Source organism: Brucella sp. HL-2 (assembly GCF_025846885.2).
GTDB classification, from domain to species: domain Bacteria; phylum Pseudomonadota; class Alphaproteobacteria; order Rhizobiales; family Rhizobiaceae; genus Brucella; species Brucella quorumnocens.
In genome coordinates, this window is record NZ_JAOYTK010000010.1 from 1 (window position 1) to 115343 (window position 115343).

Below are 115343 nucleotides of genomic sequence, written 5' to 3' on the forward strand. Positions count from 1 at the left end.
GCAAAAAATACCCAACCGGTTCAAAATAAACACCCTGGCGCGGGGTGGAGCAGCCCGGTAGCTCGTCAGGCTCATAACCTGAAGGCCGCAGGTTCAAATCCTGCCCCCGCAACCAAATCCCCCAAAACCTAAATCAGTTCTTATCGCTGCCACGAAGACTGCATCTTCGCTGGCGATCGTCGCTCGTCGTCCGCAGACCATAACCTGAAGGGTGAGCAGGATAGTAATCGATTGATTATCGATTACCCGACGAACGGGACAAATCCTGCCCCGCAACCAAATCATAAATAGCCCCGTCTCCGACGGGGCTTTTTGCGTTTAAAGCAAACCAAATCTAAAGCCCACTAATCAATAAAAAAACGCTAGCACGCAACGGATCTTAAACCGAATACTGAAAATCATGTGGTTCTCTGTATTTGAAGTGTTGAAAACAGCGCTTTGGCCGGTCCTAACTTCACATTTCCCGAAATAGCCTAATCTCATTCACCAATTAACTTACCTTGCAGCGCTTACTTTTGTGCCAGCAGTGCACAGTAACTGAGGGAATGGGATGTATCGTATTGCCAGTGAGTACCATATGGTGAGGTCGCGGGTATCCCGCCTGGATCGATCAGCGCGCCTGCGTTGATTATTATCTCTACAAGGGCAACAGCGTAAGCAACCGTGGAAGACAACCGAATGGTGTAATTGAGTCCCGCTCGCGTCTATCGGGACGTACTTCCTGCAGAACACAGGTTAGAAGATGTGGCTTTGCAATACCGGCACTCAGACCGATTACAATCAACTACAGATCGAGAAAAGAACAAACCCGCTCCGGTGCTGCTCATTAAGACAAGAACGTATAAAGTTCACATCCTCATTGGTTGAAGAATGGAGCTGATGATGGGCGCGCGTCAGATATAGCAATCAGACGCTTCTGAGCTTGCAATCAATCCAATATTCCACCCCGCAGCCAATGGCGTTTGGTTGTGCAACAATTCTGGAAAGAGTGGAGTGTAAATTCCACCACTGGTGACGGTCATTGTCAACAGTACCATTGTGGTTCATAAAATCGCAGATCTAACGAATATGCATTGAGCGTCACCAACTCATTTTTGTGATTACAACACGCTTAGGCCTATTAGAGTATCAGTTCGTTTAGAGCTGGCCATAGTTGTCAACGCTCAGAATCTGTAGTTTTGCCGCGTTGCACTAGGATGGATTTAGGTGTTCAGTTTAACGCAGACTTTCAAAGGTGTTTTCAAATGCGCTTATATCTCGGCATTGCACTCGTTTTGTTGCCTAATATTGCTTTCGCTGAAAGCGACAAAGACAACATCTCCTATGTTTGCGACCATGATAACGTGATTGAGATCATCACGTCACAGGACGATCCGGACCGTATTATTCTAAATGCCTTTGGCCGCGAACGCACGCTCAAGAGGAATACATCCGCTTCACAGAATAGCTTTGTGGGGGAGGGTTATGAGATTTCATTCGCAACAAGCCTCGAGAAGATCGCCGTTACGTCCGACGGCGCAACATTGAACTGCAATGTGGATGCAGTTGACTAAAGTTTGCCGCGCAAGCGCGTGGGATCAAACCCCAGTGGAATTGAATAGAAAGTGCTCCTCCAGCTCGGCGGAGCACTGAAGGGCAATGATTGTATTGCAGGTTTATGGCCAAGTGTATTCAATGTGAAACTGATATTATCAATATATTTCAAAGAGATGGATAATCACATCCCGCGCTCGGAAATAATGGTCTCAGTCTGAATTCACTTTGAGATGATTTTCCAATCCATAGCCGCCATTTTCCTTGTGTCACTCGCAGCATTGATCCGCATCGACGGAACTAGAACAGCGAGAAATGCGGCGCTCCCAGGCGCCACCAGCACAGAAGGTTTGGCGTCAATGTCGATTGTTGAATATAGGAACTCCCATAGCGATTTTGACGTTTCGGCAGACCTTGAGTTTGCAAATACCGAAAAATTTGCTCCCCCAATTCTTATTCCAATCTGGCTGATGATGGTTCTTGGCTGCCTGATACTTTGGATTGCCGCCATCCGGTTTGGCATATCCGCACTTTAACATGAGAACTGATATTCCGCTGCTGTAAGAGCGGGATAGTCGAAATGGTTGCTACAACAACCAATGAGCGAGGTCTCAGATCCCTCAAACGGCTGAGGTCTGGTACTCCCGACCGGCATAGGCAAGCCCCGCAGCCCGTCGGCCGGGAGGCATTTTTACCGTCGATTTGTTCGACCCTGATCATGCGCTGACAACGCAAACGGAAGGAAGTCAAAATGAAAAAGTTGATCGTATCTGCAATCGCAGCTTTGGTTCTTGGTACTGCCACTGTGTCGGCTGCCGAACTGGAAGAGAAAAACATTTCGCTGGCAACCGCCAACGAAATAGCAAGCGAGGCCGTTAAGGCTTGCGCTGCTAAGGGCTATAACGTCTCTGTTTCGGTCGTTGATCGTGCTGGGCTGCTCCGCTCTCTGATGCGCGCAGACAAAGCCGGGCCACACACGGTTGAAGCATCGAAGGCAAAGGCATTTACCGCTGCTTCATCGCGTGTTCCAACCAGCATGATGGCTGAGAATGTTCAGAAGAACCCTGGTGCAGCTCAGCTTGTGTCAATTCCTGGCTTCCTCGTTCTGGCTGGCGGTGTGCCTATCAAGATCGGTGATGAAACCATTGGTGCGGTTGGAATCGGCGGCGCACCTGCAGGCAACATCGACGAAGCCTGTGCAGTTGAAGCCCTTGATATGATTAAGGACAAGCTGAAGTAAAACTTGACGACATAGAAGGTAGCATATGACGTGCTGCCTTCTGGGTTCAAGGCGGACTAAATCTGTTAAGCACGTATTCCTATCAGTCCCGAAGCAATGTCTCGTCGCGATGGCGATATCGACCTGGCGGGAGAAAGTCTGATGACTAATATTGTTACGCTTCTTGTTCTCTCCTCGTTTTTCTGGGGCGCGTCCACTGATGATAGTGTCGAGTATACCAGCACAATAGAGCTGCAGAAGCTTGAAGAAACACTACTTCGCAGCTTGCCAGCATCTCGTCACAACCAGTTCCACGAAGCAAAATCTGCATGGCAGACCTATAGCGATATTGAATGTCTCTATAGAGAGTTAAATTTTCCGATGTTGACTACGGTTGAAGAATGCAACCGTTCAATGGTGCATAAGCGGGCAATAGAAGTGCGCCATCACTTGCGATGGTTGCATGGCTTGCCCGGCAATGTGCAGTGAGAATCCGATGTTGTTGCGTTTCATTTGTTAGTAATTTTACTGTTTACTGCCTATCTCAGAAATGCCTGATCTCGGGAGACAGATGGAACGTCTGACCAAAATCGATCACCGGACGATGCGAACCTATTGGTTTGCTGCGGCATTTGTCATTCTGATTGCATCGCTTGGCGCAACGACGATCATTTATCGTGACTACACAAATCGTATAGATAGTGCAGGCCAGCAGGTCATGTCGTTGGCGCAGGCCCTCGCCGAGTATACAACGCAGGTCTTCGCGAAACTTGATGCGCTCAGCCGAGCAGTTATGGAAGATCGGGCTGACAGAATTGTCCACGAGGGGCTGTTGTCCGAAGTCATGCGCCGCCGCGCTGCCGCCGAGCCAGCTGCGATGGGAATTGCAATCGTAGACAGGACCGGTCGTGTATATGCGAGCGGCATGGACGAATATCCGATCGGCCGAGATCTAAGCCGTACAGTGGATTTTGAAGTGCTGAGCAGGCCGGGTGCTGCTGATTTTTACATCAGCAAGCCTTACAAATCCGATTTGAGTGTGCCTGGCGATTTTAGCGGATGGGCGATGAGCTATGCTCGCCGTATTAGTGACAGCAACGGCAATTTCCATGGTTATGTTCTCATTATCGTGGATGAAGCCTATCTTAACGGTTTCTATAGCCAACTTGATCACCAACCAGGCATGGTCTTCGGATTGATGGGAACGGACGGCACAATTCGCGCGTCGAGTTCACCTGCTGTGGTCGGGCAAAACGTTGCATCCTTTATTCCAGAGCAGTTGGCCGCCGGTAAGGGCATCAGAATTAACCCTTCAGTCAAAACAGGCATGGAGCGCATCTTTGCCTATTACCGTTCATCGGCCGCACCTTTGGTAGCTTACGTCGGCCTGCCAACTGAACCGATCTATAAAGCCTGGTTGACTGCATCCTCTGTTATCGTTGCGGCACTTGTGGCTCTCTTTGCTGCCCTCGGTGTTCTCGGCGTCATTCTCGGCAAATACATGCGCAACAAGAGCTCGCTTATGAATGTGATGATCGAAGCAGCGCACCAACGGCGAGAAAAGGAATTTCTGGAAACTATCGTCAACACTGGCGGTGTTTTGATGGCTGTAACGGATGTCGCAGGGCGTTTTATAGTCGCCAACCAAGCTATGCATGAACTCTTCCCTGAAACCGAAATGTCGAAACTGGAAGAGGGGGCGATTTCACAACCGCTTGGTGAAAAGCTGTCCGTCGTCACTGACAACCTTCCTTGGCAAGCTGTGAAAAACATTGTTCTGGCAGATGGGCGAAAGCGAGCTATTTCCTGGTCTGTCTCACCAATTACAACCAGTGACGGTACGATCAAGAATCTTGTGGCGGTTGGTCTGGATATTACCGAGCGGCGAGATGCGGAGTTGTCGATTTATCAGGCGGGAAAGCTCGTTACGCTGGGTGAGGTCGCAACCGGCATCGCCCATGAAATCAACCAGCCTCTCGCGACGCTTGCAATGGCAGTCGACAATCTTCACGCACGTGTTTCCGGCGGCAATCTTGATCAGACGATGATTGTTGATGGTCTTGATATTGCGAGTAAACAGATCGACCGCGCGGCCAATATCGTCCGTCATATGCGTATTTACGGGCACCGCAGCGATGGATCGCTGCGTGCGGTTGACCCTGCGGAAGCTATCGAAGGGGTGCTTGCCATTGCCGGTACGCAAATTGAAAATCAGGGCATACTAATCCGGAAAGATTATCGCGCCGGTGATTACCGGATGATGGCTGATCTTGTTCTCATAGAGCAGATTGTTTTGAACCTGCTTCTTAATGCGAGAGACGCTATTCTGGAAAATCGCCTACACAATGATACTCTGAAGGATAAAAGTGGCGACGACTTTATTGCCATCAGCGTTGAGCAATCCGTAGATAATATGATTGCAATTGTTGTGGAGGATTCTGGTCCAGGTATTCCTGCGGCTAATCTGGATCGCTTGTTCGAACCATTTTTCACGACCAAGCCTGTTGGCAAGGGAACAGGGCTAGGCCTTTCACTCAGTTATGGCATGGCGCGTGATATGGGCGGTCGGCTGGAAGCAAGCAACGGTGCCGAAGGTGCAGAGTTTCGACTTATCCTTCGTGTCGCTAAGCACGATGAGGGTGAAGGAAGTAGAGAATGAACAATACACCTGCCAACATCACCGTGCTTTTAATCGATGACGAAGAAGCCTTGCTCGACGTTTTAGGCACAGCATTGACAGACGCGGGATACAATTGCCTGCGTGCGTCTGCGGCCATGGCTGCCCTCAAACTACTCGATAGAACACCAGAGATTGACGTTATTGTAAGCGACATTCGCATGCCGGGGATGGACGGTATTGAGTTACTCCGGAACATTCGCGAGCGATATGCGGATCGAAACTGGCTGCAGGTTATTTTCGTGACCGGCCATGCGACGCTCGATAACTCGGTCGAAGCCTTGCGGCTGAATGCGGTCGATTTCTTGCATAAGCCAGTAAGGCGCGTGCCGTTTCTGGAATCCGTGGGGAGGGCGGCTGCAAAAGCTTTTGAGCAGCGGGAAAAAGCTTCTCAATGGTCGCAAGGTCATGAGCGGCTGTCGCGGCTGATGCAGGAGGCACAACAGCTGGGTGCCATGTTGGAAACCTTCCAGCCACAGCCGGCAAATAATACGTTGTTGGGGGATCGATCAACGCTGGTGCTGTCCGATAAAGCGCCGGAAGAACTTGCAAATGTCCCGTCGAAAGAGAGAATGCTGGAGCTTCTTCGCATTAGAGATATCAAAACCCGCTATTTTTCAGACAAGCTATTTGTCGATCCTGCCTGGCACATGCTGCTCGATTTGATGGAAAACCATCTTCAGGATAAGCAGGTTTCAGTTTCCTCGCTCTATATAGTGTCGGGTGTTTCCGCCGCGACGGCATCGCGCCGTCTCGAAGAAATGGATGCCGTTGGCTTGGTTCGCCGTTGGCTTGATCCTGACGATGGAAGACGCCAGTTCGTAGCTTTGTCTGAACGTTCTGTGGAACTTATGACATCGTATCTGTCTGCTCTCGATCAGCAGATGCAGGGAAAGCCGCAGTAAGGCAGCATTCTTATTCAAGTTGAACTGAAAAACATCATTGAATATCAATTGCATGATGAAAGTTCACTCGGAATTTCCCTTGTTCCCTTTCATTCTGAAACCATCTTGGCATGAAGTTTAGGCTTTTCGCAGCCATTTACGCTGTGACCGGTAAGTTCATGTGAAATTACTTTTCCCAAAATGTGCACTTTCGGTCGATGGTGGACGATGTGCTGGACAGGGCTCGAATTACTTCACACCTGGCTCCGATGCTTGTCTCTCGTAGAACCAGATCGATGGTGGTCTGAAATGTTTCCGCGGGAATGCGGACATGCGAAGGATTTTGAAATGCTGAAGCAGTTCAACACACTGATTGCAGGCGCTACTCTGGCAGCTGCCAGTGCTGGCGCGGTATTTGCAGCTGATGACAAGATGGCGGCGTCGCTCGGCAAGGGTAAGGTGATTACCGTAAAGACCGTGTCGGATGATGGCAAGGGCGCAGACTTCTCCATCTCGTTCAACGGTTTCCAAAACACGATGAACCGCGTCAATGAACTGATGAATTAATCAATTCAGCTTCCGTCCTCTTGAGGACGGACAGCGGCTGGAAGGGCCGAATTCCCGCCGGTTTGCGGTGCTTCCAGTTCGCAGAATTCAAAAACCTCACAGGCAGAGACTGTCAACCGCTCTCCGAACGGCTCGGAACGGGACGGCTTGCGCCTGATTGTGCCGGAAAGACCGGCATCTCCCGAAAGGAATTACAAAATGCCAATCTCCCATGGCTCATTAGAACCCCTTCGTCTTGGTCGCGTAACTGGCAGGTTCATTTCGGCAAGCGTTGCGCTTTTTGCTGCTTCTACCGTTTTGTCGGGTCCGTCGCATGCCGGTAACGTCGCACCAGGCGACACTGTCACGGTTGGTGCAGGCGATACAGCTGAAACCTGGGACATACAGAACGATGCAACCCTAAACGTCACTGTCGGTGGTATGATTCAGCAAACGGGTGTTTTCGGTACGCTCAACATGAGCGGTGCAACCGCTACACCAACCGCGGCACCAAGCGGCTACACGATTAATGTATTCGGCGGTAAAGCCAACATTGTAAACTCGACTATCACCGGTCCTGGCGGTCTTGGTGTATCCGGGTTCTTCGGGGTGCCGGGTTCAGCTGCTGTCACTGACAGCGCGATTGAGGGTACATCTCAGGCAGTTCTGGTTCAGCATGGCAGCACGCTCGATATGACCGGTGGCACAGTCAAGGGCGGTACGCACGGTTTCGAACTGATTAACGGCAGTGATGTCACCATCGACGGCACGACCATTACGTCGGGCGGCGTGGGCATTCAGGCTTATGCAGGAATATCACCGGGCGCGGTTGGCTCGACTGTAACCGTTAAAAATTCAAACATTGAGACTACAGGCATTGCTGTGGATATTTCCGAGGGGTCGACCGCGAACCTGCGTGATACAAAGATCTCGACGACCGCAACAGATGCGCACGGTCTTTATGCACGATCAAGTGGTGTCATCAATGCCGAGCGCGTGGATGTGACGACTTCAGGCGAAAGAGCTTACGGCGCCTATGCCGTGGGTACTGATACGCGGATTGACTTACATGGCGGCAGCTATACGACATCCGGGTTTGCAGCTCACGGCGTGGTTGCTACCAACATGGCAACACTTACGATTGGTCGCGATCCCGCTTCCGGCGCAGGCACGTTGATCCAAACAACGGGCGATAGTGCAGTTGGTGTTTATGCCGGCGCGGGCAGCGCTGTAACAGTAGATGGCGCCACCATTAGAACCGAAGGCGGCGGAACTGTGTCCTGGGCAATGGGTGTATTTGCTATAGGCGGCAGTGCGATTGATATGACGGATACGAAGATTGAAACCACTGGTTTCAGGGGGTCGGGTATGAATGTGCGGGATGACGGATCGCACGTTAATATGGTCCGCGGTAGCATCAATGTAACCGGAGCTCTTTCAGGCGACGGTGCGACTGCCTTCGCCGGTGGAAAAATAACGCTGACGGACGTTACCGTATCGGCTGACGACGGGCGTGGCGTTGTGGCAGGCGACGGAACGTCATCGCTGACTATGACTGGTGGTAGCGTAACCACGAAGGGTGATGGTGTCGGTAATTCGGCTGCTTTCGCCGTCCGCGGTGCGCGAGTTGACCTGAATGGTGTCGACGCGCGTACCGAAGGGAACGATGCCATCGGTCTTCATGCCTTTAATTCGGGATCGACCGTCAATGCGGTTGGTTCTGCTATCACTACGCATGGTGCAGGTTCGCACGGCGGTTTTGCAAGTGGCGGTGGTTCTGTCGCAGTGACGAATAGTAATGTGATCACTGAAGGCACAGGCTCTCATGGTCTGGTTGCGCAGAATGACAGCTCCGTTGCGGCGACCGGCTCTGTAATTAAGACGACGGGTGCTGACAGTGCGGGGGTCTATCTGCTGAACGATAGTTCGGCGGATCTGGACAAGACCTCTGTTGTTTCTGAGAAGGGCCCTGCACTGCAAACAGCTGGCGGCAGCGTCGTTTTTGACTTGAAGAACGGCACACAGGCAATTGGCGGCAATGGCACGGTTTTGACGGCGGCATCTGGCACGACGACGACCTTGACGGCGGATGGAAAGTCCTATCTTGGCGGCGACATGGTTGCGGAAGCCGATGATGCGGTGATCGATGCCTCGTTGTCGAACGGCAGCCTGTGGCAGGGTGCAGCCAAGGGCCTGACGAGCGCTTCGGTTGACGGCACCTCGCATTGGCTGATGACAGGTTCGTCTGATGTAGGCTCACTTACCAATGACGGCACGGTGGAGTTCGACGCTGCCAATCCCTACAAGACGCTGACTGCAGCTACGCTTAATGTGAATGGCGGTTCGTTTATTCTCAACACTAAGCTGAATGAGGGCGGTGCTGCGAGTGAAACGGATAAGATCGCTGTGACCGGTGATGCGAATGGTATTGGCATGATCAATATTCGCAACAATGGTGGAACAGGCGCTTTTACTGGCACTGGTACGGCCGATGGTATTCAGGTTGTTCAGATTGGGGGTGCGAGTGACGCGGAATTCCAGCTTGGTTCAGCAGCGGTCGTTGGTATCTATGACTATCAGCTGAAGAAGGCCGACGGCCAGAACTGGTATCTGCAGACTGAAGGCAACGATGTCGTTGACCCAGGTGATGGCAGCGGTGGAAATCCGGGCACGGGTCACGTGGTCGATATCGTTCCCGGTTACAACATTGCTCTGTCTGCTGCACAGAACCATGTGTTGACCACGCTCGATACTTTCCATGAGCGTTTGGGCGAACTGCGCTCGGAAGACTTACAAGATGGTTTTCATGCCTGGATGCGCGGTATCGGCAAGACTGGTTCTTATTCGCCAAAAAGCATCACTGGTTATAATGGCCATGGCTTTGACATGACCACTGCCGGTGTGCAGATCGGTGCCGATTATTCAAAGGGTGATGTCTTTGTGGCTGGCGATAAGCTCACAGTCGGCATCTTTGGTGAATATGCGAATTCCAGCTTCGACGTCCGTGGCCGCACAGCCGATGGTTCAATTTCCTCCAAAGGTCTGGGCGGCTATGTAACATGGCAGGAGAAAGCCCCGACGGATCGCAAGCTTGGAGCGGGCGCCTATGTAGATGCCGTCGTCAAGCATGACTGGCTCGACTTCGGCGTGAATGCCAAGTCTGTATCGGGTTTTGATTTGCGAAATGGTTATAAGGGCAAGGCAACCTCCGCGTCTATTGAAACAGGCTATGGCTTTGATCTTGGCAACAATGTTGTGCTGCAGCCACAGGCACAGCTCACCTATTCAAAGATCAGGGCAGACGGCTTTACCGACAATTACGGCATTGCCGTGCATGGTCAGGAAGCGGAATCGCTGATCGGTCGTGTTGGTGTGCGCCTTGAAAAGACCTTCTACTTCGGTGACGAGGAAGAGATGTTTGAAGTTGCCCCTGCCAAACCGATAAAGCCTGCAAATAGCGCGAAGGGTAAAAAGGGTGCAAAGGCAAAGACGGTTATTGTTCCTCTGCCGGAAACTCCGAAAAAGAAAAAGTTTGTGAAGTCGGTCACAACCTTTGCCGACGCCAATGCCAAGCATGAATTCAAGGGCAAGAATGGCCTTGTGGCTTCAGGCACGGGGATCGGCAATGATATGGGCGGCACACGTTATGACGTCGGTGTTGGCGTGGTTGCCCGTGTTTCGGAAAATGTCAGCCTGTTCGGTCGCGGCGCAGTCGAGTTCGGTGGTTCCACCAATGTCGCCGGCAAGGTTTCGGGTGGTCTCAAGATTACCTGGAAATAAGCCGAGGCTTTGTTTTCAAGATATAAAAAGGGCGCTCTACCCAATGGGGAGCGCCCTTTTCTTACCCGGACGACTTCGAACACTGCATGACTAGTGCAGCAGGAAGCGTCATAACGGGAGGTGTCCATTAATTGGTATTGGACTTGTTGAGTTTCAAGACCTCAAAGATCGAACGGCTTACATAACGGCCAAGGCATCAAGAAGGACCGTTTCAGTTCCGGTCTTACCGGACTTGAAAAAGAACCGGGTCTGTTGATTATCATCACTCTCGCAAAAACCTGTTCCGATGCCATTATCAGGGAAAGCGCGAAGCCGCTTCAAGCCAAGGCGCTTTATGACGCCGCCGGATGTTTCGCCGCCCACCACAATAAGCTTGTCTATGCCAAGTTCGGAGACGGCTGCAGCCAGTTCCGATATCAGCCGCTCGCCTTTTTCACTGGCGCCGCGAACACCCAACTCCGCCTGAATTTCTTTCACGCGCGTGTCGTGCACTGTAGTGGATATAAGATAAGGCTGTTTTCCATGGTGAGCTCTCGCCCATTGTATCGATTTTGAAACCATCTCTTCAACGCTGCCATCCTTTATGAGGTCAAGCGTTAACACTGGATACTTGGCGGCAAAGACGGCAATCTGCCCATCTGCAATAGGACCAACGGTTCCAACCAGTACGGCTGCCGTGCCGTTACTCGGTGATGGCGGAGCAACAGATATGGCTGGTTTAGGCGCAAAACGGTCGATACCAAGCTGGATGAGAACGGCATCGGAACTGACCATTGTCGGTTGCATCCGCGCCAGTTCTGCAGCGATTTTTACATCGCCATCATCGCTTGCATCGACGACGCAGTAGCAGGTGCCTTCTGTTGCCATCGCATCGAGATGTGCTTGTGCTGTCTCTTTGCCTTTGAGTAGAACGGAGTGGGGCAGAAGGCCGACCGGTTCGGCTGTCTGCTTGCCGATGAAGCGAACCATGTCGGGATCGTTCATCGGGGTGGCAGGGTCATAGCGTTTGACAGATTCGGAGATGAGACGGCTTCGGTAGAAGAGATAGCCTTGATGTACCGTAGCATTGAATTTTGGGAAGCCGGGGCAGAACAAAAGACTGCTTGGATTGTAGCGCGCACGCAATGTGTCAGCAGCAGGCCCCACATTTCCCTGTTCCGTTGAATCGAAACTGGCGCAGACTTTGTAAATGACCTGATCACATCCAATCGCATCGAAAGCGTCGGCGGCACGGGTAATCTGCAAACATGCCTCTTTAGGATCGGCGAGGCGTGTTCTTCCAGCCCATATGACGACAGTTTCACCGTCACATTCCCGGATTGCGTCGATTTCGGTTACTACCGCAGTTTTGATGCCTGCTGTCTCGTAATAGGCTGCGACCATCAACGCGCCAGTCATGTCGTCGGCAATGATACCTAGAGTGGCTGTGTTCCCCATTTTTATCCTCATATCAGGCCATACCCAACGCTACTTCTATAATAATGAAATTTAATTCCAAATAAGTATCATTTTGATAGACCACGTCAATTGCCGGGATTATGAAGTTGGAGCACATCCCGAAAAGTGTGAGGCGGTTTTCGGATAAGAGTGCGTAAAGCCGAACAATGAGAGCGCCGATCTGATTTAATCAGATCGAAACGCGCTCTACGCATCATCAAAAATTCTTGGCTGCAAACAGATGGGGAATACACGATGCCAACCGACTACGACCAGAACCTTACTGCGCGCCGCGCAATTGTGGATGCGATGCGCCATATGGAAAACAAGGGTTTTAATCATGGTAGCAGCGGCAATATCAGCATTCGTGAGGGCGAGCATGTTTGGGTGACGCCAACAGGCGCCACATCGCTTATGAAGCCCGAAGATATGAGCCTTGTGTCGGTCGAAGGCGAGCATCTGGCAGGCAAGGTTCCATCCAGCGAATGGCGCATTCACACAGAGATCATGCGCAATCACCCCGAAGCGGGTGCCGTGATCCACTCGCATGCAGATAATTGCGTTGCGCTCTCTTGCTTGCGTAAACCGTTGCCAGCTTTCCATTACATGATCGTTTCTTTTGGCGGCAGTGAGGTACCCTGCGCTGACTATCGTGTGTTCGGATCTGATGCTCTGGCCTATGAAATCGTTCGTGCTATGGGCAATCATCGCGCCTGTCTGATGGCAAGTCATGGGATGGTCGTTTGGGGCCGGGATATGGCTCACGCGACGCTTCTGGCTGAAAAGCTTGAAACTCTGGCGCGTCAGTATATTTTGGCCTGTCAGGTCGGAGATCCGGCTATTCTGAGCGAAGACGAGCTTGATGAAGTGCGTGCACGCTATGGATATTATGGCAGCAAACCGATGCCTCGTTGATAAGCAATCGCGACAGGCCCGAATGCAACATTCGGGCCTGAATTGTTTTATCAATTACGCAGCAGCTGGTCCCGTTTCCTGAAACCGGTCGAGCACATTGCGGGTAATGGTGGTTGTGTAGGCGCAGTTGCGCTTTAGGCCCATCACCCACTCACAAAGCCCTGCGGTTACCACTTCCCCATCGCCCTGCTTCATTGATACGAGCATTCCGGCGCCATGGGCCAATCGCTTTCGCGCGGATTCATAGCCATCAGGAGCCATTTCGCAGATGCCTTGCAGATCGCTATCCCGAACGTAGTAACGATGTCCCTGGCCGTCGAGTTCGTACTCGTAGATCGAAGCCGGTGTCATGGCCAGAATCTCGATCTTCTCGGTCGGCACACCATGTTCTTCCACGGCATATGGGAAGCCGTTCTTGAATGAATAATTGAGGCCATCGACTTCATATCCGAAGATCTGTGCCTCGTGGCCGAAGATGTCGGCATAGCGCAGATGTGTGCCTTCGAAGATCCAATGCTCGGGTTGATAGACAGTAAGTCCGCGTGAGCCCCGTGGAGAGAAGCCACCCCAGCTGCCGTACATTCCGTTTTCGCCGTTAACGCCAACTGTTGATGCGCCGGGCCAGTTTACGGCACCGCTTGCCCAGTTTGCCGTGCACAAGTGTTTCTGATCGGTCTGCATGATGGGGTCTTGCGTGGGTGCTTTGGTCTTCCAGCACACTTGCGTCTGCCCATCGTTCTCAAGCCGGATTTGCCAGAGAAAGTTGCCACCAAAGCGTGCGAAATTCCCGCCGCGTGCGACAAATTCTTCGACGGTCTTGCGCATGTCCCACGACCAATATTCGTCATGGCCAACGGTCACAAGACAATTGTAATCATCGAGGATTGAAGGATTGTAGTGGAGGTCGGTTTGAGTGATGTAGTCTATCTGGTAGCCCGCTGCTTCAGCCCATGTCACGAAATACCGCTCGTATTGCGCATAGCCAGCAGAAGAATAAAACTGTGAGAAGCCCATCGTATAACCCCATTCCTTGGATGGGTAACGAGTTGCATCGCCCATGTCCTGCCAGACTGGATTACAAACGCGCGCGGCTCCCTCCGGTAGCCAGAACATCCCTTTGGACCATGGACGGCGCAGGCTCAAGATAGGTGAACGTTCGTTCTTTTGGGGACCCCATGTGCCAAAATAGTGGTTGGCACCGCCCCAATCATTATAGGCTGTCCAGGTGCCGGTTGCGAACATGAGAAGAATGCGACCCGAGCGGGTTTTCTTCGTGGGGCGCACAACGACAAAATGATGCTGGACGAAGCGTTCGCCATCCGGGCGCATACATGTCGAGACAACGCGATAAAAACCGGAGCGAGCATCTTCGGGAATCTTCCAGCGATAGAGAACCGGCCAGTCGCAACCATCCATATAGGCGGTTTCCGATGTTTTGGTGAAGCTTCCGGGAAGGTCGAAAGCTTCGTCCATCATCTGGGGCTCATGGCTATCCCGATATATCTGGATAGACCATGTCTTGGCAGTGGTGGAGCCATGAAATTCGACTGTTTCGCCGGGATCGTAAGACATTTTTTCGGTATAGACGAAGACTTCGGGAAGGTTCGGGTCTTCACGCGGAAACTGATAGCGATAATCGGAGAGGAAGTGCTCGTCCGCATAGCCTTTGCGAACTGCCCAAGGCTTGATCGCGTGTGGTCCCATCTCAGGAAATTTAAACTTGTCGCGCGGCATTTCGGACTTCCTCCTTCAATCACAAATTCTGATGGCTGTTCAATATCGAACGATCACCCGCTAAATCGGCTTCGCCGAGATTTTCTCGTTCGTATTGCTGAAGGCGCTTCAAAAGTGCGGCGCCTCCTTCGATGAGGTCAAGCTGGACGGCGAGACGCAAGGCGTAACTATCGCGATTATTCAAAGCCGTGATGATATTTTCGTGCTGATGACGCCCCGGATAAGTTGGCTTGGCTGTGGGGTAAAGTTCCGACACAAGCGGACCAACCCTGATCCAGAGGCTTTCAAGCACATCGATAAGATGCGCCATGCCGCTTTGCTTATAGAGCGCAAAATGGAAATCCGAGTTGATCTGCAAGGCCGCTGGCCAATCCCCGTTGCGCTCGGCTTCGGTCAGCTCACGATGGATGGCCTCCAGCTTTGCGATGGTTTCGTCTGAGATATTCGTCAGCGCGTGTTCCGCAGCGAGAGGCTCAAGGACGAGCCGCATTGCACGGATTTCTTTGTATTCTGCAAGGCTCAGGCGTCGTACGCGAATATAAAAACGCGGTTTGATTTCAATCGCGCCTTCGCGTGACAATTGCATCAGCGCTTCGCGGACAGGCGTTTCCGATGTGCCCAGCGACAAAGCCAGTTGACGAACCTTGAATCGCTGATGCGGTTTGAACTGCGCGCGCAGCAGCCCCGATTTGAGCTGCTGATACACAATGTCAGAAAGGTTGTCTCGATCGTCGCCCGCCTGTTCGCTCACGCTTTGTCCTTATCTGACGGAGATTGCCTTGAAGGCATCCTCCGTTCGCGAGAGAGCATCATCGATCACCGCATCCGTGTGCGCGCAAGATATGAACATGTTGTGCTTGTGGTGCAGATAGACACCACGGTTTAAAGCTTCGCGGCAGAAGCGAGCACCTAGTTGCGCATCTGTGTCGCCGACGAACTGCACGAGAGGCATTGCGGCAGGTCCGGTTTGCAGAAGTTCAAATCCGTGAACACGGGCTTGTGCATCCAGTCCATTGCGGAGGCGTTCGCCCGCATGTTTCATGAGCGCTGGGCCATCAATGCGCTTTAGTTCTTTAATGGTAGCAACCGCGGCAGCCATAGATGCTCCCGCATACCAGAACGAGCCGGTCATATAGGCCTGTCCCGCAGCTTCGCGAAAGCGGTTGGTGCCAGTGATGGCTGCAAGCGAATAACCATTGGCAATTGCCTTGGAATAGGCCGCCAGATCCGGCTCAACGCCTGTGCCACGCCAGCTTCCGCCAAGATCGATGCGGAAGCCGCCACGAACGTCATCGAGAATGAGTGCTGCACTCACTGCATCGCACAGTGCGCGTGCCGTCTTTGCAAATTCAGATGTCGGGAGTTCCTGCGGAATGGCAAGGTCGTGCTTGAAAGCAGAAACAATGATTGCGGCCAGATCATCGCCGGCTTGTTTGGCTGCCGCTGTCAGGCTTTCAACATCGTTATAAACATAGTGGATGAGATGCGCGCGGTCTTCCGCTGTTACGCCAACAATCGATGGTGTGCACCATGGCACAGCGCCGTGATAAGCGCCTTTCGCAACCAGTACCTTGCGGCGCTTGGTGGCACCACGTGCAATGGTAACGCAGTTGGTCGTGGCATCTGTTCCGTTCTTTTGAAGCAATGCCCAATCTGCATGCGGCACTGTCTCAACGAGAAGTTCTGCAAGTTCGACAGCGTGGGCCGTCGGACCGTTGAGGCAGTCGCCTGCTTGTATCTGGCTGAGCGCTGCTGCATCCACGAGCGTGTTGCGATGACCCAGTATGATTGGGCCCCAAGCACACATGAAGTCGATATAGCTGCTGCCATTGACGTCGGTGACATGGGCACCTTCACCAGACGCAAAATATTGAGGGTAGCCCTCTGGGAGAGATGATGCGCGCTGATGTCCCCACATGCCGTTGGGGATGACGCGTTCGGCGCGCTCGCGCAGCTCAGTATCGAGATTGTGTGCGTTCAAGGTTTGGGCCGAAGTGGAATGCGCATGCATTGGTTGTCTCCCATTTGACGACGTTTTTACGCTCGTCACGTCGAATTATGATATATCAAAAATGATCCCGACAACGGAGGTATGTCAAGATGGAATCCGTAAAGAGGCGTAAATATTATTGTAGTAGCGCATTTCGCGGAATATCTTGCGAAAATATCGGAGTATCGCGACGAAAAGAGGTGATTTCCGAGAGAAAGCAGCAGGAAGATTGCGGTCTGGCCGATAAGTTTGATAAATTTGATATATCATTCTAGACAATGAAGTGGAATGCGGGTTAAGCTCACCCAACAACAAAAACATCAGGGGAAAGCATGGCTAGCCATAAAAGCACGCCCGATTCCGGGCTGGGCATCAGCATTCAGGGTGTGAGGAAGAGCTACGGAAGTTTTACGGCTGTTGACGATCTCGATATGGAGATTGCACCCGGTGAATTTCTTGCCTTGCTTGGGCCGTCTGGTTCCGGAAAATCGACAATCCTCATGATGCTGGCCGGGTTTGAGCGTCCCGATAAGGGACGTATCTTATTCGGTAGCAACGACTATACGCGCGTTCCACCGCATAAGCGCAATATTGGTATGGTGTTTCAGCATTACACGCTGTTTCCCAACATGAGTGTGCTCGACAACGTGGCTTTCCCACTTAAAACGCGTGGTGTGCCAAAAGAGGAGCGGCATCGTATCGCCCGCGAGGCGCTCGCTCGCGTGCGGCTTGCAGATTTCGCCAGTCGCAGTCCGAAACAGCTCTCCGGTGGGCAGCAGCAGCGTGTCGCATTGGCCCGCGCTATTGTCTATTCGCCGCGTGTTCTTCTGATGGACGAACCTTTGTCGGCGCTTGATAAAAACCTGCGCGAAGAAATGCAGATCGAGATCAAGCGCCTTCATGCCGAACTAGGTATGACAATCGTGTTTGTGACCCATGATCAGGGCGAAGCGCTTACAATGGCTGACCGGGTTGCGATCCTGCAAGGCGGTCATATCCAACAAATCGCTGGTGCACGCGAACTCTACAATCGCCCGTCAAATCTTTTTTCTGCGAGCTTCATCGGTGAGATGAACTTGATACCCATCACATGGGATGGCGTGAAGGCGCGGGCTGCCGATGGCACTGTCGTTTCCATACCATCAGAAAATGTTATGGGCGCTCAATTCGGTGACGCGCTGATGGCGGTTCGTCCGGAGCGGTTGATACCTGCGGAGCAGGGGCTGGAGATCACCGTGCGTGACGTCATTTATGCCGGCCCAGATACTGCCATTCTGGGCACTATGGCCGATGGCACCGAACTGCGCGCACGTTTGGCGAGCGCTGCAATTTCCGACATTGGTGCCGGGCAAAAGCTGCGTTTAGGTTTCGCGCCTGAAGCCAGCCTCGTTTATTCCCGAGCGAGCTAAGCCGATGTTGAAAATGTTTTTCGAGCCGGACGGACGCAAGCTCTCGAAAGGCGGGATGCTTCTCCTGCTATTGCCTTTCTTCTCGCTATTGTTGCTGTTCTTTATTTATCCGCTGGTCAGCCTGCTGGCTCTGTCTGTTACGGAGCCATCGCTTTCCTTTGATAATTATCAGCGGGTCTTCTCCAATCCGGTCTATCTGAATGTGCTCGGGCGAACTGTATTGATTGCCGCACTGGTCAGCGTGATCGCGTTGCTTATGGCTTATCCGATTGCCTGGCTTATGGCGCATTCGAGCGGTCCGAAGCTGATTTTTATAACCGCTTGTATCCTACTGCCGTTTTGGTCCTCGGTACTGGTGCGAACGGCTGCATGGGCTGTGCTTTTACAGCGCAATGGATTGGTCAATCAGGGGCTGCTTCAGCTTGGCCTTATCGATCAACCGCTCAAGCTGCTGTACACGCAAACGGCCGTCCTGATCGCGATGACGCATGTTCTGTTGCCATTCGTGGTTTTGCCAATTTATGGCTCCATTCGCAATGTGCCCCGCGACTATGCACGCGCAGCCGCCATTCTTGGCGCTGGTCCTGTGCGAACTTTCTTTGAGGTTATTTTCCCGTTGACCCTGCCGGGTGTGATGGGTGGCATGATCCTCACCTTTCTGACGGCACTTGGCTACTTTATCACTCCTTCGTTGCTGGGATCACCGAAGGAAATGATGATCGCAACGTTGATTTCCCAGCAGCTTCGCGAAACGCTGGATTGGCCTTTTGCAGCAGCTTTGGTCGGCATACTCACGCTTCTTGTTATGGCGGTTTCGCTGATCTTCGGTCGCGTCTTCAAGTTTAACCGAATGATGGGAGGCAGTGCATGAACACCCGCAATTTGCTCCTCAATGCCTATGTTTATTTGGTACTGTGCTTTCTCGTGGTGCCGATCCTCATCATTCTGCCAATGGCTTTCAGTGAAACGGATTACATCACGTTTCCGCCAAGAGGATTTACGTGGCAGTGGTTTGGAGCCTTCTTCCAGTCTGCGCAGTGGATGAGTGCCACCGCATTCAGCGCTCGGATTGCTTTCTTCACGGCAATCTCAAGTGCTGTAATTGGCCTTTGTGCAAGTTATGCAATTGTGCGCGGGAAGGGTGCGCTGGCAACGGTGTTCCAGACCTTGCTCATTGGTCCAATCGTCGTTCCGCATATCGCCTTGGCAATCGCGCTTTACCTGCTGTTCCAAAGCGTTGGGCTGACTGAAACCACGGCTGGTTACGTCATCGCTCATACGATTATCGCATTACCGTTCAGCGTATTCACGATTGTTGCGGCTCTTTCTCAGGTTGATCCTGCTTTGGAAGATGCTGCAATGTGCTGTGGTGCCAATAGGTTTATGGCTTTTCGTACCGTTACGTTGCCGCTGATCTGGCCGAATGTTTTGTCGGGTGGGCTGTTTGCATTTGTCATTTCGTTCGATGAACCGGTGATTTCTTTCTTTCTGGCAGGCGTGCGCGACAAGACCCTGCCGCGCATGATGTTCGACGATATCGAACAAAATCTGACGCCGATTATCCCTGCGATTGCCGTGATGCTCACGCTGCTTTCAATCATCGTTCTGGTGGGTGCCGCCGGACTTCGGGCGCTTGCCATGCGCTCGCAACAGACTGTGTCTGAAGAATAAATAGAAAACTATATGTGAGGGAAACATGTTCAAGAAAACAACCAGACTATTGATGTGCGCCGGATTGCTGCTTGCCTGCGGAGCGTTGACCGCAAAAGCCGATAGCGTCGTTTATGCAACGACCGGTGGCCAGATGCGCCTGACGCTTGAGAAAGAGTTTTACGGACCTTTCAAGGAAGAAAGCGGTACTGATGTCTTACCGTTCGATATCGAAGTGCCGGACCAGTGGGCACGAGTCGAAGCCATGAAACGCACGAACAAATATGAGTTTGATATCGTGACTGCGACTGGTCCTGATCTGGTCGACAAGGCCGATCTTCTATTGACGATAGATTGTTCCAAGCTACCCAATGTTGAAACTAAAGGCGTTGAAGGTTCTTGCAAGGAAAAGGGCGTTGCCAGAACGACAGGAGGCATGCTGCTTGCTTATGACACGTCAGTTTACAAGGATAAGGTTCCTCAGACCTGGGCTGACTTCTGGGACGTCAAATCCTTTCCCGGCCCTCGTGGATTGCCTGATACCGGCGACCGTGACTGGTGGTTGCCTGCAATCGCCTTGATAGCTGATGGCGTGCCGCGCGATAAAATTTTCCCGATGGATCTGGATCGCGCTTACAAAAAACTCGATGAAATAAAGCCGCATATCAGCGTGTGGTGGAAGACAGGCAACCAGGTGGCGCAGATCATGCGCGATCAGGAAGTTGCCATGACCATGTCTTATTCCGGCAGAGCATTGAGCGCGGTGAATGATGGCGCGCCGTTCAATGTAAGCTGGAACGATGCTGTGATGGATACGGGCTATTTCGCGATCCTCAAGGATGCGCCAAATCCAGAAGGCGCATTGAAGTTCATCAACTATTTCTATGGTCATGCCGAAGGCCATCCAGCCTTCATCAAGACGGCCAATTATGCGACGCATTCAAAGGAAGGCGTGGCTTTGTTGCCTGAGGCTGAACAGAAGAATTACGCTACGTCACCGGATAACTACAAATTGTTGCTGGTGCCGGATTTCAAGTGGATCGGCGAAAATCGCAATATGCTGCGTGAGCGCTGGCAGAACTGGCTTGCTGAATAAGCAATGCTTCAAGCAATCTGAGGCCGACGCTATTGTGGCGTCGGCTTTTGTTTGGATTAATCAGAATAGGCCGAGGACTTCAGGTGCCGGATGAGTGCCGCTCCACCCTCAAGTAGGTCCATGCGGATCGCCATGCGTAAGGCATAGGAATCGCGCTCGCGCAACGCCGAGAGGACAACTTCGTGCTGGTGCGGACCGGCATAGGTTGGCATGGCGTGCGGATAAAGTTCTGAAAGTATGGGGCCGATACGCATCCAGAGCGCTTCGAGCACGTCTATCAGATGTTTCATGCCTGAGCGGCGATAGATGATGAAATGGAAATCGAAGTTGGTCTGCAGCGCCTCGGGCCAATCACCACTTTGTTCGGCGGCAATCAAGCGGTGATGCAGGTCTTCAAGTTGAAGGATATCTTCGTCAGTAATATGCGGTAAAGCGCGCTCTGCCGCCATAGGTTCGAGTTCAAGACGCATCGCGCGAATTTCTTCATACTCGTCGGCCGAAAGTTTGCGCACACGGATATAATAGCGCGGCTTGATCTCAATTGCGCCTTCGCGGGAGAGCTGGATAAGTGCCTCCCGAACGGGCGTTTCAGATGTTCCCAGCGAGCGTGCAAGATCACGAACTTTAAGCCGTTGGAGCGGCAGGAGCTGCGCCTGCATCAGCTGCGATTTGAGCGTATTGTAAACGGTGTTTGATAACACCTCGCCAGATTCTGCCTGAGCTTCTTCCGCGATTGCGTCGTCGGCTTCAGTTAAGCTGCTGTCCGGTTCATTTACAAAGTTCATCAATAGACTCCAATTGCCGGACACATCCTTGTCGAGCGGCCGAATATATCAATTCAATGTCACTACTCAAATGCCCATATGTGTGCAGGCCAGAACCATCTGTGCATCAAGCATGGGCACACCATTGATGATCGTGCAGCCTTTTGCCTGAGCCAGTTGTAACAAGCGCGTCATCGGCGGATTGACGATTATATCCGATACAATCGTGTCTGGCGAAACATCCGAGAGAGCAATCGGAAGTTCGTCCTCTTCGGCCATACCAAGCGAAGTTGTGTTGACGATCAGATCGAATTGCGTACCGTGATGTGGTCCGCTTTTGAGCTTACATTCAGGATAGGCGGATTGTATATCCGTGACGAGTGCCGCGGCTTTATTCTGGTCACGATTGGTGATCCATAGAGTTCGTACGCCTGCCTTGGCGAGAGCAAATCCCACAGCGCGTCCAGCTCCGCCTACACCAAGCATCAACACAGTCATGTCTTTCGGTTCGATATTATTGTTGCGCAAGCCTTCGATAAAGCCAGGGCCGTCAATATTGTCCCCAACGAGACACCCACTTTCTTCCCGGCGAACAAAATTGACTGCTCCGATTTCTTGCGCGGCATCAGTCACTTCGTCAAGAAGAGGCATGATTGCGATCTTGTGCGGAATAGTCACTCCGAACCCGCTCACATTCCCTAGTTTGCGAATTGCATCAATGACCTGTGCAAGATCTTCTGGATGGACATGCAGGGGAACTGCCGCAGCATTTTTGCCTGTTTTGCTGAAATAGGTGTTGAAGACGTGGCTTGCCCGAACATGGCCGACCGGATGCGCGAGAACGAAAAGGATTTTGCTCTTGCCGGTGACTTCCATGGGTTAAGCCCTCGTCATTTCGCGTGCGATGATGATCCGCTGAATTTGCGAAGTGCCCTCATACAGACGAAAGAGGCGCACATCACGATAGAAGTGTTCGACAGCATAGTCCTGCATATAACCTGACCCGCCATGTATCTGAACAGCGTGGTCAGCAATGCGGCCCACCATTTCCGAACAGTAAAGCTTGCAGCTTGCAGCTTTGCGGATGATGGCCGGGTCTTTGTCATCGAAAGCGCGTGCAGCATCAAGTACCATGCAGCGTGCGGCATAGGCCTCCGTGCTCATATCAGCCAGCATGGCCTGTATCATCTGATGTTGCGCAATCGGCTTGCCGAACTGAACACGGCTTTTTGCGAAGTCGACGGCTTCGTCGATCAATCGCTCTGCCATGCCGGTGCAGACGGAAGATATGTGCAACCTCCCGCGATTGAGCACTTTCATCGCTGTTTTGAAGCCACGGCCTTCTATCCCGCCGATAATGTTTTCGGCAGGAACGCGCACATTCTCCAGATAGACATCACAGGTTTGCGTACCGCGTTGCCCCATCTTGTGATCGGCTTTTCCAACGCTCAAACCGGGCGAGTTGCGGTCAACAAGAAAGGCCGTGACGCCGGAAGGTCCAGCTTCGCCTGTTCGTGCCATAAGAGTGAAAACTCCAGCGATCGGCGCATTGGTTATGAAGCGCTTCACGCCATTGAGGATGTAATCATCGCCGTCCCTTACAGCCGTGGTTTTAACAGCGCCTGCATCGGAACCAACATCGGGTTCCGTCAAAGCAAAGGAGCCGATAATCTCGCCGCTCGCAAGCTTGGGTAGCCAATAGGTTTTCTGGGCTTCAGTTCCGTCAACAATGATTCCTTGCGACCCGATGCCGTTGTTGGTTCCGATGACGGAGCGGAATGCTGGTGAGGTATAGCCGAGCTCAAAACCGACGAGAACTTCTTCCTCCATCGTCAAGCCAAGCCCATCATATTCTTCGGGGATTGAAAGCCCGAACAAGCCCATCGCCCTCATGTCATCAATGACATCTTCCGGGATACTGTTTGTCTCTTCCACCTGTTTTTCGACAGGCATCAGCCGCTCCCGAACGAAGCGTCTGATCGTATTTATGAGTGATTGGAAGGTCTCCGGATCGCGGATCATAAGTTGCCCCTTCACGCGTGATTTCAACAAAGATGAAGCACGTCGCGTTTTGCAGAAATATCCTATTGCTAATGGAATGTTTCATAGATTAAAGTTCGAAACAATATAAAATGAAATTAAATTCCATTTGTAGTTTTGGCTGTGATTGGAGTTGGTTCAAGGGAAGTTAGGGAGAGGATGACCGAGCTTACCGATGTGGTGATTGAGAGCCGTCCGGCGACTGGTGTTGCTTTACTGGAGATCAATCGTCCAGAAGCACTCAATGCTTTGAATATGGATATTCGGCAGAAGCTGTCTGAAGCTGTGGATCGCCTTGCTGCTGATCGCGAAACGCGAGTTATCGTCATTGCCGGCAGAAGCGGAAATTTTGCCGCTGGGTCAGACGTGAAAGTGTTCGCGCAAACTGGTGCAGGAGAAATCCTTGCGCAGCGGCTTCACCGTTACTGGGAAAGTCTCGCGCGCTGCCCGAAGCCTGTGATTGCTGCCGTTGAAGGCTATGCACTGGGTGGTGGCTGTGAGCTTGCGATGCATGCCGATATTATCGTTGCATCGCGGACTGCGAATTTCGGTCAGCCAGAAATCAAGCTTGGGCTTATGCCGGGCGCGGGCGGCACGCAGAGGCTTTTGCGGGCGATAGGTAAATACAAGACCATGTTATTGACGTTGACCGGCGAAATGCTTTCAGCCGTCGATGCCGAAAGCTATGGCCTTGTCAGTCGGTTGACGGATGAGGGAAAAGCGCTCGAGGAAGCCCTGAAGCTTGCCGGGAAAATAGCGTTGATGCCGCCGCTTGCGGCAGAGCAGATCAAAGAAGCGGTAATGTATGGTGAGGATGCGCCTCTGGAAACCGCTTTGAGACTGGAGCGTAAGGCATTCCAACTTCTTTTCGACACAGAAGATAAGAGGGAAGGGATCGATGCCTTCTTGTCCAAGCGCAAGCCAGAGTTCAAGGGGCGCTGAGATGGATGTGATGTCAGTCCCCATCAGAGAAGTTGGTATCATTGGCGCTGGGATTATGGGCATCGGCATTGCTGAAACAATGGCTGCTGCCGATTTGAAAGTTTACCTGTTCGATCAGCTTCCGGGCAAAGCAGAGACAGCGAAGTGCGACCTTTCAAAACGTCTGGACACTCGAGTTGCACGCGGGAAACTGGAAGCTGCTAAAGCAGCGAATACTCTGGACCAGATTATACCTATCAGCGCCTTGAAGGAGTTGGCTTCGGCAGATTTGGTTATCGAAGCCATTGTGGAAGATCTGGGTGTGAAGCGCGAGCTGATTGCATCCCTGGAAGCGCATCTATCGCCTCAAACGATTATCGCGACGAACACATCGTCTTTATCCGTCACTGCAATCGCGGGAAAAGCGGAAAACCCGCAACACGTGGCGGGTTTTCATTTCTTTAATCCTGTTCCGCTGATGCGGGTTGTGGAAGTGATCAAAGGTGCACTGACAAGTGATGCGGTCTTAGAGCGTCTGCAAGAACTTGCAGAGCGGATCGGCCATAGACCAGTCATGGCGGCTGATACTCCGGGGTTTATCGTCAACCATGCCGGCCGCGCCTATGGCACGGAAGCACTTGCAATGATCCGCGAAAGCGTTGCAGATTTCGCGACTATCGACGCTATTCTGCGTGATGCGGCGGGTTTCCGTATGGGGCCTTTCGAGCTTCTCGATCTGACAGGCCTTGATGTCTCCCATCCGGTCATGGAAGCGATTTACGGCCAATATTATCAAGAGCCGCGTTATCGACCTTCAGTGATTACGCGCCAGCGCCTTGATGCTGGTCTGCTCGGACGCAAGAGTGGGCGCGGCTTTTATGACTACTCTGACGATTCAATTATGATCACGACCACTGATGAACAAGGCAGTCTACCAAAATCGGTGACGATCATCGGCGATACGCCCGAAAAAGCGCTGCAAAAAGTTGCGGAACTGGCAGGCGTTCAAATCAGTGATGATGCGCGTTCGAGCGCGCTGGTTCTTATTGGCTTGATTGGCGATGATCTGACCTCGACAATCGTCCGCGAAGGCCTCGATGCGGCCAATACGATTGGTTTTGATCCGCTATTCGGCATCGACAAGCATCGGACGCTGATTGCTTCGCCGGGAGCAACTGACAATGCGCGAGAACAAGCTTTAGCTCTTGCGCAATCCGACGGTGTCAAAGCGTCGGTGGTCGAAGACACATGCGGAACTGTTTGCCAACGCGTGTTGGCAATGATCGTGAATATCGCAGCCGACATTGTTCATCAGAAGATTGCGTCAGTTGATGATCTTGATGCCGCTGTGCGTTTGGGACTCGGTTATCCGCATGGGCCGCTCGTATGGGGCGACAGGATCGGTGCGGATGTGATTGTCCGCATTCTCGATGCCATTCATGAAAGAACCGGTGATCCGCGATATCGGGCCAGCCTTTGGCTGCGTCGCAGGGCCGAACTGAAACTGTCGCTCGCAGAATACAATTAGGGAACCTTTATCATGGCCGAAAAAATTGATCTGAAACCTTCTGCGCCCTGGTATCGGCTTAATGTGACGGGGGAGGACTGGCGCGCTGCGAAAGCCAGTGATCTGTTGAAATGGTATAGCCAGATGAAGCTCATCCGGCGCTTTGAAGAAAAAATACTCGACTTTGAAAAAGCCGGACTGGTCCATGGACCTGCTCATGCCAGCATCGGACAGGAAGCGGCAGCCGTGGGCGCCATGTCGATGCTTGGTTCCGACGATCAGATAAATGGTACGCACCGTGCGCATCATCAGGTGCTCACAAAGCTGATCAACGCACAGACACCATCCGATTTCGATATTCTTCAGTCTGATTTTACCGACGACATGAACGATGCCGTCTATCGTCTGATGGCGGAAATCATGGGGCTTAATCCTGGATATTGCGGTGGTCGTGGCGGCTCTATGCATATGCGTGATGCTGCATCAGGCATTGCGGGAACGAGCGCGATTGTCGGCGGAAATATTCCGCATGCCGCCGGTTATGCACTTGCGGACAAGCTTCTTGGCAGGAAAGGTGTATCGGTCGCTTTCTTTGGCGATGGTGCTTCCCTGCAGGGCGCTACCTATGAAGCGATGAATATCGCCGCATTGTATCGTTTGCCGGTGATATTTTACGTTGAAAACAATCTCTACGCCGTATCCACGCATATTCAGGATGCCACGCGCGAAACACGCATTGCGTCGCGTGGTCCGATGCTCGGCTTTGCCGGCATTGAATGTGATGGGATGGATGTTGTTGCCGTTCATCAGGCGATGCGTGACGCCTGCCGTATCATCGAAGAAGAGGGCGGCCCGGTCGTTATCGAAGCGCAATGCTATCGTTATCTGCATCAAAGCGGAAGCAAAGCTGGTAGCGATTTTGGCTATCGTACCGGCGAAGAAGAAGAAGAGTGGAAGCGCCGAGACCCCATCGCACAGGCGGAGCGGTGGTTGAAGGAACTCGGCATTGCAGACGATGCCGAATTGGCCCAGATCGATGAAAAGGTGAGCGTTGCGGTGCAGACTGCTGGCGGACGTCTGACGAAGACTGCACCCGGCAGCAATGTTCTGCGTATTCCAGACGCCTTGTGGCCTTCGCCGCAGAGTGTCGATGAAGGCATCCTGGGTGACGGCAAAGAATTTGACGATGCTCGCTTTCGCGAAATTGAGGACTATTCTCCCGACGAGCTTGAGAAGGTACGTTTTGCTGCGGCAGCGTCTGACGTCATTGGTCGGGCGATGGAAAAAGATCCCACAATCATCGTCATGGGCGAGGATGTTCATCGCTTTGCCGGTGGTGTGAGTGGTTTTACCAAAAACGCGCTCGAACAGTTTCCCGGCAGAGTTCTGGCCATGCCGATTGCCGAAAATGGCTTTACCGGTGTTGCTTTGGGGGCGGCATTACGCGGGTTGCGGCCAGTCGTCGAAATCATGTTTGGTGACTTCTGCTTTGTTGCCGCTGACCAGATTGCAAACGGTATTTCGAAAGTCCGTCACATGTTCGGCGATGGGTTTCCCGTTCCGATTGTTTTGCGCGTTCGTGTGTCTCCGCATACGGGCTATGGTTCGCAGCATTCAGGCGATCCGTCGGCTTTGTTTGCGATGTTTCCGGGATGGCGCGTCGTTTCACCAACCAATGCCTTTGACTATGTCGGTCTGATGAACAGCGCGCTCCGGTCTAACGATCCTGTGGCAATTATCGAGCATGTCGAATTCTACCAGCGTGAGAGCTTGGTACCCAAGGATGACCGTGATTACTGCATTCCGCTTGGGAAGGCGCGGGTGGTCAGGTCTGGTTCGGCATGCACCATGCTTGCGACATCGGTGATGGTGCAGGCTTCGGTTAAAGCTGCCGACGAATCCGGTATTGATGCCGAGATTATCGATATGCGAAGCCTCGACATGACCGGCATCGACTGGGAGCTTATTGGTCAATCTATCGCGAAGACCAATCGTGTGGTGATTGCCGAGCAGGTCGCAAGCGGGTTGTCGCTTGGACGACATTGGGCCGCTGAAATCCAGCGGCGTTTCTTCAACGATCTTGACCACGAAATTCTTCATGTGACGGGCAGTTTGTCGTCGCCTGTAGTTTCGCTGGTCTTGAATAAGGCGGCTCTCGGGTCGGCGGAAAAAGTTCGGGCGGCGCTTGAACAAATCACACGTACTGCCTGATGAATTGATCATAAAAAGAGAAAAACGAGGAACACAATGAAAAATGGGAAAACAGGGCTCAACCGCCTTTTGACGATGAATTTCAAAAGCGTGATGATGGCTGCAACGCTGTTGACTGCCGTTCCGGCAGCCTATGCGCAAAATGCGGATTCACTTGTTATCGCGCGTAACATGGACATCAATTCGCTCGATCCACACCGGACCTTCTGCGACACGTGCCAGATTTATGACTCTGCAGTCTATGAAGGTCTTCTGTCGCTGGACAAGGACAATAAGGTCATCCCAGTTCTCGCTGAAAGCTATACAGCAAATGGCGACCAGACTGAGTTTACCTTCCAGATCAATCCGAAAGCAATATTCTCGGATGGTGCCAAAGTCGAAGCCAAGGACGTCAAGTGGTCTTGGGAACGCCTGAAGAATGTTAAGGGTAGCCCGTCATTTCTCGCGGATACAATCGACTCGATAGAAACGCCTGATGAAGCAACGGTGGTTGTAAAGACCAAGGCGCCGAACTCGGAATTCTTCAACGTGGTGGCTTCGCCATATTTCGGTATCGTCAACAGCAAGGTAGCGACCGAAGAGGCGAAGGCCGTTAACGGTGCGGATGCCGCTGAAAAGGATAATGCAGAGGCATGGTTTCTGGCCAATTCGGCTGGCAGTGGTCCATTCGTTTTGGCCGCTTACGAACCCAATTCCGAACTGCGTCTGAAGCGTAATGACAAGTATTGGCGCGAGGCTCCGAAGGTTGCGGAGGTCGTTATCCGTCAGGTGAAGGATGCTGTGGCGCAGGCGCAGATGCTTGAAAATGGCTCTGCTGATATCGCAATGCAGATTGACCCGGAAACGGCTAAAACCATTCGCAACCCGGATGTGAAAGTCGACTCCATTCACTCCTATAACTTTATCTACATCGCGCTTTCGCCGGGCGCAAAATCAAACGAAGTACCGCTGACGCCTGAAGTGCGTGAAGCAATTTCCACGGCCATTGATCGTGAAACTTTGCTCGATTTCATGCTGGGCGACAAAGGCCAGTTGATTGGCGCTGCTATTCCGATCGGCTTTCCCGGCGGCTCGGATCATAAAATCCCTGAATATAATCCGGATAAGGCAAAGGAACTGCTGGCGAAAGCAGGGCATCCAGATGGCTTCAAGCTTGAGGCAACCTATCCAAATCTGAATGTTTATGGCGTTGATTTCACTCAGATGATGCAGAAGATCCAGCAAGATCTGTCGAAGGTGAACATCAAGGTTGAGTTGCAGCCTGTTTCCTTTGCAACATGGCGTGAAAAGGTGAACGGAGACGGCACACCGTTGACGGTGGTCTATTATGCACCTGATTTCTACGGCACATCACAATATGTCGATGCGTTTGGCCTGGCCAAGGGCAGCCTATGGGCCAAGCGAGCCGGTGAAGCGCGTGACCCGTCATTCGTAATTGGCGATATTCAGCAGGTCATGGCTGATGCTCTCAAAGCGCCTGCCGATCAGGCAGATAAGGTGTGGTTTCAGGCTGGCGAGAAAATGGCCGCTGCCAATGTGATCATTCCGATGCTGAGCCCGGATGTCATTCTAGCCTACAACAACAAGGTGAACGGCGTTCGCTATTCTGCCTGTTGCAACCTGCCATTGGCCGAGATTTCACTCGCCAAGTAAGCTGAACAGTTGAAATAGAAAAGGCAGGAGAGCGATCTCCGGCCTTTTTTTGTTCTATGCGGATACCGTCAGCGGGCTGAATTTGCAAGCTCGCTGAGGATGCGCAAGGAAAGGCTGCGTTTTTCAAGGTGAGGCATGTGCCCGCACGCTTCAAACGCATGAAGGGCCACATTGTCGGGAAGATTGCGACTATGTTTGAATGGCAGGATGCGATCCTGTTTTCCAAAGATCACGCGAACCGGTATCTCCAGCGACGCAAGATCCTCGATAATCGAAATGGTCTGTGTGCCATCGGCAAAGAAGTGTTCGGCAAAAGCCGCCATCGCGTCGCTTAAGCGCCGATCCTGTCGTTGTTGTACGACCGCAGAAATGAAGGTTTCCGAGATGATATCCTTCACATGAACCAGCTCATGCAGCCATGGGGTGATGCTCTCTTTTGATTTGGCGCGCACGAAATTTTCGACAAATCCGACATTGATTTCGGCACCCAGACCTCCCGGTGCAAACAGCCCCAGAGCACGGATGTCGATATTGCCTCGAGCCGCCAGCCGCGCGCTGACGGCCGCACCGAAGGAATGCCCCACCATAATCGTTGCTGCGAGATTAAGTTGTTTGATAGTGGCTTCCACGAGGGCTGCAACCGCATCAAGGTCTGCAACGGCTTCAAGCGGCGAGGCGCCATGCGAAGGCAGGTCGATAGCGAGCAAAGGCTGCTGCCATTGGCTTCCCGCGAAAAGTCCGCGCCAGTTGTTATGGTCGGACGCGAAGCCGTGCAGGAGCACCAGTGGTATGCCTTCACCCTTGCGCAACCAGACGGCGTTCAAGACGGTGTCACTATGAGAAGCGCTTGATTTGCCGCTGATTTGCCGTGGCAGAACATTGCCAGTCTCTATTGCAGCGATAATATCTTTCTTCTGTATGCGCCCGCTCGGTCCACTGCCATCGATCTGTGAGAGATCAATCCCGGCATCACCAGCGAGGCGTTTTGCAAGTGGTGTTGCAACCATTCTGCCGGTCAGTGTGGTGTTTGAACGGATATCCGATGCCGGGATCTCAGAAACCTCTTTTGTTTCAGGAGCTTGTTCGGCAGTGGTTTCCGAGGCGGGTTTTGATGGGGCGATAGAAATTACTTCGCCCTGTAAGAACAGGCTCGCGACACTTTGGCCGACGTCGATCTCATCGGAGGTCGATGGTTTGAGAATTTTCAGCGTGCCACCGTGAGGGGCATCCACTTCAACAACTGTTTTATCGTTATCGATTTCAAACAGCAGCTGCCCCTGTCGTACCTCGTCACCGTCCTTTACGTGCCAACGTGAGATTGTGCCGGAATTGGTTTCCAGACTGACTTTTGGATATAGAATATCGGTGGCCATGAGATTTCCTGCATCAATCTACTACGTCGCCGCTGGCGAGGTTAGGGTAAGGATGTATGTGAAAACGTGTCTGTATTGCCGATCAATCGTTCCTGCAGTTCAACGGTAAGTTGTCTGAGTGCTGGTCCGATTTCGGCGTAACAAGCGCCGCGCGGTGCAATGTCGGTGATACCGCCGCAAGTGATTGCGACGAGCTGGGTTCCGTCGGTTGGCCGGAAAGGGATTCCAACAGCATTGATATAGCTGTACCAGTCGCCGCAGGAAGCCACGAAGCCATCTCTTGCGAAGTCCTCAAGTGCGTGGCTGGTCAGTCGACGGATTTTCTCGGCATGTTCCGGTTCGGCAGCGAGCATTTGCTCGAGAAGAATCTCGCGCTGGGCTTCTTCCATACCGACATAATAAGAAAGTCCCATAGCTGTGCGCCAGATCGGTAATCTTGAGCCGACATTGAGACGTAGCGAGACGGGGTTTTCGGAGCGCGCATTGGCGATATAGACCATTTCGCGCTGCTCACGCAGGCCCATGGCCACGGCCACGCCCGTTTTTTCAGCAAGCTTTCGCATCAAAGGCATGGCCATATAGACGACAGCGTTCGAGCTCAGTCCCGAATAACCCAGCGAGATGGTTGCTGGGCCAATGCTGTAGCGACCGAGATTGTCGTCATAATTGAGATAGCCGAGATTGACCAAGGTCAGCGTCAAACGCGAAATCGTGGCTTTCGGCAATCCTGTACGGTCAATAAGTTCCTGATTCCCAAGAGAAATATCATTGGGGGTGAAGCTGCGCAAAATTTCCAGTCCTCGAACGAGGGCACTGGAAACCTGAGCGCTGTCTTTATCGAGGTCCACTGAACTGGGCTTCGCTCTTTTCTTCACGTTGTCTCCTGGACGATGTTGTCGATTTCAGTTTAAAGGAATGCGACTCCTGAAAATGAAATTTAATTTCATTTATATTGACGGCGCCAAATTTGCTTGTCAATACTATGCGCAAGGACGCACAAAAACTGCGCCAGATTTCCAGAATGGGAACCGTGCATGTCAAACTATCTCTTTAAGCGCCTCATTGCGATGCCATTTCTAATTCTGGGCATCGTCACTATGGCCTTTGCGCTCACCACGCTTACCAAAGGTGATCCGCTCACATCGATTGTGGCGGAGCAACAAATGAATAATCCCGAGGTTGTGGCCGCCGCGAAGGCAAAATGGGGCCTCGATCGAAGCCTTCCCGAGCGCTACGTCATCTATCTGAAAAATCTTGTAACTGGCGATATGGGAACCTCGTTCGTCACAAAGCGACCTGTCAGCACGGATCTCATGGCGCGTTTACCCGCTACCATGGAACTGGTGTTGTCGGCGATGGTTCTTGGTTCCGTCGTCGGTATATTATTGGGAATTCTGGCAGCATATTATCGCGATAGTGCCATAGATCATGTGGCGCGCCTCTTTGCGCTGCTGGGTTCCTCTCTGCCAGTTTTCTGGTTGGGCCTCGCTGTACTGTTTATCTTTTCGGTGAAGTTTGAGTTGCTTCCGGGGCCAGGTCGGCTTGATCCTCGTATGGCGCCACCCGTTGCTCTTACGGGCTTTATGACCATAGACAGTTTGCTTGCGGGAAATTTTGCAGCATTCAAAAATGCACTCGCTCACCTCATTCTTCCGGCAACGGTGTTGGGCTGGACAGTTGCTGGCACGATCTCGCGTTTGGTGCGCGCCAATATGCTGGATGTGATCGGTCGGGAATTCATTCTCACCGCAAGGGCCAAAGGTGCAGGTGAATTCCGCGTCGTGTTCCGCCACGCTCTTCGCAACATTCTTGTGCCGGTCCTGACGGTCATCAGCTACTCGTTTGCTTATCTTATTACGGGCGCTGTGTTGACCGAAACCATTTTTGCTTGGCCGGGCATGGGGTCCTATGCGGTTGAAGCTGCGCGTTCGCTGGACTTTCCTGCAATCATCGGCGTTACCATTGTTGGTGGTGTCATGTTCCTGGTGACGAACCTTTTGACTGACGTTGCCTATGTTCTCGCAAATCCGCGCGTTCGGTTGGGATAGGGGGAACAAATGGTTGCAACTGTAAATACTGTACCGCGCCAAATCAAAATACCACGCTGGCTTACTCTGCCAGTTGCCATCGGCATCGTGGTTGTTGGCTTCTGGATCATCGCGACATTTTTCGCCCCCTATATGACACCTTACGATCCGCTTGATATGGTCGGGCGTCGTCTGCAGGCACCGAGTTGGTCTCACTGGCTTGGTACGGATGCCCTTGGACGCGATGTGCTGACGCGAACGCTCTATGGAGCGAAGCACTCTTTGCCTATTGCTCTTATTGTGGTGGCGAGCGCCGTGATTATCGGCGCTTTGGCGGGCGCAATCTCCGGCTATAAGGGCGGTTTCATCGGCTCTGCAATCATGCGTCTGGTCGATATAACATTGTCTTTTCCGCCAATGCTGCTCGCCATGGCCGTTGCCGCTTCGCTCGGACCGGGTCTGGAGAATGCTGCCATCGCAATGGTTATTGTTTGGTGGCCTGTTTATGCGCGGTTGATGCGCGCTCAGGTGCTGGAAGTGCGTGAACGCGAGCATGTGGAAGCAGCCATTGCATCGGGTGCAAGCAGCACGCGTGTTCTCATGAAGCATATTCTGCCGCTCTGCTGGACGCCGATATTGATCAGCGCGACGATGGATTTGGGACAGGTCATTCTGCTTGCCGCTTCGCTCAGCTTTATCGGACTTGGTGCAACGCCACCGACGCCGGAATGGGGCTCGATGATCGCGGAAGGTGCCGTCTATTTCTACAATTGGTGGATCGCCATGGGTCCGGGTATTGCCATTCTGACGATCGTTCTGGGGTTCAATTTCATCGGCGATGGTCTTCGCGACTATTTCGACCCGCGTTCGAAGTGATTGGAGAACAAGATGACAAATCCAAATGAGAACGCCAGTCTGTTTCGAATTGAGAACTTGCGCGTCGGTTTTGGTCGCGATGGCACAGTGCTCGATGCTGTCAGAGGCATCAATCTGGAACTGAAGCGCCGCGAGGTTTTGGGCATTGTTGGCGAATCCGGTTCGGGCAAATCCATCGGGATGCTGGCTTCCATCGGGCTAAATCCACCAAACTCAAAAGTCACAGGTTCGGTCACTTTTCTGGGTGAGGAGCTTGTCGGTAAATCACGCCGCGAAATGCGCAGTTTGCGCGGTTCAAAAATCGCCATGATTTTTCAGGACCCGCTTTCGTCGCTTAATCCGGTGATGAAGATCGGCGATCAGCTGATTGAAGCTTTGCAACTTCACCAAAGAAAACTGAGCCGCAAGGCCGCAATGGCACGGGCTATCGAGTTGCTGGAACTTGTTTCCATCCCGCAACCGGATCAGCGGGTAAAGCAGTATCCGCATGAGTTTTCGGGTGGGATGCGGCAGCGTGTCATGATTGCTATGGCAGTTGCAAACGACCCGGAACTACTGATCGCTGACGAGCCGACCACCGCGCTCGACGTGACTGTTCAGGCGCAGATCATGGCAGTCTTGCGAGAGCTGCAAAACAAGCTGGGTCTGGGATTAATTCTCATCACTCACGATCTGGGTGTGCTCGCTGGTCACGCTGACCGCGTGGCGGTAGTCTATGCAGGCGAAGTGGTTGAAGAGGCGGATGTTTTCGAGCTTTTCGATAATCCTCGCCATCCTTATACGCGCGGTTTGATTGCTTCGATCCCTACGCTGAGCGACAGCGGCGGCAAGCTTTATTCCATTGAAGGTGCACCACCGGTTCTGGGTGCGTTTCCAACCGGCTGCGCATTTCATCCGCGTTGCGCCCACGCACAGGAAATTTGCAAAACAACACCACCCGCATACCAGCATTTCGGACGCCATATATCGGCCTGCCACTTTGCTGAAAGCCTGCCTGCATACCAACGCAAGGCCGATATGCCGGTCACGAAAGAGGCCGTACTATGAATTCCGATTTTTCATCCCAGACGGCAACTCCATCCTTATCCGACGCAGCCCTTTCGGTTCGTAATTTGCGAAAGTCATTTCCAATCAAAGGTGGGACGATCTTTCAGCGTGACATTGCCGAGGTGAAGGCTGTCGACGACATTTCATTTGATCTGGCAAAGGGCGAAACCCTTGGTTTGGTCGGAGAATCTGGTTGCGGAAAATCGACACTTGGGCGCTGTCTGCTGCGCTTGATTGAGCCGACCAGCGGCGAGGTTCTCTTTCAGGGACAAAACGTGGCGCAGTTTTCGCCAAGAGAAATGCGTGCGGCGCGCAAGCATTTGCAATTTGTCTTTCAGGACCCGTTTGCTTCGCTGCATCCGCGTATGCGGATTGCGGAAAGCATCGCCGAACCTCTCCGTATCAGCGATCTTTCGCAGCCGCAGCGCAAAGAGCGAGTGGAAGAGATGTTGCGGCTCGTCAGGCTCAATCCAGAGCACGGCAAGCGGTATCCACACGAGCTTTCCGGCGGCCAGCGTCAACGTGTTGTGATTGCACGCGCCTTGGCGCTCAATCCGCAGGTCTTGGTGCTGGATGAACCGGTTTCAGCGCTTGATGTGTCTGTGCAGGCTGGTGTTTTGAACCTTCTTCAGGAAATTCAGGCTGAGTTTGGCACGTCCTATATTTTCATTGCCCATGATTTGTCGGTCGTGCGGCACATCTCGCACACGGTTGCGGTGATGTATCTTGGCCGCATCGTTGAAAAAGCTCCGGCCAACGAGCTCTATAGCCACCCGCTTCATCCCTATACGCAGGCTTTGATGTCGGCTGTGCCGCTCGCCGATCCGGTGATTGAGCGAAAGCGGCAGCAAATTCTCCTGAAAGGTGATGTGCCAAGCCCCATCAATCCGCCGTCTGGTTGTCCGTTCCGTACGCGCTGTTTCAGGGCGGAGGCGGTCTGTGCCGAGATCAGGCCTGAGTTGCAGATGCAGGGAAATGGCCATGCCGTGGCGTGTCATTTTCCGCAGGAATGGCGCTCGTAACAGTAATTTCGCCAATGAAGTTTGGCTATCGGCTCCCGCCGTTTGCGGGGTTGTTTGAGAAGGACGTGACCTTGACAATAATGAACGAGCTGAAGGTTCCCGCTGCGGGCGATAGTAACGCTGCTTTGCCACTGGCTGGAATAAAAGTTCTCGATCTCTCGCGCGTTCTTGCCGGTCCCTGGGCCACGATGAGTCTCGCCGATCTGGGAGCTGAGGTCTGGAAGATCGAAAATATTCAGGGCGGCGACGACACGCGTGCGTGGTCCGTTCCCAATTATAAGGGAGCGAGCACTTATTTTCTTTGCGCGAACCGCGGCAAGAAAAGTCTGGCGCTTGATTTGAAATCGCCTGAAGGGCTCAACATCATTTACGAACTGGCAAAGCAGGCTGATGTTGTCGTCGAAAACTTCCGAGCCGGAACCGTCGAGCGATTAAAGATTGATTACGATACTTTGAAGGCGCTTAACCCGGCGCTCATCTATTGCTCTATTTCCGGCTATGGCCAGACCGGACCTGAGGCTCAACGTCCGGGGTATGATTTTGTGGTTCAGGCTGAAAGCGGCTTGATGTCGATAACCGGACAAACCGACGGTGAACCGATGCGTATTGGTGTCGCTATGACGGATATTGTTGCCGGAATGGTCGGAACCCAATCCATTCTTGCGGCGCTCTATCAGCGCAAAACCACTGGTGTCGGGCAGTTTGTCGATATTTCATTGTTTGAATGCGCGCTTAATACGCTTATCAATATCGGCAGCGCACATCTGAATGGCGGCCATGTGCCCAAGCGCTTTGGCAATGCGCATCCGACTGTTGTTCCCTATCAGATTTTCGAATGCTCAGATGGTGCTTTTGCGCTTGCCGTTGGCAATGATCGTCAATTTGCTATCCTTTGCGAAAAGATTATCGATCTGCCTGAACTCGCAGCTGACGAGCGTTTTAAGACAGCAAGCGGTCGCGCCTTAAACCGGGCTGATCTGATACCGCCGATGGCAAAATGCTTCTCCAGCAATACGCGTGAATTCTGGATGGCTGAATGCTTGCGAATGGGTGTTCCTGCCGGTCAGGTGAAAACGGTCCCAGAAGCTTTTGAAAGCCCGAATGTATTGGCGCGTGAAGTCGTACAAACTCTGGAAAGCCCTTATCTGGGGCCGGTATCTCTGGTGCGGCCAGCGCAAGGGTTGGAAGCGCAAAAGCAGGCGTCTTACAAAGCGCCTCCGATGCTGGGCGAGGACAGTGTTTCTATTCTCGAAGACGTTCTCAATATGGACCAAAACAAGCTGGCCGAGTTGATCGACGCTGGCGTCATTCACCAATATCAACCGACAGTTTGACAATAGGAGAGGACGATGGGACCTCAAGTGGAATATTCCGACGTACAGCTCTTCATTGATGGGAAATGGCGTGATGGGTCGCGTGGCGAGACGATAGAGGTTCTAAACCCTGCCACAAATGAGGCTATTGGCCAAATAGCCAAAGCCACGACCAATGATCTCGATGATGCACTGGCTGCTGCCGATCGCGGGTTTGAGATTTGGCGCAAGGTGCCGGCATTTGATCGCTATAAAGTTTTGCGAAAAGCCGCTGATATCTTTCGCAGTCGTGGCGAAATTGTAGCCCATTTGCTGACGATGGAGCAGGGCAAGCCTCTTGCTGAAGCGCGCACCGAAGCTGCTGCTGCCTGCGATTTGATCGATTGGTTTGCGGAAGAAGCGCGCCGGAGCTATGGCCGTATCGTCCCACCACGTTTTGCTCATGTGATGCAGACTGAGGTTAAGGAACCGGTCGGTCCTGTAGCGGCGTTCACACCCTGGAATTTTCCGATCAATCAATCGGTCCGCAAAATATCGGCTGCACTTGCTGCTGGCTGTTCCATTATTTTGAAAGCTGCGGAAGACACACCTGCTGCTCCGGCTGAGTTGGTGCGTGCTTTTGCTGATGCTGGTTTGCCAGACGGTGTCATCAATCTCGTTTATGGCGATCCGGCGGAAATATCGTCTTATCTCATTCCTCATCCCGTGATTAAGAAAGTGTCGTTTACTGGCTCTACACAGGTAGGGAAACAACTTGCGGCATTAAGCGGGTTGCATATGAAGCGGGCGACGATGGAGCTGGGCGGGCATGCACCGGTCATCATCATGGCAGATGCTGACGTCGATCAGGCGATCAAGGTTGCAGCCGCTGCCAAGTTTCGTAATGCGGGACAGATTTGCATCGCGCCAACTCGATTTCTGGTCGAAAAACCGGCTTACGAACGGGTCATTGAGGGACTTTCCAACTATGCAAGCGCGTTGAATGTCGGAAATGGTCTCGATGCAGAAACGACCATGGGGCCGCTGGTCAATGCACGCCGCGTCAATGCCATGGAACGCTTGATCGGCGAAGCAAAAGAACACAAGGCTACCGTGGTAACAGGTGGTGAGCGCATTGGTAATCGCGGTAATTTTTTCCAGCCAACCGTGCTGGCAGATGTGCCACGTGAGGCCGCGATTATGAACGAAGAACCGTTTGGCCCAGTAGCGCTGCTTAACAGTTTTCAGACGCTGGATGAGGCGTTGGGTGAGGCCAATCGGCTTAATTATGGTCTTGCGGCCTATGCATTCACCGGATCATCAGCCAATGCCGCGAAAATCTCGTCGTCCGTACGCAGCGGAATGATCACCATCAATCATTATGGTCTGGCTCTGCCGGAAGTGCCATTCGGCGGCATCAACGATTCTGGTTACGGAACAGAAGGTGGTGCCGACGCGCTGGATGCCTATCAGAATACGAAATTCGTTTCGCATTTGCAGGCCTGAATACGCCCCAATCTTGTTGCTATGCCAGAACCATGAGACTTCAGAATGAGTGACGCCTATATTTGTGACTATGTTCGTACGCCCATCGGTCGCTTTGGCGGTTCGCTTTCGTCCGTGAGAGCGGATGATCTCGGAGCCATTCCGCTCCGCGCATTGATGGAACGCAATGCATTGGTCGACTGGGAAGCGGTTGACGATGTTATTTTTGGCTCTGCCAATCAGGCGGGCGAAGACAACCGTAATGTCGCACGCATGTCACTGCTTCTTGCGGGATTGCCAGTCGGCGTATCTGGAACCACGATTAATCGTCTGTGTGGTTCAGGCATGGATGCGGTTATCAGTGCTGCGCGCGCAATCAAGGCTGGCGAGGCTGAGTTGATCATCGCAGGTGGCGTCGAAAGCATGAGCCGCGCCCCATTCGTGATGCCGAAGGCCGATGCCGCGTTTTCGCGCAAAGCGGAAATATTTGATACGACTATCGGTTGGCGTTTTGTGAACCCGCTGATGAAGAAACAATATGGCGTCGAATCCATGCCTGAGACCGGCGAGAATGTCGCTGAAGATTACAATATCTCACGTCAGGATCAGGATGCTTTTGCGCTGCGCAGTCAGGAGAAAGCTGCCGCAGCACAGGCCAACGGACGCCTTGCTCAAGAAATCGTCGCTGTAAGCATCCCGCAACGCAAAGGCGCACCAGTCGTTGTGGATATGGATGAACATCCGCGTGTCACAACGATGGAAGCACTCGCAAAGCTTGGGACACCGTTCAGAGACGGTGGAACTGTAACGGCAGGCAATGCATCCGGCGTCAATGATGGTGCGGCCGCGTTAATCATTGCTTCTGAGGCGGCCATTAAGAAATACAATCTGAAACCTATCGCTCGTATTATCGGCGGGGGCACCGCTGGCGTTCCACCAAGGACCATGGGCATCGGCCCAATGCCTGCCACACGCAAACTTCTGGCACGGCTTGGGATCGCCATTGATGCGATCGATGTGATCGAGCTCAACGAGGCTTTTGCTTCGCAAGGGCTCGCTGTGTTGCGGGAACTCGGAGTTGCTGACGACGATAGCCGCGTCAATCCAAATGGTGGAGCAATCGCATTAGGACATCCGCTCGGCATGTCAGGCGCACGCATTACAGGTTCGGCGGCGCTTGAAATTTCGCTCACCGGTGGCCAATACGCATTGGCGACAATGTGTATTGGCGTTGGGCAAGGGATTGCGATAGCGCTGGAACGCGTTTGACCCTGAGGCGCGGCTTTACACTCCGCGCTTAACAACTGCCTTGCCGGTTAAACGTCTTCGGCGCCCGAGCGGCTGATATGGCGTTTCAGCAAGGCGGCGGCGAATTCGAAATCCTTGTTCTCAATAGCTTCCAAAATGCCCAAATGGTCCATACAGGCCTTGCGTATGCGCTCTTCGCCCAAGCGGTCGAAGTCGGAATATTCGGTCATACGCCGCAGATGGTTCTGCCAGCGGACGGATTGCGTGAAAAAGCGATTGTTCGCCCACGAAACAATGGTTTCATGGAAATTTGCATTGGCATTGAACCACAGGTCACGTGTGAGGCTTTGCAGCGGTAGAACTAGTATCTCTTTTTGCTCGCGTTGAAGGGCGGCAAGCTGGGTTGGGTCCGGTGCATACTCGGCTTGGGCAAGTGCCCCGCATTCAATCACCAGACGGAAAGCATAGCTTTCATTGACGGCACGCTCATTGTCGAGCGACTCGGCAAATCGCCAGCCATGGCCGGGAAGGCGTTCTGCCAGACCTTCCGTTGCAAAACGCATCAATACCCGGCGCACGGCACCACGTGTGGCGCCCAACTGGTCTGCAAGTTCAGCTTCGGACACTTCATCGCCGACCGTACCAGAGGCGCGTGAACTCATCAGGCGTCGGTAAAGCTCCTCAGCTTCGGATGGTGGAAGAAGCCTGTCGTTCAGCTCATCAGGTTCGGGAAGACGATGCAACTGATAGCCGCGATTTGGGGTCTGGCTGACAATGCCTTGCTGTACCAACAGGTTCAGTACCTGACGCACAGGCGAACGCGATACGCGAAGCTCCTTGGCAATTGCTGCATCAGACAGCCGGTCTCCAATATTCCAGCGAGCCGCAGATATGAGCGAGACCATTTTATGCGCGACTTCCGCCTGAAGACTGCTCAGGCCGGATTCGCCTTCTGTCGATCTCTTAATGTTCATATTCACGCCCGGCACCCCCTGAATGTGCGTTCCCCCATGAATTTAAGTTCAAAGAATACGGAATATTTCGCAATAGGCCATTTCTTTCTCGTAGTGCCTATCCCATTGGAAAGACAGGCTGACTCTGTATAGGAAGGGTATAAATCAAATTGTTCCATATTCTAATAAAAAACTATTGACTCCGCAATGATTGAATGTGAATTGTATTAAGAAGATGCAAAATACAAAATATGGATCGAGAATGTCTATTACCCCATTTCCATTCATCACAGTTTCTGGCGTACCGGAAGAGCGCGGTCGCCAATATGGGGTTTTGGCCAAAGAGCGTATCCGGCTAAGCGCGGGCCTTTACTCAGGCACGCTCGATGCGTTCGGTCTTTCGCCAGAGCGTAAGCAGAGCCTGATCGAGGATTTCGCAGGCAGGATCGAAGAATTCGACGCTTCTTATGTCGAGGAAATGCGCGGTATTGCCAAGGGGGCGGGTGTCCCTTTTGAGCAGATCGTCATGATCAATGCACGTACGGAAGTGGTTGCGATGGCGCGTGCGGAAACGGGCGCACCTGATCCGGAAGAGCAGGATGACGGTTGCACCGGCGCGCTCATCATGCCCGCCAAAAGTGCTTCAGGTAATCTTGTGCACGGCCAGAACTGGGACTGGCGTTCTGAGTGTGTAGAGACTGGTATCGTGCTGCGTGTACGCAACAATAACGGCCCCGATTTCGTTACTTTTGTCGAAGCAGGTGGTCTGGCGCGCAGCGGCTTTAATGAAGCCGGTATCTCGATTACTGCCAATTATCTTGAATGTGAGCGCGACTATAAGAAGCTTGGCGTTCCGCTTGGTCTCGTGCGTCGTAAGGTGCTGGAGCAGGAGCATTTTGCCAAAGCAATCAAAGCCGTGGCTTCGACGCCGAAGTCCTGCTCGAACAATATCATGATCGCCACCAGCGCGGGCTTTGGTATTGATTTTGAATGTGCACCGGATGAGTCCTTCCCGATCCTGCCGGAGAACGATCTTATCGTTCATGCCAATCATTGGGTAAGTCCGATTGCGCTGACCAAGCTGCGTGACACGGGCATTCCATATGTGCCGGAGAGCTTTTATCGCGACTGGCGTGTGCGCCAGTGTCTTGAAGCCCATGGTGGCAAAATTGGCCGTAAGGAACTCAAAGAAGCGCTGTTTGATGACTTCCTGACGCCTTATGCCGTGTGCCGTCCACCACGTCCGGGCAACCACGACAATATCACCGCAACGGTCGCCATGGTGGTGATGGAGGCGGCTCTCGGCATGATGGAAATCGCGCCCTTACCAGCCTTGAATCGTGAATTTGCGACCTATTGTCTGCAGGACTATACGCCGCTTCCTGCCGATGCAGCGCCGCGTGCGAAATCCCTCTTTATCGAAGGCTAAAGAAATGCTGCGCTTTGCGCTCTCCAGAATAGGCATGGCCATTCCAACATTGCTGATTGTGGCGGTGGCTGTGTTTGTGATTGTCCGGTTGATACCGGGCGATCCTGCGGCTCTGATGCTGGGCGATTCTGCGGATGCGGCGACATTGGCTGCCTTGCGCGAACAGCTGGGGCTCAACCATAGCATCATGACCCAGTTTCTGATCTGGGGCGGCAATGTTCTGCATGGCGATCTCGGTGTTTCCATAGCCAACCAGCAGCCTGTGCTTTCACTGGTTCTGGAAAGGTTTTTGGTAAGCGCGCGTATTGTGTTGTCTGCTGTCGTGCTTTCCACGCTGGTCGCGGTTCCACTCGGTATGATCGCTGCATGGAAACAAAACAGCCTGACGGATCTCACGCTTGTGACAAGCGCCACTTTACTGTTGTCGATCCCGGCATTCTGGATGGGCTTGCTGCTGTTGCTGGCATTTGGTCTGAAGCTGGGATGGCTGCCGATTGTTGGTTATGTCAGCTTCGGCGAAAATCAATGGAAGGCGTTTCTCTATCTGGTATTGCCGGTCACGACGCTGTTTCTGCATGAAATTGGCGTGATCCTGCGTATGGCCCGAGCATCGACGCTCGAAGTGCTGAACCTTGATTACATCACCCATGCACGCGCCAAGGGGCTGTCGGAAGCAACCGTTATGTGGCGCCATGCATTCCGCAATGCATTTGGTCCCACCTGGACATTGCTTGGTTTGATCCTTGGTAATCTGCTCGGCGGTATTGCTGTCGTGGAAACGGTTTTCACCATTCCGGGTCTCGGCAGGCTGCTGGTCGATGCGATTTTTGCCCGCGACTATCCGGTCATTCAGGGCTGCTTGCTGTTTACGGCTTGCGTCTATGTGCTGGTCAATCTGATCGTGGACCTCCTTTATCCGTTCTTCGACCCGAAGGTGACGGCGAAATGAAAAACATCTCTCTTAATGCCCTAATCGGCGGGGCTTTGACTGCAACGCTTCTGACAGTGGCACTCGTTGGTTCCGTCTGGACTCCGTACAATCCGCTCGCGCTTGATTTTACCGCACGTCTTGCGCCACCAAGTGCTGCGCACTGGCTTGGTACGGATGAGTTTGGGCGCGACCAATTGAGCCGCCTGATGAAAGGCGCGTCCGCCAGCGTTTCGATTAGCGTTTTCACAGTCTTCATCGCCACCTTGGGTGGTGTTCTGGTTGGCGCAACTAGTGGCTTCTTACGTGGCTGGTTCGACCGGTTTCTAATGATGATCAATGATGCGCTGCTGGCATTCCCTGGCATATTGATGGCGCTAGGTTTGCTGGCCGTCTTTGGCGCAAACAAGAACGGCATCATCCTCGCACTGGCTCTCGCCTATATGTCTTCGGTTATTCGCGTTGTGCGCGGCACGGTACTGAGCTTGCGTGAACGAGAGTTTGTCGAGGCTTCCCGCGTCATGGGAAACTCGGAAATCTATACGATGGTGCGTCATATCCTGCCCAATTGTCTGGCACCTGTGCTGGTCATGGCAACCTCCATGTGCGGCTGGGCAATCCTCGCAGAAAGCTCGCTCAGCTTTCTGGGGCTGGGCGTGCCGCCGCCAGCGCCGACATGGGGCAATATGCTAGCCGGAAGCCGCAATTTCATTGAGCAGGCCGTTTGGCTTGGTATCTTCCCCGGCCTTGCAATTTCGCTGTCGCTGCTTGGTATTAATCTTCTTGGTGACGCGTTGCGCGACCGCCTCGACCCACGCATGAGGAAGCGCTCATGACTTCCGCACCCCTGCTCGAAATCGACAATGTAAGCCTGCGTGTTGGCGATAGCACGCTGGAGATCGTCAAGCGTGCTTCCTTCTCCCTCAAGCGTGGCGAAATTCTTGGTATTGTTGGCGAATCCGGTTCTGGCAAGACGATGCTCGCGCGGGCGATCATGGGGCTGGTTCCGGCGTCCATTAAAACAAGTCATGGTGCGATCCGCTTCAAGGGGCAGAACGTATCAACGATGTCGCCAGCCGCATTGCGCGGCCTTCGTGGCGATGGCATCGCTATGATCTTTCAGGAGCCTATGACATCGCTCACCCCATCGCTGACCATCGGACGCCAGCTTGAAGAAGGGCTTGAACTGCACTTTCCAGCTGAGAAAGCGCAACATGCCGACTGGATTAGAGCCATGTTGTTGCGTGTCGGTATTGCCGATCCTGATCGGGCGATTGAGGCGTTCCCACATGAGTTCTCTGGCGGAATGCGCCAGCGTATCATGATCGCGTGCGCCATGCTGATGCAGCCTGATCTGCTGATTGCCGACGAGCCGACAACGGCGCTCGATGCGGTCATCCAGCGCGAGGTTATGGAGTTGCTGGTTGATCTCACGCGGGAACGCCGAACGACCGTTTTGCTCATCAGCCACGACCTTCCAATGATCGCGCGATACTCCAATCGGGTTGTCGTGATGCGTCATGGCGAGGTGGTTGAAACGGGTAATACCGCTGATGTTCTCGCCAAACCGCAACATGATTATACCCGCAAGCTGCTTTCAACATTGCCAGTTCGGGGAGCGGCCCGTGTGGTGCCACAGGCAGAGCCGCTGATCAGCGTTCGCGATCTGGTTGTCGACTTTGAAGGGCGCGGCGGCTGGTTCAAGAAGGCTGGCGGCAAACGCGCACTGCATGGCGTAACAATTGATGTTTTGCCGAATGAGGTCGTCGCGGTGGTTGGCGGTTCAGGCTCGGGAAAAACCACTGCCGCACGCGTTATGGCCGGATTGATCAAACCGAGTGGTGGCAAGCTGCTGTTTAAGGGACAGCCTGTTGAAAGACGTTCGGTTCATTACCCCGACTATCGCTATCACACGCAGATGGTGTTTCAGGACCCTTACTCGTCGCTCGACCCACGCATGAAAGTGGGTGAACTGGTTGGCGAGGCACTGCGCTTCTCAAAAGAACTTTCGTCCAGCCAGAAAGTGGATCGTGTTCGCGAAACACTGGAGGACGTTGGCCTCGGTGGAGACTATGCCAATCGTTATGCGCATGAAATGTCGGGTGGTCAGCGTCAGCGTGTGGCGATTGCCCGTGCGCTTGTGCGCCGTCCAGCTTTTGTGATTGCCGATGAAGCCGTCTCGGCGCTTGACGTCACGGTGCGGGCGCAGGTTCTCGACCTCTTTGCCAAACTTCAGCAGAGCTATGGCTTTGGCTGTCTGTTCATCACCCATGATTTGGGTGTGGTGGAGCAAATCGCTGACCGTGTAGTTGTCATGAATGAGGGACGCATCATCGAGCAGGGGACGCGCGATGAAATCTTTGACGCGCCGCAAAACGACTATACCCGCCGTCTGCTGTCGGCCATTCCGATGCTCGAATTGACGGGCGAGGGTGGCGTCAAACTGAAATGGCGTGGCGACGGTGCAAATATGAAATCCGGGGAGGAGGGTGGTCATGTCCATCATTGAAGAACAGCCTGCAACCAAACGACAGGGTCATGGCAAAAAGCTCAGCTTCTATGATTTTGGTGCAACCACCTTTTTCGCAAGCCAGTTCGATCAGCGCTTCAGCTATTGCCTTTACGTGCCGGAAGATTACGACGAAGACGGCACGGAAACGCACGAGCTGATCATTATCGTCCATGGCACTGGACGCACCGCTGCGCAATATCGCGATCACTTCGCAAGTTTTGGGCAAAAGAACCGTTGCATCATACTGGCACCGTTGTTTCCTGCTGGCATTGCTGTGCAGGGCGATCTCGCCAATTACAAACGCATCGAGTTTCACGGCATTCGTTTTGATCATATTCTTCTGTCGATGATCGACGAAGTGGCGGCCAAATATCGCCTCAAGAGCAATCGCGTGATCATGTATGGTTTTTCGGGCGGTGGGCAGTTCTGCCAGCGCTTTTTCATGCTGCATCCGCAACGGCTCAAAGCCATTTCTATTGGTGCCCCCGGTGTCGTGACCTTGCTTAATCCCGACTACGACTGGTGGGTCGGCGTGCGCGATGTTGAGGCTCGCTTTGGCTGTCGCATCAATCTTGAAGCGATGAAAGCGGTGACGGTGCAAACGGTTATTGGCGAAGAAGATACCGCCACCTGGGAAATTGCCATTCCGCGCGAGAGTGCCTTCTGGATGGATGGAGCCGATCTGCAGGGCGATTGCCGGATTGACCGCATTGAAGCACTGGCCCGGTCTTTCGAGACGCATGGCATCGGAGTTCGCAGAGACCGGGTGCCCGGCGTGGCACATGAACCTTTCAATGTTCTGGAGCCGGTGGAGGCGTTTTTCGCTGATGTTCTGAAGTCAGAAAGCTGACGTTGCAACAAAATCAAAAACAATAAGGGGAAATCAAATGTTTAATCCAACTTCAATACGCGCCGCATTTAGCATGGCGCTTCTTGGCCTTTGCGCCACATCCTTCCAAGCATATGCCGCAGATGACGAGACCTTACGCGTAGCTTTTCATTCCGATGTCGCGAGCATTAACCCCGGCGTCAACCGTGACGCCAATGCCGATGTGGTCGTCGCGCACATTGCTGAAGGTCTGGTTGCCTATGGCGATGATCTGGCGATCAAGCCAATGCTGGCTGAAAGCTGGACTGCAAACGCTGACCATACCGTCTATGATTTTAAACTCCGCCAAGGCGTGAAATTCCAGAATGGCAAAGAGCTGACAGCCAAAGACGTAGTGTGGAATTTCGAACGTTACCTGAAGCCTGAAACCGGCTTCCAATGTGTGAACCGCTATAACGGCAAAGTGGATTCCGAATTGCAGTCGGTCGAGGCTGTTGACGACAGCACGGTGCGTTTCAATTTCGCAGCGCCTGCGCCAAATTTCGTCATCACAATGGCGACCATCCAATGCACGCCATGGATATTAAGCCCTGAATCTGTTGATGCTGATGGCAAGTTTGTGAAGCCGATTGGTACCGGTCCTTATGCCTTTTCCAAATGGGAACGGGGCCGTTTTCTTGACCTCACCCGTTTTGACGATTACGCGGCGCTATCTGGTGCAGCGGATGGTTTGGCCGGTAACAAAAAGGGTCATATGAAAACGATCCAGTTTATGACGGTTCCCGATTCAAGCACGCGCACCAATGGTCTGTTGTCAGGCGAGATCGATTTCATCGATGAAGTTGAGCCGACAGGCGTCAAGGATCTGGAAGCAAAGGGCATGAAGGTGAATGTCCAGCAGACGCCTGCATGGATGGTGCTGCAAATCCAGTCAGATTCTGACAAGCTGAAAGATCCGCAGCTCCGTCAGGCGATCGCGCATTCTATCGACCTTAACCAACTGGCAGCGGCGATTGGCGAGGGCATGTACACACCGAATTCATCGGTCATCGCACCAAATACGATCTATTCGGATAGTCAGGCAGCTGCCTGGCCTGCTTATGATCCCGCTAAGGCACAGGAACTGCTTACCAAGGCAGGGTACAAGGGCGAGCCAATCAGTCTTCTGGTTGCCAACCGCCAGAACCGTGTACAGGTCGCCACAATTATTCAAGCGTTCCTTGCTGGATCGGGCATCAATGCGCAGCTTGAAGTGCGCGATTGGGCAACCCAGCTCGACCAGTATCGCCGTGGTGCATATGAACTTGCAGTCTTTGCCTACTCCGCGCGCCTCGATCCATTGTTGTCTTTCCAATCGATGATTGGTGACAAGAAAGCCGATGCTGCGCGTCAATGGGATGATGCAAAGGCGGAAGAGCTTCTCAAGCAGGTTTCAGCGACAAGTGATGTCGAGGAGCGCAAAAAGCTCTTCAACGAACTCAACAAGCTGATGGCCGAGCAGGTGCCGATCCTTGGTCTGGTAAATTTGCCATCCATTACGGCGACGGGCCCAAAAGTGAATGATTACAAGGGTTGGGCTGGTGACACTGACCGTTTCTGGACGGTTAGCAAGACGCAGTAACGGGCCCATTGCTTAAGCTTATCACATCGGAATAATCCCATGACGTCCACATCGTTTGATTATATCCGGACTGACGCGGTCGGTCTGGGAGAGGCCATTCGCGCCAAAGTTCTGTCGCCGCGCGAGGCCGTTCAGGAAGCATTTGCAGCGATTGATCGGTGCAATCCTCAGCTTAACGCTGTCATTCATGAGATGCGCGATGAGGCCGAAGAGCAGCTTAAAACACTGCCAGAAGGGCCGCTCAGCGGTGTCCCGGTTTTGTTGAAGGATGATTGCCCATCCTATGCAGGCGCTGCCATGTCCTTTGGTTGCCGTGCGGCTGAAGGCAATATTTCGCAACGCGATCACGAGCTGGTTAAGCGCTATAAAGCCGCCGGCCTGGTCGTTGTGGGCAAGACCAATCTGCCTGAGTTTTCCTGCAATATTGCAACGGAATCCTCTTTGCATGGTCCGGCCCTCAATCCTTGGGACGTGAAGCGCAGCATTGGTGGTTCTTCCGGTGGTGCGGCAGCAGCGGTTGCTGCGCGTATGGTGCCTGTGGCCTATGGCAATGATGGAGCGGGTTCCATCCGCATTCCTGCGTCCTGCGGCGGTCTTTTCGGACTGCGTCCATCACGTGGCCGCGTCCCATGTGGTCCCGTCTCGACAGAAAATTGGGGCGGGATGGTCAGCCACCACGTATTGACGCGTTCGGTTCGCGATTCCGCAATGATGCTCGACCTGACAGATGCGCTAGAACCGGGCTCCCTCTATGCCGCACCGGCGAAGACGGATCTCTTTGTTAATAGTGCCAAAACCACTCCCCGTAAGTTGCGCATTGGTGTCTGGCAGCAGTCTGATCTTCGTCATGATCTGGACGAGCAGGCAGTCGCAGCACTTGAGGCGACGATTGCGCTGTGCGAACAGCTCGGCCACACAGTCTTTCTCGTGCAGCCAGATTTTGACGGTTCTCAGTTGTCGGCTGCCGTACAAAAACTGATCGCCGTTTACACCGCAATTGAAGTGGCGGATGTTGCCGCAACAATGGCAAAGCCTGCCAATGATCTCTATTTCGAGTCGTCCAATCTGGGATTGGCTGCCTATGGTGAGGGTTTGTCCGCACCGGAAGTCATTCAGGCGCGCCTGATTGCAAACAGCACGGCGCGCAGTTTCGGTCGCCTGTTTGAAGAATGCGATGTGGTTTTAAGCCCCGTTATGCCGGTCGCATCATTTCCGCTTGGAATACTCGACGTGCGTTCACCCGACTGGGAAGGCTTTGTTCGACAGTTTCTGGAACTCACGAGCTTTACCCATCCGGTTAATGCGGCTGGTTTGCCTGCAATGAGCGTTCCGCTGCACGAGACCTCCGATGGCCTCCCTGTCGGCAGCCAGTTCATTGCCCCCTATGGGTCCGAAAATCTGTTATTTGAACTCGCAGGCCAATTGGAAACCATGTGCCCATGGTCTGACCGCCTGCCAGCAATTCACGCCTGAAATCAAGAGACAAGCGATGCTCTATACAAAGCCCTATTTCCAGCCGTCCGATGTAAACGAGGTTTTCGATCTTGTTGACAGAACGGTGCTTGGCACTTTGATCACCTGCCACGAGGGAGGCGTTGCTATATCGCACCCTGTCTTCATGATGGATCGGACACGCGGTGAAAACGGAACGCTGGTCTCGCATGTCGCGGCATCCAACGATCATGTTGAGTTTCTGAAGCGCGGACTCCCCTCAATCGCGATCCTGATGGATGCTGGTCACTATGTTTCGTCCTCGTGGTATCCGGGTTATCCGGAAAGAGACAGTGCGCCGACATGGAGTTTTATGGTCGCTCACATTCATGGGGCGCCCAAAATATTGTCGGAAGCAGCGACCGCCAAGCATCTCCATGAGCTTGTCAAACACATGGAAAAGGGGCGGGACAAGCCATGGCAGATGAAGGAACTTGGCCATGGTGGTCTGGAGCGACGCTTGCCAAATATCGTCGGCTACGAAATGCCGATTGAGAAAATGGAGATCAAGTTCAAGCTGGGGCAAGACGAGCGTTCAGCGGATATGAGCGCAGCTATCAAAAAATTGCGCGAAGAGGGGCGGGATGACGTTGCCGAAATGATGGCGCGTCACTGCAAACTTTAGAAATCCAGATGGGGGATTTGGGTTGATGACGGTGCTGCACATTCCGTCCTGATCAAGCCAATTATCCAGCAATCACAGCCATAGCAGGCAGCCGGTTTTAGCGAGTTCCGGCAGCTTGTTCTCAGCACGACGGAAAGCCTCTTTCCGCCGAAAACTCCTATTGCCTAAAATCAAAGGGGACACTACTCAAATGAAAAAAATTCTATCTGCATCCGTTGCTGTTTTGGCATTGTCATCAGCGGCGTCGGCTGCCGACGCGATCATCGCACCAGAGCCAGAATCCGTTGAATATGTTCGCGTTTGCGATGCATATGGCAAAGGCTACTTCTATATTCCTGGAACTGAAACCTGCCTGCGTCTTGCTGGTTATGTTCGTTACGATGTGAGTGGTGGAGACAACGCATATGCGCGCGTTCCAAGCACCAAAGATATGGACACTTTTGCGCAGCTGACCCGTTTCACCTTCCGCACATTTACCGGCACTGAAACGGAACTTGGGACACTCAAGACGGTCACTGAAGTGCGCTATCAATGGTATAATGGTGCAGACTCTTCATCGTCCGGTTCTCTGCGTTTGGGTTTCATTGAGCTTGGTGGCCTGCGTGTTGGTCTTGACCAGTCTGCATTTGTTACCTTCACCGATTATCTGGGTAATGTGCTGAACGACGACGTCATTCTGGCGGGTGGTTATCGCACCAACCTCATCAGCTACACCTACAAAAATAAGGAAGGTTTCTCCGCGACCTTATCACTTGAACAGGGTGGTAATACCGATGCGGATGTGGATGTCACCATCGATGATTACATGCCGCATGTGGTGGGTGGTCTTAAATATGCGCAGTCATGGGGCAGTATTGCTGGCGTCGCTGCCTATGATGCGCGCAATGAAGAATGGGCAGGCAAGGTCAAGGTCGACCTCAAAGTGAACGACAAGTTCTCAGTGTGGTCGCAGTTTGCTTACAAATCCAATGATGATCACTACAAAGCCAATGCCAACGGTGAGGTGTATCGTATTGTAGACAGCTTCTACGGAACTTGGGGTGGTGATTGGGCTTTGTGGGGTGGTCTTGCCTATCAGGCAACTGAAAAAGCAAAGCTCAACCTGCAGGTTGGTTATGATGCCAGCGAAACCCTGATGGCGACTGGTAATATCAGCTATGCTTTGGTGCCAGGTTTTAACATCACGCCAGAACTTACCTATGTTCAATGGAACAACAAGCGCACCTCGCTTGATGGCCAAGATGCGCTTGGTTTGAAAGTGCGCTTTCAGCGTTCATTCTAATCGGTAAACGAGGCTCTGGCGCTGTCTGTATGCAGACAGCGCCAGAGCACATTCCATCAGGCGCTCTCTTTGAAGAGGACGCTCTGGTCGAAAAGGTAGCGATGGGAAAGCGGCAGGCTTGCAGCCCCCATTGCTTTGCCATGAACGCCTACTTTTCCTTCTACGATCTCAGGTGCTGAAAGCCCTTGCAGATCGATGCGCGTAAGCTCGAGTTTCGTCGCTTCAACGATCCGATGACGAACGCTTTCTGGTAGCCAGCCATCAATGATCGCCGCCGGAAAATCAATAACAGCTGCGGCGGCCACCGCAGCATGGGCCAGCCCGCGTGCTGCCAGCGCGATCCATTCGTCGAGCAAAGCGCCGAAGTTTGACCACCGCTCAGGCGAGAGCCAGAGATCATCTGAAGAAATATTGCTCTCCTGCAACATGCGTTCGAGCACAAAGAGCGAGGCGGTGTCGATCAACTGCATGGTTTCGCGCGCGTCATTTGTGCTGCGCATGCGCATGGGCATGGAACCGAGTGCACCAGCATTGCCGGTACGTCCGGGATAGAGTGTGTTGTTCAAAACAACGCCGCCGCCAATGAACGATCCGATGGAGAAATAAACGAAATCGGTGAATTCAGGCCCGCGCCCGAATGTCAGTTCCGCACCACAGGCTGCTGTTCCATCATTCTGCAGGTAAACCGGAAATGGCAGGGCTGAACCGAAATCATTGATCAGATCGGCATCAAGCCAGGCATTCATATCGGCGGCAGGTGCACCCACTTCCTCCACCCAATTCCAGAGCTCGAAAGGGAGCGCGATGCCAAGCCCGGCAATCCTTTCACGTTTGTCTGCATCAAGTGCGGCTGTAAACGCTTCAATGCTATCGAAGGAGAACTTGCGGATCTCATCTGGCACAGGCCAGCGATAAGTAATGTGGCGGCGCTGGCGGATGTTGCCAAGAAAATCCATCAAAATGATTTCGGCGCTGCGACGACCGATCTTGAGGCCAAAGGAAAAGACACCGTCTGCGGCAAGCCGCATGGGCATGGATGGCTGCCCAACCCGCCCGCGCACGCGTTCGCCCTGTGTGATGAGACCATCTTTTTCCAGCTCTCGGATGATCACGGAGATGGTTTGTGCAGATAATCCTGTTTTTCGTGCAATATCGGCGCGTGCCATCGAACCATGTCTGCGCACAAGAGCAAGAACAAGGCGTTCATTATAAGCGCGCACGCCAATCTGGTTGGAACCGCGATTGATGCTTGCTCCGGCTTGGGCAAATTGCGGCACGGCGGAGCCTGCCACGGCTGGTCCGCCGCGTTGATCAGAACCACGTTCTGAATTGTGCCTGACCATAACCCCTCCCAGGTCCCGCCTATTCTAAAGCGTGATCCCGCGCTTTAGCTTTTTGTTTGTACGCACGTCGCCCAAAACCGGTCTCCTCTTTTGAGAGACATGGTTTAACGTCGATTGGCCTATCTCATTCGATGCAGCAGAAAAAGCCCTCTTTTGTAGAACATATTAAATAAAAACATTAACTTAGACGGCGACTGTATTCGCACGACGCATTAGCTAAGTTCATTCTGACTGCCAGAGAGTGGCACAGCAGATTAATAAATCAAGTGGATTTATTAATTGACTCTCTCGGGAAGCCGTGTTTTGCTTCAGTCATGCCGGGGGAAGAGGAACCGGTTTCACTCTGGGAGGAGTTCATGAAGAAGACAGTTCTCTCGGCAGCATTTGCTGCCTTCACGCTTGGCGTTGCCGCTTCCGCAGTCGGGCCAGCCAGCGCTGCTGATGTTGGCGCGTGCCTGATCACCAAGACGGACACCAATCCTTTTTTCGTCAAGATGAAAGAAGGCGCGATTGCCAAAGCTAAGGAGCTTGGCGTTAATCTCAAGACCTATGCAGGCAAGATTGATGGCGATTCCGAAAGTCAGGTTGCTGCTATCGAAACCTGTATTGCGGATGGTGCCAAGGGTATCCTGATTACCGCTTCTGATACCAAGGGTATTGTACCATCGCTGCAGAAAGCCCGCGATGCTGGAGCGTTGATCATTGCACTCGATACGCCGCTGGAGCCAGCCGATGCGGCTGATGCCACCTTCGCAACAGACAATTTCCTCGCCGGTGAACTGGTCGGCAAATGGGCCGCAGCAACGCTTGGTGATAAGATCAAGGATGCGCGTGTTGCTTTCTTGAACCTCACTGCTTCACAACCAAGTGTGGATGTTCTGCGCGATCAGGGTTTCGCGGTCGGCTTCGGCATTGACCCGAAGGACAAGACCAAGCTCGGCGATGAAGATGATCCACGTATCGTGGGTCGCGACCTTACCGATGGCAATGAAGAAGGCGGCCGTCGCGCCATGGAAAACCTTCTCCAGAAAGACCCGACCGTCAATGTCGTTCACACAATCAATGAACCGGCTGCTGCTGGCGCTTATGAAGCATTGAAGGCGGTGGGACGTGAAAAAGACGTTCTCATTGTATCGATCGATGGTGGTTGTCCCGGCGTCAAGAATGTTGAAGCCGGTGTGATCGGCGCAACATCGCAGCAATATCCGCTGCAGATGGCTGCCCTTGGCATCGAAGCGATCAAGAAGTTCGCTGATACTGGTGAGAAGCCCAAGCCGACCGAGGGTAAGACCTTTGTCGATACCGGCGTGGCACTGGTCACTGACAAGCCTGTTGAAGGTGTGGAGTCAATCGACACCAAAACTGCCCTTGGCAAGTGCTGGGGCTGAAGCATTTTCCAAAAATCGGAACCGATTTTTGGAAAGCACGATGCGCAAATAAAATGAGTTAGAGCGTCCTTGGGTAGCGCCCGAAAGGGCGCACGGCGCTCTTACGCCGGGACTATTTGCTTTACGCATTCCCAGCAACACCGCTTCGTACGGTCGCTGGGAATGTTTTCAATGCCCTTCGCATCCGGCAGCTTTTCCGGGTGTTCTTGCACCAGATAGCAGGAGATTGACATGAGTGAGCCAGAGGCGACCTCCGCCCCCTTAAAGCCATCGATCCAGGAGTATGAAAGCACGCTGTCGCGAAGCGCGAGTGATGTTGCATCTTTTGATGATGGCGATCATTCGGTGCTCTATCGTCTCCGGCACTTTCTGCATCACAATCCAGCGGCTGTGCCACTAATTGTGCTCGTGATTTCGTTGCTGGTATTTGGCATTACGTTGGGTGGGAAATTCTTTTCTGCCTTCGCGCTGACGCTTATTCTCCAACAGGTTGCGATAACCGGCATTGTGGCGGCAGCACAAACATTGGTCATCCTGACAGCTGGTATCGATCTGTCTGTTGGTGCCATTATGGTGTTGTCCTCAGTCGTGATGGGACAATTTACCTTCCGCTATGGCTTACCTGCGGAAATTTCAATTTTGTTTGGTTTTGCGACCGGTGCGTTGTGCGGCTTTATCAATGGCTTTCTGATTGCATATGTCCGACTGCCACCGTTTATCGTTACTCTGGGCATGTGGCAGGTGATCCTCGCGACCAATTTTCTCTATTCGGCGAATGAAACCATTCGTGCGCAGGAAATTACCGCTGAGGCACCCATTTTGCAGTTCTTTGGTGAAAGCATTCGTGTCGGCGGCGCGGTCTTTACTTATGGCGTTATCGCCATGGTCCTGCTGGTGTTAGTGCTTTGGTTTGTCTTGAACCACACCGCTTGGGGACGTCACGTTTACGCTATTGGCGACGATCCGGAGGCGGCAAAACTGTCGGGCGTTTCGGTCAAACCGATCCTGATGTCGGTCTATATTCTGGCCGGACTTATCTGCGCGCTTGCTGGCTGGGCAATGATCGGGCGACTTGGTTCTGTATCACCGACCTCCGGTCAGTTTGCTAATATTGAATCCATCACTGCTGTGGTGATTGGTGGAATATCGCTCTTTGGCGGGCGTGGCTCTATCCTTGGCACAATGTTTGGCGCCTTGATTGTGGGGGTCTTTTCGCTTGGGCTGCGCCTTTGGGGCACAGATCCACAATGGACCTATCTCCTGATTGGCGTGCTTATTATCGCTGCCGTTGCTATTGACCAGTGGATCAGAAAGGCTGCCGCATGAAACCCTCAGTTACGCCTGTTCTTTCCGCACGTGGTCTGGTTAAGCGTTATGGACGCGTCACTGCCCTCGATCATGCCGATTTTGATCTTTATCCGGGAGAGGTTCTTGCCGTCATTGGCGATAATGGCGCGGGGAAGTCTTCGCTCATAAAGGCTTTGTCGGGTGCGGTTCGTCCCGACGAAGGCGAGATCATGTTGGATGGAAAGCCAGTGAGTTTCCATTCACCAATGGAAGCACGCAAGGCGGGCATCGAGACGGTGTATCAAAACCTTGCGCTATCTCCGGCCCTTTCCATTGCAGACAATCTCTTTCTTGGACGAGAAATTCGCCGCAAAGGGCCGCTTGGCTCATGGCTGCGGATGCTTGATCGTGGTGCAATGGAAAAGATTGCCCGCGAGAAACTCTCGGAACTGGGCCTGATGACCATTCAGAACATTGGCCAGGCCGTGGAAACGCTGTCAGGCGGACAGAGGCAAGGTGTTGCGGTTGCGCGCGCAGCAGCCTTTGGGTCCAAGGTCATTATTATGGATGAACCGACAGCAGCTCTCGGTGTTAAGGAATCGCGCCGCGTTCTGGAGCTTATTCAGGATGTGAAGGCGCGTGGTATGCCTATAGTGCTGATCTCACATAACATGCCGCATGTGTTTGAGGTGGCCGATCGCATTCATATCCATCGGCTTGGGCGCCGTCTGACGGTGGTTGATCCCAAGGAATATTCGATGTCGGATGCCGTGGCCCTGATGACTGGAGCGATGGCACCGCGCGCTGAGGCTGCCTGATCGTTGAACACGATATTGAGTGACAGCTGTGTTTTTCGACCTGGTTCAAGGGCGGAAGACACAATCCGCTTAAAATCACAAAATATCAGTCGAATTGAACATGTAGCCCTTACGAGAGGCTCGCAAACTGGTTAAACATGGCGCGAATTCTTTGGAAAAAATGTTCCAGAGAGGTGAAACCGTTACAAGGCTGGCCAATGTTTGAGTTTGATGACCCGCGATTTCGACCATTATGGACACGGGTATTAATCTCAGGAAGCTGTTTTGCCTGGACTGCATTCGAGTTCTGGATGGGCAGTGTCGGTTGGGCCATGCTTTTTGGTGCGATGGGCCTTTGGTCGGCGTTTCGGTTCTTTGTGACTTTTGATCCCGACAAGAAAAAGCAGGATTGAACCGGCAACTGGCCATTTAGGTTGCTACCGCACATTTGCGTGGAAACACTAAAATTCGCTTCAATGTTTGAAATAGAGCGGGTCATCGACTCGCTTTCAGGTTTTCCGCATGCTTATCGAGTGCGGAGATGACGTAGCTTATCCGTAATTAACATCATTTTAAAACACATTATCACATTTAAATCGTTATAATGTTATCCACATCATTGTGATGATATCAGAACGGTGTTACGTCCTCCGTGTCTCAGCCCACTATCGGGCGTGTCTTGAAGACATCCGCATGGAGATTGCCAGTAAATGAATTCCGTTTCCCCCGCTTCCAACGTGCTGCAACTGTTTCTTCTTCAGGAGCAGGGCGAATGACGATGGCAGGAAATTTTGCGCCACTGGTTCTGGCTGGTGATAGTGATCGCGTCGACGCTCAGTCCGTCGGAGAATATCTCGATAACTGGGCAGGTCAGGACAACTTGCGCCTAGCGACAAGCAATTCAATCAAGGCCATTCTTGCAGGATCGGGCCGCCTTGCTGGCCGCATCGCCCGTGGTTCGCTTCCCGGCGATCCGGGCAAGCTGGTTGGCGTTAACAGTGATCAGGATCAGCAGAAGAGCATCGATGTCGGTTCGCACAATCTCTTCGTTGAATTGCTGATCGCGGCAGGTGCTGCATCGGTTCTGTCCGAAGAAGCTGATCTGCCAGTTGCGGGTAAGGCCGATGGTCTGGTTGCCGTGGCAATCGATCCGCTTGATGGCTCCGGCAATGTTGGTCTTGGCGCGCCGCTGGGCACCATTTTCTCGATCTTCCCAGCGGATACGGCAGAGCCATTCCTTCAGCCCGGCAATCGCCAGCTGGCAGCAGGTTATGTCTCGTTCGGCAACTCTATTGATCTCGCCTTCTCAGTCGGCGAAGGCGTTCTTTTTGCGACGCTTGATCCGGTCAGCGGCATTTTCCAGATCACCCGCAAGAATGTGACTCTTCCTGAGCGCACGTCCGATCTTGCCTACAACGCATCCGTTTATCGTCATCTTTCGGCTGGCATGAAGGCCTATGTCGATGATTGCTACAACGGCAAGGATGGTCCGCGCGGACGCAATTTCAATATGCGCTGGTTGGGTGCAGCTGTCGGCGACATGCATCGCATCATGCAGCGCGGCGGCATCTTCTTCTACGTAGACGATGCGCGTCCGGGTTATGAAAAAGGCCGTCTGCGCCTCGTTTATGAAGCCAATCCGATAGCTTTCCTCAGCCAGCAGGCTGGTGGCAAGGCGACCAACGGTTCCACACCGATCCTCGATATCGTTCCCGAAACCTACCACGAGCGCAGCGCGCTGGTGTTCGGTGTTGCGGAAGAAGTCGACGTTCTCGGTGAGTATTACGCGCGTTCGCGCAACTAATTAGGAGATATTAACATGGCGCGTATTACGCTGCGGCAATTGCTCGACCACGCTGCTGAACACAGCTATGGCGTTCCGGCATTTAACATCAACAACATGGAACAGGCACTCGCCATCATGGAAGCGGCGGATGCGACCAATGCACCGGTAATCCTGCAAGCTTCGCGCGGTGCACGTTCCTATGCAAATGATATCATGCTGCGCCACATGATGGATGCAGTAACGGAAATCTATCCGCATATTCCGGTTTGCGTACATCTCGATCACGGCAATGAAGCTGCTACTTGCATGACTGCAATTCAGGCAGGCTTTACCTCCGTCATGATGGACGGCTCGCTCAAGGCTGACGGCAAGACGCCTGCTGACTGGGATTACAACGTCTCCGTTACGCGTCAGGTCAGTGAAATGTCCCATCTTGGCGGTATTTCGGTTGAAGGCGAGCTTGGTGTTCTCGGTTCGCTCGAAACCGGCATGGGCGAAGCAGAAGACGGCCATGGTGCGGAAGGTCAGCTGTCGCATGACCAGCTTCTCACCGATCCGGATGAAGCTGTCAAATTCGTGCGTGAAACCAAGGTCGATGCATTGGCAATCGCTATGGGCACTTCGCACGGCGCTTATAAGTTCAGCCGCAAGCCCGACGGTTCAGTGCTGGCGATGAATGTGATCGAAGAAATCCATCGTAAGCTTCCAAACACGCATCTTGTCATGCATGGTTCGTCTTCGGTGCCGGAAGATTTGCAGGAAATCATCAACAAGTATGGCGGCAAGATGAAGCCAACCTGGGGTGTGCCTGTTGAAGAAATCCAACGCGGTATCAAGCATGGCGTGCGCAAAATCAACATCGACACCGATAACCGCATGGCGCTGACGGGCCAGATCCGCCGCGTGTTGCAGGAAGATCCGAGCGAGTTCGATCCGCGCAAGTATCTCAAGCCAGCAATGGCGGCGATGACCAAGCTTTGCAAGGATCGTTTCGAGCAGTTCGGCACCGCTGGTCATGCTCAGTCAATTCGTCCGATCCCACTTGCGGATATGGCCAAGCGTTATAGCGATGGTTCGCTGGACCCGAAGTTCAGCTAAATCCATTCGCTTAAAAGCAAAAAAGCGGCGGGGAAACCCGCCGCTTTTTTGTGTTTCAAAGTGTCCGAAAATCAGCGCTTGTTGTACTTGGCGTCGACTTCGTTGATCGCATCAACATTGCCAGCCGAACGGCCGTTTTCGTCAAACGTCTGTGCAAGGAATGCATCAGCAATGGTCTTTGCAACTTCCGAACCGATAACGCGTGCGCCCATCGTGATGATCTGCGCATTGTTGGAGAGTGCAGCACGCTCTGCCGAATAGGTGTCGTGCGTCAGCGCTGCGCGGATGCCCGGAACCTTGTTGGCTGCAATGCAAACACCGATGCCGGTGCCGCAAACCAGAATTGCGCGGTCATAGGTGCCATCGAGAACTGCGGATGCTACGCGGTCCGAGAGGGTGGCGTAGAACGCATCTGCGCCAGCGTCCGTGTGGGAGATTTCGGATACTTCAAAGCGATCCTTGAGATGATCGGCAAGAACCTTGGCCAGACCTTCACCGGCGCTATCGCCTGCTACTGCTACTTTCATGGGGGAGACTCCTTTAATTGGATTGAATCTGTCTGGCGCACTTGTCCAGAATGTCGAGATAGCCTTCCACGTTCCATGCCGAACGGCCAATGAACAGGCCGTCGATATGCGGGCAGGCAATGAGTTCTTCGCAGTTGTCGGGATTGACCGAGCCGCCATAGAGGCAAGGCACGCGACGACCAAGGATACCTTCTGCAACAGCAATAATTTCGGCCTGGCGGGCATCGGCGTAATCTGCCGAGGCTGGAATGCCATTTTCACCAATCGCCCAGACAGGCTCATAGGCAAACAGGATTTCAGCTTTTTTCTGTTCGTCCGAAAGCTTGGAAAGTGCGCCGCGCACTTCTTCAGCAAGCACTTCCGCAGCGCGTCCGCTTTCGCGGTCTTCGAGCGTTTCACCAATGCAGATAAGCGGGATCAGGCCGTTACGCACGGCTGCTTCAACCTTTAGGCCAACAGTTTCATTGGTTTCACCGAAATGTTCGCGACGCTCGGAATGGCCGAGTTCGACGATATCGAGATTGCAATCCTTGAGCATCAATGGCGATATTTCGCCGGTCCATGCGCCCTGATCAGCCCAATGCATGTTCTGCGCGCCGACCTTGACGGATGTTTCCGACAAGATTTCCTTCACTTCACGAACATAGGTAAAGGGTGGAATGACAAAGCGCTGAATGTCCGCTGAACGACCAGCATCGGCCTCTTTCAGTACGGTCGCGAAAACGCGTGCTTCCGCAAGCGTCTTGTTCATTTTCCAGCTCGTACCAACCCAGAATTTGGCCAAGAATTTGGACATGCTCGAATGCTCTTTCTTATCGTGTTTTATTCTGCAATTGTCAGTTTGATGCCTGCCGGCTCAAGTTCGGCCACAAGTACATCGCCCGGTGATTTATCCGTAATGATGGCATCAAAATCGCCAAGGTCGGCCATCACATGCAAGGCCGTGCGGCGAAAACGCTGATGATTGACCAGCAGGCATGTGCGGGTTGCCGACGCAGTCATGGCGCGCTTGGTACGGACGACGTTTTCATCCATATGGTAGACGAGACGTCCATTGACCGCAGGCGCGGAAATGAAGGCAATATCTGCGCTGAGTTTTGACAGGGCTTCTTCGGTCAGTAGGCCAAAGAACGCATTGAACTTTGCCGAAAATACGCCGCCGAGCGCGATCAGATTGATGCCGCCTTCGCCCTTGAGATTTTCGATTATGACCGCATTGTTGGTAATCACCGTCAGCGGACGCTTTTCAATCAGCATACTGCCAAGAACTGCGGCGGTTGATCCATCATTGATCATGACGGTCATGCCGGGCTCAATGAGCTCCAGAGCGGCGCGGCCCATCTCGATCTTGGCTTCATTGTCCTGCTGAACACGAAAGCGGAAATCGCTCTCGAACTGAGAGCCGGCATCCATAGTCGCCCCGCCGCGCACTTTGCGCAGCACGCCGGACTCTTCAAGCGAATCCAGATCACGATGAATGGTCATCTTGGAGACTGCAAAACGCTCGGAAAGATCATCGAGATCGACTGCATGATTTTCAATCAGCAGATTGATGATCGCCTGTCTTCGTTCGTCGCGTTTCACGGAATTTCCGATCTCAGAACATGTTTGTTTATCGCACAAACTTAAATCACAAAATCACAAAACAATCCATATAAAATGTGATTTTGTGATATTTTGTTGATCGATGTTTATCGGGCCGTTTGCTACTGCAGAAGTACCTTTGCAGTGCGTTCATCCGTGATGAGGCCATAAAGACGACCGCTTTTCAGTACAGCGCGAATGGCTTCTGCCTTTGAAAGACCGCCTGCCAGACCAATGATGCGGCTCATATCGGCGTTTTCAACTGACGCAGCAATGGTTCGGGCCGTCAGCCCGGTTTCAAGACGCGTGCCATTGCTATCAAAGAAGTGACCAAGCATTTCGCCGACGGCACCACGCTCCGCGATCTCTTCCATTTCGGAGAGGTCGATCACACCGGAAGTGACGAGCTGTGCATGGGCATCGACTGTGCCTATACCGACGATTTTCAGCTCTGCACGGCAGCCCATTTCGAAAACGCTGGTCACGCCCTTTTGCGCCAGCAGCACTTCACGGTCTTCCGCAGTATTGGCGAAGAATGGCACCGGCATCACATAGGCTGGCCTGCCGGTCTTTTCAGCGATGCGGTGCATCACGTCATGCGGGTTAGCAGCAAAATTTCTGGTAAGGCCACCGAGCAGTGAGACGAACTGCAAATCCTTTGCGCCAACACGTGGCATGTGATTGACCGCCGCAGAAAGTGTGCGACCGTGACCAAGGCCGATCACCTCGTGATCGCCATGCTCGATTTCGCGACGCAGAAATTCTGCACCGGCATTGCCGAGCGATAGAAGAGGTAAGGCTTCTTCACCGAGATCAGGCGCGACTTCGCAATATTCGAGATTATATTTTTCTGCGAGCCGATTTTCGAGGTCGATACATTCGGTGATGTCACCGTCGATCGTCACTTTGACCGCGCCGTCAGCGACCGCCTTGGCAATAAGACGGTGTGCTTTTACGGAAGGTATTCCAAGCCGCTTTGCCACTGCAGACTGTGTCATCCCGGCGACGAAGTGAAGCCAGGCTGCACGAAGGGCTAAGGAATCGTCTGAATCTGCCATTTTCGCGCTGCCTGCTCCCGATTCTTTATATTTTTCCTATGCTTATATCTTCAGGTCCGCAGCGCCCGTGTCAATGTGCGGGGCCCAGAAGGCCACACTTTCCGCAATCTGTGGAATAACTTCACGGTCGTTCGGCTCACGTTCCTTGAACGACAGCTCAAGGCAGATTTCATTGTCCACCGCACCACCTTCGGCAAAGGCTTTGAGCAGCGGCTCCGGCTGAATGCGGCCCTTGGCGTTGAAAGCTGCAGTGAAAGGACGATGACCGCCCTTGTCCATCAGGCTCTGCTTGATGTGAATGATCGGCGAGACCTTGGGCACTGCTCGCGCCCATGCATAGGGGTCGAAATCATCCGGGTTCGACGAGGTCACATCGCCATGATCAATATCGGCCATCATCCACATCGGGATTGCCATATCGGCGCCGGTGAGGCGGTCCTGAAGCTTGATGCTTTCCGCTATAGTATCGCCAAATTCGCGGCCAATGCTCATTGGCTCCCAGAAGACATAGTCGAGTCCGGCTTTCGCAGCATGTTCCGCCACCTCGGCCCAACAGCCGATTGCGGTTTTGATCAGGTCTTCACGACAGATTGGATCGTCAAAATCTTTGTAAGTGAAAATCGCAAACTGCGTGCCGACTGACTTGCCGCCGAGATCACCGATGATATCGGCAAATGTCTTGAACCAGTCGACATAATAACGGCGCACTTCTGCATCCGGGTGGCCGAAATGGTTGAGACGACCATAAGGGCCGGTCATGCCGGATGTGACGCGAACGCCAGTGCGCTGCAGCGCCTTGTCCATATCGCGGGTGAGGCGACGAATGGTTGACGCCTGCCAGCTTGGATTGATGAACTCATGTGTCAGCTGGAGGTCGCGCAGGCGCAGATCACGCGCAACCGTTTCGATCAGATCATCCGGCTCTGCAAAGCGGTTCACAAGTGGATTGGTATTGAGCGATAATGTCAGAGCCATGATAACCTCAAGCAGAAACTTTGGCGTTGTCGAACCATGCGATGAAAGCAGCGCGTTCGGCTTCGGTCAGGTGCAAATAATGCTTGGTGCGGCGATAGAGAATGTCATTTGCCGTCTTCGCCCATTCTTTGGCTACCAGATAGCGAACTTCTGCTTCGTAAAGATTGCCGCCAAAATGCTTACCAAGGCCCGCAAGATCACTCACGCCAATGACAATGTCTTTTGTTCGCGCACCATAGAGGCGTCCATAATGCTGGACCAGCTTGCGCGGCATCCATGGATAGTTGTCACGCAGGCTGTTGGCGAAGGTTTCGTAATCCGCATTTGGAATTTCGCCGCCCGGTAATGGCGCGTCATGCGTCCAGTCGCCGCCCATTTTCGGGAAGATGTGCTTGAGGCGATGCATACCGCGCTCTGCAAGCTCGCGGAATGTGGTGATCTTGCCACCAAAAACGTTGAGCAATGGCGCGTCGTTGGTCTCATCCAGATCGAAAACATAATCGCGCGTAACGGCGGAAGGGTTGCCCTTGCCATCGTCAAACAGCGGACGCACGCCAGAGAAGCTATGCAGCACGTCTTCGCGGCGCAGCTTTTCCTTGAAATAGCGATTGACTGCGGTGAGCAGGTAATCAATTTCTTTTTCGTCTGCGCTGACGTCTTCGGCACGGCCTTCATAAGCGATATCAGTGGTGCCGATGAGCGCCTTGTCGCCTTCATATGGATTGATGAAGATCACACGCTTGTCGTGGTTCTGAACCAGATAGGCATTCGCACCTGACCAGAACTTTGGCACGATGATGTGGCTACCCTTGACCAGGCGCACATTGCGCGAAGAATTCGATCCAGCCACATTGGTGATAACGTCAGTAACCCACGGACCTGCGCAATTGACGATGCAGCGCGCGCGGAAGCTACGCACTTCGCCGGTATCCCGGTTCTTGGTTTCGACAACCCAGCCGCCTTTTTCGCGACGCGCGGACGTAACCGGCGTGCGGGTCAGAATGGTGGCACCTTTTTCGGCGGCACCTACGGCATTGAGCACGACGAGACGCGCGTCATCGACCCAGCAATCTGAATATTCAAAGCCCTTTGTATATTGATCAAGGATCGGCGTGCCTTCCGGGTCGCGCTTCAAATCTAGCGTGCGGGTGCCGGGCAGCTTTTTGCGACCACCGAGATGATCGTAGAGGAACAGGCCGAGGCGTACCAACCACGCCGGGCGATCCTGCGGGCTGTGCGGCAGAACAAAGCGCATCGGCCAGATGATATGCGGTGCGGCATTGAGCAGAACTTCGCGCTCGATCAAAGCTTCGCGAACCAGACGGAATTCGTAATATTCTAGATAGCGCAGGCCACCATGCACAAGCTTGCCGGAGCGGGAGGAGGTGCCTTCCGCGAGGTCGTCTTTTTCCGCCAGCACAACCTTGAGGCCGCGCCCAGCCGCATCGCGAGCTACACCCGCGCCATTGATACCGCCGCCAATCACAAACAGATCGTAGGTTTCCGGTTCAGCCATCTCATGCTCCTTCGGATGCCGGAACTCCGGCAAAATAATATGTAATTACAGCCGATTGTCGAATTATCTGTCGGCTGCAAGCTTGTCCCAGATGGGCGCCAGGGCTAGTCGGGCGTCCTTATAGGCGGTGAAAAGCTCTTCATAGCGCTGTGCCTGCGCGGCATCAGGCGCTTCGCCCGATCCGAGCAGAGGCGCGACCCATTCTGCGATGCAATCATCCATGCAAGGATAAGCGCCGATTGCGACAGCGGCCATCATTGCAGCGCCTGCAGCACCCGCTTCTTCGCGCGAGGAGACACGAACCGGCGCATTGACTGCGGCAGAAAGCGTGCTGCGAAGCGCACGTGAACGTGCAGCACCACCTGTCAGGCGCAGTTCCGCTGGCATGCCGCCCATGGCCGCATAACAATCGCGTGTTGCCATACCGAGACCTTCAACGACCGAGCGCACCAATTCAGGGAAACGGTCGCGGCTTGAAAGGCCGATAAAGCCCGCACGGGCAAAAGCGTTGACGAAAGGTCCGCGTTCTCCAGCTTCGGAAATATAAGGATGATAAAGCATCGCGCCGGGGCGGCTCATATTGAACCACTCATCAAGGCGGGGAATCAGATCGTTCAAGCTGACTTTTTTGTCTGCGGTCGACATGAGATCGGCTGCAATCTGCAAAATCCAGTCGATATTGATCGTCGCGCCCATATTGGTCTGAACCTGGGTGACAATACCCGGGATTGGCAGCGCAATCACATAACCTGTGCCTTCAGCATTCAAGTGAATGTCGGCAACTGGCTTTGCGCGCATATGCACGCCCGTCGATCCGATAGTCGAGCAACCGGCATCTGCGGTGCCGCAATAAACGCCAGCGCCAAGAGCCGTCATGACCATATCAACATAGCCGAGACTCACCGGCGTACCGGCCAGAAGACCAGTCGCAGCGGCCGCTTCGGGGGATAGCGGATGCTGTGTCAGAGTGCCGTCCACGATTTCGGGCAGCAGACCACGGCGCTTTTTCAGACCGAGCGCTTCAATAACCACATCGTCATATTGGCGATTGCGGAAATTGCCGAATGTGAAACTGGCTTCCGAAGGGTCTGTGGCGCGGACGCCGGTGAGATTGAGATAAAGCCAGTCCTTGCAGTGAAGGGCGACTTCGGCATTATCGAGCAGTTCCGGCACGAAACTGTCCATATGCGCCATTTGTGTGCCTTGCTGGCAGGTATTGAGGCCGGTTCCGGTCGCTTCAAAGCGCGCGCGGTTCATCGGGCCTGCTGCAAGTTTTGTGACAGTATTGGCGGCGCGCGCGTCGAGCCAGATCCAGGCATCGCCAACCGGCTTATTGTCGCGACCAACAAGCCATGTGCCGTCACCCTGACCGGTGACGGAAATAGCGGCAGTGCGCTCGCTTAAGCCGGGAACTTTTTCTGACAGGCGGCGCAATGCGCTTACGCAGTCTTCCCATGTCTGGGACAAAGACTGAGTCGCGGCACCATGTTCTCCGGTTTCGTATGTATTGCGGACAGCCGCCGATTCCAGTTGACGACCGCTAAGATCGAACGCCACTGCCTTGACGACGGATGTACCCGCGTCGATACCGATGATTATATCACCCTTACCACGCATGACTGAAATACGCTTTCCCAAAGTGCTCATTCAGGGACATTTGGATTCCTCCCGCGACTATAATTCTGTCGCTCGCGGCTCTTATTTTAATGAAAAAGAGCTGTTGCGTATGATCGAGATAACATAACGGTATCGAACTGTCTGTAAAATTTTCGTAGGTAAGCATTTTTTTTCAACAAAAGGTGATTGCCACGAAATTCTCGACCTGCAATTTCGCTCTTTCTTATATGGTTTCGTCGGTATTACGGCAGCGATTATGAGGTAGAAGAAAGTTATATATCTGTTTTTAAACGATAAATTTAGATAATCCCGTTGTGGGCGAAGTTGTATTGAAACAAAGTCGGCTCGCTGTACTCATCATCTAAAGCTGTCTTTTGACGATGGATTCCCTTGCCTTATTGTGAGTTTTTGGACTGCAATTGTTCGAAATGGGGCGAGTTTCAAAAACAGCTGATTGACAGATATTGGTGTTTATAACATGATTATTGAAGTTGATAACATGCCGCTATCATAGCATATGGTTGCGGCGCATCTGTTTCCAAGCTGCGCGGAGGGTCGGAGCCAGGGAACTATGTGGAGGTCGTTATGATTGAATTTCTCACTCCCATGGCCGCCTGTGCGAAAATCCGTTTAGCCGTCGCTGGCCGGGTGCCTTATCGCGGGTGCAGTTTACAAGCGGTGTAAGTTCCGCCGCGTAATCCGTTTTTTACAACGACAATCCGGCAGAATTTGCTGAAGGCGTTTGATTATGAGTACACAAGCTAATCAAGTTTCACAGAAGCCAGCCAAGCTGAACCGCGCAGTCCTTTGGAGTGTGGTCGCTGCGGTGGTGGTTGTCGGTGCGATTGGATTTGACACCAAGGTCGTGAAGATCGGTTCAGATGCCGACGTGCGCCAGCAGGCCTTCTCCCCTGAAGCCTACGGCGCTACGGAATTTCCGAAAGTTAAGGCAAGCGTTGAAGAGCGCGCCGCCGATGCAGTTGAAGTTGGCAACGCACTTGCTGCTGACAAGGATGCCGCCGGCAAGAAGTATGGCGTTGGCAGTGTGAACCCGGTCATTTCGATCAAGTTCACGGGCACCGTTGAAGAGCGCAAGTCGAACTATAATGTCATCAAGGTCGATGGTTTCCCTGAAGGCATGGCAATCCGGGTCCAGACTGGTCCGGCCGTAAATGGTACTGATTTGCGCGATGCAACTGGCACGATCGAATTTGGTCAGTTCAAGAATCAGATCGAATTCCAGAATGCAGGTTCTGCTCTCAACAATGAGATGAAGAAGCAGGTTCTCGAAGGTGTTGACGTCAACAATCTCGTTGGCAAGACAGTGTCGGTGACGGGCGTTTTCAAGCTGGTCAATCCGAAGAACTGGCTGGTTACCCCAGTGGGGTTTGAAGTAAAATGACACTTCAGACCAAAATTGAAGGCAAGCACGGCGAAGTCGTTCTTTCCGCACATGACGTAGCCAAGGCTTATGGGCGTATCAACGCGCTTAAGGGTGTGAATTTCGAAATCCGTCTCGGTCAGGTCACCACGCTTTTTGGCGAAAACGGTGCTGGTAAGTCGACGTTGATGAAGGTTCTGTCTGGTGTTATTCAGCCGACCTCTGGCACGATTATTCTCGATGGTGAACCGGTTTCGTTCAATTCCTCCTCGGAAGCGCGCGATCGCGGTATTTCGATCATTCACCAGGAACTGAGCCTCGCGCCCAATATGAATGTGCGCGACAATATCTTCATGGGTCGCGAAATTCGCGGTTCAACCGGTGTCAATTTTGCGGAAGAAGAACGCCTGACCCGCGAACTTCTGACAGAACTCGAAGAAGATATCGATCCGCTCACGCCTGTCGAAGAGCTTCGTCTCGGCCAACAGCAGGTCGTCGAAATCGCACGTGCACTTTCGGTCAATTCCCGCATTCTGATCATGGATGAGCCGACTTCGGCGCTCAGTGCATCGGAAGTTGAAGTGCTGTTCAAGGTCATTCGTGATCTGACAGCGCGTGGCGTGGCGATTGTTTACATTTCTCACCATCTCGAAGAAGCCCTGCAGATCACCGATCATGCCGTGGTGCTGCGTGATGGTGCGATGACCGCTTATGCACCGCGTGCTGAGATTGATCTTGAATGGATCGTTCGCAACATGGTTGGCGAGAACTTCGATCTCGGTTCGCCTCCGACCGGTTACGAATGGGGCGATGTCGCTCTCTCGGTTGAAAACCTCACAGTTCAAGACCCAACAGGCGGCGATTTCGCACTTGTCGATAATATGTCGCTGAAAGTCCGCGCTGGTGAGATCGTCTGTATCTATGGCCTGATGGGTGCCGGTCGTACCGAGCTGCTTGAAACTGTTGCAGGACGTCTCAAGGCCAGTGCTGGTAACATTCTTCTCAAGGGACAGGATGTGGCTGGCCTCACGATTGCACAGCGCATCGACAGAGGCCTGGTCCTGGTCCCGGAAGATCGTCAGCGCGACGGTCTAGTGCAGACCATGACGGTTGGCCGAAACCTTTCGCTTGCAAGCATTGGCGAAATGACGAAAGGCCTTTTCACGTCAACGAAACGTGAGAAGAACATCGTCGATCAGTCGATTAAGAACGTTCACATCAAGACGGACGGTGGCGACGCCGCAATCGGCTCGCTCTCAGGCGGCAACCAGCAGAAGGTCGTTATCGGCAAGATGCTGGCGACTGAGCCAAAGGTCATTCTGCTGGATGAGCCAAGCCGCGGTATCGACATTGGTGCGAAGGCCGAAGTGTTCAAGCTGCTGGCTGAAAAGGCCAAAGACGGACTTGCGGTCGTCTACACGACATCTGAAGTCGGCGAATGCCTCAGCATCGCTCATCGTATCATCGTTATGCACCGTGGACGCATCTCAGCCGAATTCGGTTCTGATGTCTCCAAGGAAAAGATCATGGCCGCCTCGGGCGAGTCCCTGGTTGGTCACTAAAGCATTTCCAGCAAAAGTGCGACGCGGTTTTGCGTTGGATAATGCGAAAAATGCCAGAGCATAATCCTGAGACGTCGTTCGACTTTTCAGACAAGGTTATGGGTTAAAACAAAGAGTTAGAGCATCGGTTCGGTCTTACCGCCCGCAAATGCTGTTGATTATGGAGCACTGATAGAATGTCAGTCACGAGCACAAAAGAAAAGGCGGCGTCCACTGGGACAAAGCGCAAAACCAGCATCGTGCATTTGCTGCTCGAAGGCCGTGCGTTCTTTGCGTTAATCGCGATTATTGCGGTCTTCTCGTTCCTTTCGCCTTATTATTTTACAATCAATAACTTCCTCATCATGTCATCGCATGTGGCCATTTTCGGCCTGCTGGCAATTGGCATGCTGCTGGTTATTCTCAATGGCGGTATCGATCTTTCGGTCGGTTCAACACTCGGTCTTGCAGGTGTTGTTGCTGGCTTCCTGATGCAAGGTGTCAATCTTCCGGAACTGGGTATTATTCTCTATTTCCCGGTTTGGGCGGTTGTCCTCATCACCTGTGCTTTGGGTGCATTTGTCGGTGCCATCAACGGTGTTCTGATTGCTTATCTACGCGTTCCGGCCTTCGTGGCAACGCTCGGCGTACTGTATTGTGCACGCGGTGTGGCACTTCTGATGACCAATGGTCTGACCTACAACAATCTGGGCGGTCGCCCGGAACTCGGTAATACCGGCTTTGAGTGGCTCGGCTTCAATACGCTTTTTGGTGTGCCGATCGGCGTGCTTGTACTGGCTGTTCTCGCCATCATCGTTGCAGTCGTGCTGAACCGCACGGCATTTGGCCGCTGGCTCTATGCGTCCGGTGGTAATGAACGCGCAGCTGAACTTTCCGGCGTTCCGGTCAAGCGCGTACAGATCTCGGTCTATGTGATCTCTGGCATTTGTGCCGCAATCGCTGGTCTGGTTCTGTCTTCACAGCTGACTTCGGCAGGCCCAACCGCCGGCACCACTTACGAACTGACGGCAATCGCCGCAGTCGTAATCGGCGGCGCAGCACTGACGGGTGGTCGCGGTACCATTCAGGGTACGCTTCTGGGTGCTTTCGTTATCGGCTTCCTCTCCGATGGCCTCGTGATCATCGGCGTATCATCCTACTGGCAGACTGTTTTTACCGGTGCGGTTATCGTGCTCGCAGTTCTGCTCAACAGCATTCAATACTCCCGGCGTTGATAATTACGGTTCCGCCCACCGTTCCGGGCGGAGCTGGTTCTTCGGGGGTATCGAAAGGTTCCAAGACGGCGATATCAGTTTGAAATTTCGCCCACTGGAAATGGTAACGCCGGGCAACCGGCATAACTCAACGATAATTTTTACGGGAGTGAGACATGTTTAAGAAGGGTATGCGCGTTCTGTTTGCTGCTGCTGCAGCACTGCCGCTTATTGCCAGCTCGGCTTGGGCCGAAGGTCTGATCTCAATCGTGGTCAACGATCCTTCGAACCCATACTGGTACACCGAAGGCGAAATCGCCAAGAAGACCGCTGAAGGCCTCGGCTATTCTGCTGTTGTTGGCGGCCACAAGGGCGACACCAACACCGAAAGCAACCTGATCGACACCGCGATCACCAACAAGTCGGTCGCGATCATTCTTGATCCAGCCAATGCTGACGGCTCGGTTGGCGCAGTCAAGCGCGCTGTTGCAGCTGGCATTCCAGTGTTCCTCGTAAACGCTGAAATCAATCAGGAAGGCCTTGCAAAGGCACAGCTCGTTTCCAACAATGCACAGGGTGCTGCACTTGGTGCAACGCAGTGGGTTGAGAGCGTTGGTGAAGAAGGCAAGTATGTTGAGCTGTTCGGTTCGCCGTCGGACAACAATGCCGCCACTCGTTCGAACGGCTATGAAACCGTTCTTTCGCAGTACCCAGACCTCGTAAAGGCTGGTCAGGATGTTGCCAACTGGAACCGTACTCAGGGTCACGACAAGATGCAGGCTTTGCTTCAGGCAAATCCAGACATCATCGGCGTTATCTCCGGTAACGACGAAATGGCTCTCGGTGCAATCGCTGCTCTGAAGAAGGCTGGCAAGCTGGATAAGGTTAAGGTTGGCGGTTTCGACGGTTCGCCCGACGCTGTTGCGGCCATCAAGGCCGGTGAACTTCAGTACACCGTTCTGCAGCCAGTTGCGATCTTCTCGGAAGCTGCGGTCAAGCAGGCCGACAACTTCATCAAGACCGGCAAGACCGGCGTTGACCAGGAAAAGCAGCTTTTCGATTGCTTCCTGATCACCAAGGACAATGTAGACAAGTACACTGCTCCTTTCGTTCTTGAACAGTAAGACCTGACAAGATGGGGCGCGGGCTTGATCCCGCGCTCCACTCCGCATTTTTCGTACCGATGCTATGAATCGGGACCGGTCAATAAACTGAGCGGGCTGGGGACGAGTGGTAAGCATGGTCACAAGCAACAAAGCAAGCATAGACAACCTGATGACAGAGCAGGTGCCGAACGATAGCCGGCACGCACGTCAGTTGGTTCGCCGCCAGCAGATTGCTGAAATGATTATGTCCGAAGGATCGGTAAGGATCGAAGATCTGACCGAACGTTTCGGCATCAGCCTGATGACTGCGCACAGAGATGTTGACGAACTCGTCAGTCGCGGTCTGTTTCGCAAGGCGCGCGGCGTTGTTTCCGCAGCACCGACTAGCCTTATTGAAGCGAGCGACCTCTATCGCGTCGCACGTCAGTCCGAAGAGAAGAAGCTGATCGCGGAAGCCGCGATGCAGTTCGTAGAGCCGGGCCAGGCCATCTTCTTCGACGATTCCACAACGGTTCTTCAGATGGTGCCTTACCTGCCGGGCAAGGGGCCGCTGACGGTCATTACCAATTCGCTGATCCTGATGAATGAAGTACGCGACATCAAAGATGTCACGCTGCTTGGTCTCGGCGGACAGCTTTATAACTGGTGTAACGCCTTTGTTGGCGGCATGACCATTCATGAAATTCGCCGCCTTCGTGCGGATGTGGCATTCATTTCGATCGCGGCCATAACTGATGATCTGCTGTTTCACCAATCGCCGGAAATGGTCGAAACCAAGCGCGCCATGCTTGATTGTGCAGCAAAGCGCGTGCTGCTTGCTGATCACACAAAGTTCGAGCGCCGCGCATTGCATAATTTCGGCGCGCTTACCGATTTCGACGTCGTGATTGTCGATGAAGAGACACCTTTCGCGCATATCGAACGCATGCAGGCGCAAGGCATTAACGTCGTCGTCGCCCGCTCGGGTGGTTCAAAAGAATAAGCCTAAACGCTTGAGAGTTTAACGCGCATCTTAGTCCTAAACCCGTTCTACACTTTTTGGGATGCGCTCAGCGCATACATATCAGGAAATACGATCCATGCCGTCTCTGTTGGGAATTGATAGCGGACTGACCGTCACCAAAGCCGTATTGTTCGATATTGATGGCACAACGCTTTCTGTCGCCCGTCGCCGTGTTGCGCAATCCTTCCCACGCCCCCGCCATGTCGAGCGCGACATGGATGAATTCTGGAATGCGACTGCGGATGCAATTGCTGAAGCACTCGCAAAAAGTGGACGCCCTGCATCTGACATTCTAGCCATTGCCACCACCGCCCATGGTGACGGCATCTACATGCTCGATAGGGATCGCCGCCCGCTTGGTAAAGGCATTCTGTCGCTGGATAGCCGTGCCGTTGATGTGGCTGAGCGCTGGGTGAACAGCCCTGTCGCAGAACAGTCGATTGCGATCACCGGTCAGCTGCCGCACGCCTCTGCACCGTCCGCCATTCTGGCCTGGGTTAAGGAAAATGAGCCTGAACGCTATGGGCGCATCGGGCATGTGATTGCGTGTAAGGATTGGCTGCGTTTCTGCCTGACGGGCGAAGTCGGCACTGATCGTACCGAGGCATCGACGTCTTTCACTGATTACAAAACGCAAGACTATTCGAAAGACGCGCTCAAACTTTTCGGCCTCGAGGCACTTTGGGATGCGCTGCCGCCGATGTCGCGCTCGGATGAGATCATTGGCGGTGTTTCGCAAGAATGCGCAAACCGTACCGGGCTTGTTGCTGGAACACCTGTTGTTGGCGGCCTGCATGATGTGACCGCTTCTGCGCTGGGTGTTGGCGGTCTCAAGATTGGTACAGTTGCGGTTGTTGCCGGGACCTACTCGATCAATGAAACACTGTCGTCGAAGCCCAATGTCGATAAGAGTTGGTTCTGCCGCAATGGGATTGCGCCGGGAGAGTGGAACAATATGTCCATCTCGCCTGCTTCGACTGCAAATTACGACTGGTTCCTCGACAAGCTCTGCCCGGCGGAACGGCGTGAAGCGGAAGAAACCGGTCGGGCGATCCACGACATGCTGCGTCCGGAGATCGATGCTGCTTTGGCCAAGCCGTCGACAGCGCTATTCCATCCTTATTTGTTTGGCTCGCCATATGGTGCGATGGCAAGCGGCGCGTTCTTCGGTCTTCGCGGCTGGCAGGAACGTGGCGATATGCTGCGCGCTGTTTGGGAAGGCATTGCCTTCAACCACCGCATTCATGTCGATCATCTGAAAGAAGGCTTTGCAATTTCCGCAGCGCGCCTGACAGGTGGTGTTTCGCGCAGCCCGTCATTCGCACAGATGTTTGCCAATGTGCTGGGTATGCCGGTCACAGTCACTGAAACGGATGAAGCGGCTGCATGGGGGGCTGCTCTATGTGCAGGCAAGGGCGCGGGCGTTTTCACAGATGTTTATAGCGATCCGCGCGATCTTGATGCAATTGGCCGGACCTACACACCGGATGCGGTGCGCAGCGAGCAGTATGAAAAGCGCTATGCGCTGTTCAGGGAAATCGCATCTGCGCTTGGACCGATCTGGCCCAAGATCGACGCCTTAACAGATTGAAATATGCCGCGCTCGTTTGCGCGATGACGATGTAAAGACAGTGAAATGAACGATTTCGTAAACAGCGCCCAAATGAAGAACCGTATCAGCCAACTCGAAGCTGACGGTGTTGATGTGCTCATTCTGGGCGCAGGCATCAATGGCGCGGGTCTCTATCGCGATCTGAGTGAACAGGGCGTGAGCTGCTTGATCGTTGATAAGGGCGATTTTGGTTCCGGCACGAGTGCTGCCCCGTCACGCCTCATTCACGGGGGTCTCAAATATCTCGAAACCGGTGAATTCGGTCTGGTTGCTCAATCGACGGTCGAGCGTAATATCCTGTTGAAAAATGCGCCGCATAATGTCCAGCCGCTGCCGACCTTTATTCCGGTTTTCTCGTGGACCAAGGGCATTACCGCTGCACTCAGGACTTTGTTTGGCTCAACCACCGCTCCACGCAGCCGTGGCGCTGTGCTGATCAAAATCGGTCTCGGGCTTTACGATTATTTTGGTGCGCGTGAACGCGTTATGCCAAAGCATAGTTTTCTCTTCAAGAAGAGTGCCTTGAAGGAAATGCCCTATATGACCACGTCTATCGTTGGGGGTGGCATTTATTATGATGCATGGGTCAGCAAACCGGAACGTCTGGTTTATGAGCTTGTTAGCGACGGCTTGAAGGCCAATCCGCAAAGTGCGGCAGCCAATTTTACCTCTATTGTTGCGGCCAGCGACGGCGCAGTCAGCTTTGAAGGACCGGAAGGCATTGCTTTCACGGTGAAGCCAAAGATCGTCATCAATGCCGCTGGTCCGTGGATCGATCATGTCAACGCGGCGCTTGGCAAAGAAACCAAGATGATCGGCGGCACCAAGGGGTCGCATATCCTGATCGATCACCCGGAACTGGTCAAAAGTCTCAAGGGCCGCATGATCTATTTTGAGGCGGATGATGGTCGTATCTGCCTTGTCTATGATTATCATGGTCTGGCGCTGGTCGGTTCGACGGATATTCCGGCAAACAATCCGGATGAGGTTTTCGCGGAAGACAAGGAAATCGATTACTTCATCGAAAGCCTGCGTTCGCTGCTGCCAAAGCTGAAGTTCGATCGCAGCCAGATCGTCTACACATATAGCGGCATTCGCCCGCTGCCTGCCTCCAATGCGTCGGAACCGGGTCTCATCAGCCGCGATCATTCCGCGCCGGTTATTGAGCCGGATGCAGGCCGTCCTTTCGCGATCATTTCGCTGGTTGGCGGCAAGTGGACGACCTTCCGCGGCTTTGCCGAAGAAGTAGCAGATACTGTACTCAAACGTTTTGGCCGCGGGCGTCTCAAATCAACCCGCACTCTGACGATTGGTGGCGGCAAGGATTACCCGGCAGATGGTAGTGCGCGATCTGCATGGGTGGCGAAGCACGCCAATGAAACCGGGCTTGCAGCCGAACGCGTCGAGACACTTTTGCAGCGCTACGGCACGACTGCCTTGCCGATCATTCAGGACGAAGCCAAAGTTGGCGTTACACTTCTGCCTGACACAGACAGCATAAGCCGTGCGGAAATTGCGTGGATTGCGCGCAATGAGCTGGTCGTTCATCTCTCCGATGTAGTATTGCGACGCACGACGCTGGCGATTGATGGCGCGCTGTCGAATGCCAATCTGATCGCAATTGCTGATATCCTTGGCGTTGAATTTGGCTGGGATGCTGCACGCAAGGCGCAGGAGCTAGAGCTTGTTATTGCTGAGCTTTCAAAACGCCACGGCATGAAGCTTGGCGAGAAGCCAGCGAAACGCCGCTAGAGCAGGGTGCATGTCTTTGTCCGGAAACCGGTTCCCACTTTTGGGAAACATGCTTTAAAACATTCAAGTCAAATTGATAAACGCCGGTCATTTGATCGGCGTTTTGCTATTTCTTTGCAAGGTCACGACGCTATCTTACGCGCTGACAGGAGAACGCTATGGAAATCAAAAGAAATGGATCGACACCATCCGGTGTTGGCCCTGCAGACTGGTTTACGGGCAAGGTTCGCATTGATCCGTTATTTTCGCCCAATGATGCACGGCGTGCTGCCGCAGCAACAGTTACATTTGAGCCGGGTGCCCGCACTGCCTGGCACACGCATCCGCTCGGACAAACGCTGATTGTTACTTCTGGATTAGGCCTGGTGCAGCGCGAAGGCGGTCCGATTGAGGAAATTCGACCCGGCGATGTTGTCTGGTTTGAACCGGGTGAAAAGCATTGGCACGGCGCGTCGCCACAAAATGCGATGAGCCATATCGCAACGCAGGAACAGCTCGACGGCAAGGTTGTCGACTGGATGGAGCATGTGACGGACGCTCAATATCCGAGTGTCTAAATGAACAAACGGGCCATTGGCCCGTTTTTTAGATCGCGCCCGACTGCACGCCATAGGGCGGCAATGATATAATCTTGCTGCCTGCAACCACCACGTCCTGTTGATGCGATGTGATATTGACCAGCCAGACCTTCTCTTCCACCGCCATTGCCAGAACGTCGGATGGGCGCGAAGATTGGCACGGCTTGAAGTTTTTCCCGGCAAGTTGTGCAAGCACTTTTACAGCATTGAACAAAGGGCGCTTGCCGCCAGCAACTGTCGGTTCGTTTTCGCCCGCAACAAGCCCGAACGGGCCGGTGAGGGCGGAGAGTGTCAGGCTATCGAGGCCAGCATTCAGCACAGATATGGCATATGCCATTGCAAAGCTTTCCGCGAATTTTCCATTATGGCGCGGATCGCGATTGGCCATGGCGATACGTTTGCCATACGGGTTTTCCATCGTCCGGCTTCCATAGGGATTCTGACGCATGGGGATGGTGGACGGCCCGATGCGATAGGGTTTGTCGCCATAAATAGCGCGCACCGAACGCGTGATGAAAGGCAGCGCCTCTAGTGTCTGCATGACGCTCAGGTCGTCGGCTGCATGGACAATCGGATTGGTGCAGTGGGTGACAAAATCAATAAGCTCACCCGGAACACGCTTGCGATTTAGCTCAGTGAAATAGCTCAGCATTCCCCCGCCGAGACGCACATTGGGAAATGCTGCTCTCGCTGCCGCATAAACATCTTCAAGCGGCGGGCAGGGCGGCCATTCGCTGCCGGGAGGTGTTGACTGCCGATCTATAGCCGGTGAAACAATGACCGCATCTGGGGTAAAGCCAGCCGCTTTCATGTCTGCTGCAATCTCGTTCATTTCCTCGATCAGAGACTTTGCACAAGGCAATGCAATTTCAAGCGAAACGCGCCCTTCATGTCGAGCTGCAAGAGCTGCAAAGTAGATGAAAGCTGATCCATCGTGTCCGGCCAAAGGATCGTAATGAAATAACAAATCCTGCGGGGCTATTTCCTGAAGTAGCTCTGTTGCAGCTAAACTGGCCTTGGCTTCTTTTGGCGTGATGATGATGCCGATATTTGGCATCCTGCCGCTTAGGTCGCCGAGCGTGATGCTCACCGGCTCCGCATTCGTGCCCGCTTGTGACGCTGCTTTGCGTGTATCGCGAATACTGAGCACGATGCGCTGATGCTGAGGCTTGGAGGCTTCGATCTGGTAAGGCCATGGCAAAGCCAGCGGACGCACATAGGTCTTGTAAGATGCATCAGACCAGTTGCGCTGGTCTTCCATCTCAAAAGTATCGCCTTCCATACGGCACTCGGCTGAAACGCCGGAGATAACCTCATGGGTGATAGCGCGCATGTCCATAAGAGGCTGCCATGGCTCGATCAGGTCGGGCAAATGGGTTTCGTTGAGCGTTCCATCGACGTACTCGACGCTAACAGGCGAGCCTGCCACGCCGACGATTGGATGCAGAATGCAGAAGCCGCAACGGTTGGTTTCAAAGCCTGTCGCTGTATTCGCTACGGCATCAAAAGTGAGCGTACCGCCAATCTCTGCCTGAATGCGAACATCAATGGTGAGTTGGGTCGCATCCGGTCCTTCGCAACGTGCCTGATAGGTGACGATAAAGCCGCTGTCGTTTTGCTCAACATTCAGATCATGGATTTCCGGGTTGTAGGTTCCCCAGTCTCGATCCCGCACCAGATAGGAAACAGCGCGCAGAACCTCGACGCCATCACATTTGATGGTTCGTAGATTGCCATCGCTCAGATCAACCGAAAGCAAACCTGCCTTGAGATGCTGAGGCGGGGTTTCAGCTTCACGAGTGCCATAAAGCAGGAAGGGATCGGCACTGTTCATTTTAGCAATGCCGTCACATCAACACGATTACCGCTGGCCGCACTGTCATAGGCGGCTTCGACAAGCGCGAAAGTCTTGAGATTATCCGCACCCGATGTCGAGGTTTCTTCGCGAGTTTCCAGCTTGTCCACCCAATGCTGCTGAATGGCAAAAACGCTTTCCTGAATATTGTGCCATGGACGTGAGGCCCATGAGAGCAGTTTTGGCGAAACATCGGAAACTGTGGTGCCAGAAGGGGTAATCACCTCAAGGCGATAGCCCCGATAAAGACGGATCGAGCCATCGGTGCCATCAATTTCAATGAGCGTTTCCGGGAAAGGATCGGTTTCGAGCTTGGTGGCATAGCTTACGTCGACAATGGAGGTAGCACCATTTTCATGATCCATAAGAATGGTCGCTACGTCCTCGCCCTTGATTTTCGGGTTGACGCGCTTGGTGCGTGCAACAAGGCTGGTCACATCACCCAGAATAAAGCGCGCAATATCAAGCGTATGAATGCCTAAGTCTTCAATGATGAAACGTTCACCCTCTGCAAGATAAGGCTGGCCAGAAAACACGTCGAAGCCGGAGCGGAAGGAGAAACGTCCCCAGAATGGCGTGCCGATGACACCACTGTCGAGTGCCTTACGCACTGCCTGAATAGGCGTCTGCCAGCGGAAGTTTTCATGCACCATAAGCGGAATACCTGCTTCATCGCAGACCTTCACCATGGCCTTTGCATCATCAAGCGTTTTGGCAAAGGGCTTCTGGCAGATTGCTGGCACCTTGTGCGCAGCCGCAAGTTCTACCAGCACACGATGGCTTGAAACCGTGGTGGCGATATCGACAAAATCGATGCCACCATCCGCAAACAGCGCCTCCGCATCCGTGTAGCGGCGTTCGATCCCAAACTGGTCGCCGACAATCTTCAACCGCTCAGCATCGCGGTCGCAGATTGCCACGATCTTGGCACCCGAAACGTCATTCCATGCATGCATCTGGTTGATTGCGAAGAAACCGCAGCCGATCAGAGCGCCATTCAATTCTGCCATTTTTAACCCGCTTTTGCCATTTGCATGAGTGTAACGCGCTGCTGGAGGCGGCGCTGTGCCTGATCGACCACCACGGCAATGATGATGACAAGGCCCTTGATGACCATCTGCCAGAAGGACGATACGCCCATCATGACCAGACCGTCGGAGAGAATACCAATGACGAATGCACCGATGATTGTGCCGCCAATGGTGCCGCGTCCGCCTGACATCGAAGTGCCGCCGAGAACGGCTGCTGCAATGGCGTTCAGCTCGAAGGAGTTGCCAGTTGCCGGATGCGATGACATCAGTTCGGACGAGATGATAAGCCCGGCGATTGCAGCACAGAAGCCCGAAAACATATAAACGAACATCTTTACGCGGTCGACGCGGATACCCGACATGCGTGCCGCACGTTCATTGCCGCCGACTGCGAAAATCTGGCGACCAAGCGGCGTGTATCGCGCGATATAGGCCGCGGCCAAAGCGACGACGATCAGAATCCAGATCGATACCGGAAGACCGAGAATGCTACCCGATCCGAGGAACGCGAAGCCGGTTGTGCCCAGGTCTTCGCGGCCTACAAGGTTCGGGAAGGTCTGGCCGTCCGAGGATAAAAGTGCCAGGCCGCGCGCCACATACAAGGTGCCGAGTGTCGCGATGAACGGCGCGACATTCAATTTGGTGATCAATAGCCCGTTTATGAAGCCAACCGCGACACCAACGGCCAGTGTGATCAGCGATATTTCGATGATGTTGAAATAGATCGTATAGCCGACACCAAGGTCAACGCCATAGATCAGCAGGCCACCGGCAACCATACCGCAAAGCCCGACGATGGAGCCCACCGAGAGATCGATGCCGCCCGTGATGATGACGAAGGTCATGCCCATCGCAAGGAATGCGTTAAGGGCTACGTGCTTCGACATCAAGATCAGGTTGGCGGCAGAAAGGAAATTTGGCGCTGCGAACGAGAAGAAGATAAACACAGCGAAAAGCGCGATGAAGGTTCTCAGTTTCATCAGCGTCAGCAGGGCCGAGCCGCTGTTAAAGGTTGAGTCAGTGGCCGCCGCCGTTGTGTTGGCTGTCATGACGCGAGTTCCCTTGTTTGTTTGTTGTGGTCGTTGTCATGCGTATGTCCGTGGCCTTTGGCCGAAGCGGCAACGATGTCGGCTTCCGTCGCTTTATCGCGGTCGAATATGGCAATCAGCTTCCCATTGCTGAGCACCGCGATGCGATCGGAGAGCGCCATGACTTCTTCCAGATCAGAGGTTGAAAAAAGAATGGAAAGACCCTCGGCGGCAAGCCTGCGCATGGTGCGGAAGACGTCCGCCTTTGCGCCCACATCAATGCCGCGCGATGGCTCGTCCATCAGGAGAACTTTTGGATTGGTCATCAGCGCCTTGCCGATGACGACCTTCTGCTGGTTGCCACCTGACATTGAAGTGACTTCAAAATCCGGGTTGGGTGCCTTGATCGAAAGGTCCTTGATGGCTTCCTGAATGGCCTGCTTTTCACGCTTTGGCGTGATGTGGAAGAAGCGGGCCAGACGGTCGAGGCTTGCCAGTGTCAGATTGCTGGCAATCGACAATATCTGCACCAGACCTTCGCGCTGACGGTCTTCCGGAATGAGCGCAAGACCGCGCCGGATACGACGGGTGGTGTCGCGCTCCTTCACTTGCTCGCCATCAATATAGATCTTACCAGTGGAATGCCCATGCTGGCCCATCACGCATTCGAAGAACTCGGAGCGCCCCGCGCCCATCAGGCCGTAAATGCCCAAAACTTCGCCTGCGCGCACACTCAGCGATACATCATCGACTGCCAATCCGCCGGTTGGGCGGGGTAGGGTGATGTTTTCAGCACGAAACCGCTCTGCACCGATCTTGTGGGTCACAGGCTTTGCAAAATCCTTGGCATCGGAGCCAATCATCGAACGCACAATCCATTGCGTATCGATATTCTTGATCTCTTCCTGCCCGGTGATTTTTCCATCACGCAAAACGGTGATGTAATCGCCGATCCGCATCAGTTCTTCGAGACGATGCGAAATATAGACGATTGCGACGCCCTGACTTTTCAGCTCGGCAATCACCTTGAAAAGAATGTCGACTTCGGCTGCAGAAAGTGCGGATGTTGGCTCGTCCATGATGACGATGCGTGCATCGAGCGAAATGGCTTTGGCGATTTCGACTAGTTGCTGCTGACCAATCGGCAAATCGGCGACAAGCGTATTTGCACTGATGCCTGCATCGAGTCGGTCGAGGTATTCGTTGGCTTTTACAACCTGCGCCTTGTGGTCGATACCGCGCAACCCGCGCATGATTTCGCGTGTGGCAAAGATATTCTCTGCCACCGACATGTTTGAAAACAGGTTCAGTTCTTGAAAGATCATCGCAATACCGCGCTTTTGCGCGTCGGCTGGACTGTCGAATGACACTTCCTCTCCATCGAGAATAATCTTCCCCATGGTTGGGCGTTCAACGCCAGCGATGATTTTCATCAGCGTGGATTTGCCAGCACCGTTTTCACCGACAAGCACATTGACCGAGCCGCGACGCAATTCGAGATTGGCACGCTTGACCGCGACAATGCCCGAGTAAACCTTGGAAACATCCTCAAGCTTGAGGACGATATCGTCCTTTGGGTTCATTTCCGTCTCCATCGATTATTTCTCCAAAGAGATGGAAACTGGCGTGACAAGAGGAAGCTGTCCCTTCGATGGCAACGGGAAAGCACCTTCGGCTTTCACCTTCATGCCAACCAGATCTTCGCGCGGAAGCTTTGAAAGAACATCGTCATTGACGCGGGTGTTGAACGCCTTGCCAAACTGAGCCCAGTCGATCTGATTGCGAAACTCGTTGAAGTTCACAAAGGAGAGGCTGTCGCGGATTGCGCTGCCGCGAACCGTCGGCCCGATCTGCACACGTGCATCGGCCTTGCCATCGCCATTGCTGTCGACATCAACATATGCTGCGCGCGATTTCGTTTCGGCGGCGACCACAGTGCCTTCAAGCTTGGCTGCAAAAGTCCAGGGGGCATTGCCCTGCTTTTCGCGATGGCCGTATTTTGCTCCAGCGGCATCCGCATCTGCGTTTGCTGCCTGCATCACTTCATCAAGCGTTGCAGTTTTCGGGGCAAAAAACGGCTTAACTTTTGAGTCCCAGATGTCGGCAACCGAACGATCGGGATTGAAATTATCGCCGCGTGCTTCTGCGGCTTCTTCTGCTGTCGGAGTCTTGATGATTTTGCAGCCCGAAAGCGCGACACCGCAGGCCAGCAGGATAATGGAAGCTGACTTCAGCACTGACATGAATTTATCCTTGGTATTAGGAACATATGGGGAGCGCTAACATTTGTCGGCGCTCCCGATGTCGCAAGCCTTGGGAGTTAGTCCTTCAAAGCGAAGGTTTCGAGCTTGTCTGCATTGTCAGGATTGATGAGGACGCAGTCCATCAGCTGCTTTTCTTCAGCAGGACCCTTACCGGTCTTGATGTATTCGTCAGCCTGTACGACAGCCATCTGTGCTTGAGCGTAAGCTGGCTGAAGAACAGTAGCCTTGATACCGCCTGCCTTGATGGAGTCACGAACATCATTTGAGCCGTCAAAGCCGACAACGATTACGTCCTTGCGACCCGCAGCTTCAAGCGCTGCCCATGCGCCCATGGCCATGGTGTCGTTTCCGGAAATCACGCCCTTGATATCAGGGTTTGCCTGCAGAATGCTCTGCATCTTGGTGAAAGCTTCAGTCTGGCTCCAGTTGGCAGACTGCTGCGCAACCATCTTCATGTCTGGATATTCGTCGATGACGTCGTGATAGCCCTTGGAGCGGGTGCCAGCATTGAGATCGGATTCGCGACCAAGCAGCTCGACATAATTGCCGGCTTCGCCCATCAGCTTGACGAATTCTTCAGCGCCGAGCTGAGCGCCCTGATAGTTGTTCGAAACGATCTGCGAAACAGCAACACCCGAGGCATTGATTTCACGGTCGATCAGGAACGAAGGGATCTTCGCGTCCTTGGCCTTCTGAACGGCCGCAATCGATGCTTCCGAACCGGCATTGTCGAGGATGATCGCCTTTGCGCCACGGCCGATGGCCGTATCGACAAGCTGCGACTGCTTGGTCGCGTCGTCATCATGCTGAAGGATCAGCGTATCGTAGCCAAGCTCCTTGGCCTTGGCTTCCGCGCCGACAGCTTCGGCTTTATAGAATGGATTGTCATGCGATGGTGTGATGATCGCGATAAGATCGGCAGCCCAGGCTGGCATGACAACGCTGCCTGCCAATGTTGCCGAGACGGCTGCAATCGCAAAACCGCGCGCAATTTTCCTGCGTGTAAACTTCATGTAGACCTCCCAATAAGCCCCGTTTCCCAAAAGGGCGGTAAGTGGGGAGGGCTTGCGCCCTCCCAAGTGACGTCACGTAATGCGACGGATGCTTTCTGCGATTTCTTCCGGTTCGAAAACGTTCTTCCAGTCATCGCGCATCAGCGCAGGAATGCCGAATTCGATTGCCTTGTTGCAGGCATCGGAGAATACGCCCTGAACTTCGCCAAAAATGACGGCGCCGAGAACATTCATGTGGCCAAGCAGGAAGTCGCGAGCAGCTTCTTCAGGAACGCCGCGACGAACGCTTTCGTCCATGGCCTGCTTCATGACGACCAGAAGCGAAGCGCAAACGGTTTCCGAAAGGCCCGGCTCGAGGATTGCGAGCTGCTCGACGGTTACGCGGTGCGAACGCATGACAGGTGCCCAGATGACCTTGGCGATTTCTTCACCAAGCGCATAGGCTTCTTCTGGACCCTGCATCAGAGCTGAAACGATGTGCTGCTTGGCAAACAGACCGCCGAAATGGTCCTTCTTTGCCTGCATGTCTGTTTCGTCGTTGAAGATCGGCGGATGGCAAGGATGCGTCACGAAATAGGTAAGGTCTGCGCGCTCTGGCAGATGACCGGCGAATGGCGCAGCTGCGTCGAGCGCAATAACCATTGTGCCTGGCTTCAGCTTGTCAACGATGCCTGCAGCAACCTTGCCGATGATGGTATCCGGCACAGCCAGAATGACGACTTCAGCGCCTTCGAGACCTGCATCAGCATCGATGGTGTCGATGCCGAGGTCGTTCTTCAGGCGTGCCTTGCCTGCGTCGCTGACTTCGATGTGACGTACGTCAAAGCGTGAACCCTTGAGGTTCTTGGCCAGACGGTAGCCCATCTTGCCGCCCGCTCCAAACAAAGCGATAGCTGTCATGATTGTAGTTCCTTCCCAGACTTTTGGTAGCTCAACTGGTATAACCAGTCAATGAGTATTCCAGATTCAAGCGGTCGACCCGTCGCGAATCTGACTGAAGTAACCGTCAGAACCGACCTGGCCGCCCTTGAGGGCAACCTGCAGGCCGTTGGTGGCGGCGTGAGCGCCGTGTGCCGTGCAAAGCGGCGACCCCGGAGTTTGTGGAAGCGGCAAAAGCGTGGTGAGTGCATCAACATGCAATTCACGCAATGCGTGGCTGGAAGTGTCGCCGCCTGCAATGACTGCGCGGGTAAGACTTTCGCGCTCAACAAGGCTGCGGAGGATGAAGCCGAGGCTGCGCGCCAGCTGGTGGCGGCTGCCTGCGATCTTATCAATTTCTGTGCCGCGATCAGCCGACGGGCCAAGGGCGGTGTTGAGGATCACACTGTTGCCCTGCTTGAGCGCCTTCTGGCCTTCAGCAATGGCAGCTTCGATTGCCTGATTGCCGTTTTCGCCCAAAAGATCGAGCGGGTTGAGATCAATGCCGGTAAAGCCCGATGCGGTCGCGTGGCGGATCTGGCGTTCGGTGGTTGGCGACACGCTGCCTGAAACGACCGCAATGCGGTCAGCCTTGCCTGGAAGCGGAAACTCTTTTTTCGCACCGATCAGTCCGGCCTTGGCCCAAGCGGCCAGAAGCGCATATTCAACGCCGGACGAACCAGCGACAAACCAGCCTTCACGGGCACGCAAACGCCAGAGCTGTTCGCCTGCGTGCAACTGGCTTTCATGGCTATCAACGTCGAGGAGCAACATGCCGTCAGCATCTTTGACAATCGCGTTTACATGTTCATTCGCATCGGCTGCTGAAAGCGCTACGAGATCAGCAAGCACAGTTTTAAGCGCTGTCTGCTGAGCCAGATGCACGCGCAGGTCTGCTTCATGCATAGGCGTGACCGGATGGCGGCTCATGACGGGATGACGGTCGATGCGATAGGTTTCGCCCTGATAGGCGGCGAACAAATTTCCGAAAGATGTGTAACGCTTGAGCTGCGGCGCACCGACAACCAACGGCACATAGGCCTGATTGAAGATTGCTTTGCCGATTTCAACTGCCTTGCCGATATTGCCGACATGCGGTGCCGAATCGAATGTCGAGCAGACCTTGTAATGGGCAATCGCCGCATTGAGGCTTTTCAGCCAGTCGAATGCGGGCGTGAGGTGTTCCTGCATCCATTCCGGCGTTTCGCTGCGGCTGGTGCCTGCAAGGCCGATGGCTTTGCAGTGCGAAAAGCGTGCAAGCAGTGCCTCATCCGGCACATTCATAAACAGAACAGTGTCGACTCCATTGGAAGCAAGTGCCTCCATGACATCAGTCGAGCCGGTGAGGTCGTCACCGTAATAGGACAATAGCAATTCGTTGGAGGCCTGTGACATTACTCGCCACCTTTCCCGAATTTTGCGAGCGAGGCTGCAAGTTCAGGGTGATCTGCCGCATATGTTTCAAGCGGGATACCAGCGACTGCTGCTTCCCATGCCTGCTGCACGGCGCGAACACCAGCAGCCGGGCCACCCGGATGGCTGACAATGCCGCCACCGCACAGATAAAGCAGGTCCGTGGTGCGGCCTGTACGTTCATAGGTTTCAGGCGCCTGTCCGCCCCACTGACCGGAACCGGCAACGGGAAGCGGGCAATCGGCAGGCGTGAACAATGGCGTGCTGACAGCCTTGAACGAATTGACGAAGCTTTCGTCCGGCTCCCAATATTTCACACGAATGCCGTTGATCTGGAACTGATCGACACCGAGCAGGCGCCAGAACTGCTGATAGACGCGGAAATCCATACCAGCACCTGGATTGCGGGTCAGGACGTCCCAGCCATTGCGGTGGGCGTGGAGCACGAGGCCTGAGCGCTTGCGCAGGAAGCTCATGCCGCCAAAGCCAACCGAATTGATGTTGACCACGGCGCAATTGCCGCCAGCTTTCAATACCATGTCATGGTTGCGCATCATGACATCGGGATCGGCATGGGAGATGCCAAAGGCATACATGACCTTTTTGCCGGTCTTCTGCTCGTGATCAAGAATGCGCGGCATGATCGCTTCAATGCGCTCTTTGAGCGGCGAATAGGCCGGGCTCATCAGTTTTTCATCGTCCTTGATGAAATCAACACCAGATTCGATCAATTCGCCGACGAGTTCTGCGGTCTCATGCGGACGCAAACCAAGGGCTGGCTTGACGATGGTGCCGATGATCGGGCGCTTTTCAACGCCGGTGAGGCGACGGCTTCCGGCAATCCCGAACTGTGGTCCGGGATGGGCTGTACGAAATGCATCCGGCAGCTTCATATCGACAACGCGAATGCCGGTCATGCCCTTGATCGAGTAAACGCCGCCAACGGCAATCGTCATCAGCGCTGCAAGGTCGGTGCCGATAGCATCAAGCGGAAAGGCAATATCGACATCGGCGCGCTTGATCGGCCCGTGACCGGATTCAAGCTCTGGCCAAGCAGGCACGCTCGCATCTTCAAGCGGACGAATTTCCAGTACGCGCGCTGCGACGCGCGCCTTCAGCTCTTCTGTTTCTCCGGGAACGGCGACGAAAGTACCGGTCGACTGATCGCTCGCGATCTTGGCTGCCATCTGTTCGATGCTGCCGGTGGTCTCAATGCGATAGGTCAAACAGATGTTCATCGGAATTGTCGTCACTCACTGTTTTTGCTGCGCCTGAGACATGTGCATAGTTGATAAGCGCATGGTGTTTGAGTACCAACTGGTATAATGAGTATTCCAATATCTGCAAGTGGAAAATTGTTAGCCCAGTCACGAGAGCGTGGGTAACGGCTTTCCTCGAGGCATTTGAACATGCATAAGAGAGAAAAGCTCATGAGCAGTGAGATGCAATGACCCAACCAATCGAACCCATCATTCGCCGCAAACTGTCCGACGAAGTTTTCGACCGGCTCGAAAACATGATTACGTCCGGTGAATTGACGCCGGGCGACGAAATGCCGTCCGAGCGTGTTCTGATGGAGCGTTTTGGCGTCGGACGTCCCGCGATCCGCGAGGCGATGCAGTCACTTGCCAAGATGGGACTGGTCAATATCTCGCATGGTGAGCGCGCCAAGGTTTTGAAACTGACTGCCCGTTCGATCTTGCAGCAAGTCGACCCGACGGCGAAGATCATGCTGGCGCAATCCCTGGATACGCTGGAGCATCTCAAAAGCGCGCGTATTTTCTTCGAGCGCGGTATTGCCCGTGAAGCAGCGCAGAAGGCCAGCGAACAAGACGTTGCGGACCTTCGCGCAATCGTGGAGCGCCAGCGGGAATCGCTGGGTGATGCCGATGCGTTCATTTCCGCCGATATGGAATTTCATATTCGGATCGCGAAAATTTCTGGCAATCCGATCTTCGTTGGCGTCAGTGAAGCGATGCTCGCCTGGCTGCGTGAATATCACACGCATATGCTGATCTGGACGGGTAAAGAAAAATACACACTCGTCGAGCACGAAGAAATTATCGAGATGCTTGCCGCTAAAAACTCGGACGGTGCAGAAGCTGCGATGCTGCACCATCTCGAGCGTTCGCGCGCGCTTTATACGAAGTAATAGGCTTTACAATGGTTCCAATTAAGACTGTATCGTTGGAACCGCTGCAGCTATTTGTTTTTACGCATTATCCTACTCAAAACCGCTTCGCACTTTTTGCTGCAAATGCTTTAAGTTTTAGTTCTCAGGGATGTTCTCTCTGAAGATCACCTGAACGCGTGGCGGCTGTGGGTCGAATGATTGGCCTTTGATGCTGCTGATAAGTGCCACCAGTGCTTCACGCGCTTCAACGCGCGGGTTCTGATCAATGACAGCATCCATGGTGCCATTCAGCAGCAGGCGTTTGGTGCTTTCGGTCAGTTCATGCCCAATGAATATAACTGAATCCGATTTACCGGAATCCATCAAAGCCTGACCGATGCCCTGATTGCCAGCGCCTAGATTATATATGCCTGCAAGGTCCGGGTGGCGCTCGAGCACCGCGATAGTCTCAGTATAAGCCTTCTCGCGACTGTCTTCGATCTCTTTCAATTCAACGATATTTAGGTGCGGAAACTCTTCCGCCATCACGCGCCGAAAGCCCATCTCGCGCTCTTCATGCCCGCGATAGGAAAGCGATCCGGCGAATAACGCGACCTTGCTTCCTGCCGCGCGCCCCAAAAACCTGCCAAGGATATAGCCGCCAAGCCGGCCTGCTGCGCGATTGTCGATGCCAATATAGCCAACGCGTGGCACATGTAGAATGTCTGACGCAATCGTTACGATATGCGCACCGGATTCAGCGAGCGCACGCATGGCTTCACGCACTGTCGGGTGATCCAGCGCAATCACGCCAACGCCTTGCGCCTGTCCCTTGAGGCTTTCCAGCGCCTGCGCCAGCGTATCCGGGTTGAAGCCTTCAACACTATGGATGGTCAGGTCAATTTCAGGCTTCAGCGCGGCTTGCCTGACAATCTGATCGCGCAGATTGGCGATGAAGGTGTTGGTTCCTGCAGGCAATACGAAGTCCAGCTTCATCCGCTCAGTGGGTGCTGCATTGCGAGGCGCGCTGCCGGGAAAGTAGCCAAGATTGCGTGCGGCTTGGAGCACGATTTCTCGCGTGCGCTCTTTCACGCCCTCGCGATTGTTGAGAACACGGTCAACGGTCGCACTTGATACACCGGCAGCCTTGGCAATGTCGCTCAATGTTGATCGCAAATCCCGTCCCTCACAGAAATGATGTAAAATGATGTATTTCGATTTGAAAATGATGCAAGTCTTATGCGTCATCGGATGGGTGTTTTCCTCATCAATTCCCGTCGATGTATCCGAAATACATCAAAATACATCATTTTATGCCAAATGCAGTTGGGCTCCTCAGTAGATCAGGCGTTTGTGGCGATAAAAGATGCAAAATGATGTAAAATGATTTTATATGATGTTGACACTCAGGCGAATTGCCTTCATCAATCCTCACCATATCAATGGAGGTTGATATTTCTCATCGAGGGAAGCGGTATTTTCCCTGCTTTTTGGCAAGGATTGACTGCTTCAAACAGCGCGCTGGTCTCAGCGTGGCGATGGGAAACTGATAGCGGGAGGTTCAAATGAGTACAGCGCAGGGTTTCACACCTGATCCGCCGGTTCGTGTTCGGGATCTTAAAATCGGCTGTATCGGTGCCGGCATGATCATGGCCGAGTGTCATCTCGCCGCTTATAAGGAGGCGCGCTTTACGGTTGCAGCGATTGCCTCGCGCACAAAGGCAAAGGCCGAAGAGGTCGCCAAGCGCTGGGAGATTGCTACGGTTCACGACATGCCGGAAGCACTGATTGCCGATGAAGCAATCGAAATCCTCGACATCGCGTATCCGCCGGATCAACAGCCTGCACTTATTCGCAAAGCGCTTGCACAGCCGCATATCAAGGGTATTCTTGCGCAAAAGCCACTGGCTCTGACGCTCGAGGAAGCGATTGCCCTGCGCGACGAGGCCGCAAAAGCTGGCAAAATACTCTCGGTCAATCAGAACATGCGCTACGACCAATCAATGCGTGTGTTGAAGCAAATTCTCGACAATGGCGAGCTTGGCACTCCTGTAATGTCGACAATCGAGATGCGGGCAATCCCGCATTGGCAGGGTTTTCTCGAAGACTATGACCGCCTGACACTATCCAACATGAGCGTTCATCACCTCGATGTGTTGCGGTTTCTATTCGGCGAGCCTGAAACCATCACGACACTGACGCGAACTGATCCACGCACCAAGTTTGCGCACAAGGATGGCATCACCGTTTCGACATTGATGTTCCCAAGCGGCGTCATGGCGGTCTCGATGGAGGATGTGTGGTCAGGGCCGCGCGAAGAAGGTTTTGACAGCGATATTTACATCAAATGGCGCGTCGAAGGCACCGATGGTGTGGCGCAAGGCACGATTGGTTGGCCGGATGGTTCTCCATCAACACTAACGTATGCTTCCAAGAAGACAACTGACGGAAAATGGGTGAGCCCGAAATGGGAAACCATGTGGTTCCCGCATGCTTTCATTGGTGTGATGGAGCAGCTGCAATACGCCATTCAGTCCGGCGAACCGCCAGCACTGTCTGTGGCAGACAATGTGAAAACGGTGGCGCTCATCGAGGCCGGTTACAAGTCGATTGATGAAGGCCGTACGGTCAGATTGTCCGAGATATCAATTAAGTAAACGAGCGCATCCCGAAAAGTGTGAAACGGTTTTCGGAAAAGATGCGCGTTAACAAATAATCTTAACGGGAGGGTTTAGATCATGATGCAGGTGGGTATTTTCAGCGGCTATTTTCCTTATTCGCTTGAGGAAACAGCCAAAAAAATCCGGGCGCTCGACTTCAACACGGTCCAGCTGGACATGCACTTCAAGGATGTTGATCTCAGCGCCGGTCAAATCTCCAAGGATAAGTGCGTCAAGATCCGCGAGACATTCCGCGATCACAACCTGCCGATTTCATGCATTTCCGGCTATACGAACATCATTCATCCGGACAAGGGTGAGCGCGAGCGTCGCGTCGGTTATCTCAAAGAGATTATCCGCCACGCGCAATATCTCGGAACGCCCTATGTGATTTCTGAAACAGGTACTTACAACACTGAGTCTGACTGGGTGCATCACCCGAAAAACAAGACCGAAGAAGGCTTTGAAGAATGCCGCAAGGTCATCGCTGACCTCTCGCAGTTCGCCTATGATCATGGCGCGGTTTTCCTGCTCGAAACCTATGTGAACAATGTGGTCGGCTCGGTTGAGGAAACGGTAAAGATGTTTGCTCAGGTTGATCATCCGGGTCTTGGCCTGCTGATGGACCCGACCAACTATTTCGAGACGCACAATATCGACCGGATGGATGAAATTCTCAATCAGGTCTTCGATACGCTGAGCGACAAGATCAAGATCGGTCATGCGAAAGACGTCAAGCGCTCAGGCGATGACAAGAGCGAGAAGCACGCCGATATTGGCGATGCTGAAGCACTTGAAAGCCATACTTTCCGCGGCGTTGGCGAAATCGAATTGCCCGCTCCGGGTCTTGGTTCACTGAACTATGACCTTTATCTCAAGCGTCTTGCGCAGAAACACCCGAACATTCCGATGATTATCGAACATCTCGACGAGGCTGATGTGCCGCGTGCGAAGAAGTTCCTTGATGGCAAACTGCGCGCGCAGGGACTTTAAAACTACCTAGGGCGGGGTGAGGCGGCCGGTGCTACAAACAAGCGTTTACACACTGGCCGCCTTTTGAATGAAATGGCTGTACGCCGCAGTATTTAAGGTGCGAACATGGTGAAGCTTTACGGAGAGGCGAGATCGCGTCGCGATATCGCTGCGAGCAGTGGCTCTTTTGCACAATTTGCAGGCGTGCGCCTGATGACGCTGGAAGACGGATTGGAACGCGGCATAAGAATGCTGGAGTTTCGTTCGGGCACCGGCCTGCGCTTTACCGTACTGGTTGATCGCGCCTTGGATATTGCAGATTGCGATTATCGCGGCATGGCTATCGGCTGGAATTCACCATCTGGCTTCCGCCATCCGGGCCTGCATGAATATGAAGGTGAGGGTGGCCTCGGCTGGATGCGCTCTTTCTCGGGCCTGATGATCACATGCGGTCTCGATCATATCCTCTTCATGTATGACGAGGCGGCGGATCATTATAATTACAAACCGCGAGAGATGATCAAGCATTCCATTCATGGTCGCGTTGGCACCATTCCGGCGAAACTCACCGGCTATGGCGAGCGTTGGGAAGGGGACGAATGTTTTCTCTGGTGCGAGGGTGTCGTCACTCAGGGAACCGTTTTCGGCGAGCATCTTGAATTGACGCGCCGCATCGAAATCAAGGCTGGCACCAACGATATCAAGCTGACGGATCGTGTGACCAATCGCGGCTTTTATCGAACGCCGCATATGTATTGTTATCACATCAATGTCGGCCATCCGGTTCTGGCTGAGGGGTCGCGCTATCTCGCTCCCATCAAGGATGTTGTCTGGGCGGCGCATGCGGGCGAGGATTACCAAAAGCAGAGCGTCGGCTATCGCTCAATGCCTGCGCCGCAAATGCAGTTTCATGAACAGGTCTGGCAGCATGAAATGGGAGCGGATGCCAATGGCGAAGTGCCGGTCGCGCTGGTCAATGACAGGCTTGGTATCGGCTTTGAGGTTGTCACCCGCAAGGATCAGTTCCCCTGCATGTATGAGTGGCAGAACCTGCAGGCTGGGCAATATGCACTTGGCATTGAACCGGCAACCAACCACGTCCTTGGGCATGGAGCTGCGCGTGAATGCAATGAGCTGATCTGGCTCGAACATGGCGAGGAGCGTCGCTACGATAGTACGTTCCGTATCCTTGCAAATACCTCGGAAATTGTGGCAAGCGAGGCTCGAATTGTGGCGATTTGCAGGCAACCTGATGGCGATTATCCGGCACCATCAGGTAATCACATTACCATTGGAGGCCGCTCATGAGCGGTGCACCCATGTTTTCAGTAGCGGGGAAAACCATTCTCTATACAGGCGCCGCCGGTGGTTTGGGTCTTGAAACAACCTTGAATTTCCTGCGTGCCGGCGCGCGGGTTGTCGCCATTGATCACGATTCGAAAAAGATCGAGGAGCTGAGAAATAAAACAGCGCTTGAGAACCTTGACGGACTTTCTATTCACGCGCTTGATCTGTCTGATTTGTCAGCACTTCGCCCTGCATTAGAGGCTATTTCCAATGACGTCGGTGGCTTTGATGTTGTGATTAACAATGCCGCGATTTATCCATCAAAGCCGTTTGAAGAATACACGCTTGAGGAAATGCAGAAGGTGCAGCACATCAATGTTGATGCGGGCATCGTCTGCGTTCAGGTGGCGCTGCCTCATATGCGGAAAAAGGGTTGGGGCCGTATTATCAATATCGCCAGTGTTACAGCCTATGGCGGCTGGGCACAGCTCTCGCCTTATGTGCAATCGAAGGGTGCTCTGATCGGGCTTGCGCGCGCCTGGGCACGTGAATTCGGTGCCTATGGCATTACCGTCAATGCGGTTTCTCCGGGGGCATTTCCTACAGACGCAGAAAAAATCCATCCTGATCCAGAAGGCTATACGCGCTATGTGTTGGACCATCAGTCGGTGAAGCGCCGTGGTTCCGCCCATGATATTGCTTCCGCTTTGATGTTTCTTGCTTCTGAAGAAGCAGGATTTATCACCGGCCAGACCTTGAATGTCGATGGCGGATGGGTGATGCATTAGGGAACGAATTTGCATTGGAGGAATGCGTGAGGAAACTTTATCTGGCGGTCGGGTCGCTTAATCGCGAAGCCCCTTATTTTCAGGGTGCACGTGGCGAAGGCCTTTCCATCTACGCATTCGATACGATGACAGGTGAAGCTCAGCGCATTTGCGGCACAAGTTCGGTCGACAATCCGACATTTCTAAGCGTCGATCCGGATTCAGGCGTCATTTACGCCAATTCGGAAGTGTTCAACTGGTATGAAGGCACTGTTGCCGCCTATCGATTTGATGCTGGGCGTGGTGAGCTTGTTTATCTCAACAAGCAGGCCTGCCAGGGCAGCATATCGGCCTATAACATGGTCACGCACGACAGAAAATTTGTGCTGGTTGCCAATTATGCCATGGGAACGGGTGGCCCGGATCAATCGCTGGTCGCATTGCCGATCTTAGCCGATGGTTGTTTGGGGCCGGTAAAAGGTTCTGTTCGTCACGAGGGAGTGCTTGGACCAATCACCGATCGGCAGGAACGAAGTCATCCGCATTGTGTGGTTGAAACGCCAGAGGGCGGCATCTTTCTCGCTGCCGATCTTGGTCTTGATGAAATCATAACGTACCGACTGGATGATGAGGGTGCGTTCGAGCGCCGCAGCAGTGTTGCTGTTATAGCGGGCTCTGGGCCTCGACATATTGCGCAGCATCCGAACGGCCGGTTCGTCTATGTTTCAAACGAACTTGATTCCAGTGTTTCGCTTATTCATCGTGACGGCACTCAGTTGAGCCTTGGCCAAACTCTGCCAAGCGTACCTGCGGACATCGAATCTCATGGTGCAGATATTCATCTGACACCCGATGGGCGGTTTCTCTACTGTTCGAACCGTGGGCCGGACAGCATCACGGCATTTCGTGTGGATCAGGAAAATGGCAGCTTGGTTGAGATCGGCCAGAGCTTTACGGGTGGAAAAACACCGCGTAATTTTGCTGTGACACCAGATGGTGGATGGCTTCTGGCCGCGAACCAGAACGGAGATTGCATCGCAATTTTCACAATCGACAAGGAGACGGGCATCTTGAACGATACTGGCAAGCGCATCGAAATTGGCACTCCCGTCTGTGTGAGGCCGTTCTATCTGTGAGCGGTGAAACCGGTCTTCCACGAAAGCAACGCCGTAAGGGCTCTGGCGTGACCATGGCCGATGTGGCTGCGGCTGCAGGCGTGTCGATGCAGACGGTCTCGCGGGCACTCCGCTTTCCCGATTCGGTAATGCCTGAAAAACGCAAGGCTATTCAGGACGCGATTGAGAAAACCCATTACGTCCATAATCTCGCTGCAAGCCACCTTGCTTCACATAAGAGCAATACGGTCGCAGCAATTATCCCGACGCTCTCAGCTTCTGTTTTTGCAGAAACCATCCAACATTTTTCCGATGTTCTGCACAATGCGGGATATCAGATTTTCTTGGGTAATACGGATTATCGCCCGGAGCGCGAGGAAGAGATTATCCGCAGTCTGTTGGGCCGTCGTCCGGATGGAATTTTCCTCATCGGTACACATCACAGCAAGCGCAGCGTGGCGCTGCTCAGGCGGGCTGCCATACCTGTCGTTGAGGGCTGGGATTTTACAGACAAACCGATTGATCGGCTGGTTGGATTTTCGAATACGGCTGCGATTGGTGAGATGGTTGATCATCTGATTAATGCAGGCAGGCGTTACATTGTTTTCGCAGGTGTTGTCAGAAAAGGTGACAGCCGTGCAGCGGAGCGTCGCGCCGGGTTCAAGGCGGCGATGGAGCGGCTATTTCCAGACGAAAAGCCACGCATCACCGTGGCGACCGAAATGCCGATTGCCATGGCTTCGGGCGTTGATCTTTTGCGTCGGGCACTCGCGCAATATCCGGAAGCTGATGCTGTCATGTTTTCGAGCGATATTCTGGCGTCAGGCGCGCTGCTGGAAACGCAGCGCATCGGCATCAAGGTGCCGCAACGCTTAGCGATTACCGGCTTTGGTGACTTTGAATTATCACGCCATCTGCTACCGCCATTAACGACGGTTGCGGTGCCTTCGGCAGAAATTGGACGACAGGCGGGTGAGCTTTTGCTGCAAGCCATGCGCGGTGAGACATCGGCAAATACCATCGTCGATGTCGGCTTTGAGCTGAAGATCAGAGCCAGTGGGTAGAATGCGTTTCGATCTGACTGAATCAGGTCGGCATTCAAGTGTTTGTTTTCATGCTCTCTTTCCCATAACGGGGTTCCCTGTTCGGGAAGACCACTAGCGCACCTCGAATTATGCTCTTTATTCGTTGCCTCGAAAGATGAGCGCTAATTTTAAATTCAATGATAGCTCGATGTTTCGTATTTATATCTGTTGTGATTCATAAAATATGTTAGCGCTCACTCTGGACAATCAGAAAATATCCGATAGGTTCAGCGCAAATGGATTTGAACAGGGAGGAGGCAGCTATGGGTGTTTTATCAGGTTATCGGGTGCTGGATTGTTCGATTGCCATGGCAGGGCCGTTTGCAGCGCAGCGGTTGGGTGATCTGGGCGCCGATGTTGTCAAAGTTGAGCCGACAACGGGTGAATGGCAGCGCCATGTGGCTGCAGGCGGTGCGGAAGGCAACAAGGTCAATGTCTCGTTTCTGTCGCTTAACCGTAACAAGCGTTCACTCGCAGTCGATCTGAAATCCACGGACGGCAAACAGGTTCTTATGGACTTGGTCAAAACGGCTGATGTCTTTTTGCAGAACTATCGTCCGGGCGTCGCAAAACGTCTCGGCGTGGATTACGAGTCGCTCTCCAAGATCAATCCGAAGCTGATCTATGTTTCGATTTCCGGTTACGGCGAAGATGGCCCTTATGTCCAGCGTCCGGGACAGGATCTGGTTTTACAGGGCATGTCGGGGGCAATGCTTTCGGCAGGGCGTGAAGGCGAGCCGCCGACTGCCGCCGGGCAATATCTCGTTGATGCCATCACGGCTTATAACGCCTTTGAGGGTGCGCTGGCGGCGCTTCTCCATCGCGAACGTACGGGCGAAGGCCAGCTCGTTCAGGTCAATATGCTGGATGCGATCACCACCATCCAGATGCAGGAGCTTTCGGTTTTCACGGTTGGGGGCAAGCCACAGACCCGCTCTGCAGAACCGCATGCACATGTTTACATCCGCGCGCCTTACGGTGCTTTTGCAACGTCTGATGGTTTCATCATTGTCGCTTTCCCAAAGCTGAAAACGCTGGGTGAAGTGATTGGCGAAGACAGCTTCCTCACCATGAATGACGAGGTCGATACATGGGCGCGCCGCGATGAAATCTTTGCCAAAACGCGAGATAAGCTGAAGGCAAAAACCTCTGCAGAATGGCTGGAACTTTTGCGTGCTGCCGATATCTGGTGTGGCCCTGTTTATGGTTATGCCGATCTCGTTGAGGACGAACAGATCAAACATAACGGCACGTTTGTGGAATACCAGCATCCGACTGAAGGCAAAGTGAAAACGCCGGGTTTCCCGATCCGTTTCTCCAAAACACCATCGACGGTTGATCGCGGCGCGCCGATCACCGGGCAGGACACGCGCGATATCCTGGCAGAAGCAGGATATGCGGCGGATAAGATCGCAGCGCTTGAGCAGTCCGGCGTTATCGTTTCAGGAAACCTCTAAAATGCAGGTGATTAACGCTCTCACCTGGGATCATCCGCGTGGTTATAACGCGCTGGCTGCAGCTGCAAAACTACCGCAGACGGTCAATTCAGGCTTGGATATCCGTTGGAATAAGCAGCCGCTTGAAGGCTTTGAATCGCATCCGATTGCCGATCTTTGCGCCCGCTATGATCTCGTGGTTCTCGATCATCCGCACGTAGGAGAAGCCATTTCCGGCAACTGCCTTCATTCTTTGGAGGATGTGTTTGGCGATGAAATCGTTGCGACATTGGCCAGTGCAAGCATCGGCCCGTCACTGACGAGCTATCGCTTTGCGGGAAAGCACTGGGCGCTGCCGCTTGATGCCGCTACGCAGGTCATGGCATTGCGGCCTGATCTTTTGGCCAATGTACCGACGACTTGGGACGAGGTTGTGCGCCTATCGCGTGAAAGTGGCAATGTGGCGCTTTCGCTCGCTGGTCCCCATGCCGGTCTGTCATTCTTGTCCATAGCAGCGGCTCTTGGCGAGCCGCCAGCAGAAAAAGACCCGGACATTCTTGTGTCAGATGCAGTTGGTCGCAAGGTTTACGATCTCATGTCGGAACTTGCGGCGCGCAGTCCGGCATCGGTCAGGCAGAAAAATCCAATCGGTATTCTAGGCCATATGGCGGGGCATGACGATGTGGCTCTATGCCCGCTCGTTTACGGCTATGTGAACTATGCCGCTCCGCAAAACGGTCATCCTCTGGCTTTCCACAATGCACCGAGCGCTCGTGCTGATGGACGTCCGGGTTCGACATTAGGCGGCACTGGCATCGGAATTTCGCGCCGTTGTAATGTTACACCAGAACTTAAAACTCATCTTTTGTGGCTTATGAGCCAGGAAGCGCAGTCCGGTTTCATTCCAGATCATGAAGGGCAACCCTCGCGCCGCGATGCCTGGCATGACGAGCGCGTGAATGCGCATTGGGGCGATTTTTATCGCAACACGGCAGACACGCTCGAGCAAGCCTATGTGCGCCCGCGTCACGACGGATACATCGCCTTTCAGGGCCAAGCGTCAGCGCTTCTGGGTACAGCTTTTGATCAGCGACGTCCTGCAATCGATGTGTTGAGCGAACTGCGATCTCTTTATGCGGTTTCGCGTGCAAATGGCGGTGAAAGGTAAGTTTCCCATGACTGAAGATGTAAAATTCGAGATTGATGGCGCCGTTGCCATTATCACGTTGAACCGCCCGCAAAAACTCAACGCCGTCACGCCGGAAATGGCTGACGCAATCGTTGCCGCCGTTACGGAATGTAATGACAGCGACACGATCCGTTGCGTCATCCTGACGGGCGCTGGTGAGCGCGCTTTTTGCGCGGGTTCTGACATTCGCGAACTCGATACTTATGAGACGCCGTGGCAGTTCCGCAATCGGCCGGATTATTGCGATGCATTTCGTGCGCTGCTCAAACCATCAATTGCAGCCGTCAATGGCTATGCGTTTGGCGGCGGGCTTGAAACCGCAATGTCGTGCGATATCCGAATTGCTTCTGAAAACGCCCAGTTTGCAGCACCTGAAATCAAGCTCGGCTGGATTGGCGGTGGTGGCATGGCGGCGCATCTGGTGCACTCCATCGGTGCATCCAATGCAGCACTTATGATTATGACCGGCGATCCGATAGCCGCAGATAAAGCCGAGCGTTGGGGACTTGTAAGCGAAGTCGTATCGCAGGCCGATCTGCTTAAGCGCGCCCGTGAAATCGCCGATGTGATCGCCTCGCGCGCGCCGATTGCCGCAGAAACCGCGAAACTCAATCTCAAGGCTGCTGTTTCGATGCCGCTTGAAAAAGCAATCGAATATGAGCGCGATCTGCAAACAATCTGTTTTGCCACGGCCGACGCACAGGAGGGTCGTGCTGCCTTCAAGGAGAAAAGGGCACCGTTTTTTCATCGACGCTAACAGGGCTGGGGGCTTTAGAACGCACCCTGAAAAGCTGTTTTCGGGATGCGTAGCAATACAAAATGTTAGAGCGGCGATCTCAATCGATCAGATCGAAACACGCTCTAGCTCGTCAAATCGAGGGAGAGGGATTTTGACAACCGAAACCATGGGCAAGCAAAAGGCGCTTGGCAGTACGATATTTGCCAGCACCATCGGTACAGTCGTCGAGTGGTACGACTTCATTCTGTATGCGACAGCTGCCGCGCTTATCTTCAACCATCTGTTCTTTCCGCAATTTGACCCGACAACGGGTATCATTGCGTCTTTCGCGACTTATACGGTTGGCTTTCTGGTGCGTCCGCTGGGCGGCATCGTGTTTGGCTGGATGGGTGACCGCATCGGGCGCAAGCCGGTGCTGATGATTACGCTTTTGATGATGGGTATCAGTACCACATTGATCGGCTGTCTGCCGACCTATGACACGATCGGCATTTGGGCACCGATACTTCTGCTTCTGCTGCGCGTTGTTCAGGGGCTTGGCGCGGGTGCTGAATATGCGGGTGCCGTGGTTATGGCAGGCGAGATCGCCGGTGGCCGCCGTGGTTTCTTTGCAAGTCTTCCTGCGGCTGCTGTCGATGTCGCTACAATTTTGGCGGCAGGTATTTTTGCTCTTTTCACGCTGTTGCCTGAAGATGACTTTATGAGCTGGGGTTGGCGTATCCCGTTCCTGCTAAGTGGTCTGGTGCTGTTTCTCGGCGTTTACATCCGTCAGAAAGTTCCGGAATCGCCGGAGTTCGTGCAGGTTAAGGAAGAGCGTCGCGACGCTAAATTGCCAGTACTCGAAGTGCTACGTGATCATCCACGGACCATGCTTGCCGCAATGGGTGCGAACCTTGCTCCCAATCTGTCTTATGTCTTCCAGACATTTACGCTCGCCTATGCCACGTCGAAACTCGGGTTCCCGCGCGAAATCATTCTGACGGGCGTCATGCTTTCAAGTGCGTTTGGCGCTGTGATGTGTGTGGTTTTTGGCGCATTGTCTGACCGTGTCGGACGTGTGCCGATCATGGCTTTGGGATCGGCTGCCGCGGCAATCTATTCGCTGGTCTACTTCCAGTTGTTGGGTGCCGGTACACCATGGACGGCAGTGGTGCTGATCATCATTGGACATGCAATTGGTGCACGATCATCCTTTGGTGTTCAGCCAGCCTTTTATTGCGATATTTTCCCCACGGAAGTTCGCTACAGCGCGATAGCATTCGCACGAGAAGTGACGGGTGCCATCTTTGTTGGCCCACTGCCGCTCCTCGCGACCGCTCTGGTGAGCTGGTATGGTTCTGCCTGGCCTGTCGCAATCATCACAGCAATCTATTGCCTGATCACGACAGTATCCGTTTTGTGCGTCGAGAAAGCACAAAAGCTCGACGCGGAAGCCAGAGAGAGGCGCGGTCTCATAGAGCAGGAAGCGTAGTTTCCTAAAGTCACTACGCCCCCATATCTAAAAATTGCTCTGACCGGATTTTCCGGTCAGAGCTTTCCAGCGAAAGCTGCATTCAGCAGATCAAGCGCGCCCTGCTTAGTCAGTTCTATCGGATTGCCTCCAGCCGTTGGGTCAACGATAGCCATCTCGGCTATCAGGTCTTTGCGAGCCGCATCCATTTCAAGCCCTTTGACAAATTCCGGCAATGTATTCGGGACGCCGAGGTCTTTGCGCAGCTTCAGGATGGCATCAACAAAGCCGTCGAAACCGCCTTCAATGCCAAGATAATCGGCAAGACGTTCAATGCGCTTTTCAATAGCCGCCCGGTTATGGTGAAGGACATAAGGCATGAAGACAGCATTGGTCATGCCGTGATGTGTGTCGTAAAGCGCACCAATAGGGTGAGATAGCGAGTGGATCGCGCCAAGCCCCTTCTGGAAAGCAGTGGCACCCATGGAAGCCGCCGCCATCAGGTTGGCACGCGCTTCGATATCCGAGCCATCGGCATAGGCCTTGGGTAGATTTTCAAACACAAGACGAATGCCTTCAACAGCGATACCATCTGCCATCGGATGAAAGCCGGGCGCGCAATAGGCTTCCAAGCAATGAGCGAGCGCATCCATGCCGGTGCCGACCGTGATGAAAGGTGGCATGCCAGTCGAGAGTTCCGGATCGGCAATGACGGTCACGGGCAGCATTTTCGGATGGAAAATAACCTTCTTGGTGTGGGTTGCTTCATTGGTCAGAACGCCAGCGCGACCAACTTCCGAGCCCGTTCCAGCGGTCGTTGGTACGGCGATGATCGGTGCGATTGCGTTGCTGTCAGCGCGGGTCCACCAATCGCCAATGTCTTCGAAATCCCAAACGTCGCGGGTCTGGCCAGCCTGAAAGGCGATGAGTTTGCCAAGATCAAGCGCCGAGCCGCCACCAAATGCAATCACACCATCATGCTTGCCTTCATTGAAAACCTTGACGCCAGCATAAAGATTACTCTCAACCGGATTGGGCTTAACGTCGGAAAAAACCGCGTATTTTACGCCTGCTTGATCAAGAATGGCGAGTGTGGAAGCAACCACCGGCAGCTTTGCGAGGCCCGGATCGGTGACGAAGAGTGGTCGTTCGATGCCTGCTGCTTTCAGCACGGCGGGCAGTTCCTTGATGCGGCCCGGTCCGAAAAGCACGGTGGTCGGGAAATTCCATTTGGCAGTCAAAGTGGTCATGTCGATCGCTTTCAAGATATTCAAAAAAGATCAGATTTTTTCACGCAGGTGGAAGGACTTAGGCTGCGTGAGATTGCCGTAACCGATAGGTGAAAGGGCAGCTCCCTTGCCAGTATCCTTTACGCCGGTCCACACAAGTGCGGGGTCGAGATAATCACAGCGGTTCATGAACACGGTTCCGGTTTCAATGCTGTCGCCAAGTGCTGCCGCGTGATCGGTATCGGTCGTCCAGAGTGAAGCGGTGAGGCCATAAATACTGTCGTTCATCAGTGCTAGTGCCTCCTCATCATTGCGCACCTTCATGATGCCAACGATGGGGCCGAAGCTTTCTTCACGCATGACGCTCATCTGATGATCGACATTGGTGAGCACTTCGGGAGCAATATAAGGCGAACCGGCAATGTCGTTGTCGACTGTCATGTTCACATGGACTTTCGCGCCTTTGCGTAATGCTTCGGCCTTCTGCTCGCGAATGAGATCGGCAAAACGCGCCTGCGCCATTGGTCCAAGCGTTGTTGCGCTATCCAGCGGATTGCCGACGACATATTGCTTCGTGAGATCAATAAAGCCGTCAACAAACCGATCATATACGGCTTCATGCACGTAAATACGTTCGATACCGCAGCAGCACTGACCCGAATTGAAGAATGCGCCATCAACCAGATTGGCGACTGCATGATCGAGATTGACGTCCGGCAATACATAGGCCGGGTCTTTTCCGCCAAGTTCCAGCCCTAGCGACATGAACGTTCCGGCCGCAGCCTTTTCAATCGCGCGGCCGCCACCGACCGAGCCGGTGAAATTGACATGGTCGATGCTGCCGGATGCGAGCAGCTTCTCGGTTGACGCATGATCGAGCACAATGTTCTGGAACACACCTTTCGGAATGCCTGCTTTCTCAAAAGCCTGCGCGAAACGCTCACCGGTCAGCAGTGTCTGTGTGGCATGTTTGAGGATCACGCTGTTGCCTGCCATCAATGCGGGGATGATGGTATTGACGGCTGTGAGATAAGGATAATTCCACGGTGCAATCACCATCACGACACCAAGCGGAACATGCTTCACATAACGCCGGAAGCCATCCTTCTGTGCAGGCACATAAGGGGCCAGCGCTTCTTCGGCAATGTCGATCATGTACTGGCCGCGCTCTTGAACACCGCCATTTTCGCCGCCATAGCGCGTTGGGCGGCCCATCTGCCAGGCAATTTCAGGAATGATGGCCTCCTGCATTGCGGCGAGTGCATCCAATGCTGCACGACAATAGCTGGCTCGTTCAGCGATGCTTAACTGAGCCCAGCCGACTTGAGCCTGCCGCGCTGCAGTGACTGCCGCGTTGATCGCGGCGTCGCTCGCATAAGGGCGCTCCGCATAAATTGAGCCATCAATTGGGGAGATGATCTTGGCAGTGCCACTCATCGGGCAGTTCCTTTGTATGAAGTCATTCTGTATTTCAGTCTGTTTTGGAGCCACAGGTCAATAGCGTTCAAAGCCACGATGCAGTTCCCAATCGGTGACGCGGCGGTCATATTCAATCTGCTCCCAATGAGCGGTGTGGACATAGTGATTGACCACACCTTCACCGAGCGCTTCCTTGAGGAAATCTGAGTTTTTGAGCGCTTCGGCAGCTTCGCGTAAGGTGTAGGGGATTTCCTTCAGCTTCACGGCTGCATAGGCGTCGCCAACGAAAGGCTCATCAAGCTCCAGCTTTTCGTCCACGCCCCTAAGACCGGCAGCAATGAGGGCCGCAAAGGCAAGATATGGATTGAGGTCCGCGCCGCCGATACGGCATTCGATCCGAATACCCTTGGTGCCTTCTCCGCAAAGCCGGAAGCCTGCAGTGCGGTTGTCCTGACTCCACATGATTTTGGTTGGCGCGAAAGTGCCTGCCTGAAAGCGCTTATAGGAGTTGATATAAGGCGCTAGGAAATAGGTGTAATCGGCAGCATATTTCAGCTGACCCGCGACCCAGGACCGCATCAGCGGCGTCATGGTGTAGGGTGCTTGAGGGTCAAAGAACAGTGGCTCTTTTCCGTCTGCACTCCATATGGAATTGTGCACATGGCTCGAACTACCGGCCTTGGCGTAATCATATTTGGCCATGAAAGTGATGCATTTGCCATGCGCATCGGCGATTTCTTTCATAGCGTTTTTCATAACGACATGACGGTCGGCCATTTCAAGCGCTTCGGCATAGCGCACGTTGAGTTCCTGCTGGCCTGGGCCCCACTCGCCCTTGGAGTTTTCAACCGGAATACCGGCAGCCCCGAGATGATTGCGCATGGCGCGCAGCACCTGTTCTTCCTTGGTGGTCAGATGGATTACATAATCCTGAACGTAAGGAGAGGCGGTGTCCATATCCTGCCAATGTTTGGCACGGGCGGTTTTATAGGTTTCGTCGAAAAGATAAAACTCAAGTTCGGACGCGAAATAGGCGCGATATCCGCGCTCATGCAAGCGTGCGAGCTGCTTCTTGAGGATGGCGCGCGGTGAATGCGCGAGGTCTTTATGGTCGTGATGATCAAGCACGTCACAAAGCACAATGGCCGTTTTTTCCAACCAGGGCGCAAGACGCAAGGTGGAGAGGTCTGGCTTCATGACGAAATCGCCGTAACCCTTGTCCCAGCTCGCCGCTTCATAGCCCGGAACCGGCTCCATATCGATGTCATTGGCCAGAAGATAATTGCAGCCATGCGTTTCGTCATGGGCGGTTTCCACAAAGAAGCTCGCGTAGAAGCGTTTGCCAATCAGGCGGCCCTGCATGTCTACAAAACATGCAAGAACCGTATCAATTTCATCATTCGCAACGGCTTTTTTCAATCTGTCGAAAGTCAACTGGTCGGCCATTTATGCTTCGCTCCTCACGGGAAAAATGAGAGGGCGCCGCGCTAAAGCGCGGCGCCATATTCGTCAGGTGTAGCGGTATGGAGCACCGGCGTTGCGCATGGTTTCCTGATATTTTTTCAGGATTGCGACAACTTTGGCATTGCGCTCGCTCTGTTTGGCAACGTCGTCCCAGAACTCAAGCGCAGCATCTTCAATCTGCTTCCATTCGGATTCGGGAATGGTGGTGAGTTCCAGCTTGCCGCCGGTGGTCCGATAATGGGCTTCACCCCACCAATACCAATGCTGGCGATGGTAGTGCGAGGAATCCATTGCTAACCGGAAAAGTGTCTTCAGATGGTCCGGCACAGCGTCCCATTTTTCGGTATTCGCGAAATAGGAACCGGCCCATGCGCCATTGATATTGTTGGTAAGGTAATACTTGTTGATGTCCGCCCAACCAACCGTATAGGCCTCCGTCGCGCCGCACCAGGCAACGCCGTCGAGTTCGCCGGTCTGGATGGCGACTTCGATGTCTTCCCATGGCAATGTGACCGGAACAACGCCGAATTTTGTAAGGAAGCGACCGCCGGTGGGGAAGGTGAAGACGCGCAAGCCTTTAAGATCGGCAACGCTGCGGATCGGCTTTGTCGTCACAAAATTGCACGGGTCCCATGAACCGGCGCTGAGCCATGTTACACCGGGGATTTCGTTATAGGCTTCTTCCCAGATTTCGTTAAGACCATGCCAGTTGAAGAGTGCCGGTACGTCAAGACTATAGCGCGACGCAAACGGAAAATAGGCCCCGAACACGGCGACATCGACTGGGGATGCCATCGAGTCATCATCGCTTTGTGCGGCATCGATTGTACCGGATTGCACGGCGCGGAAAAGCTCCCCCTGTGGGACAAGCTGATCGGCGGTGTAGAGCTCGATCACCATTTCGCCATTTGCTGCCTTGTTGAAGGCATCGATAGACGGCTTGATGACGTGTTCTGCGAGTGCCGGACCCGCATAGGTCTGAAGACGCCACTTGATTGGGCTCTGAGCCCGCACATAAGGCGTTGCAAGTGTCGTGGCGCCAATGGCACCGACAGTGGTTAGCCCGGCCTTTTTGAGAAAGTCGCGTTTGTTAAGCTTGTTATTCTCACTCATGCCCATTCTCCCATTAAGTGTTTGAAGTTCCCTGCTATTTTAACGGCTTGGCCATTAGCGGCTCTTTTGACCGTTCATGCTTATGCGTTCTCCCTTCGAGATCCTGTTATCGGCCCATGTACCAGTTAGGCAACCACATCGCGATCTGTGGAAAGATCATCAGAATGATAATGGTCAGCACCATGAGGAAGAAGAATGGCACGATGGATCGATAAATATCCATCAGCGTCACATCCTTTGGTGCCAACGCTCGCATCATGAAGAGATTGTACCCGAATGGCGGCGTGATGTACGCGATCTGACAAGTGATCGTATAGAGAATGCCAAACCAGATGGGATTGAAACCAAGGCTCTTCACCAACGGGATATACAGAGGTGCCACAATGACCAGCATGGCGGTGTCATCGAGGAACATGCCCAATATGATGAAAGAGAAAAGCATCAGGATCAGAATCGTCCAGGGCGACAAATCAAAAGTACCAAGCAAAAGCCGCTCGATTGCTTTGACCGCTCCAAGACCGTCATAGACAGACGAGAAGCAAAGGGCCGCCAGAATGATCCAGAGGAACATGCAGGTGATGGTCAGCGTATTGCGGGTCGTGGTCTCCCAAACAACTTTCGTCAGACGCTTGCTGAACAACGCTGCGAGAGTTGCCAGCAGAGCACCAACGGCTGAGCTTTCAACGAGGCTTGTAACACCCGTGAGAAACAGCCCCATCATGGTGCCAAAGATGACAAGTGGAAGTAGCCCCACCCGCAGGGACGAGATGCGTTCGCCCCAGGTAATCCGTTCCAGCTCTTCCTTGGGCAAGGTCGGTCCAAGCTCGGGGTTTATGCGGCAGCGTATGTAAATGTAGACGGCGAAAAGTGCTGCCATCAGCAAGCCTGGGCCGATGCCTGCCAGCCAGAGCTGCAAGACCGGCTGTCGGGCGATCATGGCGTAAAGTACCAGCACTACGCTTGGTGGGATCAGAATGCCGAGTGAACTGCCAGCCTGAATGACGCCTGTCACCATAACCTTGTTATAACCACGCTTAAGAAGTTCAGGCAGAGCGACGGTTGCACCAATTGCCATGCCAGCGACGCTCAATCCGTTCATGCAGGAAATGATGACCATCAGGCCGATGGTGCCCAAGGCCAGCCCGCCGCGAATGCCTCCAAACCACACATGGAACATACGATAGAGATTGCTGGCGATGCCGGATTCCGACAGCATATAGCCCATGAATACAAAGAACGGCACGGTTATGAGCGGATACCAATTCAACACCGCGAATGTGGCATTGTAGGGCATCTCGAACGAGCCTTTGCCCCAGAGCAGAAGTGCGGCGATTGTGCCCACAAATCCGATCACACCGAAGACGCGCTGACCCGTCATCAGCAGCACCATCATCGTGGCGAACATAAAAAGCGTTATGAATTCCGAGCTCATATGTGGTGGCCTTCCTCAATCGCAGGGCCTGCAACAGTGCTAATTGGCTTGCCGCGTAACGACGCCCAATCCTTGAAGAAGTTCGAGATGCACTGCAGAAGGAGGAGAAAGATGCCCACCGTCATGATGAGCTTGATCGGCCACAAAACCGGTGCCCAGGCCGTATAATTCTTCTGGCTATAGACGATGGCGTAATTGGTGGAAGAAATCCCGCCCATTACCATCACGCCCAGATAGAAGATGATGAAGAGGATGGTGATCATGTCGGTGATCGCCTTCCTGCGCGGGCTCAGGCGATCAAAGAACAGATCCATACGCACATGCGCGCCCTGTTGCATAGCATAGGCTCCGCCCAGCAGATAATAGGCAGAAAGAAGGAACTGGGACATTTCCAGCACCCAGTTTACCGGCACACCCAGTACAACGCGCGAAAAGGTTGAATAGAGAAGGCAGGCTCCAAGTACGAAAAACAGATACATGGCAAAGCGCCCGACATAATAATTCAGCGCATCAACATATTTGACGAATAGTCTGATCGGCTTCGGCATTTCCCGCTCCTTCAGGCCTTCGGTCTGGTGAGTTGGAGTTGAGGGTCCAGCGTCTTCGCAATATCCGTGAAGATGGTTGCAAGTCGTGCTGCCCAGGCGTCTTGTGTGTCTTTGCTTGTGATTTCGTTGTTGCGGAGCTCAATCATCACGCAAGGCATATTGCGCGGCCGTGCATGGCGCTCCAGCGTGTAATAGACCCGATCTGCAGGTGAATATGGCTCATTCACTCCGACATTGAGGGCCTTATCCCGCTTCAAAGCAGCGATTAGTGGTGCGGCGATACGGTCATCCCGATCATGAATAATGCCGATCTGCCAGGGGCGCGAAACACCGCGATAGATCGGTGTGAAAGAATGGATCGTAACCACCCATGATGCCTGACCGCGCGCTGCGCGGGCATTGATGACCTCTTCAATGCGGCGGTGAAACGGCCTGTGCGACAGATCAATCCGCGCGGTTCTTTCCATAGAGCCGAGTTCATGGTTGCCGGGAACAACTGTCGTTTCGCTAATCTCAGGAATAAGATCCCGCGCATCGAGAGGCCGGTTACAATCGATAAGCAAACGTGAAAGGCCGGCTTCAACAAGAGGGGCATCAAGTGCGGCGCTTAAATGCCGTGCGATCTCAACCGCGCCAGGGTCCCATGCGATATGCGCGTTGAGAGCTTCTGCGTCGAGCCCAAGCCCGTCGAAACTATCCGGTATAAAATTAGATGCGTGCTCGCAAACGAAGAGATAGGGGCTTTCCCCCTTCTCGTTCACAACAAAATACGGCTCAAAAGACACAGCTCCAGTAGCCGCGCGAATATCTCGCTCGTCCGTCATTCTGCTTGTTCCCCGCGCTGTAACTTATGTTACGTTTTTTACGTTTATGCGCTATTGCGGATTATTTGATACGCCGTATGATAATTTGTCAAACACAATTTTGCCCAAATTGGAAAAGAGCTGCCAGAATGGAAAATGCCGCAATGACGAGCACCAGCGTCGCGGAACTGATTAACGAACGCATTGACGCCATGCCCGCGGGTGAACGCAGTGCGGCGCAGACCTTGATTGCGAATTATCCCATGCTGGGACTTAAGACTGTGGCCGAGTTTTCCGCACAGGCGGGTGTTAGTTCGCCCACGATCCTGCGGTTCGTTAACCGCCTTGGTTTTCAGAATTACCCCGATTTTCAAGCTCGGTTGCAGGATGAACTTGCAGCTCAGCTTCAGTCCCCGCACAATCGTAACGAGCATCCCGAAAAGGGCAGGGATGCTGCTTATCCGGCCGTGGAACATACGCTGGAGAATATCCGCGAGACCTTCCGTCATCTGGGCGAGAAGCAATTGCGACAGGTGGTTTCGGCACTCAGCAATTCCAAGGGTAATGTCTATCTGATCGGCGGGCGCTTCACTGACCCGATTGCACAATATATGGCGGCGCATATGTCGATCATTCGCCCGCATGTGTTTCATCTGGGCGGACAGGAAAGTGTGTGGCGAGATCGCTTGCTGGATATGGGCAAACGGGATGTTCTGGTCGTCTTCGATATACGCCGTTATCAGGACAGTCTGTTGAAGCTTGCCGAGAAAGCAAGGGGGCGAGGCGTTGAAGTCGTCCTGATTACGGATCAGTGGCTTTCACCCATCGCGCGCGTGGCACGCCACGTATTGGCAGGCCGTATTACCGTGCCTTCCGCATGGGACTCATCGGCAGCGCTTTTCGTGCTGGCTGAAACAATTATCCGCGAAATGACGCGGGCTTTGGAGCAGGATAGTGCTGCGCGCATCGCTGAACTTGAAGCACTCCGCTAGATACTTTCTTATAAAGAACCTAACGTTTTTGATGGCCTACGCCATCTATTTTCCCGCACGTGAGATGCGCCGATCTGATCGATAATACTTTGATAATATTATAAATTAATCTGATTCCATCGGATGGTGAGGCCGGGTTTCTTATGGCCAAATTCTCACAATATTACCCTCTTGGATAAGCCAGAGACGTTTCTTTCTCGCGCAAAAGCGCGGAAAAGAAGCTTGACTCAACTTATGACATAAGTCATATGACAGATGTTGTGTCAGCCTGATGAGGATCAGGGCAGGATAAAAGGCACTGCGGGAGGAAATGTCGAAGTGCCATGGGACGGTGCTTGGGCAGAAAAAGCTGGAGGAAATCATGATCTCGAAATTGTTGAAGCGTTTTGCGCTTGCTGCAACTTTCGCTTCTGCCTTGTGCGCTGGTGCATCATCAGTCATGGCGCAATCTTTGTCTGACATTACCGGAAAAGGAACTGTCACAGTCGGTGTGCTAACAGGCATTCCGCCATACGACACGGTTGATGCAAGCGGCAAAACCGACGGGTTTCTCGTCGAAGTCGCACGTGATGCCGCAAAGGCGCTCGGCGTTAATCTGGAAGTCGTGCCGGTAAATAATGCTTCGCGCTCGGCAGCGCTTGAGTCCGGTCGTGTAGACTTTCTGATTGCGCAGATGACAGCAACGCCAGAACGCGCCAAAACCTTTCTGATGACCAACCCTTATGGCGCTTATGAAATGCGCTTCATTGCTGCAAAAGACCTCAAGGTTGAATCTTTGCAGGACCTTGCAGGCAAGCGCATCTCGGTGCCGAAGGGCAGTACGCAGGATGTTGCGGTAAGTGGTTATGGCATCGAAGGGCTTGAAGTTGTCCGTTTCGATGACGATGCGCTTGCAATGCAGGCGCTGATTTCGGGGCAGGTTGATGCCACAGCAGCAGTTGCAACGGTTGCCGAAGACATCATCAAAAAGCGGAACCTCACCAATCTTGAAATCAAGAAAGATGTGCCGATCTTTACGCTCTACTGGTCTATGGCCACGCGCAAGGATGCATTTGAGCTTCATCAGTGGCTGAATAATTTCATCTACTACGAAGAAGTTACGGGCCGTCTGAATGAACTCCATCAAAAGTGGATTGGTGGCCCAATTCCGGGTGGAAAACTCCCGACATTCTAAGCCCTTTCTGTCTGATCGGCGTCGCATGCCGAAATGTATGCGACAGCCCGTTCCTTCATGCCGTGTTCCTTGTGCGATGTTTGGATCGACCGAAGAATAAGCATAAAAGTTAAAGTGTTACGGCGTCTCGTCATCTCTTGTAGCGCCGCTGTTAACTCTGAAAGATCAACACAATGGCCTATGTGATGGACTTCGCTCCGGTGTTTGCCCGAGCTCCAGAGCTTGTAACCGGCGCAATCAACACGATAATTCTGTCTGCGGAGGCGATCGCTATCGGCCTGACGATCGGTCTTGCTGTGGCTCTGCTGCGGTTCAACGGTCCGCGTTGGGGCAGGAATATCGGCGCGATCTACGTCGAAGCATTCCGCAACACACCGCTTCTGGTGCAACTCTTCCTGATTTATTTCGGTTTGCCTTATACAGGGATCAAACTCGATGCCAATCAGGCAGCAATTTTTGCGGTGTCGCTCAATCTTGGCGCCTATTCGGCGGAGATATTTCGCGCTGGTCTGGTTGCAATTCCAAAGACCCAGATTCAGGCTGGACTGGCACTTGGTTTGTCGCAGCTGCAGGTCATGCGCTATGTGGTTTTGGTTCCAGCCTTGCAGATTGTGTATCCTGCACTAACGGGACAGCTGACGCTGACTTTGTTGGGCACTTCAATTGTGTCGGCGGTTTCAGCAAAAGAACTGACCATGGCGGCGGGGACCATCGAGTCCCAGACGTTCAGAAGTCTTGAAACCTTCCTGATCGTGGCTGCCATCTATATTTGTATCACCTTCTTTTTCCGCTTCATCTACATGCTGTTTGGCCTTTGGCTGTTCCGCCGCCGCGTGGATGTCAGCAATGAGACGGCTGCATTGATGCTCGACGTACAGGAGCAAAAGCCATGATCCAGTCATTCGGATGGACAAGCATACAGTTCCTGATCCAAGGCCTTTGGTGGACGGTCGGTCTTTCACTCATCACTTTTGTCTGCGGCGGTTTTCTCGGATTGCTCTTTGCGCTGGGTCGCTCGCTGGGACCAAAATGGCTGCGCTGGATCATCATGGGCTATATCCAGGTCGTGCAGGCAACGCCGCTTCTGATCCTGTTGTTCCTGTCGTTCTACGGCTTGAGCTTCCTTGGGTTCTACTTCCCGCCACTGGCTGCCGCAGCGATCTCGCTGACGATTTATACGACGGCCTTTTTGGCTGATATCTGGCGCGGATGTATTGAATCCATTCCGCGTGCCCAGTGGGAAGCCTCGGATTCACTCGCGCTCAGCGGACCACAAACCCTGCGTTATGTAATCTTGCCGCAAGCATTCCGCATCGCTCTCGGACCAACTGTTGGTTTCATGGTGCAGGTGATCAAGAATACCTCGGTAACGGCCCTGATCGGCTTTGTCGAACTCACCCGTGCCGGACAGCTTCTGAATAATATGACCTTCCAGCCTTTCCACGTCTTTCTGACTGTTGCGGTGATGTATTTCGCCCTTTGCTATCCGTTGTCGTGGTGGAGCGAGAAATTAAAGGAGCAGAAAAATGCCAGCGCTGCGCATTGATAACCTGCAAAAATCTTTCGGATCTCTTCCTGTGTTGAAGGGCGTGAACCTTTCGGTCGAACCGGGCGAAACAGTCGCCGTGATCGGGCGGTCCGGTTCGGGCAAGAGCACCATGCTTCGCTGCATCAATGGGCTTGAGTTGTTTGACGCCGGGTCGATTGAGGTGGTTGGACACAAGCTGGATGGCACCAACAAACGCCTGCGCGATTTGCGCAAGGAGGTGGGGATGGTGTTCCAGAGCTATAATCTGTTCCCCCATTTAACGGTCGCTGAAAATATCAAGCTGGCACCACGCATCGTCAAAAACGTGCCCAAGGCGGAGCAAGATGCGCTGGTCGATGAAGTGTTGTCGAAAGTCGGCCTGCTTGAGAAGAAAAACGCTTATCCGGATTCCCTATCCGGCGGGCAACAGCAGCGCGCAGCGATTGCCAGATCATTGGCGATGAAGCCGAAAGTCATGCTGTTTGACGAAGTGACCTCGGCGCTTGATCCGGAGCTGACCGGTGAGGTTTTGAAGACCATAGCCGAACTCGCCAAAACTGGCATGACCATGCTTCTAGTCACGCATGAGATGGGTTTTGCCCGTCGTGTCGCGACCCATACCGTTTTCATGCACGAGGGCAAAGTCTGGGAGGCTGGCCTTTCCGAAGACCTTTTCGCAAATCCTAAAACGCCGGAGTTGCAGGCCTTTATTGCCTCCGACGTGAAGTGATCCAACTAAATTCTATTCCCCACATAACAACTGACTCAAGGAGAGAGCAGTGCCTGTAGTTGAAAACCTTAAACTGGCCGAAAAGCTGCGCAATGGCGAAGCGACATTCGGTACGACAATCTACACCGGTTCGACGACAGCAATCGAAGTTGCTGGCAACTGGGGTCTGGATTTCGCATTCATTGACGCCGAACATACACCGGTCAATGTCGATACCCATATGGAAAAGCTGGTGATGGCAGCACTTCTGTCGGGTATTGCGCCGTTGGTCCGCGTTCGCGGCACCAATGAATGGGATATCCGCAAGTCGCTCGAAATCGGCGCAACCGGCGTTATCGTACCGCAGGTCAATACAGCGGAACAGGCCCGCGCTATCGTGCGCGCTGCAAAATTCCCACCTTATGGTCGTCGTGGTGGTGATGCGTCCTGCCGTGCCGCAGGATTTGCAGGACCGGGCTTTCAATGGTCGTCCTACATGGAACGTGAGAACGCCAATAAGCTTGTAATCCCAATGGCTGAGAGCTTTGAATTCTTCGACAATATCGATGAAATTCTCGATGTCGAAGGCATTGACGTCATCAACTTCGGCCCAGCCGATTACTCAATCTCGCGCCGCATTTCCATCGACTATTCGATGTCGCATCCGGAAGTCGACGAGAAGCTGAGCGAGCTCATTGAGAAGTGCCATGCGCGCGACATCAAGGTTATGGCCCCATGCATTCCGCCGGTTGCTGAAAGCGTGACTGCGCTCAAGAAGAAGGGCGTGGACATGATCATCATGGGCAATGATGTGATGTTCCTCAATGAAGGAAACCGTCGCGCACGCGAAGCCATCGACACGTCGGCCAAGGCATAAAATCTGCGAGGAGAACACAATAATGACCGATATTTTTAGCGTCAAAGACCGCGTTGCGGTTGTAACAGGCGGACTTGGGCAGCTGGGAACACAGTTTTCCAAGACGCTGGCCGAAGCCGGTGCAAAAGTGGCGATCTTCAGCCGTCGCCCGTTCACACGTGAGCAGATTGCTGAAAAGTTTCCCGGACTTGAAGACCGCATTCGTGTCTATGAAGCAAGCGTCACGGATAAGGCCGCGCTGGAAGCTGCGACCAAGCAGTTGATCGCCGATTGGGGTGTGCCACATGTGCTTGTCAACAATGCGGGCATCGATTCAAAGCCAGACGGTTCAGCAGAGCAGAATGCACCGTTCGAGGTCTATCCGCAGAAATTCTGGGATGACATCATCGATACCAACCTCACCGGCGTTATGCTGACCAGTCAGGTTATCGGCAGCCACATGGCTTCTGAAGGTCGGGGTTCGATCATCAATGTTGGCTCGATCTATGGTCTGGTTTCACCCAATCAGGCACTTTACGCCTATCGTGAAAAGCGCGATGGCGTTCCCTTTA

General features: G+C 53.4%; 99 protein-coding genes and 1 tRNA gene (1 of these 100 running past the window's edge). 65 read left to right on the plus strand and 35 right to left on the minus strand.

Features of this window, described 5'->3' with window-relative positions; all coding sequences use genetic code 11:
* The first annotated feature begins 38 nt into the window (after positions 1–38).
* From OIV19_RS12890 to OIV19_RS12925, 8 genes are all read left to right on the plus strand, one after another.
* Positions 39–115 (plus strand) — tRNA-Met (locus OIV19_RS12890).
* A 1129-nt stretch (positions 116–1244) separates the two neighbouring features.
* Positions 1245–1553 (plus strand): hypothetical protein, encoded by a 309-nt coding sequence (locus tag OIV19_RS12895; RefSeq protein ID WP_264231876.1) that lies wholly within the window; start codon positions 1245–1247, stop codon positions 1551–1553.
* A gap of 731 nt (positions 1554–2284) precedes the next feature.
* The gene (locus OIV19_RS12900; protein ID WP_264231877.1) at positions 2285–2773 is read left to right on the plus strand and encodes a GlcG/HbpS family heme-binding protein; all 489 of its coding nucleotides are present in this window, start codon (positions 2285–2287) and stop codon (positions 2771–2773) included.
* 141 nt (positions 2774–2914) lie between these two features.
* Positions 2915–3241 (plus strand): hypothetical protein, encoded by a 327-nt coding sequence (locus OIV19_RS12905; protein ID WP_264231878.1) that lies wholly within the window; start codon positions 2915–2917, stop codon positions 3239–3241.
* 82 nt (positions 3242–3323) lie between these two features.
* Positions 3324–5411 (plus strand): ATP-binding protein, encoded by a 2088-nt coding sequence (locus OIV19_RS12910; protein ID WP_264231879.1) that lies wholly within the window; start codon positions 3324–3326, stop codon positions 5409–5411.
* Complete coding sequence (locus tag OIV19_RS12915; RefSeq protein WP_264231880.1) at positions 5408–6334, plus strand: response regulator; 927 nt, start codon at positions 5408–5410, stop codon at positions 6332–6334. Before OIV19_RS12910 ends, OIV19_RS12915 begins: the two co-directional genes overlap by 4 nt.
* A 327-nt stretch (positions 6335–6661) precedes the next feature.
* Complete coding sequence (locus tag OIV19_RS12920; protein WP_264231881.1) at positions 6662–6880, plus strand: invasion associated locus B family protein; 219 nt, start codon at positions 6662–6664, stop codon at positions 6878–6880.
* Positions 6881–7078: 198 nt separating this feature from the next.
* Positions 7079–10639: an autotransporter outer membrane beta-barrel domain-containing protein gene (locus OIV19_RS12925; RefSeq protein ID WP_264231882.1), complete on the plus strand. Its 3561-nt coding sequence runs from the start codon at positions 7079–7081 to the stop codon at positions 10637–10639.
* Positions 10640–10816: 177 nt separating this feature from the next.
* Here the strand turns inward: OIV19_RS12925 and OIV19_RS12930 are convergent, their stop codons facing one another.
* A complete protein-coding gene (locus tag OIV19_RS12930; RefSeq protein ID WP_235901799.1) occupies positions 10817–12037 on the minus strand; it encodes a four-carbon acid sugar kinase family protein in 1221 nt (406 codons plus the stop codon).
* 294 nt (positions 12038–12331) lie between these two features.
* On the opposite strand from OIV19_RS12930, the gene OIV19_RS12935 reads away from it, so the two are divergent.
* Positions 12332–12991 (plus strand): class II aldolase/adducin family protein, encoded by a 660-nt coding sequence (locus tag OIV19_RS12935; RefSeq protein WP_264231883.1) that lies wholly within the window; start codon positions 12332–12334, stop codon positions 12989–12991.
* A gap of 54 nt (positions 12992–13045) precedes the next feature.
* On the opposite strand, the gene OIV19_RS12940 is transcribed toward OIV19_RS12935, so the two are convergent.
* Genes OIV19_RS12940 through OIV19_RS12950 form a run of 3 tightly spaced genes read right to left on the minus strand, consistent with a single transcriptional unit; the run spans position 13046 to position 16736 of the window.
* On the minus strand, positions 13046–14725 hold the full coding sequence (locus OIV19_RS12940) for a N,N-dimethylformamidase beta subunit family domain-containing protein (protein WP_264231884.1): 1680 nt from the start codon (positions 14723–14725) through the stop codon (positions 13046–13048).
* Positions 14726–14744: 19 nt separating this feature from the next.
* Positions 14745–15476, minus strand: coding sequence for a GntR family transcriptional regulator (locus OIV19_RS12945; protein WP_264231885.1), 732 nt, complete (start codon positions 15474–15476; stop codon positions 14745–14747).
* A gap of 9 nt (positions 15477–15485) precedes the next feature.
* Positions 15486–16736: an aspartate aminotransferase family protein gene (locus OIV19_RS12950; RefSeq protein WP_264231886.1), complete on the minus strand. Its 1251-nt coding sequence runs from the start codon at positions 16734–16736 to the stop codon at positions 15486–15488.
* A 311-nt stretch (positions 16737–17047) separates the two neighbouring features.
* Between OIV19_RS12950 and OIV19_RS12955 the strand changes: the two genes are divergently transcribed.
* Genes OIV19_RS12955 through OIV19_RS12970 form a run of 4 tightly spaced genes read left to right on the plus strand, consistent with a single transcriptional unit; the run spans position 17048 to position 20870 of the window.
* Positions 17048–18124, plus strand: coding sequence for an ABC transporter ATP-binding protein (locus OIV19_RS12955; RefSeq protein ID WP_264231887.1), 1077 nt, complete (start codon positions 17048–17050; stop codon positions 18122–18124).
* A gap of 4 nt (positions 18125–18128) precedes the next feature.
* Positions 18129–18995 carry an ABC transporter permease gene (locus OIV19_RS12960; protein WP_151092547.1) on the plus strand — a complete coding sequence of 289 codons (867 nt, stop codon included), beginning with the start codon at positions 18129–18131 and terminating at the stop codon, positions 18993–18995.
* Entirely contained in the window at positions 18992–19795 is an 804-nt protein-coding gene (locus OIV19_RS12965; protein ID WP_264231888.1) for an ABC transporter permease, read from the plus strand. The genes OIV19_RS12960 and OIV19_RS12965 overlap by 4 nt, the downstream gene beginning before the upstream one ends.
* Before the next feature lie 25 nt (positions 19796–19820).
* Positions 19821–20870 (plus strand): extracellular solute-binding protein, encoded by a 1050-nt coding sequence (locus OIV19_RS12970; RefSeq protein ID WP_264231889.1) that lies wholly within the window; start codon positions 19821–19823, stop codon positions 20868–20870.
* A 56-nt stretch (positions 20871–20926) separates the two neighbouring features.
* Here the strand turns inward: OIV19_RS12970 and OIV19_RS12975 are convergent, their stop codons facing one another.
* The 3 genes from OIV19_RS12975 to OIV19_RS12985 all read right to left on the minus strand — a co-directional run bounded on the left by OIV19_RS12975 (position 20927) and on the right by OIV19_RS12985 (position 23656).
* Positions 20927–21655 (minus strand): GntR family transcriptional regulator, encoded by a 729-nt coding sequence (locus tag OIV19_RS12975; RefSeq protein WP_264231890.1) that lies wholly within the window; start codon positions 21653–21655, stop codon positions 20927–20929.
* 66 nt (positions 21656–21721) lie between these two features.
* The gene (locus tag OIV19_RS12980; RefSeq protein ID WP_264231891.1) at positions 21722–22510 is read right to left on the minus strand and encodes a shikimate dehydrogenase family protein; all 789 of its coding nucleotides are present in this window, start codon (positions 22508–22510) and stop codon (positions 21722–21724) included.
* A gap of 3 nt (positions 22511–22513) precedes the next feature.
* Positions 22514–23656, minus strand: coding sequence for an acyl-CoA dehydrogenase family protein (locus tag OIV19_RS12985; RefSeq protein ID WP_264231892.1), 1143 nt, complete (start codon positions 23654–23656; stop codon positions 22514–22516).
* Between the two features lie 177 nt (positions 23657–23833).
* Here OIV19_RS12985 and OIV19_RS12990 point away from each other — a divergent pair, with 177 nt between their 5' ends.
* The 4 genes from OIV19_RS12990 (at position 23834) to OIV19_RS13005 (ending at position 29966) form a co-directional block, all read left to right on the plus strand.
* A complete protein-coding gene (locus OIV19_RS12990; protein WP_264231893.1) occupies positions 23834–24616 on the plus strand; it encodes an enoyl-CoA hydratase in 783 nt (260 codons plus the stop codon).
* 10 nt (positions 24617–24626) lie between these two features.
* Positions 24627–26123, plus strand: a complete 1497-nt coding sequence (locus OIV19_RS12995) for a 3-hydroxyacyl-CoA dehydrogenase (RefSeq protein WP_498831046.1) — start codon at positions 24627–24629, stop codon at positions 26121–26123.
* A gap of 12 nt (positions 26124–26135) precedes the next feature.
* Positions 26136–28313, plus strand: coding sequence for a thiamine pyrophosphate-dependent enzyme (locus OIV19_RS13000; protein ID WP_264231895.1), 2178 nt, complete (start codon positions 26136–26138; stop codon positions 28311–28313).
* Between the two features lie 93 nt (positions 28314–28406).
* Positions 28407–29966 carry an ABC transporter substrate-binding protein gene (locus OIV19_RS13005; RefSeq protein WP_264231956.1) on the plus strand — a complete coding sequence of 520 codons (1560 nt, stop codon included), beginning with the start codon at positions 28407–28409 and terminating at the stop codon, positions 29964–29966.
* 68 nt (positions 29967–30034) lie between these two features.
* Here OIV19_RS13005 and OIV19_RS13010 read toward each other — a convergent pair whose 3' ends face one another.
* Together OIV19_RS13010 and OIV19_RS13015 are read right to left on the minus strand one after the other, a co-directional pair.
* Positions 30035–31339, minus strand: coding sequence for an acetoin dehydrogenase dihydrolipoyllysine-residue acetyltransferase subunit (locus OIV19_RS13010; RefSeq protein ID WP_264231896.1), 1305 nt, complete (start codon positions 31337–31339; stop codon positions 30035–30037).
* Positions 31340–31380: 41 nt separating this feature from the next.
* A complete protein-coding gene (locus OIV19_RS13015; protein WP_095445589.1) occupies positions 31381–32214 on the minus strand; it encodes an IclR family transcriptional regulator in 834 nt (277 codons plus the stop codon).
* Between the two features lie 159 nt (positions 32215–32373).
* Here OIV19_RS13015 and OIV19_RS13020 point away from each other — a divergent pair, with 159 nt between their 5' ends.
* The 7 genes from OIV19_RS13020 to pcaF all read left to right on the plus strand — a co-directional run bounded on the left by OIV19_RS13020 (position 32374) and on the right by pcaF (position 40357).
* On the plus strand, positions 32374–33387 hold the full coding sequence (locus tag OIV19_RS13020; RefSeq protein ID WP_191793087.1) for an ABC transporter permease: 1014 nt from the start codon (positions 32374–32376) through the stop codon (positions 33385–33387).
* A gap of 9 nt (positions 33388–33396) precedes the next feature.
* Entirely contained in the window at positions 33397–34242 is an 846-nt protein-coding gene (locus tag OIV19_RS13025) for an ABC transporter permease (protein ID WP_264231897.1), read from the plus strand.
* Between the two features lie 12 nt (positions 34243–34254).
* Positions 34255–35289 (plus strand): ABC transporter ATP-binding protein, encoded by a 1035-nt coding sequence (locus OIV19_RS13030; protein ID WP_151092573.1) that lies wholly within the window; start codon positions 34255–34257, stop codon positions 35287–35289.
* Positions 35286–36311, plus strand: coding sequence for a dipeptide ABC transporter ATP-binding protein (locus OIV19_RS13035; protein ID WP_264231898.1), 1026 nt, complete (start codon positions 35286–35288; stop codon positions 36309–36311). Before OIV19_RS13030 ends, OIV19_RS13035 begins: the two co-directional genes overlap by 4 nt.
* 80 nt (positions 36312–36391) lie before the next feature.
* Positions 36392–37645, plus strand: a complete 1254-nt coding sequence (locus OIV19_RS13040; RefSeq protein ID WP_264231957.1) for a CaiB/BaiF CoA transferase family protein — start codon at positions 36392–36394, stop codon at positions 37643–37645.
* A gap of 15 nt (positions 37646–37660) precedes the next feature.
* Positions 37661–39109 carry an NAD-dependent succinate-semialdehyde dehydrogenase gene (locus OIV19_RS13045; protein ID WP_264231899.1) on the plus strand — a complete coding sequence of 483 codons (1449 nt, stop codon included), beginning with the start codon at positions 37661–37663 and terminating at the stop codon, positions 39107–39109.
* Positions 39110–39154: 45 nt separating this feature from the next.
* Positions 39155–40357, plus strand: coding sequence for a 3-oxoadipyl-CoA thiolase (gene pcaF / locus OIV19_RS13050; RefSeq protein WP_264231900.1), 1203 nt, complete (start codon positions 39155–39157; stop codon positions 40355–40357).
* 47 nt (positions 40358–40404) lie between these two features.
* Here the strand turns inward: pcaF and OIV19_RS13055 are convergent, their stop codons facing one another.
* Positions 40405–41310: a GntR family transcriptional regulator gene (locus OIV19_RS13055; RefSeq protein WP_151092581.1), complete on the minus strand. Its 906-nt coding sequence runs from the start codon at positions 41308–41310 to the stop codon at positions 40405–40407.
* A gap of 241 nt (positions 41311–41551) precedes the next feature.
* Between OIV19_RS13055 and OIV19_RS13060 the strand changes: the two genes are divergently transcribed.
* The 9 genes from OIV19_RS13060 (at position 41552) to OIV19_RS13100 (ending at position 52006) form a co-directional block, all read left to right on the plus strand.
* The gene (locus tag OIV19_RS13060; protein WP_264231902.1) at positions 41552–42718 is read left to right on the plus strand and encodes a C45 family peptidase; all 1167 of its coding nucleotides are present in this window, start codon (positions 41552–41554) and stop codon (positions 42716–42718) included.
* Between the two features lie 4 nt (positions 42719–42722).
* Complete coding sequence (locus OIV19_RS13065; protein ID WP_264231903.1) at positions 42723–43667, plus strand: ABC transporter permease; 945 nt, start codon at positions 42723–42725, stop codon at positions 43665–43667.
* A complete protein-coding gene (locus OIV19_RS13070; RefSeq protein ID WP_264231904.1) occupies positions 43664–44482 on the plus strand; it encodes an ABC transporter permease in 819 nt (272 codons plus the stop codon). Before OIV19_RS13065 ends, OIV19_RS13070 begins: the two co-directional genes overlap by 4 nt.
* A complete protein-coding gene (locus OIV19_RS13075; protein WP_264231905.1) occupies positions 44479–46155 on the plus strand; it encodes an ABC transporter ATP-binding protein in 1677 nt (558 codons plus the stop codon). Before OIV19_RS13070 ends, OIV19_RS13075 begins: the two co-directional genes overlap by 4 nt.
* Positions 46142–47008, plus strand: coding sequence for an alpha/beta hydrolase (locus tag OIV19_RS13080; protein WP_264231906.1), 867 nt, complete (start codon positions 46142–46144; stop codon positions 47006–47008). The genes OIV19_RS13075 and OIV19_RS13080 overlap by 14 nt, the downstream gene beginning before the upstream one ends.
* Before the next feature lie 37 nt (positions 47009–47045).
* Positions 47046–48608 (plus strand): ABC transporter substrate-binding protein, encoded by a 1563-nt coding sequence (locus tag OIV19_RS13085; RefSeq protein ID WP_264231907.1) that lies wholly within the window; start codon positions 47046–47048, stop codon positions 48606–48608.
* A gap of 39 nt (positions 48609–48647) precedes the next feature.
* The gene (locus OIV19_RS13090; RefSeq protein ID WP_264231908.1) at positions 48648–50081 is read left to right on the plus strand and encodes an amidase; all 1434 of its coding nucleotides are present in this window, start codon (positions 48648–48650) and stop codon (positions 50079–50081) included.
* A 16-nt stretch (positions 50082–50097) separates the two neighbouring features.
* Positions 50098–50724, plus strand: a complete 627-nt coding sequence (locus OIV19_RS13095) for an FMN-binding negative transcriptional regulator (protein ID WP_264231909.1) — start codon at positions 50098–50100, stop codon at positions 50722–50724.
* A gap of 190 nt (positions 50725–50914) precedes the next feature.
* Positions 50915–52006, plus strand: coding sequence for a porin (locus OIV19_RS13100; RefSeq protein ID WP_264231910.1), 1092 nt, complete (start codon positions 50915–50917; stop codon positions 52004–52006).
* 56 nt (positions 52007–52062) lie between these two features.
* On the opposite strand, the gene OIV19_RS13105 is transcribed toward OIV19_RS13100, so the two are convergent.
* Positions 52063–53349, minus strand: a complete 1287-nt coding sequence (locus OIV19_RS13105; RefSeq protein ID WP_264231911.1) for an ROK family transcriptional regulator — start codon at positions 53347–53349, stop codon at positions 52063–52065.
* 356 nt (positions 53350–53705) lie between these two features.
* Here OIV19_RS13105 and OIV19_RS13110 point away from each other — a divergent pair, with 356 nt between their 5' ends.
* The 6 genes from OIV19_RS13110 (at position 53706) to fba (ending at position 59705) form a co-directional block, all read left to right on the plus strand.
* Positions 53706–54737, plus strand: coding sequence for a sugar ABC transporter substrate-binding protein (locus OIV19_RS13110; RefSeq protein ID WP_191793093.1), 1032 nt, complete (start codon positions 53706–53708; stop codon positions 54735–54737).
* A 231-nt stretch (positions 54738–54968) separates the two neighbouring features.
* Positions 54969–56063, plus strand: coding sequence for an ABC transporter permease (locus OIV19_RS13115; protein WP_151092604.1), 1095 nt, complete (start codon positions 54969–54971; stop codon positions 56061–56063).
* Positions 56060–56842, plus strand: coding sequence for an ATP-binding cassette domain-containing protein (locus OIV19_RS13120; protein WP_151092606.1), 783 nt, complete (start codon positions 56060–56062; stop codon positions 56840–56842). Before OIV19_RS13115 ends, OIV19_RS13120 begins: the two co-directional genes overlap by 4 nt.
* 137 nt (positions 56843–56979) lie before the next feature.
* On the plus strand, positions 56980–57234 hold the full coding sequence (locus OIV19_RS13125; protein WP_264231912.1) for a hypothetical protein: 255 nt from the start codon (positions 56980–56982) through the stop codon (positions 57232–57234).
* Between the two features lie 359 nt (positions 57235–57593).
* Positions 57594–58625, plus strand: coding sequence for a class 1 fructose-bisphosphatase (locus OIV19_RS13130; RefSeq protein ID WP_264231913.1), 1032 nt, complete (start codon positions 57594–57596; stop codon positions 58623–58625).
* Positions 58626–58640: 15 nt separating this feature from the next.
* Entirely contained in the window at positions 58641–59705 is a 1065-nt protein-coding gene (fba, locus tag OIV19_RS13135) for a class II fructose-bisphosphate aldolase (protein ID WP_151092610.1), read from the plus strand.
* Positions 59706–59776: 71 nt separating this feature from the next.
* Here fba and derI read toward each other — a convergent pair whose 3' ends face one another.
* The 7 genes from derI to OIV19_RS13170 form a co-directional block, all read right to left on the minus strand.
* Entirely contained in the window at positions 59777–60232 is a 456-nt protein-coding gene (gene derI / locus OIV19_RS13140; protein ID WP_151092612.1) for a D-erythrulose-4-phosphate isomerase, read from the minus strand.
* A 13-nt stretch (positions 60233–60245) separates the two neighbouring features.
* The gene (locus OIV19_RS13145; protein ID WP_264231958.1) at positions 60246–61016 is read right to left on the minus strand and encodes a triose-phosphate isomerase; all 771 of its coding nucleotides are present in this window, start codon (positions 61014–61016) and stop codon (positions 60246–60248) included.
* Between the two features lie 38 nt (positions 61017–61054).
* Positions 61055–61816, minus strand: a complete 762-nt coding sequence (locus OIV19_RS13150; protein WP_151092614.1) for a DeoR/GlpR family DNA-binding transcription regulator — start codon at positions 61814–61816, stop codon at positions 61055–61057.
* Positions 61817–61938: 122 nt separating this feature from the next.
* Entirely contained in the window at positions 61939–62874 is a 936-nt protein-coding gene (locus tag OIV19_RS13155; protein WP_151092616.1) for a sugar-binding transcriptional regulator, read from the minus strand.
* A 42-nt stretch (positions 62875–62916) separates the two neighbouring features.
* Positions 62917–63849, minus strand: a complete 933-nt coding sequence (locus tag OIV19_RS13160) for a TIM barrel protein (RefSeq protein WP_264231914.1) — start codon at positions 63847–63849, stop codon at positions 62917–62919.
* A 7-nt stretch (positions 63850–63856) separates the two neighbouring features.
* Positions 63857–65365, minus strand: coding sequence for a glycerol-3-phosphate dehydrogenase (locus OIV19_RS13165; protein WP_264231915.1), 1509 nt, complete (start codon positions 65363–65365; stop codon positions 63857–63859).
* Between the two features lie 63 nt (positions 65366–65428).
* Entirely contained in the window at positions 65429–66982 is a 1554-nt protein-coding gene (locus tag OIV19_RS13170; protein ID WP_264231959.1) for an FGGY-family carbohydrate kinase, read from the minus strand.
* 748 nt (positions 66983–67730) lie between these two features.
* On the opposite strand from OIV19_RS13170, the gene OIV19_RS13175 reads away from it, so the two are divergent.
* The 8 genes from OIV19_RS13175 (at position 67731) to OIV19_RS13210 (ending at position 77148) form a co-directional block, all read left to right on the plus strand.
* Entirely contained in the window at positions 67731–68384 is a 654-nt protein-coding gene (locus OIV19_RS13175; RefSeq protein WP_191793095.1) for a DUF2291 domain-containing protein, read from the plus strand.
* Positions 68381–69925 carry a sugar ABC transporter ATP-binding protein gene (locus OIV19_RS13180; protein ID WP_264231916.1) on the plus strand — a complete coding sequence of 515 codons (1545 nt, stop codon included), beginning with the start codon at positions 68381–68383 and terminating at the stop codon, positions 69923–69925. The genes OIV19_RS13175 and OIV19_RS13180 overlap by 4 nt, the downstream gene beginning before the upstream one ends.
* A 176-nt stretch (positions 69926–70101) precedes the next feature.
* Positions 70102–71139: an ABC transporter permease gene (locus OIV19_RS13185; protein ID WP_151092626.1), complete on the plus strand. Its 1038-nt coding sequence runs from the start codon at positions 70102–70104 to the stop codon at positions 71137–71139.
* A 155-nt stretch (positions 71140–71294) separates the two neighbouring features.
* Complete coding sequence (locus OIV19_RS13190; protein ID WP_095445619.1) at positions 71295–72242, plus strand: D-ribose ABC transporter substrate-binding protein; 948 nt, start codon at positions 71295–71297, stop codon at positions 72240–72242.
* Positions 72243–72357: 115 nt separating this feature from the next.
* Positions 72358–73206, plus strand: a complete 849-nt coding sequence (locus OIV19_RS13195; RefSeq protein ID WP_095445620.1) for a DeoR/GlpR family DNA-binding transcription regulator — start codon at positions 72358–72360, stop codon at positions 73204–73206.
* A gap of 97 nt (positions 73207–73303) precedes the next feature.
* Positions 73304–74818 (plus strand): FGGY-family carbohydrate kinase, encoded by a 1515-nt coding sequence (locus tag OIV19_RS13200; RefSeq protein ID WP_264231917.1) that lies wholly within the window; start codon positions 73304–73306, stop codon positions 74816–74818.
* Positions 74819–74863: 45 nt separating this feature from the next.
* Positions 74864–76591: a glycerol-3-phosphate dehydrogenase/oxidase gene (locus tag OIV19_RS13205; RefSeq protein WP_498831047.1), complete on the plus strand. Its 1728-nt coding sequence runs from the start codon at positions 74864–74866 to the stop codon at positions 76589–76591.
* 158 nt (positions 76592–76749) lie between these two features.
* Positions 76750–77148, plus strand: a complete 399-nt coding sequence (locus OIV19_RS13210; RefSeq protein WP_264231918.1) for a (R)-mandelonitrile lyase — start codon at positions 76750–76752, stop codon at positions 77146–77148.
* A gap of 28 nt (positions 77149–77176) precedes the next feature.
* Here the strand turns inward: OIV19_RS13210 and apnL are convergent, their stop codons facing one another.
* The 9 genes from apnL to oiaX all read right to left on the minus strand — a co-directional run bounded on the left by apnL (position 77177) and on the right by oiaX (position 87929).
* Positions 77177–79003, minus strand: coding sequence for a D-apionate lactonase (apnL, locus tag OIV19_RS13215; RefSeq protein WP_264231919.1), 1827 nt, complete (start codon positions 79001–79003; stop codon positions 77177–77179).
* Positions 79000–80034, minus strand: a complete 1035-nt coding sequence (locus OIV19_RS13220) for a Gfo/Idh/MocA family protein (protein ID WP_264231920.1) — start codon at positions 80032–80034, stop codon at positions 79000–79002. The genes apnL and OIV19_RS13220 overlap by 4 nt, the downstream gene beginning before the upstream one ends.
* A 2-nt stretch (positions 80035–80036) precedes the next feature.
* Positions 80037–81104: an ABC transporter permease gene (locus OIV19_RS13225; protein ID WP_264231921.1), complete on the minus strand. Its 1068-nt coding sequence runs from the start codon at positions 81102–81104 to the stop codon at positions 80037–80039.
* Positions 81101–82678: a sugar ABC transporter ATP-binding protein gene (locus tag OIV19_RS13230; RefSeq protein ID WP_264231922.1), complete on the minus strand. Its 1578-nt coding sequence runs from the start codon at positions 82676–82678 to the stop codon at positions 81101–81103. The genes OIV19_RS13225 and OIV19_RS13230 overlap by 4 nt, the downstream gene beginning before the upstream one ends.
* A gap of 3 nt (positions 82679–82681) precedes the next feature.
* Positions 82682–83326 (minus strand): DUF2291 family protein, encoded by a 645-nt coding sequence (locus OIV19_RS13235; protein ID WP_140022612.1) that lies wholly within the window; start codon positions 83324–83326, stop codon positions 82682–82684.
* A 77-nt stretch (positions 83327–83403) separates the two neighbouring features.
* Positions 83404–84360 carry a D-ribose ABC transporter substrate-binding protein gene (locus OIV19_RS13240; protein ID WP_007878322.1) on the minus strand — a complete coding sequence of 319 codons (957 nt, stop codon included), beginning with the start codon at positions 84358–84360 and terminating at the stop codon, positions 83404–83406.
* A 72-nt stretch (positions 84361–84432) separates the two neighbouring features.
* Positions 84433–85260 (minus strand): phosphogluconate dehydrogenase C-terminal domain-containing protein, encoded by an 828-nt coding sequence (locus OIV19_RS13245; RefSeq protein WP_140022610.1) that lies wholly within the window; start codon positions 85258–85260, stop codon positions 84433–84435.
* A gap of 66 nt (positions 85261–85326) precedes the next feature.
* Positions 85327–86673 (minus strand): four-carbon acid sugar kinase family protein, encoded by a 1347-nt coding sequence (locus OIV19_RS13250; RefSeq protein ID WP_264231923.1) that lies wholly within the window; start codon positions 86671–86673, stop codon positions 85327–85329.
* Positions 86673–87929, minus strand: coding sequence for a 3-oxo-isoapionate-4-phosphate decarboxylase OiaX (oiaX, locus tag OIV19_RS13255; RefSeq protein WP_151092648.1), 1257 nt, complete (start codon positions 87927–87929; stop codon positions 86673–86675). Before oiaX ends, OIV19_RS13250 begins: the two co-directional genes overlap by 1 nt.
* Positions 87930–88138: 209 nt before the next feature.
* On the opposite strand from oiaX, the gene OIV19_RS13260 reads away from it, so the two are divergent.
* Positions 88139–88843, plus strand: a complete 705-nt coding sequence (locus tag OIV19_RS13260) for a transcriptional regulator NanR (protein ID WP_264231924.1) — start codon at positions 88139–88141, stop codon at positions 88841–88843.
* Positions 88844–88960: 117 nt separating this feature from the next.
* On the opposite strand, the gene OIV19_RS13265 is transcribed toward OIV19_RS13260, so the two are convergent.
* Positions 88961–89980, minus strand: a complete 1020-nt coding sequence (locus OIV19_RS13265) for a LacI family DNA-binding transcriptional regulator (RefSeq protein ID WP_264231961.1) — start codon at positions 89978–89980, stop codon at positions 88961–88963.
* Positions 89981–90369: 389 nt separating this feature from the next.
* Here OIV19_RS13265 and OIV19_RS13270 point away from each other — a divergent pair, with 389 nt between their 5' ends.
* From OIV19_RS13270 to OIV19_RS13315, 10 genes are all read left to right on the plus strand, one after another.
* Entirely contained in the window at positions 90370–91461 is a 1092-nt protein-coding gene (locus tag OIV19_RS13270) for a Gfo/Idh/MocA family protein (protein ID WP_264231925.1), read from the plus strand.
* A gap of 81 nt (positions 91462–91542) precedes the next feature.
* Positions 91543–92457 (plus strand): sugar phosphate isomerase/epimerase family protein, encoded by a 915-nt coding sequence (locus OIV19_RS13275; protein ID WP_264231926.1) that lies wholly within the window; start codon positions 91543–91545, stop codon positions 92455–92457.
* Between the two features lie 105 nt (positions 92458–92562).
* Positions 92563–93744, plus strand: coding sequence for an aldose 1-epimerase family protein (locus tag OIV19_RS13280; protein WP_264231927.1), 1182 nt, complete (start codon positions 92563–92565; stop codon positions 93742–93744).
* Positions 93741–94511 carry an SDR family oxidoreductase gene (locus tag OIV19_RS13285; protein WP_264231928.1) on the plus strand — a complete coding sequence of 257 codons (771 nt, stop codon included), beginning with the start codon at positions 93741–93743 and terminating at the stop codon, positions 94509–94511. Before OIV19_RS13280 ends, OIV19_RS13285 begins: the two co-directional genes overlap by 4 nt.
* Before the next feature lie 26 nt (positions 94512–94537).
* On the plus strand, positions 94538–95626 hold the full coding sequence (locus tag OIV19_RS13290; protein ID WP_264231929.1) for a lactonase family protein: 1089 nt from the start codon (positions 94538–94540) through the stop codon (positions 95624–95626).
* Positions 95623–96669: a LacI family DNA-binding transcriptional regulator gene (locus tag OIV19_RS13295; protein WP_264231930.1), complete on the plus strand. Its 1047-nt coding sequence runs from the start codon at positions 95623–95625 to the stop codon at positions 96667–96669. The genes OIV19_RS13290 and OIV19_RS13295 overlap by 4 nt, the downstream gene beginning before the upstream one ends.
* A 284-nt stretch (positions 96670–96953) precedes the next feature.
* Positions 96954–98147: a CaiB/BaiF CoA transferase family protein gene (locus tag OIV19_RS13300; protein WP_264231931.1), complete on the plus strand. Its 1194-nt coding sequence runs from the start codon at positions 96954–96956 to the stop codon at positions 98145–98147.
* Position 98148: 1 nt separating this feature from the next.
* Positions 98149–99294: an ABC transporter substrate-binding protein gene (locus tag OIV19_RS13305; RefSeq protein WP_264231932.1), complete on the plus strand. Its 1146-nt coding sequence runs from the start codon at positions 98149–98151 to the stop codon at positions 99292–99294.
* A gap of 7 nt (positions 99295–99301) precedes the next feature.
* Complete coding sequence (locus tag OIV19_RS13310) at positions 99302–100072, plus strand: enoyl-CoA hydratase/isomerase family protein (protein WP_264231933.1); 771 nt, start codon at positions 99302–99304, stop codon at positions 100070–100072.
* Between the two features lie 133 nt (positions 100073–100205).
* A complete protein-coding gene (locus OIV19_RS13315; protein WP_191793102.1) occupies positions 100206–101525 on the plus strand; it encodes an MFS transporter in 1320 nt (439 codons plus the stop codon).
* A gap of 56 nt (positions 101526–101581) precedes the next feature.
* Here the strand turns inward: OIV19_RS13315 and OIV19_RS13320 are convergent, their stop codons facing one another.
* The 7 genes from OIV19_RS13320 to OIV19_RS13350 form a co-directional block, all read right to left on the minus strand.
* Positions 101582–102754: an iron-containing alcohol dehydrogenase gene (locus OIV19_RS13320; protein WP_264231934.1), complete on the minus strand. Its 1173-nt coding sequence runs from the start codon at positions 102752–102754 to the stop codon at positions 101582–101584.
* A 30-nt stretch (positions 102755–102784) separates the two neighbouring features.
* A complete protein-coding gene (locus OIV19_RS13325) occupies positions 102785–104170 on the minus strand; it encodes an aldehyde dehydrogenase family protein (protein WP_264231935.1) in 1386 nt (461 codons plus the stop codon).
* Between the two features lie 57 nt (positions 104171–104227).
* On the minus strand, positions 104228–105598 hold the full coding sequence (locus tag OIV19_RS13330) for a glutamine synthetase family protein (protein WP_264231936.1): 1371 nt from the start codon (positions 105596–105598) through the stop codon (positions 104228–104230).
* Positions 105599–105661: 63 nt separating this feature from the next.
* Positions 105662–106729, minus strand: coding sequence for a TRAP transporter substrate-binding protein (locus OIV19_RS13335; RefSeq protein ID WP_151092685.1), 1068 nt, complete (start codon positions 106727–106729; stop codon positions 105662–105664).
* Positions 106730–106835: 106 nt separating this feature from the next.
* Positions 106836–108161 carry a TRAP transporter large permease subunit gene (locus tag OIV19_RS13340; RefSeq protein ID WP_264231937.1) on the minus strand — a complete coding sequence of 442 codons (1326 nt, stop codon included), beginning with the start codon at positions 108159–108161 and terminating at the stop codon, positions 106836–106838.
* Positions 108158–108709, minus strand: a complete 552-nt coding sequence (locus tag OIV19_RS13345; protein WP_151092689.1) for a TRAP transporter small permease subunit — start codon at positions 108707–108709, stop codon at positions 108158–108160. Before OIV19_RS13345 ends, OIV19_RS13340 begins: the two co-directional genes overlap by 4 nt.
* Before the next feature lie 11 nt (positions 108710–108720).
* A complete protein-coding gene (locus OIV19_RS13350) occupies positions 108721–109533 on the minus strand; it encodes an N-formylglutamate amidohydrolase (RefSeq protein WP_151092691.1) in 813 nt (270 codons plus the stop codon).
* Between the two features lie 128 nt (positions 109534–109661).
* Between OIV19_RS13350 and OIV19_RS13355 the strand changes: the two genes are divergently transcribed.
* The 7 genes from OIV19_RS13355 to OIV19_RS13385 form a co-directional block, all read left to right on the plus strand.
* Positions 109662–110504 carry a MurR/RpiR family transcriptional regulator gene (locus tag OIV19_RS13355; protein WP_264231938.1) on the plus strand — a complete coding sequence of 281 codons (843 nt, stop codon included), beginning with the start codon at positions 109662–109664 and terminating at the stop codon, positions 110502–110504.
* Positions 110505–110865: 361 nt separating this feature from the next.
* Positions 110866–111678 (plus strand): transporter substrate-binding domain-containing protein, encoded by an 813-nt coding sequence (locus tag OIV19_RS13360; protein ID WP_181153669.1) that lies wholly within the window; start codon positions 110866–110868, stop codon positions 111676–111678.
* 173 nt (positions 111679–111851) lie between these two features.
* Positions 111852–112571: an amino acid ABC transporter permease gene (locus tag OIV19_RS13365; RefSeq protein WP_151092693.1), complete on the plus strand. Its 720-nt coding sequence runs from the start codon at positions 111852–111854 to the stop codon at positions 112569–112571.
* Complete coding sequence (locus OIV19_RS13370; RefSeq protein ID WP_264231939.1) at positions 112568–113224, plus strand: amino acid ABC transporter permease; 657 nt, start codon at positions 112568–112570, stop codon at positions 113222–113224. Before OIV19_RS13365 ends, OIV19_RS13370 begins: the two co-directional genes overlap by 4 nt.
* A complete protein-coding gene (locus tag OIV19_RS13375) occupies positions 113205–113936 on the plus strand; it encodes an amino acid ABC transporter ATP-binding protein (protein WP_264231940.1) in 732 nt (243 codons plus the stop codon). Before OIV19_RS13370 ends, OIV19_RS13375 begins: the two co-directional genes overlap by 20 nt.
* Positions 113937–113985: 49 nt before the next feature.
* The gene (locus OIV19_RS13380) at positions 113986–114792 is read left to right on the plus strand and encodes an aldolase/citrate lyase family protein (protein ID WP_264231941.1); all 807 of its coding nucleotides are present in this window, start codon (positions 113986–113988) and stop codon (positions 114790–114792) included.
* A 22-nt stretch (positions 114793–114814) separates the two neighbouring features.
* Positions 114815–115343: the 5' portion of an SDR family oxidoreductase gene (locus OIV19_RS13385; protein ID WP_264231942.1), read on the plus strand. 290 nt of this gene lie beyond the right edge of the window; only the first 529 of its 819 coding nucleotides appear in the window; its start codon is at positions 114815–114817; its stop codon lies off the right edge, out of view.

What these genes read in the sequence shown, in the direction of transcription:
- OIV19_RS12895 (WP_264231876.1), top strand. Translation starts at nt 1,245, where the DNA reads ATGCGCTTATATCTCGGCATTGCACTCGTTTTGTTGCCTAATATTGCT.
- OIV19_RS12900 (WP_264231877.1), top strand. Translation starts at nt 2,285, where the DNA reads ATGAAAAAGTTGATCGTATCTGCAATCGCAGCTTTGGTTCTTGGTACT.
- OIV19_RS12905 (WP_264231878.1), top strand. Translation starts at nt 2,915, where the DNA reads ATGACTAATATTGTTACGCTTCTTGTTCTCTCCTCGTTTTTCTGGGGC.
- OIV19_RS12910 (WP_264231879.1), top strand. Translation starts at nt 3,324, where the DNA reads ATGGAACGTCTGACCAAAATCGATCACCGGACGATGCGAACCTATTGG.
- OIV19_RS12915 (WP_264231880.1), top strand. Translation starts at nt 5,408, where the DNA reads ATGAACAATACACCTGCCAACATCACCGTGCTTTTAATCGATGACGAA.
- OIV19_RS12920 (WP_264231881.1), top strand. Translation starts at nt 6,662, where the DNA reads ATGCTGAAGCAGTTCAACACACTGATTGCAGGCGCTACTCTGGCAGCT.
- OIV19_RS12925 (WP_264231882.1), top strand. Translation starts at nt 7,079, where the DNA reads ATGCCAATCTCCCATGGCTCATTAGAACCCCTTCGTCTTGGTCGCGTA.
- OIV19_RS12930 (WP_235901799.1), bottom strand. Translation starts at nt 12,037, where the DNA reads ATGACTGGCGCGTTGATGGTCGCAGCCTATTACGAGACAGCAGGCATC.
- OIV19_RS12935 (WP_264231883.1), top strand. Translation starts at nt 12,332, where the DNA reads ATGCCAACCGACTACGACCAGAACCTTACTGCGCGCCGCGCAATTGTG.
- OIV19_RS12940 (WP_264231884.1), bottom strand. Translation starts at nt 14,725, where the DNA reads ATGCCGCGCGACAAGTTTAAATTTCCTGAGATGGGACCACACGCGATC.
- OIV19_RS12950 (WP_264231886.1), bottom strand. Translation starts at nt 16,736, where the DNA reads ATGCATGCGCATTCCACTTCGGCCCAAACCTTGAACGCACACAATCTC.
- OIV19_RS12955 (WP_264231887.1), top strand. Translation starts at nt 17,048, where the DNA reads ATGGCTAGCCATAAAAGCACGCCCGATTCCGGGCTGGGCATCAGCATT.
- OIV19_RS12960 (WP_151092547.1), top strand. Translation starts at nt 18,129, where the DNA reads ATGTTGAAAATGTTTTTCGAGCCGGACGGACGCAAGCTCTCGAAAGGC.
- OIV19_RS12965 (WP_264231888.1), top strand. Translation starts at nt 18,992, where the DNA reads ATGAACACCCGCAATTTGCTCCTCAATGCCTATGTTTATTTGGTACTG.
- OIV19_RS12970 (WP_264231889.1), top strand. Translation starts at nt 19,821, where the DNA reads ATGTTCAAGAAAACAACCAGACTATTGATGTGCGCCGGATTGCTGCTT.
- OIV19_RS12975 (WP_264231890.1), bottom strand. Translation starts at nt 21,655, where the DNA reads ATGAACTTTGTAAATGAACCGGACAGCAGCTTAACTGAAGCCGACGAC.
- OIV19_RS12980 (WP_264231891.1), bottom strand. Translation starts at nt 22,510, where the DNA reads ATGGAAGTCACCGGCAAGAGCAAAATCCTTTTCGTTCTCGCGCATCCG.
- OIV19_RS12985 (WP_264231892.1), bottom strand. Translation starts at nt 23,656, where the DNA reads ATGATCCGCGATCCGGAGACCTTCCAATCACTCATAAATACGATCAGA.
- OIV19_RS12990 (WP_264231893.1), top strand. Translation starts at nt 23,834, where the DNA reads ATGACCGAGCTTACCGATGTGGTGATTGAGAGCCGTCCGGCGACTGGT.
- OIV19_RS12995 (WP_498831046.1), top strand. Translation starts at nt 24,627, where the DNA reads ATGTCAGTCCCCATCAGAGAAGTTGGTATCATTGGCGCTGGGATTATG.
- OIV19_RS13000 (WP_264231895.1), top strand. Translation starts at nt 26,136, where the DNA reads ATGGCCGAAAAAATTGATCTGAAACCTTCTGCGCCCTGGTATCGGCTT.
- OIV19_RS13005 (WP_264231956.1), top strand. Translation starts at nt 28,407, where the DNA reads ATGATGGCTGCAACGCTGTTGACTGCCGTTCCGGCAGCCTATGCGCAA.
- OIV19_RS13010 (WP_264231896.1), bottom strand. Translation starts at nt 31,339, where the DNA reads ATGGCCACCGATATTCTATATCCAAAAGTCAGTCTGGAAACCAATTCC.
- OIV19_RS13020 (WP_191793087.1), top strand. Translation starts at nt 32,374, where the DNA reads ATGTCAAACTATCTCTTTAAGCGCCTCATTGCGATGCCATTTCTAATT.
- OIV19_RS13025 (WP_264231897.1), top strand. Translation starts at nt 33,397, where the DNA reads ATGGTTGCAACTGTAAATACTGTACCGCGCCAAATCAAAATACCACGC.
- OIV19_RS13030 (WP_151092573.1), top strand. Translation starts at nt 34,255, where the DNA reads ATGACAAATCCAAATGAGAACGCCAGTCTGTTTCGAATTGAGAACTTG.
- OIV19_RS13035 (WP_264231898.1), top strand. Translation starts at nt 35,286, where the DNA reads ATGAATTCCGATTTTTCATCCCAGACGGCAACTCCATCCTTATCCGAC.
- OIV19_RS13040 (WP_264231957.1), top strand. Translation starts at nt 36,392, where the DNA reads ATGAACGAGCTGAAGGTTCCCGCTGCGGGCGATAGTAACGCTGCTTTG.
- OIV19_RS13045 (WP_264231899.1), top strand. Translation starts at nt 37,661, where the DNA reads ATGGGACCTCAAGTGGAATATTCCGACGTACAGCTCTTCATTGATGGG.
- pcaF (WP_264231900.1), top strand. Translation starts at nt 39,155, where the DNA reads ATGAGTGACGCCTATATTTGTGACTATGTTCGTACGCCCATCGGTCGC.
- OIV19_RS13055 (WP_151092581.1), bottom strand. Translation starts at nt 41,310, where the DNA reads ATGAACATTAAGAGATCGACAGAAGGCGAATCCGGCCTGAGCAGTCTT.
- OIV19_RS13060 (WP_264231902.1), top strand. Translation starts at nt 41,552, where the DNA reads ATGTCTATTACCCCATTTCCATTCATCACAGTTTCTGGCGTACCGGAA.
- OIV19_RS13065 (WP_264231903.1), top strand. Translation starts at nt 42,723, where the DNA reads ATGCTGCGCTTTGCGCTCTCCAGAATAGGCATGGCCATTCCAACATTG.
- OIV19_RS13070 (WP_264231904.1), top strand. Translation starts at nt 43,664, where the DNA reads ATGAAAAACATCTCTCTTAATGCCCTAATCGGCGGGGCTTTGACTGCA.
- OIV19_RS13075 (WP_264231905.1), top strand. Translation starts at nt 44,479, where the DNA reads ATGACTTCCGCACCCCTGCTCGAAATCGACAATGTAAGCCTGCGTGTT.
- OIV19_RS13080 (WP_264231906.1), top strand. Translation starts at nt 46,142, where the DNA reads ATGTCCATCATTGAAGAACAGCCTGCAACCAAACGACAGGGTCATGGC.
- OIV19_RS13085 (WP_264231907.1), top strand. Translation starts at nt 47,046, where the DNA reads ATGTTTAATCCAACTTCAATACGCGCCGCATTTAGCATGGCGCTTCTT.
- OIV19_RS13090 (WP_264231908.1), top strand. Translation starts at nt 48,648, where the DNA reads ATGACGTCCACATCGTTTGATTATATCCGGACTGACGCGGTCGGTCTG.
- OIV19_RS13095 (WP_264231909.1), top strand. Translation starts at nt 50,098, where the DNA reads ATGCTCTATACAAAGCCCTATTTCCAGCCGTCCGATGTAAACGAGGTT.
- OIV19_RS13100 (WP_264231910.1), top strand. Translation starts at nt 50,915, where the DNA reads ATGAAAAAAATTCTATCTGCATCCGTTGCTGTTTTGGCATTGTCATCA.
- OIV19_RS13105 (WP_264231911.1), bottom strand. Translation starts at nt 53,349, where the DNA reads ATGGTCAGGCACAATTCAGAACGTGGTTCTGATCAACGCGGCGGACCA.
- OIV19_RS13110 (WP_191793093.1), top strand. Translation starts at nt 53,706, where the DNA reads ATGAAGAAGACAGTTCTCTCGGCAGCATTTGCTGCCTTCACGCTTGGC.
- OIV19_RS13115 (WP_151092604.1), top strand. Translation starts at nt 54,969, where the DNA reads ATGAGTGAGCCAGAGGCGACCTCCGCCCCCTTAAAGCCATCGATCCAG.
- OIV19_RS13120 (WP_151092606.1), top strand. Translation starts at nt 56,060, where the DNA reads ATGAAACCCTCAGTTACGCCTGTTCTTTCCGCACGTGGTCTGGTTAAG.
- OIV19_RS13125 (WP_264231912.1), top strand. Translation starts at nt 56,980, where the DNA reads ATGGCGCGAATTCTTTGGAAAAAATGTTCCAGAGAGGTGAAACCGTTA.
- OIV19_RS13130 (WP_264231913.1), top strand. Translation starts at nt 57,594, where the DNA reads ATGACGATGGCAGGAAATTTTGCGCCACTGGTTCTGGCTGGTGATAGT.
- fba (WP_151092610.1), top strand. Translation starts at nt 58,641, where the DNA reads ATGGCGCGTATTACGCTGCGGCAATTGCTCGACCACGCTGCTGAACAC.
- derI (WP_151092612.1), bottom strand. Translation starts at nt 60,232, where the DNA reads ATGAAAGTAGCAGTAGCAGGCGATAGCGCCGGTGAAGGTCTGGCCAAG.
- OIV19_RS13155 (WP_151092616.1), bottom strand. Translation starts at nt 62,874, where the DNA reads ATGGCAGATTCAGACGATTCCTTAGCCCTTCGTGCAGCCTGGCTTCAC.
- OIV19_RS13160 (WP_264231914.1), bottom strand. Translation starts at nt 63,849, where the DNA reads ATGGCTCTGACATTATCGCTCAATACCAATCCACTTGTGAACCGCTTT.
- OIV19_RS13165 (WP_264231915.1), bottom strand. Translation starts at nt 65,365, where the DNA reads ATGGCTGAACCGGAAACCTACGATCTGTTTGTGATTGGCGGCGGTATC.
- OIV19_RS13170 (WP_264231959.1), bottom strand. Translation starts at nt 66,982, where the DNA reads ATGCGTGGTAAGGGTGATATAATCATCGGTATCGACGCGGGTACATCC.
- OIV19_RS13175 (WP_191793095.1), top strand. Translation starts at nt 67,731, where the DNA reads ATGAGTACACAAGCTAATCAAGTTTCACAGAAGCCAGCCAAGCTGAAC.
- OIV19_RS13180 (WP_264231916.1), top strand. Translation starts at nt 68,381, where the DNA reads ATGACACTTCAGACCAAAATTGAAGGCAAGCACGGCGAAGTCGTTCTT.
- OIV19_RS13185 (WP_151092626.1), top strand. Translation starts at nt 70,102, where the DNA reads ATGTCAGTCACGAGCACAAAAGAAAAGGCGGCGTCCACTGGGACAAAG.
- OIV19_RS13190 (WP_095445619.1), top strand. Translation starts at nt 71,295, where the DNA reads ATGTTTAAGAAGGGTATGCGCGTTCTGTTTGCTGCTGCTGCAGCACTG.
- OIV19_RS13195 (WP_095445620.1), top strand. Translation starts at nt 72,358, where the DNA reads ATGGTCACAAGCAACAAAGCAAGCATAGACAACCTGATGACAGAGCAG.
- OIV19_RS13200 (WP_264231917.1), top strand. Translation starts at nt 73,304, where the DNA reads ATGCCGTCTCTGTTGGGAATTGATAGCGGACTGACCGTCACCAAAGCC.
- OIV19_RS13205 (WP_498831047.1), top strand. Translation starts at nt 74,864, where the DNA reads ATGAACGATTTCGTAAACAGCGCCCAAATGAAGAACCGTATCAGCCAA.
- OIV19_RS13210 (WP_264231918.1), top strand. Translation starts at nt 76,750, where the DNA reads ATGGAAATCAAAAGAAATGGATCGACACCATCCGGTGTTGGCCCTGCA.
- apnL (WP_264231919.1), bottom strand. Translation starts at nt 79,003, where the DNA reads ATGAACAGTGCCGATCCCTTCCTGCTTTATGGCACTCGTGAAGCTGAA.
- OIV19_RS13220 (WP_264231920.1), bottom strand. Translation starts at nt 80,034, where the DNA reads ATGGCAGAATTGAATGGCGCTCTGATCGGCTGCGGTTTCTTCGCAATC.
- OIV19_RS13225 (WP_264231921.1), bottom strand. Translation starts at nt 81,104, where the DNA reads ATGACAGCCAACACAACGGCGGCGGCCACTGACTCAACCTTTAACAGC.
- OIV19_RS13230 (WP_264231922.1), bottom strand. Translation starts at nt 82,678, where the DNA reads ATGGAGACGGAAATGAACCCAAAGGACGATATCGTCCTCAAGCTTGAG.
- OIV19_RS13235 (WP_140022612.1), bottom strand. Translation starts at nt 83,326, where the DNA reads ATGTCAGTGCTGAAGTCAGCTTCCATTATCCTGCTGGCCTGCGGTGTC.
- OIV19_RS13240 (WP_007878322.1), bottom strand. Translation starts at nt 84,360, where the DNA reads ATGAAGTTTACACGCAGGAAAATTGCGCGCGGTTTTGCGATTGCAGCC.
- OIV19_RS13245 (WP_140022610.1), bottom strand. Translation starts at nt 85,260, where the DNA reads ATGACAGCTATCGCTTTGTTTGGAGCGGGCGGCAAGATGGGCTACCGT.
- OIV19_RS13250 (WP_264231923.1), bottom strand. Translation starts at nt 86,673, where the DNA reads ATGTCACAGGCCTCCAACGAATTGCTATTGTCCTATTACGGTGACGAC.
- oiaX (WP_151092648.1), bottom strand. Translation starts at nt 87,929, where the DNA reads ATGAACATCTGTTTGACCTATCGCATTGAGACCACCGGCAGCATCGAA.
- OIV19_RS13260 (WP_264231924.1), top strand. Translation starts at nt 88,139, where the DNA reads ATGACCCAACCAATCGAACCCATCATTCGCCGCAAACTGTCCGACGAA.
- OIV19_RS13270 (WP_264231925.1), top strand. Translation starts at nt 90,370, where the DNA reads ATGAGTACAGCGCAGGGTTTCACACCTGATCCGCCGGTTCGTGTTCGG.
- OIV19_RS13275 (WP_264231926.1), top strand. Translation starts at nt 91,543, where the DNA reads ATGATGCAGGTGGGTATTTTCAGCGGCTATTTTCCTTATTCGCTTGAG.
- OIV19_RS13280 (WP_264231927.1), top strand. Translation starts at nt 92,563, where the DNA reads ATGGTGAAGCTTTACGGAGAGGCGAGATCGCGTCGCGATATCGCTGCG.
- OIV19_RS13285 (WP_264231928.1), top strand. Translation starts at nt 93,741, where the DNA reads ATGAGCGGTGCACCCATGTTTTCAGTAGCGGGGAAAACCATTCTCTAT.
- OIV19_RS13300 (WP_264231931.1), top strand. Translation starts at nt 96,954, where the DNA reads ATGGGTGTTTTATCAGGTTATCGGGTGCTGGATTGTTCGATTGCCATG.
- OIV19_RS13305 (WP_264231932.1), top strand. Translation starts at nt 98,149, where the DNA reads ATGCAGGTGATTAACGCTCTCACCTGGGATCATCCGCGTGGTTATAAC.
- OIV19_RS13310 (WP_264231933.1), top strand. Translation starts at nt 99,302, where the DNA reads ATGACTGAAGATGTAAAATTCGAGATTGATGGCGCCGTTGCCATTATC.
- OIV19_RS13320 (WP_264231934.1), bottom strand. Translation starts at nt 102,754, where the DNA reads ATGACCACTTTGACTGCCAAATGGAATTTCCCGACCACCGTGCTTTTC.
- OIV19_RS13325 (WP_264231935.1), bottom strand. Translation starts at nt 104,170, where the DNA reads ATGAGTGGCACTGCCAAGATCATCTCCCCAATTGATGGCTCAATTTAT.
- OIV19_RS13330 (WP_264231936.1), bottom strand. Translation starts at nt 105,598, where the DNA reads ATGGCCGACCAGTTGACTTTCGACAGATTGAAAAAAGCCGTTGCGAAT.
- OIV19_RS13335 (WP_151092685.1), bottom strand. Translation starts at nt 106,729, where the DNA reads ATGAGTGAGAATAACAAGCTTAACAAACGCGACTTTCTCAAAAAGGCC.
- OIV19_RS13340 (WP_264231937.1), bottom strand. Translation starts at nt 108,161, where the DNA reads ATGAGCTCGGAATTCATAACGCTTTTTATGTTCGCCACGATGATGGTG.
- OIV19_RS13345 (WP_151092689.1), bottom strand. Translation starts at nt 108,709, where the DNA reads ATGCCGAAGCCGATCAGACTATTCGTCAAATATGTTGATGCGCTGAAT.
- OIV19_RS13350 (WP_151092691.1), bottom strand. Translation starts at nt 109,533, where the DNA reads ATGACGGACGAGCGAGATATTCGCGCGGCTACTGGAGCTGTGTCTTTT.
- OIV19_RS13355 (WP_264231938.1), top strand. Translation starts at nt 109,662, where the DNA reads ATGGAAAATGCCGCAATGACGAGCACCAGCGTCGCGGAACTGATTAAC.
- OIV19_RS13360 (WP_181153669.1), top strand. Translation starts at nt 110,866, where the DNA reads ATGATCTCGAAATTGTTGAAGCGTTTTGCGCTTGCTGCAACTTTCGCT.
- OIV19_RS13365 (WP_151092693.1), top strand. Translation starts at nt 111,852, where the DNA reads ATGGCCTATGTGATGGACTTCGCTCCGGTGTTTGCCCGAGCTCCAGAG.
- OIV19_RS13370 (WP_264231939.1), top strand. Translation starts at nt 112,568, where the DNA reads ATGATCCAGTCATTCGGATGGACAAGCATACAGTTCCTGATCCAAGGC.
- OIV19_RS13375 (WP_264231940.1), top strand. Translation starts at nt 113,205, where the DNA reads ATGCCAGCGCTGCGCATTGATAACCTGCAAAAATCTTTCGGATCTCTT.